Origin of the sequence: Falsibacillus pallidus (genome assembly GCF_003350505.1) — a bacterium.
Classification (GTDB): domain Bacteria; phylum Bacillota; class Bacilli; order Bacillales; family DSM-25281; genus Falsibacillus; species Falsibacillus pallidus.
Genome location: NZ_QQAY01000008.1, coordinates 1 through 115343, shown reverse-complemented (window position 1 = coordinate 115343; position 115343 = coordinate 1). Strand labels below are relative to the sequence as shown.

At 43.9% G+C, this 115343-nt stretch carries 114 protein-coding genes and 1 riboswitch (1 of these 115 running past the window's edge); of the genes, 34 read left to right on the top strand and 80 right to left on the bottom strand.

Going from position 1 to position 115343, the window contains the following annotated elements; genetic code table 11:
* A protein-coding gene (yutH, locus tag DFR59_RS13180) for a spore coat putative kinase YutH (RefSeq protein WP_114746121.1) crosses the window boundary here: on the bottom strand, positions 1-834 show its 5' portion. Its footprint begins 174 nt before the window's first position; the window shows 834 of its 1008 coding nt (coding positions 1-834); it begins with the start codon at positions 832-834; the stop codon falls past the left edge of the window.
* A gap of 182 nt (positions 835-1016) precedes the next feature.
* Between yutH and DFR59_RS13175 the strand changes: the two genes are divergently transcribed.
* Positions 1017-1517 carry a phosphatidylglycerophosphatase A family protein gene (locus tag DFR59_RS13175; protein WP_114746120.1) on the top strand — a complete coding sequence of 167 codons (501 nt, stop codon included), beginning with the start codon at positions 1017-1019 and terminating at the stop codon, positions 1515-1517.
* A gap of 234 nt (positions 1518-1751) precedes the next feature.
* Here DFR59_RS13175 and DFR59_RS13170 read toward each other — a convergent pair whose 3' ends face one another.
* Together DFR59_RS13170 and DFR59_RS13165 are read right to left on the bottom strand one after the other, a co-directional pair.
* Positions 1752-2516 carry a TIGR01457 family HAD-type hydrolase gene (locus DFR59_RS13170; protein WP_114746119.1) on the bottom strand — a complete coding sequence of 255 codons (765 nt, stop codon included), beginning with the start codon at positions 2514-2516 and terminating at the stop codon, positions 1752-1754.
* Positions 2517-2618: 102 nt separating this feature from the next.
* Positions 2619-3056: a DUF86 domain-containing protein gene (locus DFR59_RS13165; RefSeq protein WP_114746118.1), complete on the bottom strand. Its 438-nt coding sequence runs from the start codon at positions 3054-3056 to the stop codon at positions 2619-2621.
* A 131-nt stretch (positions 3057-3187) separates the two neighbouring features.
* On the opposite strand from DFR59_RS13165, the gene DFR59_RS13160 reads away from it, so the two are divergent.
* On the top strand, positions 3188-3457 hold the full coding sequence (locus DFR59_RS13160; protein ID WP_114746117.1) for a DUF3055 domain-containing protein: 270 nt from the start codon (positions 3188-3190) through the stop codon (positions 3455-3457).
* A gap of 63 nt (positions 3458-3520) precedes the next feature.
* Positions 3521-3832, top strand: a complete 312-nt coding sequence (locus tag DFR59_RS13155) for a cytosolic protein (protein ID WP_245948485.1) — start codon at positions 3521-3523, stop codon at positions 3830-3832.
* Between the two features lie 59 nt (positions 3833-3891).
* On the opposite strand, the gene DFR59_RS13150 is transcribed toward DFR59_RS13155, so the two are convergent.
* Entirely contained in the window at positions 3892-4176 is a 285-nt protein-coding gene (locus tag DFR59_RS13150; protein ID WP_114746116.1) for a YutD family protein, read from the bottom strand.
* Between the two features lie 105 nt (positions 4177-4281).
* On the opposite strand from DFR59_RS13150, the gene DFR59_RS13145 reads away from it, so the two are divergent.
* Complete coding sequence (locus DFR59_RS13145) at positions 4282-4998, top strand: YhcN/YlaJ family sporulation lipoprotein (RefSeq protein WP_425454712.1); 717 nt, start codon at positions 4282-4284, stop codon at positions 4996-4998.
* Positions 4999-5215: 217 nt separating this feature from the next.
* Here the strand turns inward: DFR59_RS13145 and lipA are convergent, their stop codons facing one another.
* Complete coding sequence (gene lipA / locus DFR59_RS13140; RefSeq protein ID WP_114746114.1) at positions 5216-6139, bottom strand: lipoyl synthase; 924 nt, start codon at positions 6137-6139, stop codon at positions 5216-5218.
* A 297-nt stretch (positions 6140-6436) separates the two neighbouring features.
* Here lipA and DFR59_RS13135 point away from each other — a divergent pair, with 297 nt between their 5' ends.
* Positions 6437-7402, top strand: coding sequence for a M23 family metallopeptidase (locus DFR59_RS13135; RefSeq protein WP_211318559.1), 966 nt, complete (start codon positions 6437-6439; stop codon positions 7400-7402).
* An 87-nt stretch (positions 7403-7489) separates the two neighbouring features.
* On the opposite strand, the gene DFR59_RS13130 is transcribed toward DFR59_RS13135, so the two are convergent.
* From DFR59_RS13130 to DFR59_RS12990, 30 genes are all read right to left on the bottom strand, one after another.
* Entirely contained in the window at positions 7490-7606 is a 117-nt protein-coding gene (locus DFR59_RS13130; protein ID WP_114746112.1) for a methionine/alanine import family NSS transporter small subunit, read from the bottom strand.
* A complete protein-coding gene (locus DFR59_RS13125; protein WP_114746111.1) occupies positions 7606-9120 on the bottom strand; it encodes a sodium-dependent transporter in 1515 nt (504 codons plus the stop codon). The genes DFR59_RS13130 and DFR59_RS13125 overlap by 1 nt, the downstream gene beginning before the upstream one ends.
* Before the next feature lie 268 nt (positions 9121-9388).
* Complete coding sequence (yunB, locus tag DFR59_RS13120; protein WP_114746110.1) at positions 9389-10150, bottom strand: sporulation protein YunB; 762 nt, start codon at positions 10148-10150, stop codon at positions 9389-9391.
* Between the two features lie 60 nt (positions 10151-10210).
* Positions 10211-11317 (bottom strand): HD-GYP domain-containing protein, encoded by a 1107-nt coding sequence (locus DFR59_RS13115; RefSeq protein ID WP_114746109.1) that lies wholly within the window; start codon positions 11315-11317, stop codon positions 10211-10213.
* A 181-nt stretch (positions 11318-11498) separates the two neighbouring features.
* Positions 11499-11801 carry a YunC family protein gene (locus DFR59_RS13110; protein WP_114746108.1) on the bottom strand — a complete coding sequence of 101 codons (303 nt, stop codon included), beginning with the start codon at positions 11799-11801 and terminating at the stop codon, positions 11499-11501.
* A gap of 54 nt (positions 11802-11855) precedes the next feature.
* Positions 11856-13202 (bottom strand): bifunctional metallophosphatase/5'-nucleotidase, encoded by a 1347-nt coding sequence (locus DFR59_RS13105; protein WP_114746107.1) that lies wholly within the window; start codon positions 13200-13202, stop codon positions 11856-11858.
* Positions 13203-13220: 18 nt separating this feature from the next.
* Complete coding sequence (locus DFR59_RS13100) at positions 13221-14045, bottom strand: sulfite exporter TauE/SafE family protein (RefSeq protein ID WP_114746106.1); 825 nt, start codon at positions 14043-14045, stop codon at positions 13221-13223.
* A 49-nt stretch (positions 14046-14094) separates the two neighbouring features.
* Positions 14095-14943 (bottom strand): DUF72 domain-containing protein, encoded by an 849-nt coding sequence (locus DFR59_RS13095; protein WP_114746105.1) that lies wholly within the window; start codon positions 14941-14943, stop codon positions 14095-14097.
* A 94-nt stretch (positions 14944-15037) separates the two neighbouring features.
* A complete protein-coding gene (gene sufB / locus DFR59_RS13090; protein WP_114746104.1) occupies positions 15038-16435 on the bottom strand; it encodes a Fe-S cluster assembly protein SufB in 1398 nt (465 codons plus the stop codon).
* Positions 16436-16467: 32 nt separating this feature from the next.
* Positions 16468-16902: a Fe-S cluster assembly sulfur transfer protein SufU gene (gene sufU / locus DFR59_RS13085; RefSeq protein WP_114746103.1), complete on the bottom strand. Its 435-nt coding sequence runs from the start codon at positions 16900-16902 to the stop codon at positions 16468-16470.
* A complete protein-coding gene (locus DFR59_RS13080; RefSeq protein WP_114746102.1) occupies positions 16892-18121 on the bottom strand; it encodes a cysteine desulfurase in 1230 nt (409 codons plus the stop codon). Before DFR59_RS13080 ends, sufU begins: the two co-directional genes overlap by 11 nt.
* On the bottom strand, positions 18121-19431 hold the full coding sequence (gene sufD / locus DFR59_RS13075) for a Fe-S cluster assembly protein SufD (RefSeq protein WP_114746101.1): 1311 nt from the start codon (positions 19429-19431) through the stop codon (positions 18121-18123). The genes DFR59_RS13080 and sufD overlap by 1 nt, the downstream gene beginning before the upstream one ends.
* Positions 19432-19448: 17 nt before the next feature.
* Positions 19449-20234 carry a Fe-S cluster assembly ATPase SufC gene (sufC, locus tag DFR59_RS13070; protein WP_114746100.1) on the bottom strand — a complete coding sequence of 262 codons (786 nt, stop codon included), beginning with the start codon at positions 20232-20234 and terminating at the stop codon, positions 19449-19451.
* Between the two features lie 283 nt (positions 20235-20517).
* Positions 20518-20664, bottom strand: coding sequence for a YuzK family famiily protein (locus DFR59_RS20635; RefSeq protein ID WP_484078106.1), 147 nt, complete (start codon positions 20662-20664; stop codon positions 20518-20520).
* Positions 20665-20904: 240 nt separating this feature from the next.
* The gene (locus tag DFR59_RS13065) at positions 20905-21267 is read right to left on the bottom strand and encodes a carboxymuconolactone decarboxylase family protein (protein WP_114746145.1); all 363 of its coding nucleotides are present in this window, start codon (positions 21265-21267) and stop codon (positions 20905-20907) included.
* 180 nt (positions 21268-21447) lie between these two features.
* Complete coding sequence (locus DFR59_RS13060) at positions 21448-22269, bottom strand: MetQ/NlpA family ABC transporter substrate-binding protein (RefSeq protein WP_114746099.1); 822 nt, start codon at positions 22267-22269, stop codon at positions 21448-21450.
* 18 nt (positions 22270-22287) lie between these two features.
* The gene (locus DFR59_RS13055) at positions 22288-22956 is read right to left on the bottom strand and encodes a methionine ABC transporter permease (protein ID WP_114746098.1); all 669 of its coding nucleotides are present in this window, start codon (positions 22954-22956) and stop codon (positions 22288-22290) included.
* Positions 22949-23977, bottom strand: coding sequence for a methionine ABC transporter ATP-binding protein (locus DFR59_RS13050; protein WP_114746097.1), 1029 nt, complete (start codon positions 23975-23977; stop codon positions 22949-22951). Before DFR59_RS13050 ends, DFR59_RS13055 begins: the two co-directional genes overlap by 8 nt.
* 168 nt (positions 23978-24145) lie before the next feature.
* Positions 24146-24253, bottom strand: a riboswitch (SAM riboswitch).
* Between the two features lie 100 nt (positions 24254-24353).
* A complete protein-coding gene (locus DFR59_RS13045) occupies positions 24354-24740 on the bottom strand; it encodes an SCP2 sterol-binding domain-containing protein (RefSeq protein ID WP_158538385.1) in 387 nt (128 codons plus the stop codon).
* Positions 24741-24903: 163 nt separating this feature from the next.
* Positions 24904-26169 carry an MFS transporter gene (locus DFR59_RS13040; RefSeq protein WP_114746095.1) on the bottom strand — a complete coding sequence of 422 codons (1266 nt, stop codon included), beginning with the start codon at positions 26167-26169 and terminating at the stop codon, positions 24904-24906.
* A 133-nt stretch (positions 26170-26302) separates the two neighbouring features.
* The gene (locus DFR59_RS13035; protein WP_114746094.1) at positions 26303-26611 is read right to left on the bottom strand and encodes a thioredoxin family protein; all 309 of its coding nucleotides are present in this window, start codon (positions 26609-26611) and stop codon (positions 26303-26305) included.
* 196 nt (positions 26612-26807) lie between these two features.
* The gene (locus DFR59_RS13030) at positions 26808-27140 is read right to left on the bottom strand and encodes a toprim domain-containing protein (protein ID WP_114746093.1); all 333 of its coding nucleotides are present in this window, start codon (positions 27138-27140) and stop codon (positions 26808-26810) included.
* A 328-nt stretch (positions 27141-27468) separates the two neighbouring features.
* The gene (locus DFR59_RS13025; protein WP_114746092.1) at positions 27469-27714 is read right to left on the bottom strand and encodes a YusG family protein; all 246 of its coding nucleotides are present in this window, start codon (positions 27712-27714) and stop codon (positions 27469-27471) included.
* 105 nt (positions 27715-27819) lie between these two features.
* Positions 27820-28203 carry a glycine cleavage system protein GcvH gene (gcvH, locus tag DFR59_RS13020; RefSeq protein ID WP_114746091.1) on the bottom strand — a complete coding sequence of 128 codons (384 nt, stop codon included), beginning with the start codon at positions 28201-28203 and terminating at the stop codon, positions 27820-27822.
* Between the two features lie 75 nt (positions 28204-28278).
* Positions 28279-28635 carry an arsenate reductase family protein gene (locus tag DFR59_RS13015; RefSeq protein WP_114746144.1) on the bottom strand — a complete coding sequence of 119 codons (357 nt, stop codon included), beginning with the start codon at positions 28633-28635 and terminating at the stop codon, positions 28279-28281.
* A gap of 134 nt (positions 28636-28769) precedes the next feature.
* Positions 28770-29075 carry an ArsR/SmtB family transcription factor gene (locus tag DFR59_RS13010; protein WP_114746090.1) on the bottom strand — a complete coding sequence of 102 codons (306 nt, stop codon included), beginning with the start codon at positions 29073-29075 and terminating at the stop codon, positions 28770-28772.
* A gap of 20 nt (positions 29076-29095) precedes the next feature.
* The gene (locus tag DFR59_RS13005) at positions 29096-29875 is read right to left on the bottom strand and encodes an SDR family NAD(P)-dependent oxidoreductase (protein ID WP_114746089.1); all 780 of its coding nucleotides are present in this window, start codon (positions 29873-29875) and stop codon (positions 29096-29098) included.
* A gap of 139 nt (positions 29876-30014) precedes the next feature.
* The gene (locus DFR59_RS13000) at positions 30015-31799 is read right to left on the bottom strand and encodes an acyl-CoA dehydrogenase family protein (RefSeq protein ID WP_114746088.1); all 1785 of its coding nucleotides are present in this window, start codon (positions 31797-31799) and stop codon (positions 30015-30017) included.
* A gap of 43 nt (positions 31800-31842) precedes the next feature.
* Positions 31843-33021 (bottom strand): acetyl-CoA C-acetyltransferase, encoded by a 1179-nt coding sequence (locus DFR59_RS12995; RefSeq protein WP_114746087.1) that lies wholly within the window; start codon positions 33019-33021, stop codon positions 31843-31845.
* A 39-nt stretch (positions 33022-33060) separates the two neighbouring features.
* Positions 33061-35484: a 3-hydroxyacyl-CoA dehydrogenase/enoyl-CoA hydratase family protein gene (locus tag DFR59_RS12990; RefSeq protein WP_114746086.1), complete on the bottom strand. Its 2424-nt coding sequence runs from the start codon at positions 35482-35484 to the stop codon at positions 33061-33063.
* Positions 35485-35658: 174 nt separating this feature from the next.
* On the opposite strand from DFR59_RS12990, the gene DFR59_RS12985 reads away from it, so the two are divergent.
* Positions 35659-35790, top strand: coding sequence for a YuzL family protein (locus DFR59_RS12985; protein ID WP_114746085.1), 132 nt, complete (start codon positions 35659-35661; stop codon positions 35788-35790).
* A gap of 244 nt (positions 35791-36034) precedes the next feature.
* Here DFR59_RS12985 and DFR59_RS12980 read toward each other — a convergent pair whose 3' ends face one another.
* The gene (locus tag DFR59_RS12980; RefSeq protein WP_114746084.1) at positions 36035-36952 is read right to left on the bottom strand and encodes a proline dehydrogenase family protein; all 918 of its coding nucleotides are present in this window, start codon (positions 36950-36952) and stop codon (positions 36035-36037) included.
* 253 nt (positions 36953-37205) lie between these two features.
* Between DFR59_RS12980 and DFR59_RS12975 the strand changes: the two genes are divergently transcribed.
* The 5 genes from DFR59_RS12975 to DFR59_RS12955 all read left to right on the top strand — a co-directional run bounded on the left by DFR59_RS12975 (position 37206) and on the right by DFR59_RS12955 (position 41833).
* Positions 37206-37454 carry a hypothetical protein gene (locus tag DFR59_RS12975; protein ID WP_114746083.1) on the top strand — a complete coding sequence of 83 codons (249 nt, stop codon included), beginning with the start codon at positions 37206-37208 and terminating at the stop codon, positions 37452-37454.
* Positions 37455-37465: 11 nt separating this feature from the next.
* The gene (locus DFR59_RS12970; RefSeq protein WP_114746082.1) at positions 37466-37801 is read left to right on the top strand and encodes a spore coat protein; all 336 of its coding nucleotides are present in this window, start codon (positions 37466-37468) and stop codon (positions 37799-37801) included.
* A 99-nt stretch (positions 37802-37900) separates the two neighbouring features.
* Positions 37901-38995: a CdaR family transcriptional regulator gene (locus DFR59_RS12965; protein ID WP_114746081.1), complete on the top strand. Its 1095-nt coding sequence runs from the start codon at positions 37901-37903 to the stop codon at positions 38993-38995.
* Positions 38996-39101: 106 nt separating this feature from the next.
* A complete protein-coding gene (glcD, locus tag DFR59_RS12960; protein ID WP_425454711.1) occupies positions 39102-40511 on the top strand; it encodes a glycolate oxidase subunit GlcD in 1410 nt (469 codons plus the stop codon).
* Positions 40508-41833, top strand: a complete 1326-nt coding sequence (locus tag DFR59_RS12955; RefSeq protein ID WP_114746079.1) for a (Fe-S)-binding protein — start codon at positions 40508-40510, stop codon at positions 41831-41833. The genes glcD and DFR59_RS12955 overlap by 4 nt, the downstream gene beginning before the upstream one ends.
* 225 nt (positions 41834-42058) lie before the next feature.
* Here the strand turns inward: DFR59_RS12955 and DFR59_RS12950 are convergent, their stop codons facing one another.
* From DFR59_RS12950 to DFR59_RS12930, 5 genes are read right to left on the bottom strand one after another with little or no spacing between them, the layout of a single operon-like run.
* Positions 42059-42298, bottom strand: coding sequence for a DUF2573 family protein (locus DFR59_RS12950; RefSeq protein WP_114746078.1), 240 nt, complete (start codon positions 42296-42298; stop codon positions 42059-42061).
* Positions 42291-43061, bottom strand: coding sequence for an IucA/IucC family C-terminal-domain containing protein (locus DFR59_RS12945; protein ID WP_114746077.1), 771 nt, complete (start codon positions 43059-43061; stop codon positions 42291-42293). Before DFR59_RS12945 ends, DFR59_RS12950 begins: the two co-directional genes overlap by 8 nt.
* Positions 43054-43875 carry an ABC transporter ATP-binding protein gene (locus tag DFR59_RS12940; protein ID WP_281269361.1) on the bottom strand — a complete coding sequence of 274 codons (822 nt, stop codon included), beginning with the start codon at positions 43873-43875 and terminating at the stop codon, positions 43054-43056. The genes DFR59_RS12945 and DFR59_RS12940 overlap by 8 nt, the downstream gene beginning before the upstream one ends.
* Positions 43876-43919: 44 nt before the next feature.
* Positions 43920-44975, bottom strand: coding sequence for a FecCD family ABC transporter permease (locus DFR59_RS12935; protein WP_114746076.1), 1056 nt, complete (start codon positions 44973-44975; stop codon positions 43920-43922).
* Entirely contained in the window at positions 44972-45964 is a 993-nt protein-coding gene (locus DFR59_RS12930; RefSeq protein ID WP_114746075.1) for a FecCD family ABC transporter permease, read from the bottom strand. Before DFR59_RS12930 ends, DFR59_RS12935 begins: the two co-directional genes overlap by 4 nt.
* Before the next feature lie 178 nt (positions 45965-46142).
* Here DFR59_RS12930 and DFR59_RS12925 point away from each other — a divergent pair, with 178 nt between their 5' ends.
* From DFR59_RS12925 to DFR59_RS12910, 4 genes are all read left to right on the top strand, one after another.
* Positions 46143-47099, top strand: coding sequence for an ABC transporter substrate-binding protein (locus tag DFR59_RS12925; protein ID WP_211318557.1), 957 nt, complete (start codon positions 46143-46145; stop codon positions 47097-47099).
* A 113-nt stretch (positions 47100-47212) separates the two neighbouring features.
* Positions 47213-48727 carry a spore germination protein gene (locus DFR59_RS12920; RefSeq protein WP_114746073.1) on the top strand — a complete coding sequence of 505 codons (1515 nt, stop codon included), beginning with the start codon at positions 47213-47215 and terminating at the stop codon, positions 48725-48727.
* Positions 48728-48744: 17 nt separating this feature from the next.
* On the top strand, positions 48745-49839 hold the full coding sequence (locus tag DFR59_RS12915; protein WP_114746072.1) for a GerAB/ArcD/ProY family transporter: 1095 nt from the start codon (positions 48745-48747) through the stop codon (positions 49837-49839).
* Positions 49829-50899 (top strand): Ger(x)C family spore germination protein, encoded by a 1071-nt coding sequence (locus DFR59_RS12910; RefSeq protein ID WP_114746071.1) that lies wholly within the window; start codon positions 49829-49831, stop codon positions 50897-50899. The genes DFR59_RS12915 and DFR59_RS12910 overlap by 11 nt, the downstream gene beginning before the upstream one ends.
* Before the next feature lie 69 nt (positions 50900-50968).
* Here DFR59_RS12910 and rodA read toward each other — a convergent pair whose 3' ends face one another.
* Both rodA and DFR59_RS12900 read right to left on the bottom strand, forming a co-directional pair.
* Positions 50969-52144 (bottom strand): rod shape-determining protein RodA, encoded by a 1176-nt coding sequence (gene rodA / locus DFR59_RS12905; protein ID WP_114746070.1) that lies wholly within the window; start codon positions 52142-52144, stop codon positions 50969-50971.
* A gap of 133 nt (positions 52145-52277) precedes the next feature.
* Positions 52278-52823: a DUF5673 domain-containing protein gene (locus DFR59_RS12900; RefSeq protein WP_114746069.1), complete on the bottom strand. Its 546-nt coding sequence runs from the start codon at positions 52821-52823 to the stop codon at positions 52278-52280.
* A 188-nt stretch (positions 52824-53011) separates the two neighbouring features.
* Here DFR59_RS12900 and DFR59_RS12895 point away from each other — a divergent pair, with 188 nt between their 5' ends.
* The 3 genes from DFR59_RS12895 (at position 53012) to DFR59_RS12885 (ending at position 54399) form a co-directional block, all read left to right on the top strand.
* Positions 53012-53329: a thioredoxin family protein gene (locus tag DFR59_RS12895; protein WP_114746068.1), complete on the top strand. Its 318-nt coding sequence runs from the start codon at positions 53012-53014 to the stop codon at positions 53327-53329.
* 136 nt (positions 53330-53465) lie between these two features.
* Positions 53466-53747, top strand: a complete 282-nt coding sequence (locus tag DFR59_RS12890; protein ID WP_114746067.1) for an autorepressor SdpR family transcription factor — start codon at positions 53466-53468, stop codon at positions 53745-53747.
* Positions 53737-54399, top strand: a complete 663-nt coding sequence (locus DFR59_RS12885; RefSeq protein WP_114746066.1) for an SdpI family protein — start codon at positions 53737-53739, stop codon at positions 54397-54399. The genes DFR59_RS12890 and DFR59_RS12885 overlap by 11 nt, the downstream gene beginning before the upstream one ends.
* Before the next feature lie 29 nt (positions 54400-54428).
* Here the strand turns inward: DFR59_RS12885 and DFR59_RS12880 are convergent, their stop codons facing one another.
* The 7 genes from DFR59_RS12880 to DFR59_RS12850 all read right to left on the bottom strand — a co-directional run bounded on the left by DFR59_RS12880 (position 54429) and on the right by DFR59_RS12850 (position 60198).
* The gene (locus DFR59_RS12880) at positions 54429-55190 is read right to left on the bottom strand and encodes a class I SAM-dependent methyltransferase (RefSeq protein ID WP_114746065.1); all 762 of its coding nucleotides are present in this window, start codon (positions 55188-55190) and stop codon (positions 54429-54431) included.
* 22 nt (positions 55191-55212) lie between these two features.
* Positions 55213-55587, bottom strand: a complete 375-nt coding sequence (locus DFR59_RS12875; RefSeq protein ID WP_147278274.1) for a hypothetical protein — start codon at positions 55585-55587, stop codon at positions 55213-55215.
* A gap of 157 nt (positions 55588-55744) precedes the next feature.
* Positions 55745-56650, bottom strand: a complete 906-nt coding sequence (gene murQ, locus DFR59_RS12870; RefSeq protein ID WP_114746063.1) for an N-acetylmuramic acid 6-phosphate etherase — start codon at positions 56648-56650, stop codon at positions 55745-55747.
* Entirely contained in the window at positions 56647-57837 is a 1191-nt protein-coding gene (gene anmK / locus DFR59_RS12865; protein WP_114746062.1) for an anhydro-N-acetylmuramic acid kinase AnmK, read from the bottom strand. The genes murQ and anmK overlap by 4 nt, the downstream gene beginning before the upstream one ends.
* On the bottom strand, positions 57837-58745 hold the full coding sequence (locus tag DFR59_RS12860; protein ID WP_114746061.1) for a BadF/BadG/BcrA/BcrD ATPase family protein: 909 nt from the start codon (positions 58743-58745) through the stop codon (positions 57837-57839). Before DFR59_RS12860 ends, anmK begins: the two co-directional genes overlap by 1 nt.
* A gap of 13 nt (positions 58746-58758) precedes the next feature.
* Positions 58759-59844 (bottom strand): DUF871 domain-containing protein, encoded by a 1086-nt coding sequence (locus DFR59_RS12855; protein ID WP_114746060.1) that lies wholly within the window; start codon positions 59842-59844, stop codon positions 58759-58761.
* Positions 59845-59868: 24 nt separating this feature from the next.
* Positions 59869-60198 (bottom strand): PTS lactose/cellobiose transporter subunit IIA, encoded by a 330-nt coding sequence (locus DFR59_RS12850; RefSeq protein ID WP_114746059.1) that lies wholly within the window; start codon positions 60196-60198, stop codon positions 59869-59871.
* Positions 60199-60397: 199 nt separating this feature from the next.
* Between DFR59_RS12850 and DFR59_RS12845 the strand changes: the two genes are divergently transcribed.
* The 8 genes from DFR59_RS12845 (at position 60398) to DFR59_RS12810 (ending at position 66250) form a co-directional block, all read left to right on the top strand.
* Positions 60398-61243, top strand: a complete 846-nt coding sequence (locus DFR59_RS12845; protein ID WP_245948484.1) for a MurR/RpiR family transcriptional regulator — start codon at positions 60398-60400, stop codon at positions 61241-61243.
* Positions 61244-61259: 16 nt separating this feature from the next.
* The gene (locus DFR59_RS12840; protein WP_114746057.1) at positions 61260-61565 is read left to right on the top strand and encodes a PTS sugar transporter subunit IIB; all 306 of its coding nucleotides are present in this window, start codon (positions 61260-61262) and stop codon (positions 61563-61565) included.
* A gap of 27 nt (positions 61566-61592) precedes the next feature.
* The gene (locus DFR59_RS12835; protein ID WP_114746056.1) at positions 61593-62864 is read left to right on the top strand and encodes a PTS sugar transporter subunit IIC; all 1272 of its coding nucleotides are present in this window, start codon (positions 61593-61595) and stop codon (positions 62862-62864) included.
* Positions 62865-62943: 79 nt separating this feature from the next.
* The gene (locus DFR59_RS12830) at positions 62944-63231 is read left to right on the top strand and encodes a hypothetical protein (RefSeq protein WP_114746055.1); all 288 of its coding nucleotides are present in this window, start codon (positions 62944-62946) and stop codon (positions 63229-63231) included.
* Positions 63232-63312: 81 nt separating this feature from the next.
* Positions 63313-63432, top strand: coding sequence for a family 4 glycosyl hydrolase (locus DFR59_RS20585; protein WP_425454710.1), 120 nt, complete (start codon positions 63313-63315; stop codon positions 63430-63432).
* A 50-nt stretch (positions 63433-63482) separates the two neighbouring features.
* Positions 63483-64667 carry an N-acetylglucosamine-6-phosphate deacetylase gene (gene nagA / locus DFR59_RS12820; RefSeq protein ID WP_114746142.1) on the top strand — a complete coding sequence of 395 codons (1185 nt, stop codon included), beginning with the start codon at positions 63483-63485 and terminating at the stop codon, positions 64665-64667.
* A gap of 8 nt (positions 64668-64675) precedes the next feature.
* Entirely contained in the window at positions 64676-65413 is a 738-nt protein-coding gene (gene nagB / locus DFR59_RS12815) for a glucosamine-6-phosphate deaminase (RefSeq protein ID WP_114746141.1), read from the top strand.
* A gap of 81 nt (positions 65414-65494) precedes the next feature.
* Complete coding sequence (locus DFR59_RS12810) at positions 65495-66250, top strand: (S)-benzoin forming benzil reductase (protein ID WP_114746054.1); 756 nt, start codon at positions 65495-65497, stop codon at positions 66248-66250.
* 69 nt (positions 66251-66319) lie between these two features.
* Here DFR59_RS12810 and DFR59_RS12805 read toward each other — a convergent pair whose 3' ends face one another.
* The 17 genes from DFR59_RS12805 to DFR59_RS12720 form a co-directional block, all read right to left on the bottom strand.
* Positions 66320-67930 carry an MDR family MFS transporter gene (locus DFR59_RS12805; protein ID WP_114746053.1) on the bottom strand — a complete coding sequence of 537 codons (1611 nt, stop codon included), beginning with the start codon at positions 67928-67930 and terminating at the stop codon, positions 66320-66322.
* A gap of 227 nt (positions 67931-68157) precedes the next feature.
* Positions 68158-69459, bottom strand: coding sequence for an ATP-binding protein (locus tag DFR59_RS12800; protein ID WP_158538384.1), 1302 nt, complete (start codon positions 69457-69459; stop codon positions 68158-68160).
* A 36-nt stretch (positions 69460-69495) separates the two neighbouring features.
* Positions 69496-71385, bottom strand: a complete 1890-nt coding sequence (locus DFR59_RS12795) for a SpoIIE family protein phosphatase (RefSeq protein ID WP_158538383.1) — start codon at positions 71383-71385, stop codon at positions 69496-69498.
* Between the two features lie 205 nt (positions 71386-71590).
* Positions 71591-72994, bottom strand: a complete 1404-nt coding sequence (gene bcaP, locus DFR59_RS12790) for a branched-chain amino acid transporter BcaP (RefSeq protein WP_114746050.1) — start codon at positions 72992-72994, stop codon at positions 71591-71593.
* A gap of 134 nt (positions 72995-73128) precedes the next feature.
* The gene (locus tag DFR59_RS12785) at positions 73129-74541 is read right to left on the bottom strand and encodes an amino acid permease (protein WP_211318561.1); all 1413 of its coding nucleotides are present in this window, start codon (positions 74539-74541) and stop codon (positions 73129-73131) included.
* A gap of 239 nt (positions 74542-74780) precedes the next feature.
* Entirely contained in the window at positions 74781-75845 is a 1065-nt protein-coding gene (locus DFR59_RS12780; RefSeq protein WP_114746049.1) for a DUF3900 domain-containing protein, read from the bottom strand.
* Positions 75846-75949: 104 nt separating this feature from the next.
* A complete protein-coding gene (locus DFR59_RS12775) occupies positions 75950-79078 on the bottom strand; it encodes an MMPL family transporter (protein ID WP_114746048.1) in 3129 nt (1042 codons plus the stop codon).
* 3 nt (positions 79079-79081) lie between these two features.
* Positions 79082-79543: a MarR family winged helix-turn-helix transcriptional regulator gene (locus tag DFR59_RS12770; protein ID WP_114746047.1), complete on the bottom strand. Its 462-nt coding sequence runs from the start codon at positions 79541-79543 to the stop codon at positions 79082-79084.
* 183 nt (positions 79544-79726) lie between these two features.
* The gene (gnd, locus tag DFR59_RS12765; RefSeq protein ID WP_114746046.1) at positions 79727-80620 is read right to left on the bottom strand and encodes a phosphogluconate dehydrogenase (NAD(+)-dependent, decarboxylating); all 894 of its coding nucleotides are present in this window, start codon (positions 80618-80620) and stop codon (positions 79727-79729) included.
* A gap of 598 nt (positions 80621-81218) precedes the next feature.
* Positions 81219-82205 carry a nuclease-related domain-containing protein gene (locus DFR59_RS12760; protein WP_158538382.1) on the bottom strand — a complete coding sequence of 329 codons (987 nt, stop codon included), beginning with the start codon at positions 82203-82205 and terminating at the stop codon, positions 81219-81221.
* An 870-nt stretch (positions 82206-83075) separates the two neighbouring features.
* Positions 83076-83582: a molybdopterin-guanine dinucleotide biosynthesis protein B gene (gene mobB, locus DFR59_RS12750; RefSeq protein ID WP_211318556.1), complete on the bottom strand. Its 507-nt coding sequence runs from the start codon at positions 83580-83582 to the stop codon at positions 83076-83078.
* Entirely contained in the window at positions 83552-84832 is a 1281-nt protein-coding gene (locus DFR59_RS12745; protein WP_147278273.1) for a molybdopterin molybdotransferase MoeA, read from the bottom strand. Before DFR59_RS12745 ends, mobB begins: the two co-directional genes overlap by 31 nt.
* A 1-nt stretch (position 84833) precedes the next feature.
* Entirely contained in the window at positions 84834-85634 is an 801-nt protein-coding gene (gene fdhD / locus DFR59_RS12740; RefSeq protein ID WP_114746041.1) for a formate dehydrogenase accessory sulfurtransferase FdhD, read from the bottom strand.
* A gap of 223 nt (positions 85635-85857) precedes the next feature.
* Positions 85858-87123, bottom strand: a complete 1266-nt coding sequence (locus tag DFR59_RS12735) for an L-lactate MFS transporter (protein ID WP_114746040.1) — start codon at positions 87121-87123, stop codon at positions 85858-85860.
* An 84-nt stretch (positions 87124-87207) separates the two neighbouring features.
* Positions 87208-87756, bottom strand: a complete 549-nt coding sequence (locus DFR59_RS12730) for a helical membrane plugin domain-containing protein (protein WP_114746039.1) — start codon at positions 87754-87756, stop codon at positions 87208-87210.
* On the bottom strand, positions 87749-90712 hold the full coding sequence (gene fdhF, locus DFR59_RS12725; RefSeq protein WP_114746038.1) for a formate dehydrogenase subunit alpha: 2964 nt from the start codon (positions 90710-90712) through the stop codon (positions 87749-87751). Before fdhF ends, DFR59_RS12730 begins: the two co-directional genes overlap by 8 nt.
* A gap of 215 nt (positions 90713-90927) precedes the next feature.
* Positions 90928-91542, bottom strand: coding sequence for a PH domain-containing protein (locus DFR59_RS12720; protein ID WP_114746037.1), 615 nt, complete (start codon positions 91540-91542; stop codon positions 90928-90930).
* A gap of 181 nt (positions 91543-91723) precedes the next feature.
* Between DFR59_RS12720 and DFR59_RS12715 the strand changes: the two genes are divergently transcribed.
* Positions 91724-92842, top strand: coding sequence for an S-layer homology domain-containing protein (locus tag DFR59_RS12715; RefSeq protein WP_114746036.1), 1119 nt, complete (start codon positions 91724-91726; stop codon positions 92840-92842).
* Between the two features lie 44 nt (positions 92843-92886).
* Here DFR59_RS12715 and DFR59_RS12710 read toward each other — a convergent pair whose 3' ends face one another.
* The 9 genes from DFR59_RS12710 to DFR59_RS12665 form a co-directional block, all read right to left on the bottom strand.
* On the bottom strand, positions 92887-94500 hold the full coding sequence (locus DFR59_RS12710; RefSeq protein ID WP_245948483.1) for an ABC transporter substrate-binding protein: 1614 nt from the start codon (positions 94498-94500) through the stop codon (positions 92887-92889).
* 34 nt (positions 94501-94534) lie between these two features.
* Positions 94535-95467, bottom strand: coding sequence for an oligopeptide ABC transporter permease (gene opp4C, locus DFR59_RS12705; protein WP_425454709.1), 933 nt, complete (start codon positions 95465-95467; stop codon positions 94535-94537).
* A 16-nt stretch (positions 95468-95483) separates the two neighbouring features.
* Positions 95484-96434 carry an ABC transporter permease gene (locus DFR59_RS12700; RefSeq protein WP_211318555.1) on the bottom strand — a complete coding sequence of 317 codons (951 nt, stop codon included), beginning with the start codon at positions 96432-96434 and terminating at the stop codon, positions 95484-95486.
* 15 nt (positions 96435-96449) lie between these two features.
* Positions 96450-97475 carry an ABC transporter ATP-binding protein gene (locus DFR59_RS12695; protein ID WP_114746034.1) on the bottom strand — a complete coding sequence of 342 codons (1026 nt, stop codon included), beginning with the start codon at positions 97473-97475 and terminating at the stop codon, positions 96450-96452.
* Positions 97472-98488, bottom strand: a complete 1017-nt coding sequence (locus DFR59_RS12690) for an ABC transporter ATP-binding protein (protein WP_114746033.1) — start codon at positions 98486-98488, stop codon at positions 97472-97474. Before DFR59_RS12690 ends, DFR59_RS12695 begins: the two co-directional genes overlap by 4 nt.
* A 30-nt stretch (positions 98489-98518) precedes the next feature.
* Positions 98519-99727 (bottom strand): M20 family metallopeptidase, encoded by a 1209-nt coding sequence (locus tag DFR59_RS12685; RefSeq protein ID WP_114746032.1) that lies wholly within the window; start codon positions 99725-99727, stop codon positions 98519-98521.
* 583 nt (positions 99728-100310) lie between these two features.
* On the bottom strand, positions 100311-100832 hold the full coding sequence (locus tag DFR59_RS12675; RefSeq protein ID WP_158538381.1) for a GNAT family N-acetyltransferase: 522 nt from the start codon (positions 100830-100832) through the stop codon (positions 100311-100313).
* A complete protein-coding gene (locus tag DFR59_RS12670) occupies positions 100801-101457 on the bottom strand; it encodes a VC0807 family protein (RefSeq protein ID WP_114746029.1) in 657 nt (218 codons plus the stop codon). Before DFR59_RS12670 ends, DFR59_RS12675 begins: the two co-directional genes overlap by 32 nt.
* Before the next feature lie 30 nt (positions 101458-101487).
* Complete coding sequence (locus tag DFR59_RS12665; protein WP_158538380.1) at positions 101488-102159, bottom strand: DUF2306 domain-containing protein; 672 nt, start codon at positions 102157-102159, stop codon at positions 101488-101490.
* A 167-nt stretch (positions 102160-102326) separates the two neighbouring features.
* Here DFR59_RS12665 and DFR59_RS12660 point away from each other — a divergent pair, with 167 nt between their 5' ends.
* The gene (locus tag DFR59_RS12660; RefSeq protein ID WP_114746027.1) at positions 102327-104999 is read left to right on the top strand and encodes an AfsR/SARP family transcriptional regulator; all 2673 of its coding nucleotides are present in this window, start codon (positions 102327-102329) and stop codon (positions 104997-104999) included.
* A gap of 71 nt (positions 105000-105070) precedes the next feature.
* Here the strand turns inward: DFR59_RS12660 and DFR59_RS12655 are convergent, their stop codons facing one another.
* Complete coding sequence (locus DFR59_RS12655; RefSeq protein ID WP_114746026.1) at positions 105071-105391, bottom strand: DUF3892 domain-containing protein; 321 nt, start codon at positions 105389-105391, stop codon at positions 105071-105073.
* A gap of 157 nt (positions 105392-105548) precedes the next feature.
* Between DFR59_RS12655 and guaC the strand changes: the two genes are divergently transcribed.
* Entirely contained in the window at positions 105549-106532 is a 984-nt protein-coding gene (gene guaC / locus DFR59_RS12650) for a GMP reductase (protein ID WP_114746025.1), read from the top strand.
* A gap of 217 nt (positions 106533-106749) precedes the next feature.
* On the opposite strand, the gene DFR59_RS12645 is transcribed toward guaC, so the two are convergent.
* From DFR59_RS12645 to katG, 3 genes are all read right to left on the bottom strand, one after another.
* On the bottom strand, positions 106750-107457 hold the full coding sequence (locus tag DFR59_RS12645; protein ID WP_114746024.1) for a DNA alkylation repair protein: 708 nt from the start codon (positions 107455-107457) through the stop codon (positions 106750-106752).
* A 64-nt stretch (positions 107458-107521) separates the two neighbouring features.
* The gene (locus DFR59_RS12640; protein WP_114746023.1) at positions 107522-108061 is read right to left on the bottom strand and encodes a GNAT family N-acetyltransferase; all 540 of its coding nucleotides are present in this window, start codon (positions 108059-108061) and stop codon (positions 107522-107524) included.
* Between the two features lie 65 nt (positions 108062-108126).
* Positions 108127-110340 (bottom strand): catalase/peroxidase HPI, encoded by a 2214-nt coding sequence (katG, locus tag DFR59_RS12635; RefSeq protein ID WP_114746022.1) that lies wholly within the window; start codon positions 110338-110340, stop codon positions 108127-108129.
* 262 nt (positions 110341-110602) lie between these two features.
* Between katG and DFR59_RS12630 the strand changes: the two genes are divergently transcribed.
* Genes DFR59_RS12630 through DFR59_RS12610 form a run of 5 tightly spaced genes read left to right on the top strand, consistent with a single transcriptional unit; the run spans position 110603 to position 115196 of the window.
* Positions 110603-111160 (top strand): RNA polymerase sigma factor, encoded by a 558-nt coding sequence (locus DFR59_RS12630; RefSeq protein WP_245948482.1) that lies wholly within the window; start codon positions 110603-110605, stop codon positions 111158-111160.
* Positions 111153-111899 (top strand): hypothetical protein, encoded by a 747-nt coding sequence (locus DFR59_RS12625; protein WP_114746021.1) that lies wholly within the window; start codon positions 111153-111155, stop codon positions 111897-111899. Before DFR59_RS12630 ends, DFR59_RS12625 begins: the two co-directional genes overlap by 8 nt.
* A 1-nt stretch (position 111900) precedes the next feature.
* Positions 111901-112785 carry an ABC transporter ATP-binding protein gene (locus tag DFR59_RS12620; protein WP_114746020.1) on the top strand — a complete coding sequence of 295 codons (885 nt, stop codon included), beginning with the start codon at positions 111901-111903 and terminating at the stop codon, positions 112783-112785.
* The gene (locus DFR59_RS12615) at positions 112782-114044 is read left to right on the top strand and encodes an NfeD family protein (protein WP_114746019.1); all 1263 of its coding nucleotides are present in this window, start codon (positions 112782-112784) and stop codon (positions 114042-114044) included. Before DFR59_RS12620 ends, DFR59_RS12615 begins: the two co-directional genes overlap by 4 nt.
* 12 nt (positions 114045-114056) lie before the next feature.
* A complete protein-coding gene (locus tag DFR59_RS12610; RefSeq protein ID WP_114746018.1) occupies positions 114057-115196 on the top strand; it encodes a hypothetical protein in 1140 nt (379 codons plus the stop codon).
* Positions 115197-115343: the final 147 nt, after the last annotated feature.

Sequence of the window (115343 nt, the reverse complement as noted above, 5' to 3'; positions counted from 1 at the left end):
TATGCACTCAAAATAGTGGATCGGAAATAGCAGTCTTGCATAAATCAATCTCCATGAAAAAGCACTCAGCGGGGAGACTGATTCGTATTCTTGCAAAAATGATCGGATATCCGGCTGAAACGTTCGTTTCTGACTGAAATACCTTTCCCTTATCCACTCCGAAATGTCTCGGGAGGCATGATCAAAAACCCAGTCAAACGGATCTTTTATACAAACCTCAGATCCCCATGTCCCTTCATGGAATCGGACATGGCACACCGTTCCCGCATCTGAATCCCTTGTTTCTTCATCCATCTCTGTATCGACAAGATATTGAATGGCATTCTCCGCGAGACCCATATAGTATGGATACGATTCAATGAAAATCCTGCTGAATTCCCGGTCCGGACGCTCCATCAAATAATTGTTCCATACCCCTTCCATTTGATCGAGCCGCTTTTCCCAAAGCGACTTCCATTCACCTATTCGGCTGCAGCTCTTGATGACCTTATCAATGCTCCTCCCCCGATCATGGAATCTTGCAAGCTTTCTGCCAAGCTTCAAGGAAGGAACAACTGGATGTGGAGCATTTCCTAGAACGACATAATCCACTTCATTTTCTGTTACGAGAAATTTCTCATTCGTACTCGGAACAAACCTGGAAACATACCTGTCCCCTTCCTTGCTCAGATGCTCGGACATCTCATATAATTCAACAAGCGTGTCTTCTTCTACATGCGTCACCGGTACCACCGTATACAAAACCCCGCCTGAAATGTATCTCATTTGATTTCTGACCATGTAAGACTGCTCCGGCTGTATCCCAAAATGCTTCTGAAGAATATCGGACATCATGTCATTCCTCTCTTCACAGTTCTTTATTTCTATTTATATGTGGCGTTCTAATCTTCTTGATGAGAAATGTGAATAATTAGAGGATATTAGGAAATAAAATTGAAATGATAGGTAGTGGTTCTATACATCTTGGACAAATTCATACCTTTGAAATACAAATACTTATAGAAAAGGTGACGGATATGAGCGGAAAAAATGCAATGAGCATGTCTGAACAAACTGCAAGAAAGTGGCTTCTAGAACGTGGAGTGGAGATCAAGGACATCGCTGAATTGGTCATGTTTCTGCAGCATAAATATCATGATGATCTGCAAATTGAGGAATGCATCGATAATATCGAACGCGTCCTTTCAAAACGCGAGGTTCAAAATGCCATTTTGACAGGCATCCAGTTGGACATCCTTGCAGAAAAAGGCATGCTTGAAGAGCCCCTTCAATCCATTATCGAAGCCGATGAAGGATTGTATGGAGTGGATGAAATCCTGGCATTTTCCATTGTGAATGTTTATGGTTCCATCGGATTCACCAATTATGGATATGTGGATAAGTTGAAGCCGGGGATCCTGAAAGACTTAAATGATAAATCCAGCGGCAAATGCCACACGTTCCTCGATGATATCGTCGGGGCTATCGCAGCAGCAGCGTCCAGCAGGCTTGCCCATCGTACGGAAAAAGCCGAATAGTATTGCACAGAACAAAAGCGTAAGCGCCTCGATCAGCCCCGACCAGCATAAGACGGAACTCGAAGGAAATCCTGATTTCCGTAGAGGTGCGGCTTATGACTCGAGGGGCTAGGCGCTGGAGCTGGACGTCGACTACCTTGTATGAACTATCCACAAGGTAATATTTTATAATTTCTGAGACAACAAAAAAGGTATAATCCACTTCACCAAGAGGATTATACCTTTTCATTTCGCTTAAATATCCCAATCAGATAAGCTGTTCACTGTATATGTCGGCTGCTTGCCATATGTTTTTAAATCTTCCGCAGAAGTAACTCCTGTATGGACAAGCAGGGTATCCAATCCCGCATTCATGCCGGCAAGGATATCTGTGTGGTAGTTGTCCCCCACCATGAGCGTCTGCTCTTTCGGAACCCCTAAAACTTCCTGCGCCTGTTCCATGATGATGGATTCCGGCTTCCCGATGAAGATCGGCTCCGTTTGCGTGGAGACTGTTATCACGCTTGTCAGTGAACCGTTCCCCGGAAGCAGGCCTCGCTCGGTCGGGATGGCGATATCCCCATTTGTGGAAATAAAAGTAGCGCCATTTCTTACCCCGAGACAAGCCAATGCCAATTTCTCGTAGGAGATCGAGCGATCGATGCCTACCACTACAAAATCAGGCTTCTCATCCACCAAGCTCAATCCTCGTTCTTCAAGCGCCGTGCGGATTCCTTCCTCTCCAATCACATAAATGGACGCATCGTTCTTTTTTTCAAAAATGTAATTCGCCGTTGCCATAGAAGTGGTAAATACTTGTTCAGGCTCTGCCGGAATATCAAAATCCCTGAGCTTCGCTGCCACTTGATCTGGCCGTCTTGAAGAATTATTGGTCACAAATAAATATGGAATTCCCTTTTGATTGAGGCGATGCACAAAATCCCCGGCTTCCTCAATTTTTTCTTTCCCTCTATACATCGTTCCGTCAAGATCGATTAAATATCCTTTATATTCTTTCATAATCCTCTTCCCTTTCACACGTTGTCATAAAGAAAATGTACCCGAACCAAAAAAATTTATCCTATTTCCGCAAATGAAAAAACGCTTTCATTAAAGAAAGCGTCAGTTTTTGAAGGCTGATACTGGACCCAGTTCATTGGTAAGATAGCTTCGAACGCAATCAGCGAAATTTTGAAGGGATGAAAACTCTTTGGTGAAAATCCGCTCAACTTTCTCATGGTCCATATCGGTATATTGCTGTACAAGCATTTTGCGGCATCCTACAACTTTTACCAAGCCATCCTGCATATCCTTTGTAATAACTTTTTCATCTTCTAGGATGTCGACAATATCTTCATAGCTACCCGGGTCGCGCATGATGAACCCATCAATCATGGAATTCCCTGCATCCAGGATACATTCGATGATCGTATGCGCTGCTCTTTCAAATGCAGCCTTTTCAATTTCACTGCTGCTATTTTTCACTTGTTCAAACAATCCAAGCTGTTTTTCCATATAAATCAATGTATGTTCAATATGTTCCCGATCGACAAAATACACTGCAAGCACCCTTCCTTTTCAATTGCTTCCATCCGTATTTTATCATAAATTGCCCGCGTATTCTTCTCCTACTCCTTTTCCGGCAAATTTGTTAAGATGAAATGAGAAATGTGAAAAAGGAGCGAACAAGTATGTCAGAACGATTTTATCTATATGATGATCTTGAAAATACGAAGACACGGTTCGTCAGCTTCATGGGCGAAAACCAGCGATTTGATTTGGCAATCGTACGAAGTGAACGCCATTATGGCAAGCAGCTGGTCCTGGATATGCAAGGCAGTCGATTTGCCATTCTCGGAGCTGACGATTTAGAGGAAGAAGGCTACTTGGAACATGTTTTTAACATGAGTGAGGAAGAAGCAGGTGAATTAAAGGAATTTTTATCTGAGTTCATCTGTTAACGGATATGTATGATAAAGAAATGCCCTCCGTATAATATAGTCAAGGAAACGGAGGGCTGCATCATGAACGATGAAAGAGATCCAGGAATGGACAAAGAAGAAGAAAAATACTCGGATTTTTCCAATGTAGAAACACAGAGGAACTTCCTCGTTCCCGAAATCACTCCTGAAGGGCCTTATGGAGCTCCGCGCGGGAAATACACCCCTGTCGAAAATAAATCCACCCCATGGAGAGAAGGGCAGCGCTACTACAGTGCATTCAATTATGAATTCAAATCTCTCCATCAGGATATCCCGAGACAGGAACCGGGGGCACATCCCACTCATGACGATCCGGACCGGAATGAAGAACCGCCGTATACGGAAAATGAATGAACGCTGTCTAAAAACAGAAAACGAGCCCAAACTGTGCAGTCGGCTCGTTTTTTAATTGCTTATGCTTTCTTGGCGTTTACTTTCTTAGCTACAAAATATGCACATCCGAAGTTGCAGTATTCATAAAGATAATCGTTCAATGTACCGATTTTGGTATCGTAGCTTGCCTTTTGGTTTTGATCATCGAAAAAGCCTTTAAGCCTTAATTGACCATAGCCCCAATCCCCGACAATATAATCATATTTAGTCAAAATTTCACTGTAGCGATTGCGGAAAGCCTCTTCATTGAATCCTTCGCGGAATTCATGCTCAATTTCATAGCAGTGATTATTGATGCAAATCATTGCTTCACCCACCTTCAAATTTGCTCTTACTATAAATTATAACTGATTCCCCATCAATTACTAAGCAAAATTCATAAAACAGTGGCCATTCTAGTAAATGAGGGGGTGTTACAATTGAGGAAGAATACCATCGTCGCCTCCATTTTAGGTGTTGCTCTTTTAAGTGCCTGTCAAAATAAAGCTGCTGATGACAATCACTTATTCCACGACAACGGCAATACCATCAATGTGAGTGACCGACCTGAACTATACAACGAAAACCTTGCGAATAACAAGAGCAAGCATGCCGAGAACTTCGGCTATGTGCGCCAGCAAAAAAGTCCGATCATGAATGAGGGCATCAACTATCAGGAGATATACGCCGTCAATCGTGAGAAAACTGCAGATACGATCAGTAAAATGGCTGTCGGCACCCTGCCGAAAGTGCATGACTGCTCTACACTTGTAACGGATCACGAGGTGCTAATCGCCTACAAAACGGATGCCGAGGGCAAGAAAGAAAGAAATGACGTGGCTGACCAAGTCAAAAAGACGGCACTATCTGTCGTTCCAGGCTGGTATCACGTGTATGTCACGGACGATCCTACGCTGATGCGGAATGTGGAAAATATCGCATCCATGGATTCCAACATGGCCAATGTCCATGACGTCATCCGCGATACAGCAAATTTGATGTTGAAGCGATCCCCTCAAGGACATATCCTTAGCAAGGGCGTCAACGAAAACAATGAAATGATCGGAGAAAGGAACGACCTCACCGATTCAGACGAATACAACCAAAAAAGCAAGCAAGGTGCCGGCACCAAAAGTATGATGGATTAAAGAGAAAAGCGGAAGCGCCTGTTAAGAGGCGCCGAGGTTGGACTGAAGCACCACGAGATAAAGGAAACACGGAGAGCGTAGCGATCCGATGTTGACTTATCGTAAGTGTGCTGAAGGAAACCTCCCAGCCTCTAGGCGCTGGAGCTGGACACCGCCCGAATTTTGTCGAAGACAAAAAAATCCCCGAGATTATATTTTCTCGGGGATTTTTACATAATTATGCTTGCTGCTGCTGGATTTCTTTCTCGCCCATTTCCTGCTTCGCTTTTGTCGCAGCATTTACCTGCTCATCAGCATGGTAGGAAGAACGGACAAGCGGACCAGCTTCACAGTGGCTGAATCCTTTGCTCATGGCAATTTCCTTTAATTCAGCAAACTCATCTGGATGGTAGTATTTTTTAACTTTCAAGTGTTTTTTGGACGGCTGCAGATATTGGCCGATTGCCATGATATCTACATTATTCGCACGAAGATCATCCATTGTTTCGATGATTTCTTCTTTTGTTTCACCAAGACCGACCATGATGCTTGATTTTGTCGGGATATCCGGCTGCATTTCTTTCGCACGGCGGAGGAATTCCAATGTACGGTCATAGGTGGCACGCGCACGGACACGCGGAGTCAAGCTGCGTACCGTTTCAATATTATGATTTAAAATATCAGGACGTGCATCCATGAGCATTTTCAGGTTCTCATAAACCCCACCCATATCGGAAGGAAGAACTTCGATGCTTGTAAAAGGATTTTTCCGGCGGATCGCGCGAACAGTTTCAGCAAAAACAGCTGCTCCACCGTCTTTTAAATCATCGCGGGCAACCGCAGTTACGACAACGTGCTTCAAATTCATCAATTGAACAGAATCAGCTACACGTTCAGGCTCTTCCCAATCAAGTTCAGTCGGTAGACCGGTTTTAACAGCACAGAAACGGCATGCACGGGTACATACATCTCCAAGAATCATGAATGTCGCTGTACGTCTTACAGCCCAGCATTCGTGGATGTTCGGACATTTTGCTTCCTCACACACAGTATGAAGATTATTTTCGCGCATCATTTTTTTTAGGCCAGTATAGTTTTCATTTGTGTTTAGCTTTATTTTTAACCAATCTGGTTTACGTAAATGTTCTTCTCTTTTGCTCATGCTTTCATCTCCGATCATAATCTGTTGTTTGGGCCAAGACAGCAATAGAGTCATCAAGAACCTCAGAACATTGAAAAAGCCGCTCCATTAGCTCAATTAGCTCAATGCTTCCTCAACAAACTGACCTTTCATTTATGTAAAGAAATCAGGTAAAAGGTCTTCCTACACATGTCACTTTAACATACTAAAACTGCATAGACAAGCTTCGAATATTACCATTACCATTAATTGATATTTATGAAAATACGCTGTCATCGCCAAACTATATACATGCTGCTGCATGAGGAGGAGACCCTTTTGAGAACTGTACTGATCCTTATTATTCTTTTGGCAGGGTTCCTGCCGTCGATGGCTTCTGCAAAAGAAAGCGATGCAGATATTTATAAGGAAAGAATGGCATTGTATCGAAAAATGGATGTGTTGACACAGATCCCTTGGTATTACTATGCCGCCATCGATCAATATGAGAGAAGCGTCCGCTCTGTGAGAAGGGATCTGCCAAAAGCTGATGGATTGACAGCCATCTATATAAAAAATCAAGAATGGGCGGGTTATCTCAATCCGAATCCTGATGCAAAAGATCTTTTATCCATCACGATTTTCAATGGAAAAGGTGTGGATGGAAACGGGGATGGGGTTGCAGATATGACTACAGGAGAAGATGTACTATTTGCCATGGCACAATTCCTGCAGCCTTACGGATCGGATGAAGAGAATTTCCGGATCGCACTCTGGGATTACTATAAAAGAGATAAGGCTGTAAGCTTAATCATGGAGAAAGCGCAGCTTTACAAAACGTTTGGAAAATTGGATTTAGACGAAAAAGCATTTCCTCTCCCTTCCCGTTTTAATTACAGCTTCAAGAATACATGGGGTGATGCACGAGGCTGGGGCGGCAGACGTATCCATGAAGGCACGGATATATTTGCAGACTATGGGGTCCCTGTCCGTTCTACGTGCTACGGGATCATTGAAATGAAAGGCTGGAACAAATACGGAGGCTGGCGGCTCGGTATCCGGGATATCAATAATACCTACCACTACTTTGCCCATTTAAGCGGATTTGCCAAAGACCTGCAAGTAGGGGCAGTAGTGAAGCCTGGGCAGTTGATTGGGGGGGTCGGAAGCTCAGGATACGGGCCTCCAGGTACATCAGGCAAATTCCCTCCACATCTCCATTATGGGATGTATAAAGACAATGGACTGATCGAATGGTCGTTCGATCCATATCCTTACCTGCGGATTTGGGAGCGGAATAACTAAGAGTGGAGCCTCTAGCCGGTGGAACTGGACAGCACTTCTAAATAAACAAAAACCGGTCCCTATTCAAGGACCGGTTTTGTTCTTTTCTTATAAAGAAGATTTTGAGGCTTTAGCTTTTCGGACTGCATGGAGAATGCTCGCTCCCAGTCCTCCCCAAATGATTACCATACCGATGATCATCATGACTACTGCTGATGCGTCCATTAGCTTGAAACCTCCTTATCTGATGCCGGAACTTCAATTTTGCTGCCCGGCCAGGATTTTCTTGAAATCAGTACCGCAACGAGGATAGCGCCAAGTGCTACAGACCATCCATAATTGAATAAGAAGTCTGCTGGGTAGTCGCCATATCCATTTACAATACGTTCTTTGAATTTACCGTACATCATGTAGCCCAAAACAATTGGGGTAATGACTGATAGACAGATTTTCCACCAGGCACCGAGTTTGATGTCAGAGATCGCATCTGCATGCTGCTTCAATGGATTTAGCTGCTTCACGAACCATGCGAAGAAGACAACTTCGAACAACCCTGCTAATGCAACACCGAATTGGTTGATGAATTCATCTGTTACATCAAGGAAGTTCAATCCCCCTTGAGTGGCAAAGAATAATGAAATCAAAGCGGACAATCCGCCGCCGACTGAAACAGCCAATTTACGGGATACATTGAATTTCTCCTGAACCCCTGCAATGAATGTTTCGACGATTGAAATTAATGAAGATAAACCTGCAAGTACTAAACAGAAGAAGAATAAGAATCCAAACAATCCATTTAGTGCAGGGAATTGGTTGATGATTTCAGGGAAAACGGCAAATGCCAGGATGACACCGCTGCTAACCACTTTATCGACTGGAACACCTTGTTGATGTGCCATGAAACCAAGAGCTGCGAACACTCCGATACCAGCTAATAATTCAACGCTGGAGTTTGCAAACCCTGTAATAAAGGCATTATTGGTGATATCTGATTTTTTTGGAAGATAGCTTGAGTAGGTTACCATGATAGCGAATGCAATGGATAGCGAGAAGAAGATCTGTCCATATGCGGCCACCCATACCTGCGGCTTGGCAATCATGTCCCAATTTGGTTTGAAGAATGCATTCAATCCATCTACTGCGCCTTCAAGAGTCAACGCGCGAACAACAATAATCAAGAATAAAACAACAAGTGCTGGAATCATAATCTTGTTCGCTTTTTCGATACCTTTCTTGACGCCTGCAAATAGGATGGCTAATGTAACGACCCAAGTAATGATCAATGGGATGAGGACCCCAGGCACCAGGCTTCCGATTTCTCCTGCTTTTGCAACTTTCAAGTAGTCTGAAACCAGGAAATTGACTGTGTCTCCCTGTCCCCAGGAAAGTTTAAATGAAAATACTGAGTAAGACATTGCCCATGCAATGATGACGGAATAATAAGTCGAGATGACAAATGCAATGGCTACTTGCCACCAGCCCATCCATTCTGCACCGCGCCGTACACGTGCAAAGGATAACGGAGCTGATCCACGATGCTTGTGCCCGATGGTAAATTCAAGAATCAAAAGCGGAATCCCCGCAGTTAAAAGGGCAAATAAGTACGGAAGAAAGAATGCCCCTCCACCATTGTCATATGCTGTTCCTGGAAAACGCCAGATATTTCCTAAACCTACTGCCGAGCCGATTGCTGCAAGGACAAAGCCGGCCCTTGTACCCCACTGTGGACGATTATCCATCATATTCCCCCCTGTTTTATCCTCCAACTCAAGTACCAAAGAATTGGAATTTTTTATATTGTCTGATTATTTAATATAATCTAAAATCAAGTATATATGCATTTAAAATGCTTGTCAAAACAATATTTAAAATTTTTTCAGGATAATACGGAAACAGGAAATTCACTGGTTTTTACTATATTAATCAGTTAAAGGGCCATTTGGAAATTATTGCAGGCATAATAAAAAGGCCAAATAGGCCTCCTTATCTCTGAATTCTTATTAGTTCCTATGACCCAGGCAGTTGAATGGAAGGATTGGCTTTTCCATTTCCGTTATAATACTGCGGGACTTTGCCAGGGAAAAGGGTGAAGCCTATCGGGATATTTTGTTCATACTTGGTCATCTTTGTCGCAAATGGGATGATCATCTGGACATTGACTTCCACATGGACATAGAAATATATGAAGGTATTGTTAATCCCCCGGTCCTGGATATTATATTTTATATCAGTCTCTACATCACCGATTGCATGGAAGCGGATGGGGATCTTTGGCCCGAGGTTCCCAAGAAGAGCATTATTCGTCGCCTGGCCCAAGGGCACCAGGTAGACGATTCCTTGCTTTTTAGCCGTCTCCTCTTTATCTATTTCCACATCTGTCAGCGTATCAAGGACTGACAGATTCCCCTTCTCTGCTTCTTTAAGATTTTCTTGAACAAGGGTTTGCGTTTGTTCCAAAACCGTATTCATGACCTTTGTGTTGAAATTGATGATGGGCATCCCGTCTGAACTGCCGCTCGGGATGGATTCAATTAAATCTTCTCCCATCAGACTGGCGACTTTTTTATTGATGGCTTTGCTGATGACCAGCGCGGCGATTTTTTTCGTTTCAGATTCCGCGTACTTGGTGAGAGTAGGTTTCAGCCCGGCATTGACGATCCATAATCCTGCCACCGTAGAAAAAATGAAGAAGACAAATGTAAGTAGAAAAACATACCGGGTTGGAAGCGGTCCTGCCCGCCGGGGTTTGACACTATGGAATTTAGCCACAAAAAATTCCCCCTTTACAAGCTATATCTATGCTTGAACAGGAGGAATTAACGCAAGAAATTATTTCGCTACCGGACTTTTCCAATCCACATCGCAGCTATGGATCATGACATCCAATTCTATTTTCAGATCAATCTCATAAGGCTCCTGAAGTTCACGGCCATTTTCTTCAATAATTCTAATAACAGGCCTTTCAGTCAAACTAGGGTTCTGTTTCGATACAATCCCTTTTCTGGAATCATTCAAAAGGACAGTTATGCCATTCGGATAGATCGTGACCGACCTGCGGAAAGCATCAACAATTTCAGGCTCGAACAATGTGCCGGAACCTGCATATAAAACCTCCAGTCCCTCATGAGGGAGAAGGGCACCCCTATATACCCTGTTGGAAGTGACGGCATCAAAAACATCCGCTACGGCGATGATTTTGGCATATTCGTGCATTTCCTTGCCGTTCAATCCCCTTGGATAGCCTGATCCATCCAGCCGCTCATGGTGCTGGAATGCGCAGTGGGCAACTAAAAGGGGAACTGTATGGAGCTGCCTTAAAATATCGAATCCAAAATCAGTATGTTTTTTGACGACTTCAAATTCGTCCCCTGTAAGCTTTCCGGGCTTCATAAGAATATCTTCAGGCACCATCATCTTTCCTACGTCATGAAGGATCGCGCCAAGTCCGATGGTTTCCAAACTCTTGCTTGAATAACCCATTTCCATGGCCACCGCAAGCGTGTAGAGGGTGACATTGAACGAATGCTGAAAAATATACGAATCATATATATACACATCTGTTAAAATCGTGAGAAGGTCCCGGTTCCCTTTGATTTCATCCAAAAGACCCTTGATGATGTCCTTGAATATTTTAGAATTCTGGTCCAGCAAAAAGCTTCTTTTTGACTTGTTTTCTGCCTGCATATCTGTAAAAGCTGCTTCTACCGTCTGGATTGCTTTATGCTTGACGGAAGCGGGGATTGTGTCCTTGACTTTAATCCCTGCGGATAAAGAGTCTTCAATATAGACATATTTGATATCGAGTTCAATCAAACGTTTAATCAAAGAGATCTTCAATTCTACTTTTTCCTGCAGCAGTACTTGTCCTACTTGGTTGTACACTGCACTAGCCAAAATCATGCCAGGTTCTAACGACCTTGTGGATATAAGCCTCATAGGATTCTCCTAATCTATAATCTTTGAAAGTTTTTCTTTTTCCGACATTATTTTCTAGTTTCTCATTATATAGAATTTAAGAATTTTTTCAAGGTGAATTAGTCTTATTTTACGTCAAACGGTACATAAACAAAAAAAGTATACTCCTCGCACGACATGAGGAATATACCTTTTTTGGCCGCTACAGCATAAGAAGCAATGCATCCTTTCCAAGCATCCCCGGGGTAATCCCGGCATCCAAGGCTTCATGAGTGACCGATTCCAGAGGAGCCTCAAGGAGCTCGTCAATAGTTTTGACCCCGACAGCGCGTCCCGCCAATATTTTGCGGTCCTTAAGCCTCTCATTCAACAGCCCCACATCAAGGGCGCCGCACATAATATAGCCCCTTTCACTCGTCACGACGAGCAAAGTGGTCTTCGGGAGTTCCACGGAAATTGCCAGGAAAGTGAAGCCTTCTATGTCTACAGGCGTTAAAGAAACCACGTTCCCCAACTCCTTTCATACCCATTTGTATGAAAAAGCCAGGCTGTAAGTGACTCAGTCTGCCTGCTTCTTAAGCTTCCATGCCATGATATCTCTTAAGAATTCGGGAAAGAAATATTCTTTATGTTCAGCCCGTTGAATATCAGGGAAGAATTTGCCGAAAGTAAACATATCTGTTGTGGCTAGCCGGTACGATTGAACGGGGTCAAGCGTTATGCCATTTATCATGATTTTCTTGAAATGAGGATCGAAACGGATTCCATTGTAATGGAACATCCCCATCTTTTTCCCTCTGAATCCCAGCCCTTTCACATCCATTTGAATTAAATCAGGATTGCATGACTGCTTGATGATTTCCTTCAGCTCCGCACCCTTTACGGTAATGACGCATGGGTTGATTGGGTGTGGCAGGCACTTCAGCAATTCATATTCCGTCACATTCCCTTCTCCTAATCCCTCCAGGACAAGACCGGCATTCAGCATGGTGCAATCTGCCTTGCACCATTCATGAAGGGCATCACAAAGCATCTGGGGCAATTCCGCCGGAGTAAACCAGTCAGTATCGATTCGCTGATTCAGGTGGACGACTGTTTTCTGCAGCATTGTTTCTCCTTTTGACCAGTAAGGATCCACATCGTGTGGCGGGAAGGATTCTATTTCAGCATCCTTAGTTATGATTCGTCTGCTGTCCGTGTCAAATTCCAGCTTGATGTGGCCCGCATGCCTGCCATGTTTCCCTGCAGCACCCAATAATGTTTTGCCCACAAGCTTACCTTGTTCCAAAAGATGATGTGTATGGCCGCCAAGAATTAAGTCAATCTCAGGGCACATTTTGGCAAGCTGTTCATCTTCGTAAATCCCTAAATGCGAAAGGACGATAATGACATCTGCTTCTTTTTTCAACCTCTCAATCTGCCGTTCCAGTTCTTTTAAAGGATCTTTAATATCCCAGCCAAGGAGGTCATAGAAAGTGTCATAGTAGGCTGTGGCTCCTGTGACACCTATCTTCACGCCGCCCTTTGTCTTATATATTTTATACGGCAGAGCCCAATCGGGTCGTTTCCCATCCTTGTAAAAAAGGTTCGCTGCAATCACTTCAAAGTGCGCCTCGTTGTAAAGGGAATCCAGATCCCCGAATGCAAAAGTGATCCCTTCGTTATTTCCGATTGTTGCTGCTGTGTATTTCGAGTCATTCAGCAAAGCCATATTTTCTTTCCCTCTGCTCGCTTCTGTTAATGGATGCCATCGATCGCAGAAATCGCCGATATCAAAGAGAAGCATTTCTTCCCCCGTTTTTTCATGCTCCTCCCTGCGTTCCGCGAGATATTGTTTGATATCCGTCCAGTTCTCAAAGTGGCTGTGGATATCATTCGTATGATAAATATGGATTGTTTCCTTCATAGATGCGTCACCCCTCTGTCACCCTGAGAGCCCTTGAAGGATCAATCGTATTCCTGCAATGATCAGGATGATCCTTAAAAGGTTCACCAAAGTCTTGGATGAAAATTTTGTATTTAAATAGACCCCTAATTTTGCCCCGACCCAAGCGCCCGGTATCAAAGCAGAGGCAAAGATCCAATCGATGTTCCCCATACTGATATGGGCAATGGAGCTTGTCACGGAAGATAAGAAGACCATGAACATTGAGGTCGCAATGGCCACGTGGGCAGGAAATAAAAAGATCAAGATCATGGCAGGAACCATCAAGGAGCCGCCGCCGATGCCAAACAGACCAGAAAGAAGTCCGACCGCAAAGCTGATCATAATCCCAATTATGGGGCTGAACCCATACGTATGTATATTCCCTTGTGGATCTGTATAAGTCTTTTGAATTCCTGCATTTGGATTATGTTTAACCGGCTTGAAGTATTTCTTCACCATCAGCAGAACGGAAACAAACACCATAAAGAAACCGAAATAAAGGCTGAAGCTGTGCAGATTTAAACTTTTATTGATCCATGCCCCCAATAGGCTTCCTGGTCCGCTTCCGATGAAAAATATCCATCCGCTCTTATAATCAATTGTTTTATGCTTCATATAGGATAAAGTTGAGGATAAACCGGTGAAAATCATCACTGCCAATGACGTCCCCACAATCACTTGTGGACTAGTTTCCGGGATGATGCCGGTATAGCTTCCAAAATAAATCAAGGAAGGAACGATGATGATTCCTCCGCCAAGCCCCACTAAAGAGCCCAGTGCCCCAGCTGCCAGGCCGATGAATAATAACACTATCCATTCCATACTCGTTTCTCTCCTCTTTCATACACCCCTAAATGGTCCATCTGAGAGATCAATCAAATATATCCAGCTGCCTTGACGCCAGCCCCTGATATTCGATATCCATCAATTCAATGAACTGTTTGGCGTTATCTGCAGCATCCCCGCCGGAGTTGTTGTTGAACAACACATAAAGATCCTTTGTCTGATTCTTAAGGACCCCGATATTATTCTTCCATTCAAGCAGTTCTTCTTTATTATATCGGTAAAGATACCTTACTTCCCGCCAATTGTCTCCGTTCGGCTTATTCCATCCATGAAAATTCCTGCCGTGCAGGCGGATGAGCGTTCTTTCAGGGTTTACTGCTTCAAGCACAGTCGGGACAGATCCTTCCCCGGCCTGTGGTTCATCACAGATGCTGTGAATCCAATTTTCATCGCGAATGAAGGCAAGCGTCCTTTCCCGGAATTCAGGACGATACCATGACTGATGACGGAACTCAATGGCACAAGGCATATCCCCCATCATTGACTTGCAATAGCGGATATAATCCACGTTTTCCTTTTTACAATCGAACCAAGGCGGAAATTGAAACAGCACCATCGCCAATTTTCCTGATTCATGGATCGGCCGTACAGAGTCGATGAATGCCTCGAACATATCCTTAACAGTCTCAAAAGGAATTTCTCCCCTTTGATGCCCCGTCATCCCCTGGTAGGCCTTTACGATGAATTGAAAAGATTCAGGAGTTTCCTTCAGCCATTTTTCAACATTTCTTTTTGGCTGCACAGCATAAAAGCTGGCATCAAGCTCCACAATCGGAAAATGCCCGCTGTATTCCTTCAATCGGTCCCTTTTATTCGTCAAGCCGGTATATAAAGAGTCATGGTCGCCCCATCCGGTCACTCCAACATAGATCACGCCAACCCCTCCTTGGGACTATGTTTTACCCCTATCTTATCAAAGAAAAACCCGCATTGCGAAAACCACAATGCGGACTTTTGGTATAAATGAATTATCCGATGGAACCTTCCATTTCGAACTTGATCAGGCGGTTCATTTCAACGGCATATTCCATTGGAAGTTCTTTTGTAAATGGCTCGATGAAGCCCATTACGATCATTTCCGTTGCTTCTTCTTCGGAAATTCCTCGGCTCATCAAGTAGAAAAGCTGTTCTTCTGATACTTTTGAAACTTTCGCTTCATGCTCCAATGAGATGTTGTCGTTCAAGATCTCATTGTAAGGGATCGTATCTGAAGTTGATTGATTATCCATGATTAATGTATCACACTCGATGTTGGAGCGGGCGCCGTCCGCTTTTCGTCCAAAATGAACGATACCGCGGTACGTTACTTTTCCGCCTTGTTTCGAAATGGATTTCGAAACAATGGTAGAAGAAGTATTCGGAGCCAAGTGAATCATTTTTGCACCTGCATCCTGATGCTGGCCTTTACCTGCCAAAGCAATGGATAGAGTCATACCTCTTGCGCCTTCACCTTTCAGGATGACCGCAGGGTATTTCATTGTTAATTTTGATCCGATGTTTCCATCGATCCATTCCATCGTTGCGTTCGCCTCACAGACTGCACGCTTTGTAACAAGGTTGAATACGTTGTTCGCCCAGTTCTGGATAGTCGTGTAGCGGCAATACGCATCTTTCTTGATGATGATTTCAACAACTGCAGAGTGCAGGGAGTTTGTCGTATAGACTGGTGCTGTACATCCTTCTACGTAATGCACATGAGCGCCTTCATCGACAATGATCAATGTACGCTCAAACTGACCCATGTTCTCAGAGTTGATTCGGAAATATGCTTGAAGCGGTGTATCCACTTTTACACCAGGTGGTACGTAGATGAATGATCCCCCTGACCAAACTGCTGAGTTAAGTGCAGCAAATTTGTTGTCTGTCGGCGGAATGACTTTTGCCCAGTGTTCACGGAAAATATCTTCGTTTTCTTTTAGGGCTGTGTCTGTATCTTTAAATACGATACCCATCTCTTCAAGATCTTCCTTCATGTTGTGGTAGACAACTTCGGATTCATATTGAGCAGAAACCCCTGCCAAATACTTTTGCTCTGCTTCAGGGATGCCGAGTTTATCAAATGTCTGTTTGATTTCTTCTGGCACTTCATCCCATGAACGCTCAGATTTCTCTGAAGGCTTCACGTAGTAAGTGATTTCATCAAACTTAAGTGCTGATAAGTCTCCACCCCATTGCGGCATGGACATATTATAAAAATGCTCCAATGATTTCAGACGGAAATCAAGCATCCATTGCGGCTCATTTTTCATACGGGAAATTTCTTCGACAATTTCACGAGTCAAGCCGCGCTTGGAGCGGAATACTGAAACGTCTTTATCATGAAAGCCATATTTGTAATCCCCGATTTCTGGCGCTTTCTTAGCCATAAATCATTCCTCCATTCAAGAGTAGAAACTCTTTATTCGTTTTCTTTCAACCCTTTTTCCATCGCCTTCCAGGCTAATGTCGCACATTTGATGCGGGCAGGGAATTTAGAAACCCCTTGAAGTGCTTCGATATCTCCAAGATCGATATCTTCATCATATTCTTTCCCCTGCATCATGTCTGAGAAGATTTCTGCCATTTTATATGCAGTTTCAACATCCTTGCCTTTGATGGCTTGCGTCATCATAGAGGCAGATGCCATGGAAATAGAGCAGCCTTCTCCGTCAAACTTAGCTTCTTCCACTTTTCCGTCCTTGACAGTCATCGTCAGATGGATCCGGTCTCCGCATGTGGGGTTGTTCATATCCACTGTGAGACTACCGTCTTCCAGGCTGCCTTTATTCCGCGGGTTTTTATAATGATCCATGATTACTTGGCGGTATAGAGCGTCTAAGTTATTAAAAGACATTGCTGAAATACTCCTTTGTTTTGACAAGCCCGTTTACAAGGCTGTCAATATCTTCTTCCGTATTGTAGAGGTAGAAGCTGGCCCTTGCAGTTGAAGAAACATCCAGCCATTTCATCAGCGGCTGTGCACAGTGATGTCCTGCACGGACAGCAATTCCTTCTGCATCCAATACAGTCGCTACATCATGCGGATGGACATCTGCCAGGTTGAATGTTATCAAACCTGCACGATTTTGCGGATTTTTAGGTCCGTAAATCGTCATCCCTTCAATCTCAGACATACGTTCCAAGGCATAAGCAGCTAATTTATGTTCATGCTTCTCGATTTCATCCAAGCCAATCTCCTGCAGAAAATCAATTGCGGCTCCAAGACCGATGGCTCCTGCAATGATCGGAGTCCCCCCTTCGAATTTCCAAGGGAGCTCCTTCCACGTGGATTCCTGGAGTCCGACGAAGTCGATCATTTCGCCGCCAAACTCCACTGGCTCCATTTTTTCAAGATGGTGCTTCTTGCCGTACATGACTCCAATGCCAGTAGGCCCGCCCATTTTGTGTCCTGAAAATGCCAGGAAGTCACAATCTAAATCCTGCACATCCACTTTTAAGTGTGGAGCACTCTGAGCCCCGTCAACCACCATGACCGCCCCATGTTCATGGGCGATTTTAGCGATTTCCTTAATCGGGTTCATGGTGCCAAGCACATTGGACACATGCATGATGGAGACGATTTTCGTATTGGATGTGATGGTTTTTCTGACATCTTCCAATGAAATCGTTCCATCCTCTTGAAGCGGAAGATATTTCAACGTTGCGCCAGTTTGCTTTGCAAGCTGCTGCCAAGGAATGATGTTGCTGTGATGTTCCATGTAAGAAATCACAATTTCATCGCCATCTTTGACATTTTCCCTTCCATAGCTGACGGCAATCGTATTGATGGAAGTCGTTGTCCCGCGTGTGAACACTACTTCTTCAGTCGATGAAGCGTTGATGAACTTCCTTACCTTTTCACGTGCCCCTTCATATCCATCAGTGGCACGCGTTCCAAGGGTATGGACACCGCGGTGTACATTTGAGTTGTATTGGCGGTAGTAGTTGTCGATTGCTTCAATTACCTGTATGGGCTTTTGGGAAGTTGCAGCACTGTCAAGGTATACAAGCTTATGTCCATTGACTTCCTGGTCGAGAATCGGAAATAATTTGCGAATCTCTTTAGCATTCATTATCTTACTTTCCTTTCGATGACCTCAACAAGCTGTTTTTTAACTCCTTCAATAGGAAGCTGATTGACGACAGGCGCAAGGAATCCGTGGATGATCAATCGTTCTGCTTCCACTTTCGCGATCCCGCGGCTCATTAGGTAGTAAAGTTGAACTGGGTCGACACGTCCGACTGATGCAGCATGACCAGCTGTTACATCATCTTCATCAATCAAAAGGATCGGGTTGGCATCGCCGCGTGCTTTTTCGCTAAGCATCAGTACGCGGGATTCCTGTTCTGCATTTGATTTAGAAGCGCCGTGCTCAATTTTTCCGATTCCATTAAAAATGGATGTAGCGGAGTCTTTTGATACGCCATGCTTCAAAATGTATCCTTCAGTGTTTTTACCGAAGTGTACAACTTTTGTTGTGAAGTTTTGGATTTGGGAACCTCTTCCCACAACAACAGTTTTTGTATCAGTATAAGAACCATCGCCAATTAAGTCAGTGACATTTTCAGAGATGGTATTTCCGTCATTCATCAAGCCAAGTGCCCAATCGATGCGGGCATCTCTTGCAGCAGTTCCACGGCGGTTAACATATGTTGTGAACCCTTTTGAAAGGGTGTCTACTGCACCGTAGGCAACTCTTGCATTCGCATTTGCGACTACTTCTGTCACGATGTTGGCAAGCCCATTTTCTACTTCCACAGTAGAAACATAGTTTTCCACATAAGTGACAGAGCTGTTGTCATCCGCTACAACCAATACGTGGTTGAATAAAGATACATCCTCTTGGTCGTGTACGTATACAGCTTGAATCGGCTCTTTCACTTCGACATTTTTAGGGACGTAAAGGAAAGCACCGCCATTTACCAATGCAGCATGCAAAGCAGTCAGTTTGTGCTCGTCTGCTTTTACTCCGTCTTTCATGAAGTATTTTTGGACAAGTTCACCGTGCTCTTTTACTGCTGAGAAAATATCAGTAAACACAACACCCTGAGCTTTCAATTCATCAGAAAGTGACAAATAAGCCGCAGAGTTGTTTCTTTGGATATATAAGTTTTGAGATGTATTTTCAAGGTCGATCAATGATTTTACCGTTTCAGGCAATTCATTCAATGAAGCGTATTTATCGCTTTTTACATAATGATTGCTGAATTGAGTAAGATTCCATTTATCGATTTTTGTTTTATCCGGTTTTGGCATTGGAAGTTCATTTGCTTTAGCCAATGCTTCTGTACGCAGGGTAGCGAACCATTCAGGTTCACCTTGCTCCTTTGAAAAGGAGCTTACGTACTCCTGATCTACTGGTAGTTTTGTATCCACTGTCATCTTTATCCCCCTAACGCTTACGCTTCTTGACCAACAGTTTCGTCTTCGATTCCTAGTTCTTGCTTGATCCAGTCGTAGCCTTCTGCTTCAAGGCGCTGTGCCAGCTCAGGACCACCTGATTTAACAACGCGTCCTTGCATCATAATGTGTACATGGTCTGGCGTAATATAGTTAAGCAGGCGCTGATAGTGAGTGATAATCAAGCAGCCAAAATCTTCTCCGCGCATTTCATTGATTCCTTTAGAAACGACTTTAAGTGCATCGATATCAAGACCGGAGTCAATTTCATCAAGGATGGCGATTTTTGGTTCAATCATCATTAATTGAAGAATTTCGTTGCGTTTTTTCTCACCGCCGGAGAAACCTTCATTCAAATAGCGTTGTGCCATGTCTTGATCCATTTCCAAGAAATCCATTTTTTCATCCATTTTGCGGATGAATTTCATCAAGGAGATTTCTTCTCCTTCTTCGCGTCGGCTGTTGATGGCGGAACGCAGGAAGTCCGCATTCGTTACACCGCTGATTTCGCTTGGGTATTGCATAGCAAGGAATAGTCCTGCTTGTGCACGCTCATCGACTTCCATTTCAAGGACGTCTTTTCCATCAAGCGTGATGCTTCCTTTTGTTACAGTGTATTTAGGGTGACCCATGATTGCAGAAGATAAAGTGGATTTACCAGTACCGTTCGGCCCCATGATTGCATGGATTTCTCCACCTTTTACTTCCAGGTTCACACCTTTTAGAATTTCTTTCCCCTCAATCTCTACGTGAAGGTCTTTGATTACTAAAGTTGAAGCTGCCATATTTATACCTCCGTTAACATCAAATAAGATTTGATTTTGAGTTTTCTATTCTCAATTTATTCTCATTACAATCTTATAACAAATGAAAAGTGATAGCAACTCTTTCACCCAATCCCCTTAAGGCAAAAACAGGGAGATGGAGATAAGCCTGTCCACCATAGGAATGGGGATTTCCCCACCCTGCTTCTTTCTATTCTAGGATAGGCGAAAGAGGCTGTCTTCATGTGCGATCCAAAAAGAATAGCCGGTGAAATAATCACCGGCTATTCTTGTTCTTTCCTTATTATATATTAGCGTGTACCTTGCGATCAATGTCTGCAACAATTCTTCTGCTTGCTACGTAATTGGCCTCTCTTCGCTTTTCTACTTGCATTCTGATATCATGCTTTCGTCTGTAGACTTCATAACCTACTCCGTGAGCGCTTTGCATCGCTTTTTCCATTTCAGTCGTGTAATCCAGTTTAAGAGAGTTAATGAGGAATCAATCCTTTCAATTTTTGTGCTTGCTGATTGTTACAAGGTAATGCTAACATCAATCGCTCTTCCTGCCAAAACCGATATAAAGGGATTAACAAGCAGGTGAAAGGAGGGGAATGGGTATGGTCGAATAATGATATCCCATTCTCCTTTTTCATCCCTTATTCTTCCCTATACTGGCTCATCCATCACATTATTGCTTTAATTGATTCAATTCGCCCATCGCCTCTTGAACAAGAGTCACTCCCTGGCTCATAGATGCACCGCCGCCGAATGCTGCTGTTACACCAATCGTCTCAAGGACTTCCTGTTCAGAGCATCCCTCGTCCAAGCAGCCTTTTGTATGATAGATGATGCAATATTCATCTTGGGAATACAGACTGATCCCCAATGCAATCAGCTGCTTTTGCTTCTTCGAAAGAGTTCCCTCTTTAAAGCATTCCTGTGTGAAGGCATTATACTGCTCTGCCAATTCAGGCATTTTCTCCGTGAAAACACCTAAACCTGCTTTGTAGTTATGAAGTGCATTTTCTGTGGAAGAATTATGTGAATTCATTTGCATACTAATCAGCTCCAATTATAGTTGTAGTCCTCGATAGTATGAATCTTTTCTAATGAGAGTATTCATTAAATGGAAGGGCTGGGTGGATAGGTAACACTACAGGTGACAGGCATGCCTCGGTTTTTGTCGAAAAAAGTCTCCAGGATGATATTCACCCTGGAGACTTCACTGATATTATTTACCTGACACCGGAACAACAGATCCATGCCATTCTTTTTTGATATAATCTTGGATTTCTTTTGAATGAAGGACATCAACCAATGTTTTGATGTTCTTTTTATTTTCATCACCTTTGCGTACTGCAATGACGTTTGCATACGGTGAATCTTTATCCTCCAAGGCAATCGTATCTTTTTGAGGATCGAGACCGACATCAATGGCATAGTTTGAGTTGATTACAACTGCATCGCCTTCCCCGTTTTTATATGCCTGCGGAAGGAAGGATGCTTCATATTGATAGTCAAACTTTAATTTCTTGGGATTATCCGTAATGTCTTTCACTGTTGCTGTAACCTTATCAACACCCGGCTTCAATTTGATCAAGCCTTTTTTCTCAAGCATTGCAAGGATTCTTCCATGGTCAGCGACTGAGCTGCTCATCAGGATTGTTGCACCTTTTGGTAGGTCATCCAGAGATTTATATTTCTTAGAATAGATGCCGATTGGTTCAATGTGAATTGCACCGGCATTAGCGAATTTATATCCGTGCTCTTTCATTTGTGATTTCAAGTATGGGATATGCTGAAAATAGTTGGCATCCAAATCTCCTGAATCAAGCGCCTGGTTTGGAACCACGTAATCCTGATATTTAACAATTTTTAAATCAATGCCTTTTTTCTTCAAAATCGGTTTTGCCTTTTCAAGGATTTGAGCATGAGGAACATTTGAAGCCCCCACAACTAATTCTTTTCCATTTCCATCTTTCTCTTTGCCGCCGCATGCAGCAAGCGCCGCGACCAATACGGCCGTAATGGCCAATAATAATAATTTTTTCACAAGAATGACTCCCTTCTTTTATCGTTTATCTAATCTTGATGCGATCAAGTCACCAATGAATTGAATGATGAAGACAATGAGCAGGATAATGACGGTTGCCACCAATGTGACATCCTGCCTGCTTCGCTGGAATCCATCCAGGTAAGCCAAATTCCCAAGGCCGCCTGCACCAATGACGCCTGCCATTGCGGTGTACCCGACAAGGGCAATGGACGTTACTGTGATCCCTGAGACAAGTGCTGGCATAGACTCTGGCAGCAGCACTTTGAAAATGATCGTGCTTGTTTTGGCTCCCATGGATCTCGCCGCTTCTATGACGCCTTTATCGATTTCTCTAAGAGAAATTTCAACCATTCTCGCATAAAATGGAGCTGCCCCGATGATCAAGGCCGGCAATGCGGCATCCTCTCCAATGATCGTTCCAATCAAAGCCTTTGTAAAAGGAATCAAGAGAACAATCAAAATGATGAAAGGGATGGAGCGGAAAACATTCACAACCGCTGCTGTTAAACCATTGATTAACTTGTTCTGCCAAAGTCCTCCCCTGGATGTCAAAAAGAGGAGCAGGCCGAGCGCAATGCCTAAAATAAATGTAATGACTACAGAGTAGACCGTCATATATAAGGTTTCCCCAGTGGCCTCCCACATGCGGTCCCATTCTACATTTTCGAATAATTTATCAGCCATTGTTGGATAGCACCTCCACATCTACTTGCTGATCCTTCAAGAACTGGATTGATTTTTCTACAGCTTCTCTATTGCCAGATATCCCGACAAACAAAGTCCCATAAGAGCTTTCCTGTGTAGGGGTGATTTTCCCCTGAAGGATATTGACGGATATATCAAAGTCCCTGATCAGAGTAGTGATCACAGGCTGCTCTGTCCTCTCGCCGATGAAGGTCAGCTTGACAATCTCACCTTCCGGATGCTGTTTCATGAGTACGTCAATGATTTCTTTTGTATCCTGTTGTTCAGTGACCTGCTGAACAAACCGCTTGGTGATATTCTGTTCAGGATGCCTGAATACATCGAGAACTCTTCCTAATTCAACCACTCTTCCGTCTTCCATGACGGCGACCCTCTCACAGATCTTGCGGATGACATGCATCTCATGTGTGATCAGGACAATCGTGAGCCCTAATCTCTTATTAATGTCCACAAGGAGTTCTAAAATGGAATCGGTCGTCTGCGGATCGAGAGCGGACGTTGCCTCATCACAAAGGAGAACTTTCGGGTTGTTGGCAAGAGCACGGGCAATTCCCACTCTTTGCTTTTGCCCTCCGCTAAGCTGTGCCGGATAGGACTTTTCCTTTCCGGACAATCCCACCAGATTAATCAGTTCAGCTACTCTCTTTTCTCTTTGCTGCTTCGGCACTCCTGCGATCTCCAGGGGAAATGCAATGTTTTCTGTGACTGTCCTCGACCAAAGCAAATTAAAGTGCTGGAAGATCATGCTGATTTCCTGCCGGGCTTTTCTAAGGGATGCACCTTTGATTTTAGATACTTCCCTGCCTGCTACCTCCACTTTTCCCTCTGTCGGGACTTCGAGGCCGTTTAACATTCGGATAAGCGTACTTTTTCCTGCACCGCTATATCCAATGACACCGAAAATCTCTCCTTGTTCGATGGATAGATCAATATTTTTAAGGGCGGTAACATCACCGGATTTAGACCTGAATATTTTTTTCACATTCTGAATCTGTATCATAAGAACACCTGCCTTGTTGACTATACTTATCAGTTTAATCAGATTTTTGAATAGACGAAAAATTCCTTTGGCTATAAATACTTCTTTAGTATGCTCAATAGAGGGAAATCAATAAAAAAATGCCTTCCCGCAGAAAAGCAGAAAGGCATTTATATGATAATATCCTTTCTCTCATCTGCCAAAGCAAGCGCTTTGAGTGAATTGGCACCAATTTCAGCATATGCTGACGGTTGCCGGGTTTCATAGGGCACGTCCCTCCACCTCTCGTGATAAGAGCTAATCGACTATTCAATTTAAAATTATCTGATTTAATTCATGTTTGTGATTCTATCACGCACTAAGGTAAGTGTCAATGAATTAATTTCACAAAAAAATATTAACTAATCTTGTAAAGCTTCTCGCTGGTGTCGTTTGTTTGTTCTGTAATTGTTTCATATTGGCGGCACAGCCATAGGATTGACTCTAATAAGAGGAGGCTTCGGAAAGACCCCTCTACAACCCATCCTTCTCTTTTCAATAGTTTCATCAGCATCATTTCACCGCGCAGCAATTGTGAAAATGCACCCTGAGACATGGAGATCTTGATTGTTCCATCTTCCTCTGCCGTTTCCTTAAAAGAAAGGGCGTCCTTCCCTATATCAAGGAACCACTCCTCATTTCCTTCCAACTGAAAGACTGCTTTTATACCCTCTTTCGGCATTAAGGAATGAATGTGATTCCTCTTTTTAAAGTTCGCAGATATTTCCTCGAAATAGGTTTGCATGCATACCGGCCCCTTTGTCCAATTAGTCATACTTACCAATTCCATTCTTTTTCTTATTATCCCTTTATATTTCCTCCGACAAATTCCATTGTCTACCATCAAATGAAGACATGAATTCACAATGACTTCTCTAAACATCCTCTATTTCCTGAGAAATATGTCGTTATCTTGGAGCTAATGTCATTGTTTTTTTCGGCCTTTTTGTTCTGAACATTAAATAAAAGTAAGTGGAGCCGATCAGATATAATCCTGCCGTGATGGTAAAAACATAAGCATATCCCCAATACGAACCGTGCTGACTTACAAACCCCATGGATACTGGCCCCATTAGTGCCCAACCCAAATTGAATACCATCTGATTGATGGAATTGGCCAGACCCTTAGCGGAATCTTCCACTTTCCCCATCATCAAGGACATTTGAATAGGATTCCCGGCGTTCATCAAAGCTTGACGGAATAAGAATCCTGCTGCCGCCAGCCCTAAAGAGTGTGTATAAGCGGTTAAAAGCAAGAATGGGAGTGAAGCCATTTGCAGAATCACCACAGCCTTGACTTCCCCAACCTTTTTGACGACGCGGGGTCCAATGAACATAGCCAGTGCGGTTGCTGCCTGACCAAGGGAAATGATGATGCCTATTGAAGAATTAGAAGCATGGAATCGGTCTGAAAAATAGAGATTCAAATAAGGAATGACCAACCCTGCCCCCACACCGATCAATAACTGCGCAAAAGCAAAAAGAATGATGACCTTTAAATTCTTGATAAGCGGTGAAATGGATGTGCTCTTCACCTGACTATTTTCAGCTTTGATTAATAGCTGAGTTTTATGTTCAGTAATTTTAAAGATTGGAAGAATTCCTGCTAAAAAAATCACGCTTCCTGCAATCAGAGTTATTCGAATGCTTATCAGATCAGATAAAAAGTTCCCGAGACCATCTGTCATGATTCCACCAGCGACACTGCCTACAACATTTGCTGCTGTAGTGAGAGCAAAATGCATGGAGAAAAGCTGAATTCTCTTTGAAGGAGTCGAGTTTTCTGAAAGCAGAGGAATCGTGGATACTTGAATGAACGCCATTGCTGCTCCGCCAAAAAAGGCAGTCAGCGTCAACCACATTTCGCTAGTGGCAGTGCTTCGGAAAATTAACAGGATCCCTGCAGCAAAGCTGCCCCAAAGAATGATTTTCTTCCTTCCGATCCGATCACTTAAAATACCTGCAGGAATCAGGATAATAGCAGTTGCCAAAGATGTCATGGAAATGATTTTTCCGTTCATATTATCCGCGAATCCCAATTCCCTTATATAAAAATTATAGATGACCATGAAGATACCCAAACCAATTTGGCCAAAAATATTTGCTAATATTGCCATACGTATATTTTTATTAAAACTCATCCAGCTTGCATTCCATTTGTTCAACCATCCCATGTTGTTATCCCCCGGAATTTATTTCGATACCCTAAGTAATCATAATCGGGTGGAAAAAGTTTGTAAATATGTTTAGCGCCACTTCCGCAACTATTTTTTTCGACAAAAAAATAACCCTTCGTCTGCTGAAGAGTCATTTCCATTTTTGCAAAAATTGATAAACATGAGGGACAGATTGAAAAGCATACATTTTTTCCTTTTCTACGCCTTGTTGGATTGCAATCAGGCAAGGGACGCTTTCGATTGAGAACGTTTCAGCTAATTCGGGCATGTAATTTAAGTCCGCCTTGCCAAACACTTGCTCCGGCATCATCGCTTCAGTTACTTCAAGCATCCTGCCTGCGACCTGGCAGGTTCCACATAAAGGAGTATAAAAATAGAGAAAAAATGAATCTCCGCCACTCAGTTTTGCTTTAATCTCCTCTTTTCTCCATTGTTCCATGATCTATTAATTCATCCTTTTCTCTAAAGCTCTTTTCTCAAAGTTTGTTGCTTTAGCCATTGAAGCAGGATAGCTTATGCCATCAAAATAGCGTATTTAATTAGAAAAGAGCCTGGATAATTCATTCCAACGTGCCATACAACTAGTTTTAAAATCGGCAGTAAGATTTTAACAACAACATTTACAAAAACAGCCTCTATAAAAAGTCCGTCCTAACATCCAGATTGGCACCTAATAATACTGTTGCAAGATGATATTCGGGGGCTGCCGCCACCTCTCTATACATCCTGTCGATATAGAGATGCTCCGCTTCGGGAAGCTCCCTTTTGAATTGCTTTCTTAGTTTGTCGCCTGAGTCATCTGCATCCACGAGGATATAAACATCTTTTCCAAGCAATTCGTCAATTAGTTCATCTAGTTTTGAGAGGCTTATTGTACCATTTGTACAGATGATTTCTACTTCTTCTTTGAGGATGGGCTGGATTTTGCGCTTGTCCGATTTCCCTTCAACAATTATGACCTTTTCCATAACCATCACCACATTTCTATGAAATCAGCGTGTTCTTAGGTCTTTTCTTTCTTCTATTTTCCCTTGCCGGCGGAGTGTTTGTCAAAGAAATTGTATCCTGCTTAAAAGATTGCTGGGAAAAGATTGAGAGGGAATCCACTCCCTTTCCGCGGACGAACTCGCAAGCCTCCTCGCTTCGCTGTGGGGTCTTGCCAGCCCGTTATTCCGCCGGAGTGTCGCAGATTCCCTCTCAATCACAAAGATCCCCGTCCCAAAGCAAGATAAAAAAGCAGACCCAGAAGATCGTTAGAAACGATCATTCGAGTCAGCTTCTGTCATAAGTTATGAATCAGCACCATCCGCCTTCGTCGCAATCTGTGTAGCGGGCTTCCTTTTGGTCTGGTGCTGAGTAGTTTTGGTAGATTTTGCTGCCTGATGATTCATAGTTGGGTTCCATGGCAAATTCGATATCTGCTCCTTCTGGCAGTTTCATCCTGCCGATGGACTTGCCATCAAGGAATAATTCAATTCCGCTTTCATTTAATCGTCCGACCACCCTGTCGGTCACTTCTGCTTTTTTCGGGTTCAATGTCATTCTTTTCAACCTTCTTCCTTCAAATAGATAGGTTTAGGTTGCCCGAAAAGATGAAATAAAAACAAAAAACTGATCCCTTTCAAGATCAGTTTTTTGTCGCTATTTTTATGCTTCGTTAATCATTTCATCGTATTGTTCAGCAGTCATTAACTGATCAAGTTCGCTTTCATCAGAAGGCTCTACTACGATCATCCATGCTTTTTCGTACGGGGATTCATTGACAAATTCTGGGCTGTCGCTAAGTTCTTCGTTGACAGCAACGACTTTACCGCTTACTGGTGCATAAAGCTCAGATACTGTTTTAACAGATTCTACGCTTCCAAACGGTTCGTCCGCTTTCACTTCATCGCCTACTTCTGGAAGTTCAACGAAAACGATGTCTCCAAGCTCGGATTGTGCAAAATGAGTAATTCCTACGCGGACTTTCCCATCCTCTGATTTTACCCATTCATGTTCTTCAGAATACTTCAATTCTTTCGGTGTGCTCATATGTATCCCTCCATAGCTTTTCTCCATTTAATATTCGCATAATCAATAATCATATTGCAACAAAACAAGATGATTTCAAGCCCAATTTTTTTCGTATTCCGCTTCGTTGAATCCGACAGTGGTTTTCTTTCCGTCGTAAGCAAGCGGCCGCTTGATCAGCATACCCTCGGATGCAAGCAATTCCAGCAGTTCATCTTCTGAAGCGGTGCCGATTTTATCCTTCAATCCAAGCTCCCGATATTTCTGCCCGCTTGTGTTGAAGAACTTTTTCAGTTCCAATCCGCTGTTTTGATACATTTCTTTCAGTTGTTCCTTTGCAGGAGGGTTGTCCACAATGTGAATTTCATTTAAATCTACATTGCTTTCTTCCAGCCATTTTTTTGCTTTGCGGCATGTCCCACATTTAGGATACCAATAAAATGCCAATGCCATCATTTATCACCACCCTATCATATGTTTACCAAATTTAATGACAATAAACAATGAAGGAGCGTTAGAAATCTCCACAAAGTACTTAAATTCGACAGGAAAGGTCCGCTTCCTTCTTTTCTTCATGGAATTTTTCATTAAAAGATACAATCTTCCTCCACTGTTTTGATTAGCTGCTTCAGAAGGTGGACTGCATCTTCCAGCGCTAAGGAGTAGTAGCGCTGGGTTCCTTTTTGTTCGATGGAGACCAGTTTTTGATCTCTCATTATTTTTAAATGGTGAGAAATGGCCGGCCGGGATAATGAAAGATTTTCAGTGATTTCATTGACTGTCAGCGGCTCTTTCTCGGCAAGCAGCAATATGATATCCTGCCTGTTAGGGTCACTCAAGGATTGGAATAACGGGATGCATAACCTGAAAGTATTGATTGCTTCATTTGCCATATCTATTTTTCCTTTCGCACTTATTTGCGTTCCTGCATTTTCCTTACTGTTGCGATGACAGCCTTCCTTGGAAGGAAGCGAATAGCTGTCGCCAAAAATCTATTTTTAGCTCCCGGGATGATGACAGATTTCCCATTCATTAAGCCATCAAAGCCAATTTGGGCTACCTTTTTTGAATTCATCGCACCGCTGCTGAACAGTTTTGACTGTTCCAATTCAGCTTTTTCGCTGAACCCTGTGTGAGTTGGACCCGGACAGAGTGTGGAAACATGGACGCCAGTATCCTTCAGTTCGTTTTCCAGTGCCTCTGAAAAAGAAAGTACATATGCTTTTGTTGCATAATAGACTGCCATTAGGGGGCCTGCCTGAAATGCTGCTGTTGAGGCTACGTTCAGGATTTTCCCATTCTTTCTTTTTATCATATCTTCTGAAAATACCTTTGTCATCGCAGTAAGGGCAGAAATATTCAATTGAATCATATTAAGTTCCTTTTGAAGGTCTGTATCAGCGAATTCACCGAATAACCCAAAACCTGCATTATTGATCAGAACATCAACCGAAACGCCCCTAAGTTTTAACTCGTTATATAGTTCCTGAGGTGCATCTGAAAGAGACAGATCTTTTTCGATGACCATAATGTCATTTTTATATTTTTCCCTTAATTCTGCAGCAATGGTTTCCATCTTCTTGCCGCTTCTTGCCACCATCACAACGGTATAGCTTTTCTCTGAAAATATTTCTGCCAAATCAAGGCCAATTCCGTTTGATGCGCCTGTGATCAAAACTGTTTCGTTCCTCATGATTTACCACCTCTGTTTTATTATGTTTAAATGTTTAAGAGTTTAAACATATAATAAACACTTGCAGTCATAATGTCAATTAAAAAACAGACAAAACCCAGGCATCCTTGATATGCCTGGGTTTTATTATAGTATTTGATTAAACTGTGTAGCGTTCAGCGTCGATCAATTTCGCGGAAGCTTCACGTTTCTTCGCGATGACATTGATTGGTGTATGTCTAGTGAATTTACGCAGTGCAGAAAGCATCATGCGCAGGGCATCCCCATTCTCAACAGCCACCAATGTTTCTTTTGCATGCTGTTCGATTTCGTTGAAAGCTTCTTGGCAGAAGATTTGTGTATAAAGCAATTTTTGCTTCGCTTTTTCTTCGCCTGATTTTTCGAGTGCCTTCTCTGTACGAAGGACAACGGATTCCATTGCATATGCGTTGGAGACGATGTCCGCTATGTTCACCAGGACTTCTTGTTCCTTTTCTAATGCAGGGCCGTATTTTTGAGCAGCAAGGCCCGCCATCATCAAGCCGATTTTCTTAGCGTTTTTCACAAGATATTTCTCTTGCGCCAATGGCTCATCGCCCACTTCTTCCGGCATAAGCATCATAAGTTCTTCTTGCAGTGTCTGTGCTTTTTGAAGAAGCGGAAGTTCGCCCTTCATCGCTTTACGAAGGTAAGTGCCAGGCACCAGGAGTCTGTTGATTTCGTTTGTACCCTCGAAAATGCGGTTGATGCGGGAGTCGCGGTACATTCTTTCAATCTCATATTCTTGCATGAATCCGTAGCCTCCGTGAAGCTGGACGCCTTCATCTACGACATAGTCGAGAACTTCTGTAGCAAAGAATTTGTTCAAAGAACATTCAATTGCATATTCTGCAATCGATTTTGCCACTTCTGCCCCATTTTTTACTTCTTCATCAGACAACTTGCTCATACGGTCTTCGAAGAGTCCTACTGTACGGTATACGGAGCTTTCAGCTGCATATAGTTTGGAAGCCATTGTGGAAAGCTTTTCTTTCGTTAAGTTGAAAGAAGAGATCGGCGTCTTGAACTGTTGGCGCTGATTTGTATATTGGACCGTTACTTCCAACGCACGTTTACTTGCTCCAACTGCTCCAACACCCAATTTATAGCGCCCGATGTTCAAAATATTGAATGCGATGATATGTCCTTTTCCTGCTTGCCCAAGAAGGTTTTCCACAGGAACTTCTGCATCCTCAAGAATCAATGTACGAGTGGATGAACTCTTGATCCCCATTTTCTTTTCTTCCGGACCTGTTGAAACGCCAGGGAATTCTTTTTCCACGATGAATGCAGAGAACTGATCGCCGTTGATTTTAGCGTAGACGACAAATACGTCTGCAAAAGCAGAGTTTGTGATCCATTGCTTTTCACCATTCAGGACATAATGTGTGCCAGCTTCATTCAGTTTCGCGGTTGTTTTTGCACCAAGTGCATCTGAACCGGAGCCAGGCTCTGTCAAAGCGTAGGCAGCAAGCTTTTCGCCTGTAGCCAAAGCTGGGAGATATTTTTGCTTCTGCTCTTCATTTCCGAATAAAACGATCGGAAGAGATCCGATTCCGACGTGTGCGCCGTGGGAGATAGAGAATCCGCCTGCACGTGACATTTTTTCAGCAATCAATGCTGAGCTTACTTTATCAAGGCCAAGTCCGCCGTATTCTTCCGGAACGTCTGCACCAAGGAGGCCAAGGTCTCCCGCTTGCTTCAGCAATTTTACAGAACGGTCGAATTCGTGGTTTTCCAAATGCTCAACTTCTGGCACGACTTCATTCAGTACGTAATCTTCTGTAGTTTTGGCAATCATTTTTTGTTCATCAGAGTAGTCTTCTGGAGTGAAAACCTGTTCGTAGGAAACATCTTCAATTAAAAAACTTCCGCCTTTAACCAATTTCTCAGTTTGATTTGACATTTTCATTTCCTCCTGACAATTTTTAAGGATATATACTTTATGATCAAGAAATTAATTCAAATACTCCTGCTGCTCCCATTCCTCCGCCGATGCACATTGTGACGATGCCGAATTGTGTTTGGCGGCGCTTCATTTCATGTGCGAGGGAGAGGGTCAATTTTGCTCCTGTACAGCCTAGCGGGTGGCCAAGTGCGATGGCTCCGCCGTTTACATTGACGATATCTTCATTCAAGCCAAGCTGACGGATGACTTGGATGGATTGGGAAGCAAAGGCTTCGTTCAATTCGAACAGACCAATATCAGAAAGTTCCAGACCAGCGATCTTCAATGCTTTCGGAATCGCTTCGACCGGTCCGATCCCCATTACTTCCGGTTGTACTCCGGCGACAGCGAAACTTCTGAACTTCAGCATCGGAGCCAATCCAAGGGAGTTGGCTTTTTCGCGATCCATCACCATGACTGCTGCAGCCCCGTCGCTTGTCTGCGAAGAATTCCCTGCAGTCACAGAACCTTTGACGGAAAATGCAGGGCGAAGCTTTCCAAGTACATCTGTTGTTGTCCCTGGACGAACCCCTTCATCCTGCGCGAACGTTACGGTTCTTTCCTGCAGTTTATTTTTGCTGTCGATTGATTTAAGGACCACATCCACAGGTACGATTTCATCTGTAAATCTGCCTTCCGCAATGGCATTCGCTGCTCTTTCGTGGCTTCTCACTGCAAAGGCATCCTGATCTTCACGGCTTACACCATATTTCATCGCTACCTGCTCGGCTGTATGCCCCATGCTCATATAGTATTCCGGTGCATTTTCAGCAATTTGTGCATTAGGTCTTACGACGTGCCCCATCATCGGCACAAGGCTCATGGATTCTGCTCCGCCGGCAATGACGGTATCAGAGTGCCCAAGCATGATGCGCTCAGACGCATAGGCGATCGATTGCAGTCCTGAAGAACAATAGCGGTTGATCGTGATGGCCGGGACATTTGCAGGAAGACCTGCCAAAGCCCCGATATTTCTCGCCATATTCAATCCTTGTTCCGCTTCGGGCATTGCACAGCCCATGATCAAATCATCAATATTTCCTTCATAGTTGCCAGCACGCTTTAATGTTTCTTTAACCACCAGTGCTCCGAGATCATCCGGACGTACATTGGCAAGGGTTCCTTTTTTAGCTCTTCCGATAGGAGTCCGTGCTCCTGCTACGATTACTGCTTCACGCATGTTGTTCCCCCTCTTTCCTAATCCTTGAAATTTTGCTGCTTAGTTGCGAAGCGGCTTGCCTTTGACAAGCATATGCTGCATCCTTTGCTGGGACTTTCCTTCTGCCACCAGGCTCAAGAACGCTTCCCTTTCCAGGTCAAGCAAGTACTGTTCATCTACTTCCGTGCCATAAGGGATTTTTCCTCCGGCAATGACGTACGCTAATTTTTTCGCTATTTTCAAGTCATGTTCTGAGATGAAGCCTGACAGATGCATAGCTTGCGCACCAAGCAGGAGTGTGGCATATCCCGTTTCACCGACAACCGGGACTTTTCTTCTGACAGGAGCCTTATATCCGCTTGCATGAAGGGAAAGGACCGCCTGTTTAGCGTCGTGCAGCAAATGGTCTCCGTTTACACTTACTCCATCTGCTTGATTCAAGAAGTTATTCTCCCTTGCTTCGTCTCCTGAAGTGGATACCTTCGCCATAGCAATTGTTTCGAACACTTTGTTTGCCACTTTTTGAAGATCGAATTCCACTCCATTAGGCAGGCTGTTCAAGTGCTTGATATACAACTCTTTGTTGCCTCCGCCTCCAGGAATGAGCCCAACGCCGACTTCAACCAATCCCATATAGGTTTCCATGGAAGCCTGGATATGTGCTGTTGGAAGACATACTTCAGATCCTCCTCCGAGAGTCATTCCGAACGGAGCAGCGACTACCGGTTTTGTACTGTATTTGATTTTCATCATCGCCTGCTGGAAGTGGCGCACAGTCATGTCGATTTCAAAAACATTGTCATCCTGTGCTTCCATCAGGATCATGGCAAGATTTGCGCCTACACAGAAGTTCTTGCCTTGGTTCCCGATGACGAGCCCTTTGAAGTTCTTTTCGACTTCATCGACTGCAAAATTGATCATTTGGATGATATCCAATCCGATTGCGTTGTTAGGGGAATGGAACTCAAGAAGCGCCACTCCATCTCCTAAATCGATCAGGCTTGCACCGCTGTTATTTTTGATCAATTTCCCTTGTTTCTTTAACAGTTTCAGGTCAATTGCTTTTGGATTTACTTCAACCGGCAGATATTCGCCGTTATGATAGAAATAATTGATTCCTTCTTCTTCCTTATAGAAAGATGTGTTTCCTTTTTCCAGCATGTCTTTTATCCATTGTGGTACTACGATGCCATGCTCGAGCATTTTATTGACGGATTTTTCAAGTCCGATTGCATCCCACGTTTCAAAAGGACCGAGCTCCCAGCCGAATCCCCATTTCATCGCACGGTCGATGGATACAACATCATCTGCGATCGTGCCGTACAATTCTGCAGAGTATGAGAGTACTGGTGCGATGATATCCCATAGAAGGGCTCCTGCTTTATCTTCCGCGTATACAAGCGCTTTCAATTTATTTCGTGAGCCTTTTTCATTTTTGCTCATCTCAAGGGCAGGAGTCTTTAATTTTTTGCGCTCTTCATATTCAAGCGTCTGTGGATTCAATTCAAGGATTTCCTTGCCTTTCTTTAAAAAGAATCCTTGGCCTGATTTGCTTCCTAACCAGCCCTTTTCAAGCATTTGCTTCATGAAGGCAGGAACCTCGAACACTTCTTTTTCTTTTCCTTCTACCTGTTCGTAAACGTTGTTGGCAACATGTACGAACGTATCAAGTCCGACAACATCCAGGGTACGGAACGTAGCGCTCTTCGGTCTTCCGATCAATGGACCTGTAATCGAATCGACTTCCCCGACGCTGTACCCGCCTTTCAGCATTTCCTGAACAGTCACTAAGAGGCCGAAAGTACCGATGCGGTTAGCGATGAAGTTTGGTGTGTCTTTTGCAAGGACGACTCCTTTTCCAAGGACATCTTCACCGAATTCTTTCATGAATTGTACAACGCTCTCATCCGTATGCTTTGTCGGTATCACTTCCAAAAGCTTCAGGTAGCGCGGCGGATTGAAGAAATGGGTGCCAAGGAAATGCTTTTGGAAATCCTCAGATCTTCCTTCAGCCATTGCTTCAACGGAGATGCCTGATGTATTGGAACTGACGATGCTTCCTTGTTTGCGGTACTGCTCAACTTTTTCAAAGACCTGCTTTTTAACATTCAGGTTTTCAACAACTACTTCAATGATCCAGTCGCATTCTGAAAGAGCATGAAGATCATCCTCCAGATTGCCGGCTGTAATTAATTGTAGATTTTTCTTAACTGTCAATGGCGCAGGCTTTTGCTTCAATAATTTTTGAAGAGCCCCCTGGCTGAATTTATTACGGACCTGCGGAGATTCAAGCATCAATCCTTTTGCTTTTTCTTCATCCGTCAAATCTTTAGGTACAATGTCCAACAACAAAGTTGGGATTCCGATATTTGCTAAATGTGCTGCGATGCCGGATCCCATAACTCCAGAACCTAGTACAGCCGCTTTTTTAATTTGCTTAGACAAGGATTTTTCCCCCTTTTGCAATTTTGAATGAATACTCATTCATTTAATCTCCAAAAAAATATCCCACTTGAGTTTGTGATGATACTTCTACTATATAAGATTTTCTGAAATCTCGCAATAATTTAAAGTTTAAAAAAGAAAAATTTTCAAAAAATTTCATCAGCAATCATCTTTTTCGTTTTCGGACATACTAATGTCGGAGGTGAAATAATCATGGCGAAGCAAAAGAAGAATCCTTCCAAGGCGGCTGTCAGTGCTGCAAGCGTAAAAGGAAATGCAGGTCCTACTCCAGAATATGACGGCGGCGGTAAAGTGAACAGCCAGAATAACCAGTTTAAGAAATAAAAGCGGAAGCGGCTGTTTAGAGGCGCCGAGGTTGGACTGAAGTGCTGCGAGATAAAGGAAACACGGTGAGCGCGAGCGAATCGATGTTGACTTATCGTAAGCGCGCTGAGGGAAACCTCCCAGCCTCTAGCAGCTGGAGCTGGATAACTTTCTAGATCCGCGATGAAATACACTGTTTAATCATATTACTTACCAATTTAAAAAACAGCGAAAATCAATGGATTTTCGCTGTCCTTTTCATTTTTTATTTGCCAATGACGCCTTTCAAAACAAAGGCCACGTTAGCTGGACGCTCCGCAAGTCTTCTCATGAAGTAGCCGTACCAGTCCGTACCGTATGGAACATACACACGCATTTTATATCCTTCATTAACCAATTCAAGCTGGCGCTCAGGTCTGATTCCATAAAGCATCTGGAATTCAAATTGATCTTTTGGAATGTTGTGTTCTTTTACAACCTGCTTCGTATATTCAATCATTGAATCATCATGAGTGGCAACAGCTGTATAGTTCCCATTCAACAGATGCATCTTAATGATTTTTTTGTAGTTTTCATCTACGTCCTTTTTCAGCGGGAATGCCACTTCAGGGGATTCTTTATAGGCCCCTTTGACAAGACGGAGGTTTGGAGAATAGGCATTCAGGTCCTCCATATCTTTTTCGGTTCTGTAAAGATATGCCTGGATGACAGTACCGATATTGTCGTATTCGGATTTTAACTGTTTAAAAATCTCGATAGTCTTTTGACAACGGGAGTAGTCCTCCATGTCAATTGTTACAAATACACCGTTTTCTGTTGCAGCATCCAGAATGCGGCGCATATTGTTAAGAACAAGCTCATCGGAAATATCCATGCCCATTGAAGTCATTTTTAATGAAAGCTGTGAGTTCAGTCTTTCTCTTCCAATTGCTTTAATGGCGTCGATGCAGTTATCAGCCATTTCATTTGCTTCTCTTTCGTTATCCACAAATTCACCAAGGTAATCGATTGTGACAACTAGGCCCTTGTGATTAAGGTCCTTAATTACGTCTACAGCCTGTCTGATGGCTTCCCCAGCGACAAAACGTGCAGCACCAAATTTCAAGCCATAGCGCTTGGCCATTTTTGTTAGAAACTTATTTTTTGATAAAAACAAAAAGAAGTTTTTCATGAGTTGTTCCATGGTGGTTCCTCCTAAACTATCAATCTAAATGATGCATGTGTAAACGCTTACTTCAATGGCAAAAAAATAATTATATTAAAATAATCAATTACATCATAACAACACTTTTATTTTATCATTTATGAAAAACTTTGGATATAGTTTTTATCGTAGAAAAAACAGAATTTTATCTCTTTTTGTCGAAGATTCTCCGCATATTCATCATCTTTTTAGGCAAGATAATGGATGGATTACACAACAAGGAGGAAAAATTATGCTGCAACCGCAAAATCAGATGCAGACGCCGCCATCTGTTCTTACTTCAAAAGACTCTATGTACATTAACGATATGCTCTCCTGGAATTTATTAGCGATGAAAAAAGCCCATTCCGCTGCAGAACATTGCCAGGATCAGCAGCTTAAAAACGTTATCGACCAGTGCGGGCAGATGCATCAGCGCCATTATGAGCAAATCCTTGCCCACTTGAATGCCCATGTCCAAAACAACAACCAATCCATGTAAGGGGTGATCTTATGCAAAACCAACAACAAAACACGCAAAATACCGTACCTATTCCCCAAACGCCGCAGATGAATGACAGGGACTTGATCAATGATGTCCTTGCAATGGAAAAATATATGACGGCATCTTATTGCACAGCTTTGAATGAAGCGAGCCATGACGCGCTGTATCAAGACCTGCTTGCCATTTTTACTGAAACGCAAAATGCGCAGAGGCAGCTGTTCAATACGATGTATCAAAAAGGCTGGTACAAGCTTGATCAAGCCGAACTTCAAAAGTTGCAGCAATCCAGCCAGAAACATCAGTCATATTCTTCCCAATTCCCATATGGGACACATCTACAATAGGAACAGACAGCTTATCGGATTTTAAATCCGGTAAGCTTTTTTATTTTCATCCTATACGCTATAGTAAAAACATGATCGACGTGATTAGGGGGAATAGCGTTGCTTTCAAAGAATCTTGCCAATAAGATCGTCCAGGACGTCCGAAGGCTGCTGGATGAAGAAATCATTGTGGTCAGCCCCGAAGGCACCATCATTGCCGGAACGGATAAAAGCAGGATTGGACAGTTCCATGAAGGGGCCTTATTTGCATGCAGCGAGAAAAAGTCCATCATCATCACTGAAAAAGACGCATCCAGATGGATTGGGGTCAAACCGGGCATCAATCTCCCTGTTTTTTTTCAAGACAAAACGGCTGGCGTCATCGGGATTACAGGAAATCCAGAAAAAGTATCGCCTTTCGGTGAGATATTAAAGAAAATGACCGAGCTGATTATTCAAGAGAACTTTTACATAGAAGAATTAAATCTGGAAGTACGTACTCTAGAGGCATTCATATTTGATTGGATCGAGCTGCAGGACCGGGATGAATCTTTCCATAATCGTGCTGCTGTATTAGGGATTGACTTGCAGCACAGCCATCAACTGGCGTTATTAAAGATCCCTGGAGAAAAACTGCCTATCCCAACCCATCTTATTTCCAAATGGAATGACCACCATCCCTTCAGTACTTTGGTGCGCTGGGGCAATGACCGCCTTGTGGCTATTCTCGACATGGATGAAAGCCGTTCTGAGGAAGCGGCCTTAAAAGAACTGGGAATCTTAAAATCCTTTCTCGAGCGGGAACTCTCAACCCCACTCTTTATGGGTGTGGGATCTATAAGGGATTCAGCATCGATGAAAGCTTCCTATCGGGAAGCGGAAAGAGCGCTTGCATCTGCCAATACTATGGAGCCAGTAGTCTTTGAATCTCAATTGACATTGGAAATGCTCACACAATCGATACGTCCAGACATCAAAGAAGCATTCCTTTCCCGAACGATCGGACAATTAAATACTCAGCCAGCATTGATTCAGACTCTTCGGCTGTTTTTTGAAAATGATATGTCCTTCACCAATACTGCTGACGCTGCGCACATTCATATCAATACCCTTCATTACAGATTCAAGAAAATTGAACAGCTCACATCTCTTCACCCACGAAAAGCCAAGGATCTTGTCACATTGTATCTTGCTCTCTCATTTTTGGATGAATAACTAATTTTTCCCCTGATAACGGGGGATTTTTTGTGCGAATCCACATAGCCTCCCGCCTCTTCGTTTCCTATACTTAATATATGAAAATTGATCGGAGGAAAAGATGATGGATCATTCTTTTATTGAAAAACTGCAGGCTATTGTCGGTAAAGAAAACGTAGATGCAACTAAAGCAGGAAGGCTGGTTTATTCCTACGATGCCACCCCAGGCTTCCAGTCCATGCCAGATGCCGTCGCAGCACCAAGAAATACAAGGGAAGTTTCAGAAATCGTCCAGCTTTGCCAGGAATACAAGATTCCTATTGTCCCTCGGGGCTCAGGCACTAACCTCTGTGCGGGAACGACACCGTCCGAAGGCGGGCTCGTTCTATTATTTAAGCATATGAACAAAATTTTAGATCTGGATAAAGAAAATCTGACGATCACCGTTCAGCCCGGGGTAATCACGCAGGATTTAATTCAGCATGTTGAAAAGGAAGGACTTTTCTATCCCCCTGATCCAAGTTCTATGAAAATATCGACCATCGGCGGCAATATCAATGAAAACTCAGGCGGGCTTCGCGGTTTGAAGTATGGTGTAACAAGGGATTATGTCTTGGGGTTAGAAGCTGTCATGGCAAACGGGGACATCATACGGACGGGCGGAAAACTGGCGAAAGATGTAGCGGGCTACGATTTGACCCGATTATTTGTCGGTTCTGAAGGCACATTGAGCATCATTACCGAAGCAATTTTGAAGCTCATTCCTATCCCACAGTCGAAAAAGACAATGCTTGCTCTCTATCAAGACATGGAAGCCGCTGCAAGAAGCGTATCTTCAATCATTTCAAAACAAATCATTCCTGCTACACTCGAGTTCCTTGATCAGCCTACATTAAAAGTAGTAGAGGATTTTGCCAAGATTGGCCTGCCAACTGATGTCAAGGCAGTACTTCTTATTGAACAGGACGGTCCCGAAGAACTCGTGGAAAGAGATATCAAACTGATGATGGATATCTGCCTTCAGGAAGATGCAGTATCCGTTGAAATGGCCAAAACCGAATCAGAAGCAGAGGCGCTCCGCACAGCTAGGAGATCTGCTCTTTCCGCGCTTGCCCGGCTGAAGCCGACAACGATATTAGAAGATGCCACGGTTCCAAGGTCGCAGATTTCAAATATGGTAATGGCCATCAATGAAATCGGTGAAAAGTATAAGTTGAATATATGCACATTCGGACATGCAGGGGATGGAAACCTTCATCCTACTGTCCCGACCGATGCACGAAATCACGAGGAAATGGAAAGAGTAGAATCGGCTTTTGCTGAAATTTTTGCAAAAGCAATCGAACTCGGCGGAACGATCACCGGCGAACATGGTGTCGGAATGATGAAAGCCCCATATTTGGAATGGAAACTTGGGAAAGAAGGAATTGCTGCCATGAAAGCCATCAAGGGAGCTCTTGATCCTTCCAACATCCTGAATCCAGGCAAGGTGTTTGCCAAGGAATCCCGGAAGCGGGTGGTGGTTTCACGATGACCACAGTAAAAGAACAAGAAATCATTCAGCAAAAGTTCAAAGAAAAGATGGATGAAGATGAGCTGTTAAACTGTATGAGATGCGGATTCTGCCTTCCATCCTGCCCAACCTACATCGAATCGGGATTCCAGGAATCCCATTCGCCAAGAGGACGCATTGCCTTGATGAAGGCGGTTGTCGACGGATTGATCGAACCTGATGAGGATGTCGAGCGTTCCCTGAATTTATGCCTAGGCTGCCGTGCCTGCGAACCGGTATGTCCATCCGGAGTAAAATACGGGCACTTGCTCGAACAAGCGAGAGATATCATTAACCAAAATAAGAAGCACTCCATGCCGGTGAAATGGACACGAAAAATGGTATTTGAAGGACTGTTCCCTCATCAGGAGCGCATGAGGCATGCGGTGAACCTTCTGGGGCTCTATCAACGGTCCGGCCTTCAACATACGGTAAGAAAAATCGGATTCATGAAATTGTTCCCTGACCATTTAGCTTCCATGGAAAAAGTGCTGCCGCGCGTCCCTTCTATGAAAGAAATGAAGAACAGGCCTAAGCACCTGAATGCAGAAGGAACTCCGAAAGCAAAAGCGGCATTTTTCACGGGCTGTCTGATGGATACGATGTTCCTTGAAACAAATAACGCCACCCTGAAACTCCTGCAGATGGCTGGCTGCGAATTGGTCATTCCCGACAATCAAGCCTGCTGCGGAGCCCTTCACGGACACAGCGGCGAAAAAGACCGTGCAAAACAAATGGCGAAAAAGAATATAGAAGCATTTGAACAGACAGGAGCCGATTATATCATTACCAACGCTGGCGGATGCGGCGCCTTTCTGATTGACTACGATCATTTATTGATAGAGGAACCTGATTGGCATTCGCGGGCTGTCTCATTCAAGTCAAAATTGAAGGACATCTCTCAAATATTGGCCGATTTAAAATTTACTGAGAACAGATCGTTAAAACTTCCATCGCAAGTGGTCACCTATCAGGATTCCTGTCATTTAAGAAATGTAATGGGGACCGCTTCTGCACCGCGCATGCTCCTCCAAGCGATTGAGGGGATTGTGTTTAAGGAAATGGAAGGTGCAGATCGCTGCTGCGGTTCTGCCGGGATTTATAACATAGTAGAATCCGAAATGTCCATGCAGATCCTGGATCACAAAATGGAAAAAGTCCATGATACCGCAGCAGCTGTCATCGTGACAGCCAATCCGGGATGCCTCCTCCAAATGAAGCTGGGCATCGAAAGAGAAGGATTGAGCCAAAAAATCAAAGCAGTCCATATAGCCGACCTATTGCTCGAAGCTGCAGGAAGCTAGCTGCAGAGCACTGGCACGCCCCGACTTTTGTCGAAAAGGTGAGAGGATTCCCCAAATAAGGATAGTTGAGCGGTTATACTCAAAAGTTGAGCGGTTGTGCCTAAAAGTTGAGGGGTAAATAGCTAAAGTTCGTCGGTTACACACAAAAGTTCGGAGCAAATCAGCTGCAGCTTCGAGCTCATAATAAAAAAACTCGCCATTCCCTGGCGAGTTTTTTCATTTATCCTAGCTGCGATGCTCTTCGTTCAGCTGCTTGATCTCCATGATGATTTCCTTCATGGCATCCTTCGCATCCGGGTATAATCCATTCCAATGCTTGACCAATGATGGCATAGTCTTGGAGATATAAGTATATAAAGCCCACTTCTCAATCTTTTCGTTCAATTGGCGGTCAGATTTCCCCGTCAATAATTCCGTGTACTTCTCAATCAAAGCTTCAAATTGTTCATTAAATTCCTTATCCAAGGCTCTCTCCCCTTTCCAGATTTCGATTATGGCAAAACAAGGGACATGTTTGGCAGCGGGTCCCTTTTTCATCAGAAAGATACGAAAGACAACATGTCTTTCTCATCCGTACTTCCTTCCCATCCCCGTTCAAAGATTTCGGAAAGTAGAATTTATTAAAAGGATTGATCCCTTTCATTCCATTCGGCTGAAAAGCTCCAGGATGGATCAATTCCTCGAAATCCTGCAATGCCTGCGGCCGGTCCTCCAGGACTGTTTCATAAAGCCAATAAAGATATACGGCTGTATTCTCCCATAAAATATATTCTGATATCCGGACTTCCTCTTTCAAGACGTCAAATACCGGCATCAGCCATTCATGGAATAAATACTCCCACCCTTCCTTCAGCCAAATCGAACGGTCGATTGTTTCATCATAAGGCATCATGGACGGCTGGTCAAAATAGAAGTCGAGGAGCCGCAGACCTTCTTTTTCATGTTCGGCTACATATATCTTCTCCGCATCCAGGATCGGCCTTCTATTGAATGCCGTCATGCTATGAAAATAAATGACCGCCAAAAAAGATAGACGTTTCACTAAAATGGACGCTGCTGCCTGCCGCTCTAGGATTCGCCCTGAACCACCGGTCGTCGCGATCCGCTCCCTTACATGCCTACTGGTGTGAAAATCAGATAGGTGAAATGCAGCAGATGCCGGAATTCGATCAATCAAGCGGAACTTTTTCAGCTCTTCGACTTCCTCTTTCGTCCACCCCTCATACATTTGCCGTTTCAGCCTTTTTCAAAATGCAGCGTCCTCTTCCATAGGGAATGCACAAAGGCGTGCCGAAAAGCGGATCCATGGTGACTTCGCATTCCATTTCAAAAACATCTCTGACCAGGCTGCAATTGATGACCCTTTCCGGTTTGCCTTCCGCATAGACCTTTTGATTTTTTATGGCCACAATATGATGGGCATAGCGGCACGCAAGGTTCAAGTCATGCAGGACCATGATGATTGTGCGCTGTTCTTTTTCATTTAGCTCAAAAAGGAGATCAAGGATTTCAATCTGATGCGTCATATCCAGATAAGTAGTAGGCTCATCCAAGAGAATGATGTCAGTGTCCTGGGCAAGTGTCATGGCAATCCAGGCACGCTGGCGCTGTCCGCCTGAAAGCTCATCGACTTGGCGATCCTTCAATTCCTCCATGCCTGTTGCCTTTAACGCCGCATTCACTTTTTCTTCATCTTCTTCGGACCATTGCCTCAGCCAGGTTTGGTAAGGATAGCGTCCCTGTTTGACAAGCTGCAGCACCGTAAGTCCTTCCGGAGCCGTAGGGGATTGAGGCAGAATAGCCATTTTCTTCGCGACTTCTTTCGTCGGCAGTTTCGCTATTGAGGTTCCATCCAGCAAAATCGAACCGGAATGGGGTTTCAAAAGCCTGGCGATCGATCGAAGCAGCGTGGATTTCCCACAGCCATTGCCTCCTATGAAAACCGTGATTTCCCCCTTAGGGATTGTCAAATCAAGTTCATCAATGATAACGGAACTCCCATAGCCAAGCGTCAAAGAGTCAGTCCTTATCATGTTTTCCATCTATAAAAACTCCCTTTCAGAGGTATATAAAAAATTGATTGTCTTCAAGCGTTTTTCATACGGAACAGCAGGTAAATGAAATATGGCGCCCCTATCGCAGCAGTAAATACCCCTGCCGGAACTTCCAATGGGATAAACAGCGTCCGCCCGATCAAGTCGGCAGCCATCACCAGAATGCCTCCAATAAAGGCAGAGGCAGCAAGCAATAACCCGAAAGAGGAACCTACCAGTCTTCTGGCCATATGAGGAGCCATCAATCCTACAAACCCAATGCCGCCTGCAAATGCCACAGCTCCTCCGACAAGGCCGGTAGTGAGCATGAGGAGGAGCAGCCGGTTTTTCTGAATGGCGCTTCCCGCTCCCACCGCAATATCTTCCCCAAGTTCCTGTATAGAAATATTCCTTGCAGCCACAAAAGCAAAAATCAGGAGCACGACGGTCCATGGGAGAACTATCCATACATTTTTCCATGTAGATCCGTTCACTGTACCTGTTATCCATATATTCGCTTGGCTTGCTTGATAGATTGGGCCTAAAATCATTAGAAGTGTAGTGAATGCCTGCATCAAAGTGGAAATCCCTATGCCGATAAGTACAAGCCGGATCGGGGATATCCCATTCCTCCATGCCAATACATATACTAAAAATGCAACAAAAGAAGAACCAAGAAATGCAGCAACAGGCAGCCACTCCACGCTCACCGTCAAAGCATTGTTTGCGTCACTGAAGATGGCCAGGAATGCCACAACGGCTGCACTCGCGCCGCCGGAAATTCCAATGACATCGGGGGATGCAAGCGGATTCCGGATCATCCCCTGCAAAATGGCTCCGGCCGCGGCCAGCGCCATCCCAACGATTAAGGAAACAATGATTCTTGGAAGCCTGAAATCGATGACTATGAGGCGATCCAAATATTCTCCGCCTCCAAAAAACACTTTCAGAACTGTCCATGGACTGATATTCATGTCGCCAAGACACGTGCTGACTGTAAATAATAGAACTGCAATGATCGCCAGGATTCCTATTTTCGTCAGCGACTTTACTTCAATTAGATAGGAAATGGCGCCCTTCCCTAAACGCAGATTCTTGTATTTATTCATCGGGCACCGAACCCCCTTCTGGCAATGTAAATAAAGAATGGTACGCCGATCAGCGCAGTCATGACACCGACAGGGACTTCCTGCGGCATGATGATATAACGTGCACCGATATCAGCGGCCAGAAGCAGGATGGCCCCAAGGAGGCCTGAAAGCGGCAATACCCAGCGGTGATCGATCCCGATAATTTTCTTTGTGATATGCGGTATTACAATCCCGATGAATCCGATTGGGCCGGCTATCGCAACAGCACCACCTGCAAGGAAGACCGTCAGCAAAGCAGCCGCAACCTTAACGAGTCCAATCCTTAGGCCGAGTCCTTTCGCTACGTCATCCCCCATGGCAATGACATTTAATTTTCCACTGATCAGCAGTGCGCCGATCCATCCTGCAAGCAAATACGGAAAAACAGATCCAAGGATGCTCATGCTCCTCCCTTGAACAGAACCAGCAAGCCAGAACAGCACCTGCTCTAAAGCAGATTCATTGAGGACGAGCACGCCTTGGGTGAAAGACGAAAACATGGCGGCAAGAGCGGCTCCAGCCAAAGTAAGCTTCATCGGGGTGAGCCCTTCCCTTCCTGCCGATCCAATGATGTAAACACCGGATGCGGCTGCAGCGGCTCCTAAAAAGGAAATCCACGCAAAAGCTTGAAGATTGGAAAACTGAAAGAAGCTCACAGCAATCACGACCGCAAAACCGGCACCCGCATTGATTCCAAGGATGCTTGGAGAAGCAAGCGGATTCTTTGTCAGCGTTTGCATGATTACACCTGACATAGCAAGTGATGCCCCTACCGCAGCAGCAATCAGCGCACGCGGCAGACGGACTGTTTTAATGATGATATGTTCATTTGATCCATCGAAGACAGTAAATGCGTCAATGGCTGTCTTCAAAGAAGTATGTGTATAGCCTAAAACAATGCTCAACCCGATAAATATAAGCATTATTAAGGCAAATAGTATTAAAATCAAACTCTTTCGAATCCCCATTATCCTTATATACCTTTCTATTCTTATCTCTATTTATAGTCTAGGAGAAAAATCACACACCGTCAATGATTTTGAAAATCATTATCAATTAACCGTTGACAATCATTCTCATTTAACTTAGGATTAAGCTATAAACTTATTGATAATGATTATCATTAATATTTAGGGGGAAATACATATGAAAAAATTAGTGGCCCTGTTCACTATCCTTACTCTGCTCTTGCTTGCTGCCTGCGGGAAGACAGATGACAATGCAGCTGGAGGAAGTTCAACAAATACAGAAAAAGAAAAAAGCTATACCATTGAACATGCCATGGGTTCAACTGAAATCAAAGGAACGCCAAAAAGAGTGGTCATTCTAACAAATGAAGGAACAGAAGCACTCCTCTCCATGGGCGTAACCCCAGTCGGAGCAGTGCAATCCTGGACAGGAAATCCTTGGTACGATCATATCGCTGACAAAATGAAGGATACAAAAGTGGTTGGCACAGAAAGCGACATTAATATTGAAGCAATCGCAAAGCTTAAACCTGATTTGATTATCGGCAATAAAATGCGCCAGGAAAAATTCTACGGCCAATTAAGCAAAATTGCACCGACGGTCTTTGCAGAAACTCTTCGCGGTGATTGGCAGGAAAACTTCAAACTTTATGCGAAAGCTCTGAATAAAGAAGAAAAAGGCAAAGAAGTATTAGATGCCTACAATAATCGAATTGACGAAATCAAAACGGAATTAGGCGACAAGGTCAATACAAAGGTTTCCATGGTGCGCTTCCTTGCCGGAGATGTAAGGATCTATCATAAAGACTCCTTCTCCGGTGTCATTCTCGACCAAATCGGATTCCAGCGCCCTGGCGACCAAAACAAACCTGACTTTGCCGAAAAAGGTGTAACAAAAGAAAGGATCCCTGCCATGGACGGAGATGTCCTCTTCTATTTCACTTATGATACGGGTGATGGCAAAGCAAACCAAGTCGAAAAAGAATGGCTGGAAGATCCACTCTTCAAAAACTTGAACGCTGCTAAAAATAACAAAGTCTACAAAGTGGACGATGTCATCTGGAATACCGCTGGCGGCGTAATGGCAGCCAACTTGATGCTCGATGATATCGAAAAGATCTTCCTAAATAAATAATGACACTAAGAATCCTTCGGGGTTCTTTTTTTATTGTTTAAATTTCATAAATTTACATCTTGCGGTAACACTAACCTCATATGAACTTTAATTGGCAATGGAGGGTGAAGCGGATGTGGCCTTTTTCCAAAAAAAATAACAGCGGGGATAAGGGCACGGAAAAGAGCCCGGAGCAAATCAAAAAAGACTTTCAGCAGGAAGTTTCTAAATCCGAAGATTACAAAAAAACATGCTATGAGAACCGTTTTTCCAAAACGAATTTTTATTTTCATTTTATTTCAGCATTAGTAGATGAGAATATCCTGCAAAAAGATGTCCTTCCTTATCTCTTGGAGAATCACTTCGAGAGCATTGATCAAATCAAAAGCTTAGTTCCGGTTGCTGATATTGAAATCAGCGATGATCCATCCATAATCGAAAAAAAGCTCTTCAACGGATATGTATTGGTTAAACATCAATCGGATAATAACCGATATGCATTTGTCGCAGCTCAAAAAGAAGTAGTCAGAAGCATCACGCAGCCAGAAGTGGAATTCAGCGTCATCGGACCAAAAGAGGCTTTTGTTGAGTCCATCGACCAAAATATCAATCTTATACGGAAGAGGTTGTCCATTAAGGAGCTGGTTATCGAGCGTTTTGTTGTCGGAACCCTGTCAAAGACACAAGTTGCCTTGATCTACGTCGATGGATTGACGAATGAAGAAAATGTGAATACTGCAAGGCAGCGGATTCAGGACGTCGATTTCGATCAAATCAACGACAGTTCCTACTTGGAACAGATAATTGCCGATAATACGTATTCTGTCTTCCCTCAACTATTGGATACGGAACGGCCGGACCGGACGGCTGCTGTTCTTGCAGAGGGCAAGCTTGTCATCATTGTTGACGGATCTCCTTTGGCTCTCATCGGCCCGACCACATTGGTTGAGTTTTTTAATGCATTTGAGGATTACTTTTTGAATTGGTACATTTCCTCATTTTTACGCCTTTTGCGGGTTTTCGCCGTTTCATTCTCTATTTTAATCACGCCTGTCTACGTTGCGGCGCTTACTTATCACTATGAATTAATCCCGAAGGATTTGATGGCTACACTGATTACATCCCGGCAGGAAATCCCGCTGCCGCCGATTCTGGAAGCATTTTTTCTCGAGTTGACGATTGAACTCCTCCGGGAGGCCGGAGCACGACTGCCGACAAAGGTCGGACAGACAATCGGTATCGTAGGCGGTATCGTAATCGGGACAGCTTCGGTTGAAGCAGGCCTAACAAGCAACGTTCTATTGATCATCGTTGCATTGGCTGCACTGGCCTCCTTTACGACCCCGGTCTACAAAATGGGCAACACCATCAGGGTCCTGCGATTTCCTTTTCTCATTTTCGCACAGCTATGGGGGCTTCTTGGAATCGTTTTTTGCTTCAGCCTGCTCATGGCCCATCTGCTGCAGCTAAGTTCGCTCGGGCGCCCATTTTTAGAGCCGCTCTTTCCACCACGCATACGTGATTTCAAAGATGCACTTATCCGGCTCCCTTTTACAGCCCAATCAACGCGGCCGGAATATTTGCGTACACAAAAGCCGGAACGTTTCAATAAAAAGCAAGCAACTAAAAAGGTCGATATTGACGAATAGGCAATGGAGGTGATCTAATGCAACCCGTACCGGAATCCCGAAAAATTTCAGCGAGCATCGTTTTTTTCACTGTTTCTTCTATACAAATAGGCGTTGGAGTTCTTGGTTTCCAGCGGATCATCGCAAAAATTGCCGGATATGACGGTTGGATGAGCATCATCATTGCAGGGATCGCCACCCATGGCGTCATGTACGTCATCTATAAAATCTGCGAAAAAGGTGACGGGGATATCATCCATGCACAGCACTTTGTATTTGGAAAGTGGCTTGGCAGCTTGCTTAACCTATTTTTTGCATTTTATTTCTCACTCGCTTCCATCACGGTGGTTCGGACGTTCTTGGAAGTCATTCAAGTCTGGATGTTTCCTACTCTATCGAATTTTTGGTTCAGCCTATTTTTCCTGCTGCTGGTCCTATATATAATCAACGGCGGTTTCCGAACAGTCGCTGGTGTTGCTTTCTTCGGTACTGTCCTGCCGAGCTACCTGCTGCTCCCTTTCTTGATGGCCATTCCACATTCTGACTACCGGAATCTCTTGCCGATATTCGATTCTTCCATCTTGGATATATTGAAGGGGGCGCACAGCATGTCCCTTACCTATCTGGGCTACGAATCACTCCTGATTTATTATCCGTTTATAAAGGAACCGGGAAAATCGAAGAAGTTCGCCCATTTCGGCCTTTTCTCCACCACTCTGGTTTATTTGTATACAGCTTTGATAACATTCGGCTACTTCAGTCAAGGGCAGCTCCAAAAAACGATTTGGGCAACCTTGTCATTGTGGAAAATCGTAGAACTCCCTTTCGTAGAAAGATTTGAATATATCGGCATCGGAAACTGGTGTCTCATCATCATGCCAAACATATGCATTTCCTTATGGTGCGCCAGCAGGATCATCAAAAAAACATTCCCGATCAGCCAAAAATGGTCTGTGATTATTTTATCAGCGGCCTGCCTTTTGGTCGTCACCCTTTTTAATACAAGGCTCCAAGTCAATACTCTGAACGACATCATGGGGAAAATCGGATTCTATTTAAATTTCATCTACCTCCCTCTTCTATTGATTTTGCTGCTTATCGTAAGGAAGGTGAAGAAGAAGCATGAGACATAAACTTCTGCTGCTCCCATTATGCGTATTGCTTTTGACAGGCTGTGTAGAAAGGGAAATCATTGATGATTTAAATATTGAAACAGCTGTAGGCTATGATAAAGCTGGCAACAAACTAATTAGGGGAACAGCTTTATTTCCTGCTTACCAAAAAGACAAGACCATTCAGAATGTAACCATGACAGCCACCGGTACAGTAACAAGGGATATTCTGACCAAGCTCGAAAAAGAATCTACTGAACCACTCGTGACAGGAAGTTTACAGGTCGTTCTATTCGGGGATACACTCGCACGTGAGGGATTAATTACACTAGGAGACTCTTTGCAGAGGGATGCAAGCATCGGATCGAGGATTTTCCTTGCTGTGGTCGAAGGCGGCACCGCCGAAGATTTGTTGAATGGACAGTACGGAAATCGCGGTAATGGAATGTACATATATAATCTGATCAATCACAACACGGATTATCGCGATCTTCCTTCAACAAACCTTCATGATTTTTTATTCGATTTTTATCAGGAAGGAAAGTCTCCCTACCTGCCGATGCTGAAGAAGGTCGCTCCCGATCAGCTCGCCATTACTGGTGTCGCATTGTTTGACATCGACAAGTATGTTGAAAAAATCGACGCAGAGGATCTCTTTTTCTTTAAATTGCTTGTCGATAAATACAGCGAAGGAAGTTATGTTGTAAAAGTGGGGAAAGAACAGGCAGCCATTCGCAGCATCCATTCCAAAAACAAAATACGGGTCCATCGAAAAAATGGAAAAGTCTCCATTACCATCGAACTGGATGTAAAAGGCATCATCAGGGAATACACCGGAAGGAACCTATCGCCTGCCGCCATCGCAGCCATCCAAAAATCATTCGATAAAGAAGTAAAGAAAAAATCAGAAAAAATGATCAAACGATTCCAGGAGCTCGGCATCGATCCAATCGGCTTCGGTTTCCGCGTCTCCAACTCAGACCGCCATTTCGAACTGAAAAAGTGGCAGGACCAATACCCTGACGTGAAAATAAAAGTCATTCCTTCTATCGCAATTACAGAGTCAGGGACAGTGGAGTAAGCAAAGCTTAACTGTCCAGCTAAACCACACCACAAAAAAAGGGACGCCCACGTCGGGACGTCCCTTTTCTTATGCCTCTGATGAAAACATGTATTTTTTATAATGGTAGCGAATCGAGAAAATCAAGCCGACCGCAAACATATTTCCCATCAAGGAACTTCCTCCATAGCTGATGAACGGAAGTGGAATCCCTGTGATCGGCAGCAATCCGATTGTCATGCCGATGTTTTGGAATACATGGAAGGTGATCATGGAGATGACACCTGTACAAATGTAGGAATAGAAATCATTTTTCGTTTCCAATCCAGCCTTGGTGATATGGTAGATCAGCATAAAAAAGAGGCTGACCAGAATGCTTCCTCCGATAAAGCCGAATTCTTCACCGACGACACTGAATATGAAATCCGTATGGCTTTCCGGCAAGTAGACATCACGATGACCGAAGCCTTTCCCGCCTGTTTCCCCTGAACCGATTGCCAAAAGCGAACGAGTCAGCTGAAAGCCGGTGTCACTTTGATAGTTGTAGGGATCAAGCCAGGAATAGATGCGTCCAAGCTGATACTGCTTAACATGCAAATATTTTTCTAGTAAATTTGGGTACCAGACAACCAAAGAAAGGACGGCTCCTGCAATGACTGAGAATCCTCCGAAAATCGGGAGTAGCAGCTTCCATGTTATACCTGACACAAAGATGATGCCCAGTAGAATGGCAATAAAAACAAGGGATGTCCCAAGGTCCGGCTGCTGCATGACCAATGCGAGCGGAACCATCGTCACGAAACCTAATTTAATGAGAAGCATAAAATCTGTTTTGATGGTTTTTACGAGATATTTTTGATGATGATCGACGACCACACGCGATAAAGCGAGAATCAAGAATACCTTAACGAATTCCGACGGCTGCAAGGATCCAATTCCGGGAAGCTGGAACCAGCTTTTTGCCCCGTTGATTTCATGTGCAATGCTGTCAGGGGCAACGATTAGGAATAGCAGCAGGAATAAGCCGAAACCGTAAAAATACCACGAAAGCTTTTTCAATTGATCTGAATCGAATCGGATGACAATGGAGATGATGCCCACTCCGACGATATACCAGAAAATTTGTTTGAGCAGAAAGTTTTCCGAGCCGTATTGTCCCGTCTTCTGCGCACTGTAAATCGAAACACAGCTAACAATACACATCAGCATCAAGCTGAGGATTAGCCCATAATCAAGCTTAGTTGTAGAATTTTGCTGAGAAGTCATCACTTCGTCTCCTCTAATCTATAAAGTGCATAGTTACTATTATACTTAAACATCTGCTTGAAACAAATGAACAAATCGTGTTGGGAATATTTTCACATAATAGTGGATTGCTAGGATAAAGATTCCTCGAAGTTTATGCGCCTTTATTCAAGTAAGGCTGGTTCTTCAATACTTCCTCCAGCTTACGGGATAATAGGAGCGGCATAGGACCAGAGCGGAACTTCTTGAATCCCAGCTTCCTTTTTTTATAAAAAAGGACAAGAGATGCATTTCCTTTTCGTTCATGCCATTCATAATGATCAATTTCTTCCCAGTTTACTAGGAGGCCATTGATCATCATACCTCCATTCCTTACTTCAATGACATTGCTGAAGAAAAACAGGTATGGAAGCGCTGCTGCAATGGTCAACCCATAAAACGGCTCCACGAATACATTGTATCCCCATGCAAAAACAACAAAAATCATGAGTAAATACGCCGCGATGATGCCAATTCGATAAATGGTATCATCGGTTGTTTTCCATCTCATAAGAAGGCTGTATTCATCAAATTCACGCCGCTCTGGATATGTCACTTTTCCAAGTCTATTTCTCTTATGATAGCTGACGATCAGTTCGAGATAGACCAAAAACACAATGGCACAGACGACAGAAACAAATAATACATGTAAAGTGTCCATTTCTTTTCTACCCCTATATTTTTAAAAATGAGTTAATAATTGGATAATACTTTCTTACCCTAGACTATACTACCATATTTTTCTTCCAATTTGGATAAGGATAAATTGCCTCTTCATGACATTGCGTATAAAATAATTAAAGCGGCCGCTTCTTGGCAATTATGAAATGACTAACAGGAGGAAAAGACATGCAATCCATTCAAAACGTTGAAACATTCGAAGAAATCATCGGACAGGATCAGCCCGTCATCGTAAAGTTCTATGCTGGCTGGTGCCCGGACTGCACTAGAATGAACATGTTCATTGATGAAATCATCGCGGAATATGACCAATATAAATGGTATGAACTAAACAAAGATGAAATGCCCGAGCTTGCAGAAAAGTATACTGTCATGGGCATTCCGAGCCTTCTCATTTTCAAGAACGGTGAGAAGAAAGCACACTTGCACAGTGCCAATGCAAAAACTCCAGAGCAAGTTAGAGAATTTTTGCAAGAACAAGAGTAATTGTTTACAAACAGAATGGCCGATTTGGGGATCATATTTCCTCATCGGCCATTTTTTTGGGCTTTTCAAAATCCAGAAAATGGTGTATATTATATTTAGACATTTATCTAAATATCTAATTGGAAGTGAACAATCGATGAATTCACCCTTCAAAGCATTATCAGATCCCACTCGCAGAAAGATTCTTCATTTGCTGAAAAGCAAAGATTTGACAGCCGGTGAAATTGCTGACCACTTCCAGATTTCAAAACCGAGCATCTCCCACCATCTTAGTCTGCTGAAGCAGTCTGGTTTGGTGCTTGATGAGCGTCATGGCCAGCATATCATCTATTCCTTGAATTCCACAGTGTTTCAGGAACTGATGGCTTGGTTTATGGACTTTTTACCGGAAAAGGGGGAAGAAAAAAATGAAGAATAACAATCATCTTGCTTGGAATATCCATGATCTATTCATTGCTTTGATTGCCTTGATTCCTGTCATAATGGCCGCTGTCTTTTATAAGGACCTGCCGGATTCAGTGGCCATCCACTTCGGTGTAAGCGGCGAGCCGGACAATTACGCTTCCAAAAGTTCATTTATAATCGTATTTTTCTTGATGAACCTCGGGATTCCACTCCTTATGAAGTTCTCCAAGTTCATGGACCCAAGGAAGCAGAATTACGAAAAGTTCGGGAAGGCCTATCTTATGATCCGGTATTTAATCGCCGTGATCATTGCAGCCATCGGAGTAGTCACACTCCTTTTCAATCTTGGGTACGACGTCAACATTCAAATGATGGTGCTCCTTGGAATCGGGATCTTATTTATCGGAATTGGCAATTATATGGTCCAGCTTAGATCCAATTTCTTCGTCGGGATACGGACGCCTTGGACATTGACCAGTGATGTGAATTGGAGGAAGACCCATCGGCTCGCAGGGCCTTTGTGGATGGGGGCAGGAGTAATCCTACTGATTTGCGCCTTTCTACCGGGTACGATTGCTATGTACATTACAATCACAGTCGCAGCCATCATTGTGCTGATTCCTATGATATACTCCTATATTCTATTTAAAAATGGAAATACATGAAAAAAGCTGGACGAAAATGTCCGGCTTTTTTATGGTCTTTTTGCAGTTAAATAGAATCTGTGTGACTTGAAATCGATATACCCTCTTCGCTCGATTTCATCATGGATTTTCATCAGGGGCTTCCGGTATTTTTCAACCGTAAAGTCCTCAATTTGCCAAGGAATGGCTTTCAGATAATAGAGGATGGCTCCTATATCAAAAAACCTTGTGACGGGAAATTCCTCCGCCCCTTCGATTTCCAGAAAGCCTTCTTTCTTCAATTGTTCACGGGAATAGTCCATATTCCAATGAGCGTAGCCGAACTCTTCTATCGCACATAATGATAAATTCAGCCCCTGGATATCAAGTCCGCCGACCTGCTGAGTGATGAAGGTCCCTCCTGGGGAAAGCACTCTTTTCACTTCCGCTGCAGAAAAAGATTCATGCCGGTTGATGACAAGATTGAACTCGCCATCTTCAAATGGAAGGATATCATCTTCCTCCACTCTTTTCACGTCGATGCCGAACGGCTTCAACCGGTCCCTAGCCACAGGGATATTCGGTTCATAGCCTTCCGTCGCTGCAGTATGGGGTGGAAGCGGCCTCAGCATACTGAGAAACTCTCCCCCGCCAGTCCCCATATCCAATAGGCTGTTCACACCTCGAAGTTCCTTGATGACCATCGATCCGTAGCTCCAGGAAAGCGGTTCTGAATCCATCCGGCCAGTCTCTGTGATATAAGAGAAATCCCAGCCGCTGAAAGGCTCTTCTGCCTGTTTCGCGTAAAATTGAAATAATTCCTCATCCATCATCCTGAATTCCTCCATCGTAAACCTATCCTGTATTTTCCATCTTGCATGAATTGTAGCACAAAACGAGGGCGTGATAAAAATGTTCAACCAGTCTGATGGGGGCAACTGCCCAGTGGCGCATAAGCGGGGCGTTCCGGTGCATAGAGCTTAGGATTCCACGCTCATGCGGGACTGGCGGCGCTGGCGCATAGACTGGGGGATTTCGCGCATGAACACCCCTTTTTGGCGCAAAGACGCCATGTTCCCGCGCATAAGAGATGATCTGCGGCGCATAGGCAGCCATTTTTGGCGCATAGATCATCCGTGAAGCGGCAATTACATTAGGTTTTCCTGCTATTTTACCCAATTTAAGTTCACACTTAACTATTTTCCCCATTATTTGTCGATATTCTGTCAATCATCGTTGCCTACTCGCTCATTTTGGACCATTTTTATCACTATTTTATCCCCATCATGAACTTTTTGCGGTTTTTCTTCCCTGATGTGCTCTCTGGATAGGCTAACGCAACGAAAAATACCACAGTTCAAGAACTGTGGCTTCTGTAATATAGACATTATGATATTTTAAGAGAATCCTTGATAGCAGCCCTTAAATGGCCATCATGCTTTTCTAATAGGTCTAGCACTTCTTTCCCTTTTAAACCGGTGACTAAGGAAAGGATAGCCGGTTTGGCGGAGCCGAATTCTTTTAAGGCTTCCTCAGCTTCTTTTACATCCACACCAGCTGCTTCAGCAACAATCAGTTTCGCTCTTTCCCTGAGCTTTTCGTTTGAGGCCATCACATCGACCATAAGATTGCTATATACTTTTCCAAGCTGAATCATGGAAGCCGTAGATAGCATGTTAAGGATCAATTTTTGTGCTGTACCTGCTTTCATTCTCGTTGAACCCGTTACTACCTCTGGGCCAACTTCAGCGACAATGGCGAAGTCAGCCGCTTGCTCCATCGGTGAATTCGGCGAACATACCACGGCCGCAACAACTGCTCCGAGCTCCTTGGCTTTCTTCATCGCAGCAATGGTATATGGGGTTCTCCCGCTCGCGGCAATCCCTACCACCACATCGTTCGGGCCGACATTGGCATTGACTATATCCTGCTCGCCTCCTTCGAGGCTGTCCTCTGCCCCTTCCATTGCATATTGAATGGCATGGTCTCCGCCGGCAATGATGGCAAGCACCTGTTCAGGGGAAGTCCCATAAGTAGGCGGGCACTCGGACGCATCCAGTATACCGAGTCTTCCGCTGGTTCCAGCACCGATGTAGATCAGCCGCCCTCCATTTTTCATCCCTTTGACGATGTCATCCACCACTTTTGCGATTACCGGCAGAATGGCTTCGATCGCCATCGGCACCTTTTGGTCTTCATCATTGATCTTTTGAATGATTTCCAGGCTTGAAAGCTGGTCTATATCCATTGTGGAAGGATTTCTTTTTTCTGTCATTATGTTTTGAAGGTTCATCTGTGATTCCCTGCCTTCTGTAAAATGTTTTTTGCATCTCCGTTCGGAGGCAGTGTGATATTGCCCAGGATTACCGGTTTAGAGGCTCCTGTGGCGTTAGGAATATTCGAACACTGCTGATGGATTGTTTCATTCGCCAAAAGGGCAAACGCCACGGCCTCTTTCGCTTCTGAAGAAAGACCGATCTCTTCTTGTGTCATGACCATGACCTCCGGAAGAAGCTCTTTCAGCATGGCAAGGAGCGTTTGGTTATAGCTTCCTCCGCCACCGACAATCAGTTCATCAATCGGTGTCTTTGGAAAAACGAAGTCGCGGCAGGACTTGGCTATTGAAGCTGCCGTAAAGTAGGTGGCTGTTGCTATGAGGTCCTCCGGCGAAAGGTGTGGATTTTCTTGTATGATCCTTGAAGTGAAATCCGCGCCAAACAGTTCCCTGCCAGTAGATTTTGGAGGCTCTTTTAAGAAATAATCCATAGAGAGCCAATGATCCACAAGTTCATGCTGTACATTGCCTTCAGCAGCAATCTTTCCTTTCGGGTCATAGGAAATCCCTTTAAAATGCTTGCATAATTCATCCATGATCATATTCCCCGGCCCAGTATCAAAAGCAAACACATCATCCATCGCCGCATCTTTTTGGATGACGGTTACATTTCCGATTCCGCCGATATTCTGCAGTGCTCTGTTTTTCTCCGGGTTCCGGTACAGAATATATTCGGTATATGGGACAAGAGGGGCTCCCTCTCCGCCTGCTGCCATATCCATCGTCCTGAAATTTGAAACGACGACAGATCCTGTCTCGTATGAAATAATCGCGGGCTCACCAATTTGGAGGGTGGATTTTTCCAAATCCCCTTCTTGCTGTGGTATATGATAGATGGTCTGGCCGTGAGAGCCGATTACATCAATTTCTGCTAACGGGACATCAGCTTCCATGCAGACTCTTTTAACGGCTTCGGCAAATTGCTTTCCAAGCTTAAAATTCAGGCTGCAAATGGCGGCCACAGTAGAATTCGCGGGATCCATGGCTGCTAATATCGATTTTTTCATTTCTTCATTATAGGAATAGGTGGAGTAATGAAGGAGTTCAATCTCCGTATTTTCACCATGGCCCTTTATTTTGACAAGGGCTGCATCAATCCCGTCAACGGATGTTCCGGACATGAGCCCAACTGCTAAACGTTCCATTATGAAATGCCCCCCTTGTCTCTCCATGCGTAATAAGCCCCTAATGCAGGCGAAGATTCTGCTTCCATCCAGGTGTACGAACCGATTTCCCTCTTTAAATCCTCCATAAAGGATTCTTGAACCATCTCATTTTTCAGAAGAAGGCTGCCGAATCCACCGATTGGAGTCATGATGTGTGAGGGAAAGTTCATTTTACGGATTAATGCCGCGGTCTGCATGGCAAGCTGCTTCCCTGCGATTTTAAACAGTTCAACGGCTTCTTCATTGCCAGAAAGGGCCATTTCGTTAATGGACTTTGTCAATTCTGCTATTCTATCTTTGCCTGATTGATAGATGAAGCCTTTTAAATCATTAGGTTCCGACAGTTGTAGTTCATTCATGACTGCTATTTCAAATTCAGAGAACGCTCTTCCAGCATCTGCAGCCTGTGTTATTTTTCTGCAGGCACTGACAGCGATATGATAAGAGCTCCCTTCATCCCCTAGCAAATGGCCCCATCCGCCGGAATAGGAGGTCTGCCCATCTCTTTTCCCGAAAGAAATAGAACCTGTGCCGGCGATCGTGATGACGCCATCGTTTCCTTCGAGAATGGCGTAGTGAGCGAGCTCAGCATCATTCATCAGAATGATTGGCAGGTTTGAAACCTCCAAAAGATCTTGTTGAATCTTATTTCTATTGTCCCCGGCCTCTATCCCTGCGATCCCTGCCGCTATCCCAGTAATCTGATGCCCGAACTCGTTTTTCAGGCATTCTTGAACAACGTCTTTAAGATGTTGAGAGGCAAGATCATAGTTTGCAGCGGGGTTTCCGATTCCGCTCTCTGTTTGATAGAGGATTTCTTTCTTTTCGCTGATAACGAGTGCGGTTGTCTTGGTTCCGCCCGCATCAATTCCAATGATATACCCCATAGAGACTCCCCCTTTACTTCTTTTGAAAAGCAAATTTGCCCCATGGATCTAAGTAGTCAATCAAGAAGATTTCCTCTTCGCGAATCCTGCCGACCACATTGGTCTTGCCAGAATTCTTCATATCTTTTAAAGCTATCTGCAATTCCCCTGCATATTGGCCGTACAAATCGTTTTCTATCAATATATCTCCGCGTTTAATATCGCGGGTAAATCCAGGTTTAAACTCACGTCCGCGGTACTTTACCCGGCTCTGCGTGGAACGGATCATATAATCAGAAACATCTCCGCGGTAAAAATGGAATTCGTCAAACATGATGACTTTTTCCAAATCAGTTGTATCATCGTAGACATCCACTGCCAGGGTAATTTTATCTTTATCGATTTCACTCAGTACCTTCAATTCCTTTTCAGAAGCATAGGCATTCCCGATCAGCACGTCATCGATGAGCCCCGTTGCAAATAAATGCTTTGCCTGGACATCGATAGGAAGTTCACGGTGCATTTCCAGAGTTGGAAGCCCTTCTACAATCGGCCATGGACCGAATGTGGCATCATGGGAGGAAACGAATGCTGCCGTCTTCATGCCCAGATCTTTGAATTTCTTGCTGCAATCAATAAAAAACGGGTAGGACAGCCCGGCATATCGATGAGGATAGAAATTATGGCAGCCAAGGAGGTTTTGCTTGTTTGGCTGATAGGTCATGATATTATCGATATATTTCGTCGCATTGCTCATATTCAATTCGATTTTCAGGTTATACGGATTGTAGGTCATGATCGATTCCTCATGGCCGGTGAAGCCCATATCAAGGCGTATTCCAGCTGCGCCGAGGTCTGCAAAGAGAGAAAGATCATCATAAGAGACGCCAAGTTCCTTGAACACGCGCGGACTGATATCGGCAATGACTTCCATTCCAAGTTCCGTCGCATACGCAATGGTCTTTTTAAAATCAGAAAGGATTCTTTCTTTTTCTCCATCTACTGAAAGCAAGCAGGTAAATACCCGCTCGAAATCGTATTTACGCGCCAATGCAATATATTCCATATCCCTTTCAGGAGTCGAGTGATTCGGATAGATTGAGATGCCTAAGCGTTTCATTTGATGATTCCTCCTCTTACTAATTTATTTTGTAAGGCTGTCCATTTTTTTCAGCAGCTTAATCATTTGCTCGATCAATGAAATTTCGCTGATGGATGTCATTAAGTGGTCCTGTGCATGAATCATCAATAGAGACTTTTCGAATACGGTCCCATTGATTTCTGCCTGGATCAGCTTCGTTTGTGTTTTATGCGCTTCATTCAATTCTTTATGAGCGTCCTCTATCAATTTATCCGCTTCTTCAAATTCTCCTTTATGGGCTGCTTCCAATCCTTCATAAGCGATGCTCTTTGCGTTGCCCCCGTGAGAAATAATCGTAAAAATATCCATTTCCGTATTCATTGTATTATCCATAGCTGACTTCCTCCTATTAAATTCAGAAACTAGAAGTATATGAAGTTTGTCTCTCTCATATTCCCCTAAACTGAAATTTTATTTTATAAAATATAAATTTACGTTGAAATTTTATTTCAGTCTATCATATAATCATATTAAAATGAAAACCCTTTCAAATCAATCATTAATTTTGGAGGTGATTATGGAGCGCTTTTATATGTTAAACCTCATTGAAAATCAAATGAATAACTACAGCCCGGCAGAACAGACCGTCGCTTATTATGTATTGGAGCATCCTGAGGATGTCCTTTCCATGACAACCAAACAGCTGGCGGCTGAGTGCCAAAGCAGCGAAGCAACCATCATCCGCTTTTGCAAACGTATAGGAATTAACAGTTTCAAAGGGTTGAAGATTGAATTAGCGAAGGAAATCAGCCTGGAGGGAAATCAGGATGAAATGAATGCATCTCCACTTCAATTCGAGGATGATTTGGAGACGGTCATTTCCAAAGTGACCACAAAAACGATCCAAGCTTTAAACAATACGAAAAGCCTCGTATCGGTTGAACAGCTGGATCGTGCAGTCAAAGCCATGCATGAAGGCGAACGCATCTATGTGTACGGTGCCGGGGGTTCTTCACTGGTTGCCAATGATTTGACGCAAAAGCTGCTTCGGATTGATTTTCCCGCATTTCAATCAAATGATATCCACGTTCAAATGATGATGGCTGCCAACATGACTGAAAGGGACATTTTGTTTGTTGTATCAACTTCAGGGAAGACTAGGGAGATTTTACAGCTGCTTTCGACGGCAAAAGAAAAAGGGGCCACTACGATTCTTTTAACACAGTATGGAAAGTCCCCGGCCCGGAGAATGTCCGATGTTGTCCTTACAATATCTGATGAAGAGCATAATATCCGGATCGGGACGATGACAGCTAGAATTGCACAGCTTGCAGTAATAGATGTTCTATTTATTGCCCTGTGCACCAAAAGAGGAAGCAAGGTCTACAAAAAAATCATTGATACGCATCAAGCCGTTCAAAGGATGCAGAAACAGTAATACTGGAGGGAATAGAATGAGAGTTTTATTTGTTTGTTCAGGTGGCATGTCCAGTTCAATCGTCGTCAATGCCCTGAAAAAAGAGGCTGAAAAAGAAGGATTGGAAATGGAGGTCCATGCAATCGGCACTGGTGAGGTGTCCGAAGAAATGGGCAATGGCTGGGATATATGTATGGTCGCGCCTCAAATCCGCCATCGCTTTGATTCAGTCAAAAAAGCGGCTGAGGAAGCTGGCGTTCCATGTGACGCTATTCCGCCACAAGCGTATACTCCGCTTGGAGGACCTGCATTACTGAAGAAAATCAAAGAAGTAACTGCTTAACCAACAATTAAGGGGGATGGAGAATTTATGCAAAAATTTGTTGCTTGGTTAGAAAAAAATCTTTCTGGCCCTATGGCGCGCCTGTCTGAACAGCGTCACCTTCAAGCAATTCGTGACGGGGTTATTTCAGCACTGCCATTCATTATCGTAGGATCATTCTTTTTGATCGTCGCTTTCCCGCCTCTTCCAAAAGACTGGGCAATCACGGAGTGGGCCGCTAAAAATGCCGGCCAGATTTTGATTCCTTACCGTTTGACGATGTTTATAATGTCGCTCTATATAGCCTTTGGGATAGGATACAACCTGGCGAAGAGCTATAAGCTTGACCCGCTTTCAGGTGCACAGATCTCTGTAGCAGCATTCTTATTGACCATCATGCCTCAAGTGGTAGATGGATTTGGTTTTGTACTTCCTATGGCCAACATGGGCGGCCACGGACTTTTCGTTGCGATGATCGTTTCCATTGTAGCAGTTGAAATCCTTCGTTTCTGTAAAGTCAAAAACGTCACGATCAAAATGCCGGAGCAGGTGCCTCCTTCTGTTGCACGTTCCTTCGAAGCATTGATTCCAGTGGCAATCGTGATTTTATTAGTTTCTGCTTTCACCGTTTTACTTGGCATCGACCTTCATGCAGTAATCGATAAAGCAGTTGGTCCATTCGTTAAAGCGGGAGACAGTATTTTCGGCGTCCTTATTCCTGTATTTTTGATTACATTCTTCTGGGCCTTCGGTATCCACGGCGTTTCCGTTGTCGGAACAGTTGCCCGCCCGCTTTGGGAAGTTTACTTGGCGAAAAATGCTGAAGCGGTTGCAGCTGGCCAAGCAGCCCCACATATTGCACCTGAAACATTCTACCAATGGTTCATCTGGATCGGCGGTGCCGGTGCAACATTAGGATTGGTGCTTTGCATGGTATTCTTCTCCCGCTCTAAATATCTTAAGACATTGGGACGCACTTCTTTGCTCCCAGGTATTTTCAACATCAATGAACCGGTCATTTTCGGTGCTCCAATTGTATTGAACCCGATCTTGATCATTCCATTTGTTATTACACCGCTTATCACTGGTACACTATCATATATCATCGTAGCAGCAGGCATTGTGACACCAACCTATGTAATGGCTCCATGGACTCTTCCAGCACCAATCGGAGCATATTTGGCAACAGGCGGAGATTGGAAAGCGATCATCCTTGTATTTGTGAATATCGCCATCTCCTTCTTCATCTACTTCCCATTCTTCAAGATGTACGACAAGAAGATGATGGAAGAAGAACATTCTCAATCTAAAGCGGCTTAAATAAATTTTTGGTTCAAACTGAAGGCTGACTCGATCGCATGGTGAGTCAGCCTTTCCATTACACATTGAGGTGATAAAAATGAATGGTTCAATGAAATTGCCAAGAATCAGTTTTAAAGGTGTATTTATTTTCATGATGATTGTGGTATTGGGAAATTTTCTGCTGGTCAAGCCTTTCCAACTTATCGGGCTCGGCCATGACTGGAGTTTATTCTGGGCAAACGCTGCTGCAGCAACCATTGGAATGAGCCTCGTTCTTCTCTTGATTGATGACAAAGTCAAAGAACGCAAACTGATTTTTAAAAGACTGATTCTCTCTATTGTCGTTTCATTTGGTGTAAGCTACTTCCTCGTTTTTATGGCGTAGCTTGAGTGAAATTAATATATTTTTAGAAGTGACCTTGCAGGTTGAAGCAAAACGAATTAAAAGCAGCCGTGATTGGCGGCGATGGAAATCACAAAGGAAATGCAGGAGCTCTGCCCGGACGCTTGGCTCATCAACTTTGCATATCCCTCCGAATGGTCACTAAAGCTCTTCTCCGCTACAGTCCCCACAAGAAGCTCATAAAAACCACTTGCCCCAATTTTACAACTAGTGCTTTAAAAGGAGATGTAATAATGAACACAACACAAGACACCATCTTGAAAGGCTGCTCCGTTTTCTTGGAAGACCGTGTCCTGGATTGCGGTTTCATACAGATGAAAGGCAGGAAAATTATCAATACAGGCACAATCGATGAGATCCCCACTTCATTTGATGGAAGAATCATCGACCTCCCTCCTGCTTATAAATTGGTTCCGGGCTTCATCGATGTCCATATCCACGGAGCTGCCGGCGCCGATACAATGGATGGCACTTCAGAAGCAATGCAGACAATTACAACGGCCCTCCCTAAAGAAGGTACAACAAGCTTTTTGGCCACCACCATCACCCAAAGTGATTCGCAGATTGAACAGGCGTTAAAGAATGCTGCAGCCTTTGCGGAAATTCAACAGCCTGGACAAGCCGAGGTACTTGGCATCCACTTGGAAGGTCCATTCATTAACTCATCAAAAGCCGGTGCCCAGCCTAAGGAATATATTAAAGATCCTGACATCGCGCTGTTTGATAAATGGAATGAAGCAGCCTCCCAATTGATTAAATTGGTCACTCTAGCCCCTGAATTAAGCAACGGAGAAGCGTTTGTTAAACATCTTTCTAATAATGGAATCATTGCGAGCATCGGCCATTCCGATGCAGATTATATAGACGTAAAACAGGCTGTAGAGGCTGGAGCTACACATGTGACTCACCTTTTTAATGGAATGAAAGGGCTGCACCATCGGGAACCCGGTACAGCAGGTGCTGCTTTGAAGCTGGATGAGCTGAAAGTGGAGCTGATCGTCGACGGCATCCATATCCACCCTGAGATGATGGACCTTGTCTACCGGATGAAGCAGGCGGAACGGATGATTCTGATCACAGATTCCATGAGGGCGAAATGCCTCAAAAATGGCGTCTATGATTTAGGTGGACAGGAAGTATCCGTTGCAGACGGAAAAGCGTTGCTGAAAGACGGGACTCTTGCCGGGAGCATTTTAAAGATGAATGAAGCTGTGCAGAATATGACACGGTATTTGAATGCTCCTTTAATCGAAATCATTAAAATGGCAACGGAAGTCCCTGCTAAACAGTTGAATGTGTATGACCGGAAAGGCAGCCTCTCTTCAGGCAAGGACGCAGACATTGTGCTGCTGGATGAAGAATTACAAGTGGCTTCTACTTGGTGCAGAGGCCAATTAGCTTATCAACGAGAGGATTGAAGACAGAAATGAATATTATTGAAACAGCCAACTATGAAGAAATGAGCCGAAAAGCAGCTGACTATTTAGTAAAGCTTGTTTCCGCAAAAAAAGACGCAGTACTGGGGCTAGCAACGGGAAGCACCCCGCACGGCCTTTATTCGGAGATGGTTGAAGATCATAAAATGAACGGAACATCCTATGAACAAATACGCACCGTCAATTTAGATGAGTACATCGGCCTTCCTTCAACAGATCCGAACAGCTACCATACATTCATGAGGAAAAGGCTCTTCGATTGGATTGACATCAAATCGGAAAACACCCACATCCCTAATGGACAAGCTGGTTCCTTGGAAAAAGAATGCCTCCGCTATGAGCAGATGATTGAAAACCTCGGCGGCATCGACCTCCAAGTCCTGGGGATCGGCCACAATGGACACATCGGATTCAATGAACCCGGTACATCCTTCAACAGCAGCACCCATGTGGTGGAATTAGCAGAAAGTACAAAGAAGGCAAACTCCAGATTCTTTGCTTCTCTAGATGAGGTTCCCACTCAAGCCATTACCATGGGGATCAAGACCATCATGAAAAGCAAGGAGATTCTGCTTCTTGTTTCCGGCTCATCCAAAGCGGAGACGCTTCAAAAGCTTATACACGGACCATTTACAGAGGATTTCCCTGCATCGATTCTGCAAAGACATCCGAACGTCACCATTATCGCGGATCAAGATGCATTAAGCCTCCTCCGCATCAACAAATAATATTGCTTCACAATCGGTAAAATGGAAATTTGAACCTCTTTTAGATATGATGAAGGTAGAAATTGATCAAGGAGGTTTCTCATGAAAACAGCTGTCATCACAGGTGCATCACGCGGTCTTGGTTTTGGCATCGCCAAGAATATGTTAGAAGAAGGCATCGGTGTCATCACCATTTCACGAAATGAAAACATAGAAATCAAAGAACTGGCAAACAAGAATGGACTTTCCTACAACCATTTCCAATGTGACTTATCCTCTGAAAAGGATGTCGTGGAAACGTTCGGAAAAGCTGCATCTATCGCTTTCAGTTCAGGAATTGAAAAAGTGTACTTATTTAACAATGCGGGAACTGTTGAACCAATTGAAACAGTTGGCAGCCTGCCTGTAGAAGAAGTTGGATTCAGTGTGCAGACCAATTTGATTGCGCCTATCCTGATTTCAAATATCTTTTTACACCATTCTAAAGAATCCAAAATTCCTGCAGACATTGTTAATGTTTCATCCGGAGCCGGTGAAAAGCCCTACCAAGGATGGAGCGTCTACTGCTCCACTAAAGCAGGATTGAATATGTTTACTAAAACAGCTGCATTGGAACAAGAACAGGCAGGAACAAACAATAAAATCATTGCCTACAGCCCGGGAATCATGGATACAAACATGCAAGGCACCATCCGCTCGTCTTCCCAAGAAGCTTTTCATGATATCGATCGGTTTAAAAAGTTTAAAGAAAACGGAGACCTTCGCCATCCGGACGTTGTAGCCGGTGCTATTGTAAACCTCCTTCTGCATGGTGAAGTGAAAAGCGGAGAAATCTATCACGTAAATGATCTTATTTAAAACGCAAAAAGATGTCCGAAATGGACATCTTTTTTTATGAGAAATTTATTAATCAAACGTTTGATTAATTTACTCGGGCTGCAGTACTGACGCCTTTTCTGCCGGTGCGTCATTCTGTAAACCTGCAGAATCCTGTTCTTTATCACGCTTGATTTTGCTGCTGCCTACAGACAGAGCAACAAGGATTCCAAGAGCAATGAAGATCAACCCGCAAAGGAATACAGTCGAGAATGAACTGGACCATACTTCAGCCAACGTCGTCACGACATTCCTTCTGATTGGTTCAGGAAGCGGCATAGCTTCCGGCTTCAACAGAATGCCGAACATGGTGTCGGCCTGTTCTCCAATCTGCTTCAAGACCTTTAACATGACAGGATCAGATTCAGCGGAAATGGCATCCTGCATCTTATTATCGATGGAATGATTCATAACCGTATTCAAAATGGTGATCCCGATTGTACCGCCAATGGAGCGGAAGAAAGTCGATGCAGATGTGACTTGGCCTAATTGATGCTTTGGATATTCATTCTGAATGGCAATCATCAAAGTCGGCATGACGAGTCCCATTCCAAATCCTAAAACGACCATATAAAGATAAGCCGTAAACTCGCTGGAATCCATTCCCATCGTGCTCATCAGATAAAATCCAGCAGATGCAATGATCATCCCAAGCGTCAATACTGTACGGAAGCGGAATTTAAGCAAAAGCCTTCCGCCAATGATGCTTGCCACGATTAAAGCGATCATCATCGGAGTCATGGTAGATCCTGCTTTTGTCGGGGAAACCCCTAATATCCCCTGCATAAACATCGGGACAAACATGATAGCGCCAAACATTCCAAGACCAAGCAAGAAGCCCAGCAAGTTCGTTGTCGCAAAAATCCGGTTCTTGAAGAATCTTAAATCCAGAATCGGGTCTTCTGCTTTTCTTTCGATCAATCCGAAAAGGACCAATAAGATGACGGCTCCTCCGAAGACGAGCAAGCTTGTCATGGACTGCCATTCAAACTTATCTCCTACAAATGTGAGTCCAAGGAGCAGCAGGACAAGGGCAGGGACGAATGAAACAATACCCCACACGTCGATTTTCCCTTTTCCCTGGCCGGCAATGATTTCGTTTTTCAATCCCAGTACAATCAGCATCGTAGAGAATAATCCGAATGGGACGTTGATCAGGAAGATCCAATGCCAGCTGATGTTATCAACCAAAACTCCGCCGATGAACGGTCCGATGATTGAGCTCAGACCATAGATGCCGCCGAAGACTCCCTGCCACTTCGCCCTTTGCTCAGCTGTAAAGATATCGCCGATTATCGTTTGGGACAATGGCATGATCATTCCTCCACCGATTCCCTGAAGAGCGCGGAAAATGATGAGCTGCTCCATCGTATGCGCCGCTCCGCACAATGCGGAGCTGATGATGAAGATGAGGTTTCCAATTAAATAAAGTTTTCGCCTTCCATAAATATCGGATAACTTCCCGACAATGGGTACGACCGTAGTCGATGTGATCAAATAAGCTGTCGTCACCCATGCAAAGATAGAGAAGCCGTTAAGGTCTCCGATGATGGTCGGCATTGCCGTCCCAACGACTGTCTGTTCCATTGCACTGAAAAACATCCCAATGATCAAACCAGTCAGGACCAGTCTTTTATTAATACCATTATGCGCCTGTTCCACTTTGTTCGCTCCTTACTGTAATCTATTTCTTCAGTCAAAATGAATGACTGGTCAGATTAAAAAAATACTTCACTAAATGAACCACTTTGTTACTATATCTATTTTTGACCACCTGGTCAATATTTTTTTGAAAAAGAAATTTCGATTGTTTTTTGTGAATTTATTATCAATTAGCGGAATTTAACACAAAAAAACAAGCATGTATTTAACATGCCTGCTTAACGAAATTAGGAGTTGACGACAGACCCTTTTTTAACATTCCAATTTACTTTTCGGAACAGAGTGGCATTGTCATCTTTAGGAAGGATAAGATGGACTACTGTTCCTTTTCCGACTTCACTTTCAAATGAAATTTTCCCATCAATGGATTTTAATAATTTGAATGCGACAAAAAGCCCCCTGCCAATTGTTTCTCCATTTAAATGGCGAAGATAATACTTAATTTCATTCAGCTGTTCATGTGTCATCCCTATTCCGTTGTCGGTAATGGAAATGTGCAGTTCATGAATATTTTCAGATGCTTCAATCAAAACAGTTCCATTCTTTGGGGTTGCATCAATACTATTTTTCATTAAGTTCAATAAAATTTGCTTTACTTTAAGTGGGTCTCCCTTTAATACCAAATCAGAATCGGCATTTACAACAATGGGAACTTCCTTGAACTTGGAATAGGATGATAGAAGTTTCGACAAATCACTTATCATAGAATCCACTCGTATAGGCTCAAGTTCTCTTATCTCGTTTTTCGTATAAGAAATATAATGATCCACAATCCCCTCTACTTTTTCCAATCCATTAAACGCTGCTTTTAAAGGTGGAGTGTTTGGATTTAATTGTTGAAATGATTCTTTGACTTCCTGCATGGAGGATTTCACATCATAGGCAAGCAAAGATGAAATCTCATGGAATATACTCTTCTTCTCAGCTTCATGGAAGGCATCCCTCTGCCTAATATAACCCATGATATTTTCAACAAAGTAGCAAAATAGGGAAAGGGCAGCAATATAGGACAATGCCATGAATACGATAACTTCCAATGTCGGAATGGTAAGCTGAATCACCTGGTCTGAGAACCAAAATTGAAAAGCAATGGAGAAAATCAGCACCAGTACAGTAAGGATGGAATAAACGACACTGAGATAGACTTTACGAGCCGTGCTTTCTTCTAAGAATGTTTTCGATTTTGGAAGAAATATCAAAAGCAGAGCTAATGCACAACATAATACTGTAGTAGAACTAAGCATCCCGCCGAGGCTGAACCGGAATAAAACAAGCATGGTCCCGGTAATTAGAGCAGACTGCTGCCCGCCGTAGAGTACCGCAATCAAGAAAGCAATCCACCGAAAATCCCACAGGAAACCTTCTCCAGCAACAACAGGAAACTCCATACATGCCATTGCTGCAAAGCCGCAGATGATGCCAAGATAAATTCCCCTGCGCCGCTGTGAGGAATGGCTGGCAATAAACGGATAAAAATATAATGGCGTCAATATCAGGAAAAAATTCAATAATAAATCTTTCAGCCACATTGCTTGTCCCCCCAATCTCATCATTTCCTGCTGAATTCAAATTTTAAATAATAGAATCGTTTGATCGTCTTCCACTTTTCCTTGATGAAAGTCCATTATTTTCTCATATAAAAGCTCTGTGAATTTCTGGGCAGGCAAGTTCAAATCCATTTCCCTGATGAAGTTCTTAATGAATTCATTGCTATCAATGGCTCTGTTTCTCCGTTCAATAATTCCATCCGTATAAAATAATAAGAGATCTCCCTTTTCTAACGTTATCGATCCCCGGTGATACTTAATGTTCGAATCGATCCCAAGAAGAGGATTTCCGGTTGTCAATTCAATAAAGGCATCCTCGGCCGGTTTATAATGCAGTCCAGGTTCGTGCCCTGCTGAAGAAAATAAAAATTTTGAGTTTTGCTGATTGAATTGACCAACAAACATCGTGATAAAAGAAGAATCATAGACAAACTTGGTAAAGTAGCTATTGATCTTGTTCAGGATTTTTTCAGGATCCGAATGCGACTCCATTGCAAATTTCAGCATGGTCATCTGAATTGCAGCAGGTATTCCCTTTCCACAAACATCTGCAATGGCGAATAATATCTCTTCATTATGTTGAATGACATTATAGAAATCCCCATTCAGCTTTTTAAATGATTTACTTATAAAACCCATATCCACTGTTTGAGGTTCTTCAATGGTTGAAAAAAGCGTTTCTTGAACAGAAGCTGCAATTTCCAGTTCATATTCAATATTCGCTTGCTCTGTCTGCAATTGTTCAAGCTTTTTTCTTTCTGAAACATCCAGAAACGTCACTACAGTTCCAACAATGACGCCATTTTCTATGATCGGCCTTGTAAAATATTCAACTGGAAATCGGCTTCCATCCTTTCTCCAAAACCATTGATCGACGGAAAACATTGTTTTTTCTTCCATATCAGGAGATGTAAATAAAAGACTGGAACTCTCGTCTTGGATGGAATGATGTATATACTTATGGATGGTTCGGCCAATCAGCTCATTTTCCCTGAAACCAAGCATTCGGCAGGCAGAATCATTGATAAACATAACCTTTCCACTCTGGTCGATTCCAAATATCCCTTCTACCACAGAATTAAGCAGTCTGCTATAGTTGCTGGATAGCTCGGCTACCTTTTCATATGGCTGCTTACTCATTAGAAGGAATACTGCTTTAAAATAGTAGAAATAGCCGATGATTTTAAAGAAATGTGAAAGAATATACGGGCCATAAATATCTCCGGATGCTCCAAGAATAATCATCATGAAAGATGACAGTATGAGGAACATTGAGGATATTCCTACTAATAGTCCTTCCTTCCGCTTATTTCGCCGATATGCCCTGATAATGATCGTTAATACGAAAATGTGAATAAGACAGTAGATGATTTCTAAAATTAGTTTGATCAAAGTGAAAGACCCACTATTGTAGAGGTTTGGGAATGCTGTGGAATAAGTGGAAATTACAATGGTAATCAAAATTGTGCTCAACAAGACCAATGTAAATGAAAATTGTCTGACTGCCCTATTTTTGCTTTTTTTCTCAGGCAGCAATATGAGTGTAAGGATACTTGCTGCTTCCACCATCCGGCCTAAAAGGGTAAACCAAATAGAGGGCTGAGTGAACCTCTCTCCGAACAAAGGGAGACCTTCATATGTAAGAGCATGGAATAAATCCATTATCCCGACCGTAAAGAAAACGCTGGAAAAGACGATGATTTTGTAAGACGCGTAAGGCTTATAGAAAGTCAGGCCCTGCATCGCAATACTGAAAGCGATGAAAACGCTGATTATTTCCATTAGTAAATGAAGAGATTCAAAATAGGATTGAATAAAAGAGGAGAATGTAAATGACACATCCAACGAAAATAGGAAGGCGATTGCAAATAGAAATGGAATATATAAGTTCTTTAATTCTCTTGCCATACACACCACCAAGCTTCCGTCATTAATGTGGAACGCGGTAAAGAGGCAATCAGGAAAACTGAAAGAAAAATTATGCTGAAAATTAAGAAATAAAGTACTATTTAATTTCATTGTAGTACTTGCAGACCCTCAAATACAACTACAACTTATCCATATACGAAAAAACAGCCAATCCTACCCGGATTCGGCTGTTTTTAGTTCCTTTTTATTCATTCACTTTATTCAGTTTTGAATGTTTTCTGGAATAGACAAAGTAGACAATCAGTCCGATTCCCAGCCAAATGACAAAACGGATCCATGTGGCTGCGCCAAGCTGCAGGATCAAGAATCCACAGAAGACAATTGCCAAAATCGGAACAAATGGCACTCCTGGACAACGGAAAGCCCTTTTTAAATCAGGCTTTGTATACCGCAGAACAAGAACAGCTACTGAAATCAACATAAAGGCTGACAATGTACCGATGTTCACTAGTTCAGCAAGCTCCTGCAGCGGGATGAGAGATCCCATTAACGCCGCAATGATTCCGAGCATCCAAGTTGCTTTGAACGGCGTTTGGTATTTTGGATGAACCTGCGAAAACATCTTTGGCATCAAACCATCACGGGACATAGAGAACATGATGCGGGTTTGTCCATAAAGCATGACCAGCATAACCGTCGTCATTCCCAGGATGGCCCCGACATCTATGATTCCAGCTACCCAATCAATGCCTGCTACTTGAATCGCAAGAGAAATCGGATGATCGATATTTCCCTCAAACTGCTTATAAGGAACAATTCCTGTCATGATGCCTGAAACAATCACATAAAGAAGAGTACAGATTAATAAAGAGAACATGATTCCTTTCGGCAAATCCTTATTCGGATTTTTCGTTTCTTCTGCAGCAGATGCAACAGCATCAAATCCGATAAAAGCGAAAAACACTAGAGCTGCGGTAGAAAAAACGCCGCCGAGTCCAAATGGCATAAATGGATGCCAATTATCAGGCTTAACATATTTGAATCCCACAAAAATGAACAACAGGACAACGATCAGTTTGACGATGACCATGACGTTGTTGACTTTTTTCGACTGTTTCACTCCGACTGAAAGCAAAGCTGTAATCAAAAGGACTATTACTAATGCGGGTAAATTGAAGTAGGTGGTTGTTCCCGGAACAGAACCCGGAGCACCGGTGAATGCGACTGGAATGTGGATGCCCAGTCCGCCAAGGAGCGACTGAAAATAGCCTGACCATCCTACCGATACGGCACTTACCGCCAATAAATATTCAAGGATGAGATCCCAGCCGATAATCCAAGCTACCAGTTCTCCCAAAGTGGCGTACGTATACGTATATACAGATCCGGATACTGGAACCGTTGATGCAAATTCAGCATAGGCAAGGGCCGAGAACAAACAGGCCAGACCTGCAATGACAAAAGAAATCATCAGACTCGGACCGGCTGTCAAGGCTCCTGTCCCAGTCAGTACAAATATTCCTGTCCCAATGATTGCCCCTATTCCAAGAAGCGTCAAATCCAGGGCCCCCAATTCCTTTTTCAGGGAATACCCCTCTTTCGAACCTGCCAATAATGTACTGATGCTCTTTTTTCTCAAAAGATTCATAAGTTGTCCTCCCTTCAGTACGAAATTAATTATATAGTGGGATATTTCAGAATTCTATATGTTTTTCGTATTTTCAGCTAGCAATTTCATAAAATAGAACCATTTTAACGCAAGTCTTACACAAAATTACTTTTTTACCGGTTCAGATTACCCTTATTCCCCTGCTTAGGGACAAGGGGATAAAAGAATATTCCCATGACAAGGAGCCCGACTCCAAATAAGAATGTTTTCATATCCGCTGTTCCTGCTTTGATGACCCATAAGGAGTATAGAGTTGCAAGAGCAGCAATGACCCCATCAACCACCCTGCTTTTCGGCTGATTTTCATACGTCTCACCCGTCAGCGTCAGTTTTAATTGATAAACAGTCGATATGAGGTATGGCACTAAAAAGGCTAAAGTCGCTACAAATATGACAAAGTCAAATGCAGACGAAATGGAGGCTGAGATCGTTGAAAAAATGAATAGCTGCGTTGCCAGGTTTGTAATGATCAAGGATGTCACTGGCGCCCCATGTTTATTTGTCTTTCCAAATGCCTTGATAAACAATCCCTGTTTTTCAGCTTGGAATGGCACCTCAGCGCTTAATAAAATCCATCCGATTGTTGCACCGAATAGGCTGATGACTGCCAGAGCTCCCAAAATGTATCCGCCGCTTGGTCCAATCGCCGATTCTAATGCATCGACTAATGGCTTCTGTGATTTGATTAATTTTCCGTGCGATAAAGCTCCCATGACTAAGACAGTGATGACAAGATAGATAAATGTTGCAAGCAGCAGCCCCGTAATGGTCGCCTTCTTAATATCGCTTCTCTTCTTCGCGCGTGAGGAAAACACCACAGCAGACTCCACACCGACGAATGCCCACAGAGTCGCAATCGCTGCAGAATTGACCTGCCCCCAAAGACTGACGGCATGTCCTGATTCATCTGTGATCGGTGTGACAAGAGGAAAGATATTGCTCTTTTCAAAAGCAAACAATGTAACAACAATGAAAAGGAAGAAACCTGCGATTTTTGCAGCCGTGGCAATGAGGTTCAGCTTTCCTGCACCTTCCACCCCTTTCAGGATGACAAAATGTAAAAACCATAATAACGCAGAACAAATGAGGAACGTCAATAAATTCCCCACATGCATGGTGTAATTTCCAATCGTAAACAGATCCGCTTTACTCGTTAAAATTGGGAAAAAAGTAGATAAATACCCTGTAAACGTCGTAATGATTGCAACGTTCCCTGTAAAATTGGCTACCCAATAGCCCCATGAAACTAAATACCCCGACAAAATTCCCGCATTGGAACCAGGTTTGAATAAGGCTTTTGCATAAATTTGCGGTCCCCCCGTCAAATCGGGTTTTCTAAGGGATAGATTCCCGAATACAAGGGCAATCAGAAGCACCCCAACCCCAGTCAGCACCCACGCCAGAATTGTGCCCCCCGGACTGGCCACTTCAGCAAGCGACCTCGGCAGCATAAAAATACCCGAGCCAACCATATTTCCGACCACAAGGGCCGTCAAGACCCAAAATCCTAATTTATTCTTTTCCATAATTTCTGTATGCCCTTCTAAACGATGTATTTGAAGGCATTCCAAGCACCTTCCCTTATCAATATCCCATCCTTTGCAGGAACCAAACCTCATTTGCCCTCTTGGAAAAAATTTTAACCTTAGGATTTGTGAAAACGAGGGGGAATATACACAGAAAAGCGGAAGTTGAAAGTGACAGGCACGCCCCGGTATATGTCGAATAAACACGAATCCCCCTTCCAGCCTGGAAGGGGGTTTCATTATATCTGCTTATTGCGTATACGCTCGATGACCTGCTCTAGTTCGTCCGGCTTCAAGAATTCTACCGGCGAAAACCCTTTTTCAAAAAGAACGGATTCCGCTTCTACGACCAGGACATATTTATGGCCGACCTTTGCCAAATGAATGTTTTCTCCAAAATCAGAGAGCAGTCCTTTTACATCGACGGAATCAAGTTTCATTTTAAGTTCGATATCAGGTGTATGCTCGATGATTTGAGCGGATGCTTCTATGATTTGCTCGGTGGTGAAGCGCTCCTGGATATCCCTTTTTTCGCTTGCAGCCCAAACCTCCATGGCACTCTCAAGCTCTTCCAGTTCTTCGCTTTCCGGTTCAAATGCCTCTTCCATGTGGGTTTTAACGATTTCCATCACCTGTGTCTTAACGATTTCCGGCATGGACTCTCCGTATTCCACATATTTGAGGAAGTCTTCGAAGTAGCGTGCATGTGAAGATTGATGGATCTTCAACTCCTGCTCCTCCACAACTCCTTCTTCCGGCATATATGGATATTGGATCGACTTCATATTTTTAGTCGTAATGGCCATTTCCACGTTGCGGATCAGCGTGGATTCATCCGAAATCGAAGCCACTTTCGGCTCAAAGTCACATTTTAAAATGAACACAAAGGGATCATCAAAGTATTTGCGGAGCTTTGCCGAAGCTACGATGAAAACACCACCGCGGACTGCGCTGGTATCGACATAGGCAGCCGCAAACTTTTCACTCTCTTCCTGAAATGCCTCTTTCGTATCCGAAAAACGAGTACGGTGAAAAAGGTTGTAATTGGGATTAGACGTAATTTCATGCCCATCCTCTACAATAAAATAACCCAATTTGGTCGGTACATCTTCTGTCTTGGGATGCCTTGTCACTTTTCGTTTAGAAATCTTAGCGAATTCTCCGTCCAAAAAATCCTTCAAAGGGCTTTCTTCATACTCTTCTTCATCCAGCGTCTGAAACAGTTTGAACCTCTTATCAGCTTGCTCTCCCTTGCCTTCAACCTGGACAACATAAAAAGATAAATAATTTACCTGAAAATCCATTCTCCCTCACCCGGTCTCTCATAATAATCGCTCCCTAAGTATAGGAAAGGCACCAGCCTTCGTCAAACTAAAACGGGTGGTACCTGTCACCACCCGTTTGTCGATTACATCGTTTCCCTCTTGAATGGCCACCAGTTGGCTTTTCCGAAGTTTTTCACCATGACAGGGATAAACAGCGGCAGTATAACAAATGCGTAGAGCAGCAATCCGATCAAGATGATGGATGCAATTTGTAGCAGCGACAGCATTCCGGAAGGCATCATGGCGGCAAATGTTCCACCAAGGATGACGACCGCTGAAATAATGACCGTTCCCATTCTCCTCATCGCCATCAGCATGGCATCTGCCACGGAAAGCGTTTTGTATTCGTTGAAGCGGTCCATCAGGAAGATACTGTAGTCGACTCCAAGAGCAACCAGAATGACGAATCCGAAGAATGGAACCGCCCAGCTGATCCCCGTATATCCAAGCAAATTCACATAGAGCGCTTCATTCATCGCCATTGAAGTATAGTACGTTAAAATCAACGATCCAATGATATAAAGCGGCATGATAATCGAACGGAATAAGAAAATCAGGATGATCGAGATGCCGACAAGCATCAAGACGACTGTACGAGAATAGTCCTGGCTCGACATTTGGTGCAGATCGGCGTTGATGCTCGTGATGCCGCCAACCGCAACAGTTGCATTCTCAAGCTTTGTTCCTTTTACCGCACGTTTCACTGCAGCCTTGATATCATCCACTTTGCCCATGGCTTTATTAGAATACGGGCTGTCGCTGAAGATGACATCCATCGTCATGACTTTCCGATCCTTGGACATATATGCATCGATTGCCTGAGCGAAATCCTTGCTTTCAAGCACATCTTTCGGCAAATAGAAGCCGTTCATATCAGACGTATCCGATAATCCAGAAAGATACCCTTGAGCAGATCCTAGTCCCTCTGATACTTGATTCAACCCGTTCGTACTTTGATCGAGGCCCTTTGTCAATTGGCCAAGCTGACCACCTAGATCCGTAAATCCTTTGAGCAGCTGCTTTTGTCCCTCATTGATGCCCGAAAGTCCATTTGTCAATTTCGGGAATTGGTCCACAATCTGCCCTTGTCCAGCTGCGAGTTGATTGAGGCCGGCTTGCTGCTGACTAATTCCATCAATCAGGTGCTGGAGCCCATTTACAAGCTCTTCTTGTTTGCCATTTGCCTTTTCAAATCCTTGATTCGCTGTGCCCATACCAGAGTTGATTTGAGCAAGTCCTGCATTAAGGTTGTTCAACCCGTTCGCCAGCTCTGGAATCTTTTCCTGTCCCATTTGAAATGTTTCTTTAATATTTTTATATTCTTCATCATTTTCAAGTCCGGCATACTTTTGTTCCAAGTCTTTGAAATTTTCATCCTTAATTTCCCCAAAAGCAGTTGACAGTGTTGATGCACCGTCTCCTAGAACCTTATATTTTTCAATCAAAGTGTTTAAATTTCCACCCAGCTGGTTATAGGATTCTGAAAGCCCTTGATATCCAGCTAAAAGTTTTTCTGCCCCAACTTTCGCCTGCTCCAAGCCAGTCTTGATATCATTAGAACCTGCAGACCCTTTCTTTATCCCATCCTCGATTTTTTGAAGATTCGATTGGATGGCCACAAGACCTGATTTCACGTCATTTGTCCCTGAGATCAAACTGCCGACGCCATTTTCAGCTTCTTTAATCTGCGGCTGGGATTGGGATAGTTCACTGCCAGCTTTCTCTAGTCCCGAACTGATTTTATCCAGACCAGTCTTTCCTTCCCCAAGCCCTTTTCCTAAGCTTTCTGCCTGGTTGGAAACATAGAATTCTTTAATCGGCTCCCCGGTAGGCCGTGTGACAGAACGGACCGTATCAACAGAATCGATTTTCTTCAGTTCCTGGCTGATTTTTTCAGCAATCGTGATATATTCAGTCGAATTCATTTTGTCGTCATTTTTGATGACAATCTGAGTCGGCATCGATTCACCCGGTCCAAACCCGTCTGCAATTGCATTAAACGCTTTAATTGACGGGACATCCCCGCTGATTTCTTCAAGGGAGTTGAATGATAGCTTCCCGTCATACGTCACAAGGAACGGCACACAGATTGCCGCGACAATGAGCAAGGCGATTAGCGGGCGGGCCAAAGCAAATCGGCCGGCTGCTCCCCATAGTCTGCTTTCTCCATGGTCCGCAATTTTCTTGGACGGCCAAAAGATCTTTCTGCCCAAGACCGCCATGAAAAATGGTACCACCGTAAATAAAGCAATCAGCAGCAATGCCACTCCAACCGCTACTGCAGATGCCGATTGATAAAGCTTGAATTGGGAAAACCCGATGGCTGCAAAACCAATCATGACAGCAATTCCGCTGAAAAAGACCGTTCTTCCTGCGTTTTTATATGTTTCAACAATTGCCTCTGTCATAGTCTCACGCTGAGCCAATTCTTCTTTAAATCGGCTGAGGAGCAAGATGCAATAGTCCGTTCCGATCCCGAACAATACAGCTACAAGGAAAATCTGCGTGTAATTGGATATCGGAAAATCAAGCTTGTCGACCAGAATCGAAACAATGGATTGAGAGGCTAAATAAGATAGCCCCACGGTCACCAGCGGGATAAACGGTGCGATAGCCGACCTGAAAACAAGGAACAAGACTCCAAGAATAAAGACTACCGTGATGCCTTCCGTCTTTTTCAGTCCTTCTTCCGAGCTCTTTGTGAGGTCATCATTGATCATCCAATTGCTCGTATAGTAGTGGTCTACTTTAATATTATCAATCGCCTTATAAAGGGCATCGCTCACATCGCCTGATTGGCGGTCGTTCCAGCTTACATTCACTGAAACAAGGATGGATTTCCCATCTTTTGAGACGAGCTGATCCTTTAAATTTTTCTCATTAAAATGCGTTAAAATTTTGGTGATTCCAAGCTGCTTTTTATGATCTTCAAGCTGCCTCACTGCTTTTTCAGCTTCATTTATTTCTTCTTTCGTCAGCTTGTGTTTTTCGTGGAAAACGAGGGCTACCTGCGTCTCATCCCCGCCGCCTTCCTGCTTTTGAACATCTTCCATGATTTGTCCGGCAAGGTGCGATGAATAACCTTCAGGTACATTGACCTGCCCCTTTTCCCGCACAAGGTCCGCCATATTCGGAGCGATAAAGAATAGCCCAGCAATGATGGCAATCCACGCGATTAAGACAATCCACTTCCCTTTAATGATGGCTCTCATGATTTACTCCCCCATTTGAAGATCTTTGCTTTCCAAAATGACTTTGTTCAACTTCTCATACGTCTTGATAAACTGTTCAATTTCTTCCTGATCAAACTTCTTGATCAATGAAGCGACCAATTTGTGAATCCGAGCTTCCGTCTCATCAAAAAGCGCTTTTCCCTCTTTTGAGAGTGTCAGATATATGACACGGCGATCCTTCTCATCCCGCTCCCTCTGTATAAGACCTTTCTCTGTCATCCGATTGATCATGGCAGTGATGGCGCTTTTCTTGACTTCAAAAACTTCGGCAAGCTCCGTCGAAGTACAAACTTCCTTTTTCACTATGTATCGGAGAATATAATGCTGGTCGTTCGTTAAATCGTCCCCAATCTGGCATTTGATAAGATTTTCAGCCCTTTTAGTCACTGAAAATGATAGTTCTATATATTGATCCGTCAGCTTTTTTATATGATCTTCTGTCACGTATGACCCTCCTTGTCAAAAAATAGTTCTCGTCTTTAATAGTTAAACACTTGAACTATATTACTGCATTAACTTTAATGGATTCAAAAAATGAAGTCAAGGCAGGAATGTGCGTTCAAAAAATGTTCAAAAACTGGGACAAAAAAAGCCAGGGAATTCACCCTGGCTTTTAAGAAACACTTATTATTTTTTCTCCACTGCATGCCCGCCAAATTCATTGCGAAGAGCAGCAACCACTTTTCCTGTAAACGTATCGTTATCCAATGAACGGTAGCGCATAAGAAGTGACATAGCAATGACAGGTGTTGCAGCCTGAAGATCAAGCGCTGTTTCCACTGTCCATTTTCCTTCACCGGAAGAATGCATAACGCCTCTGATGTCATCAAGCTTCGCATCCTTGGAGAATGCACGCTCCGTCAATTCCATCAGCCAAGAACGGATGACAGAACCATTGTTCCAAACTCGTCCAACTTTTTCATAGTCATAGTCGAATTCGCTTTTCTCCAATACTTCAAAGCCTTCACCGATTGCAGCCATCATACCGTACTCGATGCCATTGTGAACCATTTTCAAGAAATGGCCGCTTCCAGCTTTACCAGTGTAAAGATATCCGTTTTCAACTGCAGTATCACGGAAAATCGGCTCGACTACTTCCCAAGCTTCCGGATCTCCACCGATCATGTAGCATGCACCATGGCGAGCGCCTTCCATCCCGCCGGAAGTTCCGCAATCCATGAAGTGAACGCCGGACTCTTTCAACTGGTTATAGCGGCGAACAGATTCTTTAAAATGAGAGTTTCCTGCCTCAATGACGATATCCCCTTCACTTAAAAGCGGCGTCACTTCCTCAAGAACGGAATCCACCACACTATGCGGAACCATGATCCAAAGAACGCGAGGCTTCTCCATAGACTCTACGAGCTCTTTCAAGCTTCCGAACCCTTTTGCCCCGAATCCTTCCATTTGCTTAACAGCTTCTGTATTCAAATCAAATGCTGCCACTTCATGCTTATGATCAAGTAAATTCTGACCTAAATTAAGACCCATTTTCCCTAAACCGACTAAACCAACTTTCATGCTAGTTCCTCCTTCGTGTATTAAGTATTCCTATAAGGAATGTACCCGTTACCTGTTGTTGTATACCTATTAATATCCTGCTTATGTAAAGGAGTTATACCATTCTCCTTTAAACACTCATTTGGCCGCCAATTATTGATTATACCGAATCTCATGGAATATGTTAAATAGATGTGATTGAAATTTTTTTGGAAAATAAGGTTGTGATGCTTTTGAATGGGGTGGTTCTGGTGGAGAGTAAGTTGCGCTGGCCCTGGGATGCATGGAGTTTGCTCCGAACTTTGTGGTGGGACCGCCGAACTTTCGCAAGTTACCACTCAACTTTTTCGGGCGACCGCTCAACTTTTTGCTCTGACCCCCGAACTTTGGACGGGAACCGCTCAACTATCCCTTTTATGCAATATCCCACTCCTGCAGCAGGATAGCCTTTGCCAAATATCGGCGTAGCAGTGCAAATTGAGTGGATCCCATGGATTTGCTCCGAACTTTGTGGTGCGACCACTCAACTTTCACGCTTTACCCCGCAACTTTTCCCTGCGACCCCTCAACTTTTTGCTCTGACCCCCGAACTTTGGACTGGAACCGCTCAACTTATGGTTTATTCCAGAGATTCTTTTTTCAATTTTCCCAGCGCCTCCAAACAAATTCTGTAACTAGTAGATTTATTCACTCCAAACCTTTCCGCAGAAATTTCCCTGAGGATCCTTTGCATTAAATCAGGCGACTTAATTTCTAAGAACTCTCTTCCTTGTTTATTTGTCAACAAAGAATCAAACAATAGCACATACTCTTCCAATGCTTTGAGATAAGCTGATTTTGAAGAACTTCTACACTGAGAACAATTAAAATATTTATAAGATCTCTTCATAGCAAACTGTTGGCAGTTTGGGCATTGGATCCCTGTGATTAGTTCATCTTTGGAAATTTGATATTTTTGAAGGAGAGATTTATTTTGCGGAGTATGATTTTGGAGGATGGTGTCACTTAGAGTATTAATATTTTCACTATAATCAGGTACTTGGTTAAATCTTTTTTCAAGGTCAAGCATTTTATGAATGAACGACGATTTTTTGATGATTTTTTCATGAGGTTTAGAAGAGGTTAAAATAGAAGATTCATTTGTGAAGACAACGAGGCCTTCAATCGGAAGAAGAGGAAATGAATGCTGGTGAAGCCACTTTTTTAATTGAATTTGTTGGAGTGTCAATTGATCTATTGGATAGGTGAAACTCTCTTCCTTATCATCTATGGTACGAATTAATTGCTTATGTTCATGATCAAGGAACAACCTGCCAGTAATATTTTTCACTTCCGATATCAAAATGAACTTTGTGGATAATATGAGGATATCTATTTGAAAGAAATGCTCCCCAGCCTTCAGCCGTATATCGTGAAAAATCAAATACCTTTCAGGATCCAAGTAACTCAATGGATACTGCATTGCCTTCTCCCCAATATAGCCTGAGTATGCCTTTTGATAATCCGAAAAAATTCTTTCTCTCCTTTCATCATGGATGGGAAATCGATTCAGCAATGCTTCCAATTTTCGAATTTGAATGGGCACAGTCAATTGCTTAACTATCATGTAATCACTCCTTTTTCCCATACTTTCGTCACTTAAACTATAATTCCCTTTTTTCAAATGACATTTCTGCTAGAGAACCTGAGGGTTGCTCCGAACTTTGTGTGGCGACCACTCAACTTTCGCAAGTAATCCCTCAACTTTTTCCGGCGACCGCTCAACTTTTCGCCCTCACCGCCGAACTTTGGAGCAGAACCGCTCAACTCTTCATATTTGAAAACCTCTAATTGCTCAATTTGTGGGAGCTGGCGCGGATCTGAGCTTATGAATCTTTTGGTCTCTCCGCGGAACCGTGAGCTCGGTTTGCTCCGAACTTTGTGGGGCGACCGACGAACTTTTTCGGTTTACCCCGCAACTTTTTCGGCCGACCGCTCAACTTTTTGCCCTCACCGCCGAACTTTGGACGAGAACCGCTCAACTTTCCCTTTTATGGAATATCCCACTCCTGTAGCAGGATAGCCTTTGCCAAATATCGGCGAAGCCGGACAAATTGAATTGATCACATGGATTTGCTCCGAACTTTTGTATCTAACCGCTCAACTTTCGTGATTTACCCCGCAACTTTTTCGGCCGACCACTCAACTTTTTGCCCTCACCGCCTAACTCTGGCCGGGAACCGCTCAACTCTTCATATTTCCCCACTTCCAGTCGCTCAATTTGTTGGAGCAGGCGCGAATTTGGGCTGATCGAGATTTTTTTTTGCAGCCGCGGAACCGTGAGCTCGGTTTGCTCCGTACTTTATGGAGTAACCGCCGAACTTTTTCGGTTTACCCCGCAACTTTCTCCGGCGACCACTCAACTTTTCACCCTCACCGCCGAACTTTGGACAGCAACCGCTCAACTTCCCCCATTCCAAACAAAAAAATCCCCCTTTCACAAGAGGGATTCCATCAAATATTCCATATACTCCGCTTCCTGCTCCCGGGTATAGACCGGGATGCCGCCATCCACAATCTGCGCCTCCATTGAGATCACGCATTGGATGTTGGACAAATTCCGCAGTTCTTCCCAGTCCTCGGCACTCCTCACAAGCACTACTTTCGGATAGTCCTCTTTTTTATAGCCTTCCACCAAAAGCACATCCACCGAAAAGAACGCATAGAATTCCAGCCACTTCTCGAGATTCCATTCGGATACTCTGGCAGCGAGCTGGAGGACCCCGTCGCCCTCAACGCCTGATACCGCAGCACCCGCTTTAAATGTTCGGGTGCTGTCTTTTGAAGGCGTACCAATCTCAGGCTCCCCCCCATGTCCATGATGTTTGATGACTCCTGTTTCGAGTCCGGACTCGCTTAACCGCCGAATCAACTTTTCGATCAGCGTTGTTTTGCCGCTGTTTTGGTAGCCGACTATTTGTAGGATGCGACGATGTTTTCCCATGGCCACTCACTTCCGTTTTGGTCTTCTAGGAGAAGGATATCAACGAGCATCCCTTCCTGATAGCCCCTTGTCCCGCCTGGCAATACGATGAGCACGTCCGCAGAGGCAAGAGACGAAACGGCGCTTGATTTATCAAATCCCGATGGGGCTGCTGACAAGGTTCCAGCCTCGTCATACTGTAATGTTCCTCTTACGAACCTAGTGAAAGGATTCGCTTTGGAAAAGTCTAATGCCAGCCGCGCACGTGCTTTCCTTAAATGAGGGCGGGTATTGAAAAGATTTGTCCGCAAAACGGGCCGCACAAACAGTTCGAACCCGACATAGCAGGCCGATGGATTTCCGGATAATCCGAATAGGAGCTTTCCGTTTGACTGGGCAACGGTTGTGACACTGCCTGGACGCATGCCGATTTTATTGAATAGGACCTCTGCCCCCAGTTTTTCATAGATCGCCGGCAAATAATCGTAGTCTCCGACGGAAACGCCTCCGGTTGTGATGAGGATGTCCACTTTTTCCATAGCTTCTGCGACTGCTTTATAGCATTCTTCCAAGTTATCATCCAGTTTGCCAAGATAAATTGGCTTTCCGCCTGCCCTTTCGATTTGACCGAGGAGCATATAGGTGTTGCTGTTGCGGATCTTTCCGGGCTGCATGGGTTCATCTATATCCAATAGCTCGCTGCCTGTGGCGAGCACCCCGACCACCGGTTTTCTCGCAACGGGCACATTTTTATAGCCAAATGTCGCCAACAGCGCAACAATGCCTGCATTGATCAGTGTTCCTCTTTCTGCCAGGACTGTTCCTTTCTGTGTGTCCTCGCCTTTAAAGGAAATATTCTCACCCTTGATTAAAGAGCGCTTGATTTCGATGGATGAACCGATCTCTTTTGTCAATTCCAGCATGATGACGGCATTGCAGCCTTCCGGAATCTGTGCTCCTGTCATGATCCTTACTGCTTGATTGGGACCTACTGTTCCGTTAAAAACTGAACCTGCACCAATCTGCCCGATGACTTCAAATCGGCCAGGATTGCTGGAGCTTAAGCCATCAGTATCCTCTGCCCTTAAGGCGAATCCGTCATACGGGGAGCGGTCAAATGCCGGAACGTCATGATCTGCCATGAGCGGCTCTGCCAAATACCGGCCGCATGCATTTTCAATTTCGACGGTTTCTTTCTCTCCTGCCGCTGCATATTTCATCACTCTTTTTACCGCTTCTGAAACGGCAATGGGTGTTCTTTTTTCTACCAACTTAATTCCCCTCCCTGATGATCCGTTCTGGATGTGTATATATGTTCATCGAATTTCCCCTTATGAATCCCACAGTCGTAATCCCTAGTTCCTCCGCTTGCTCCAGAGCCAGTTCGGTTGGGGCGGACTTGGATAGGACGACTTCACATCCGATTTTAGCCACTTTTAATAAAATTTCAGAGGAAAGTCTTCCGCTGAATGCAATGATTTTTCCATCCATCCCTATTCCATTTTTCAGGCAGTAGCCATAAATTTTATCCAATGCGTTATGCCTGCCGATATCCATCCGGCTCAACAGGATGCCGGACTTATCGCATAGTGCCGCATTATGGACTCCGCCAGTCTGTTTGAACATGTCCGCTTGGGACTGCATATCTTTCATCAGGCGCAGACATTCATCCGGAGTAAGAAACACATTCTTCTCCTTCATGATCTTGGCAGTCCTTTTATCATTGACGAAAACAAATCCCTGCCTGCTCATTCCGCAGCAGGAAGTGACGTAGCGCTTATTCTGGAACTGCTGATAAAGGGGGTTGGGGTTGTTCGTCTTAATATGAATGAATCCTTTGTCCTCTTGTACCCAAATATCCTCAATTTCATTATAGCGGCGAATGACGCCTTCTGAAGCGAGGTACCCGACCGCCATGTCTTCTATGTATTCCGGTGTGCAGACCATGGTCACAAACTCTTCCCCATTGATTTTAATGGTTAAAGGATATTCAGTCACAATTCGATCGTCCATTTCGACTGCTTGTCCATTATCCACGCGAATGATTTTACGATTCACAGACGTCTGCTTCATGCTTGCACCTCCCACTTTCATTATGTATTAGAAAAGCGCAAGCGCCTTGGTCAGCCCCGACCTGCATAAGACGGAACTCGAAGGAAATCCTGATTTCCGTAGAGGTGCGGCTTATGACCTCGAGGGGCTAGGCGCTGGAGCTGGACAGATTTCACTCTGATTTTTTATACTTTCTTATCTCTTAAAAAAGGGACTCCCCGCGAATGGCAGCCCCTCTTTTTTATCAGTGATTCACTACTTCGGATGAGTGGTTATCCATTTTCATCCGGAGCTTTTTAATATTGACACGGATCAAGAGAGAAATGATCAGCGCAACGACAAATGCCGCTACAAAAATATAAAGGGTCAACGAATAGCTGTCAGTGGTTTCACGGATCCACGAAACAACCAGTGGTCCGACCAGCCCTGCTGCAGCCCATGCTGTAAGGATGTATCCATGAATCGCTCCAAGTTCCTTCGTGCCAAACAAGTCGCCGATATAGGCAGGAATGGATGCAAATCCACCTCCATAGCACGTTAAAATCACGAAGATGATGATTTGGAACAGCAAAGCATTTGTGACATTCGGAAGTAAAAGGAATGCGACAGTCTGAAGGATGAAAAAGATTGTATACACGTTCGGACGTCCGATATAGTCTGAAATGGAAGCCCATCCGATTCGGCCAAATCCATTGAAAAGCCCCATGATGCCGACCATCGTTGCGGCAGCCGCTGCACTAAGACCAGCGATATCCTGCGCCATCGGAGAAGCGACGGAAATCACGGCAATCCCACAGGTGACGTTGATGAAGAGCATGGCCCACAGCGCCCAGAATCGAATGGTTTTGACCGCTTCATTTGCGGTCAGCTGCGCCAAGTCTCCTGATGAGTTCTCTGCTTTCTTCTCATCCTCTTTCATTCCAGCAGGCATCCAGCCTTCTTCAGGAGGCGCCAAATAAAGGGATGAAAGGATCATGATGACGAAGTAGACAGCGCCAAGGAGGTAGAAGGTATTGCTGATGCCGACATTTGTAATCAGTTTGGCAATAATCGGACTGGCAATCAATGAAGCAAACCCAAATCCCATGATGGCGAGCCCGGTTGCCAAGCCGCGGCGATCCGGGAACCATTTGACGAGTGATGAAACCGGTGTGATGTACCCGATTCCAAGGCCGATTCCGCCAAGCATTCCATAGAAGAAATATAATAAATACAAAGACCCGATACTATCTGCAAAACCGGCGCCAATAAGGCCGATCCCGAAACAAAGGGATGCAATGATGCCCGATTTCCGCGGGCCGTATCGTTCAACAAAATGCCCCATGAATGCTGCAGAAAGACCAAGAAATAGGATAGCAATGCTGAATGTCAGCGATACAGCGCTCAAATCCCACCCATGCTTATCTTTCAGCGGGTTTGTGAAAACACTCCAGGAATATACAGAACCAATTGAAATGTGAATCCCCACGGCGGCGGCAGCAATCAGCCAGCGATTCTTCGTTTTCCCCATATTTGGTTTCCCTCTTTCCTTTGTCCGATTTTTCATTTTGACAAGCGGATGAAACGAATGTCCATCCGCTTGCCTCCCCTTAAATCAAACCTTGAACGTCTTTTCCTTGTTTTTCACTTGATCCCTTGTATCATTAGTGGTTTTTTCCATGTGTTCTGTTGCTTCTCCCATGCCTTTCAAGAAATTGAGCGCCATGGTGATTGTTCGATTGACCTCCGGATCCTTTAATGATTTGGCCAATTCAAAGTAGCTTGTTTTCTTCTCTTCCTTGTCTTTCACCTCAGAATTGACTCGGGCGATTCCTGCATTGATTTTCAGCAGCAGCGGCTCAAGATGCTTGACATCCAGAGTGCCAAGAACCCCGAACATAAGCAGTAGATTTTTGATTGTATTAGTATTTTCAGGTTTATCGACAGCGTGGACAAGAACATCAAGAACTTTATCCCCTTGGCCCAATAGACCTTGCAACATGGACAATATCCCTCTATCATGCATATGTCCAAGAATGTCGAGTGATTCCAATATGGCTGTCTTGTTTTTTATGAGGGCATCCTCGACTTCCCGCAAATCTTTCGTCCGCTTTTCCTCTTCGGTCATGACCATCTGCTGGATATTGGTGGTTGCTTTAGCCATGTTTCTTTTCCTCCTTCCGCACAAGGTCACCTGGGAATACATAGTCTTCCCTTGCCCATTTCTTCTGGACCTGCACGCCTAATTGCGGCTGAGGGTTTCCATAGCGGTGGTTGATTTTCGGAAGTGGATTGACTCCTTCCTGGCTTAAAATCTCAAGCTTCGCCTTTACCTCTTTATAAGCAGGGGTATCCGTATCTTTGTCGGCCTTGCTGCTTGTAAGAAGGTTGATGGCTGAATCGCCGGAATCGTTCATCGGCAGGTAAACTTCCTTGCCTTTCACCCGATCGGTGATATGGCATTTCACTTTCAGGTTTCCATAAGGAGTGGACAACCTTACTAGCGTTCCATCCTTCAAGCCCCTTTCCTTTGCAAGCTCTGGTGAAACTTCCAGGAAGGTGCTTGGCGTCTTTTCAGAGATCCCTTTGGATTTATAGGTTAAATTGCCTTCATGGAAATGCTCAAGAAGGCGTCCATTGTTGACATGGATATCATACTGCTCATCGAATTCCAGCGGCTCTGTCCAATCGACCGGATAAAGTTTCGCCCTTCCATCATCAAATGGGAAGTCTTCTGTGAAAAGAAGCGGCGTATCCCTTCCGTCCGATTCGACCGGCCAGCATAGGCTTTTATATCCTTCAAGCCTTTCATAATTGACTCCGGCAAAAAGAGGTGCAAGCTGCACAGCTTCTGCCATGATGTCGCTCGGGTGGCTGTAGTTCCAGTTGGCACCCATCCGGTTCGCGATTTCAGTCAGGATGACCCAGTCAGGCTTTGAATCCCCAAGCGGTTCAAACACTTGATACAAACGCTGGATCCTTCGCTCAGTATTTGTGAATGTCCCTTCTTTTTCAAGGCTCGGGCTTGCTGGCAGGACGACATCTGCAAATTGCGCAGTTCTTGAGAAGAAAATATCCTGAACCACGAAGAAATCCAGTTTTTCAAAAGCTTCATGGACAAAATTCAAGTTGGAATCTACAACGCCCATTTCTTCGCCTTTGACATACATGGCTTTCACATGTCCGTCATGGATGCCCTTGATCATTTCATGGTTATTCAATCCAGGTTCTGCCGGAAGCTTTACGCCCCAGCCGCGTTCATATTTCTCACGGACTTTATCATCCGCTACTTTTTCATAGGATGGGAACTGGTTCGGCATGCTGCCAAAATCGCTTGCCCCTTGGACATTGTTATGCCCGCGAAGAGGATACGCACCTGCTCCCGGTCTTCCATAGTTTCCTGTCACAAGAAGGAGATTGGAAATGGCGGTGCTTGTGTCGCTTCCGCCAAGATGCTGAGTGACCCCCATGGCCCACAGAATGCATGTGCCATCTGCTTCATGGATCGTCTCTGCGATCTGGATCAATGTCTCCTGGCTGATGCCTGTCGCCTTTTCTGCATATTCCAATGTGAATTTTTCCAAGTTGGATTTGTACTCTTCAAAACCATTTACGCGGTTCCGGATAAATGATGCATCCGCCCATCCCTGGTCGATGATATATTTGGTGACAGCGGAAAGCCAGACGATGTCGGAGCCCGGTTTCGGCTGTATGAATAAATCCGAACGCTCGGCCATTTCATGTTTGCGGATATCCGCCACGATCAGCTTCTGACCACGCAGTTTATGGGATCTTTTCACTCTCGTTGCCAGCACCGGATGGGATTCAGATGTATTTGACCCGACAACTAAAATTAGGCCGGCGTTTTCAATATCCTTGATGGTGCCGGCGTCCCCGCCATATCCGACGGTTCGTGAAAGGCCCATCGTCGCAGGGGTCTGACAGTAGCGGGAACAGTTGTCGATATTGTTCGTACCGATGACAGCCCTTGCCAGCTTCTGCATTAAATAGGATTCCTCGTTGGTACACTTGGAGGAGCTGATGAATGTAAGCGCATCCGGTCCATGCTCTTTTTTGATTTCGTTAAACTTACTGGAGATTAGGGTTAAGGCTTCATCCCACTCTGCTTCCCTGAACGTATCCCCTTCACGGATCAACGGCTTGGTCAGGCGTTCTTCACTGTTGACGAAATCCCAGCCGAATTTCCCTTTGACACATGTTGAAATTCCATTGGCAGGCGAATCCTGCTGAGGTTCTACTTTCAAAATTTCGCGTCCCTTTGTCCAAACATCGAAGGAACAGCCAACCCCGCAGAATGTACAAACGGTCTTCGTTTTCTTGATTCTTTCTTCCCTCATGACCGATTCCATATCTGAAATGGTCAAAATGGAGCCATAACCGGTTTCTACATTTTTGGTTATTTCAATCATAGGTCTGAGGGTCTTTTTAGCGATGCCGGTCAGATAGCCGGTTTCCCCTACCATTCCTTTTTCCATCATGGCATTGCAAGGACAGACAGTGGAGCAGTGTCCGCAAGAAACGCAAGAAGATTCATTGATTGGCACATTGTTATCCCAAATGACACGCGGCCTCTCAAGACTCCAATCGATGGATAAAGTTTCTGTCACCTGGACATCCTGGCATGCCTCAACACAGCGCCCGCAAAGGATGCACTGGTCCGGATCGTACCGGTAAAATGGATTGGAGTTGTCTTCAGGATAAGGCTTCTGTGAAAACGGGATGGTCTGGTGATTCACGTGCATTTCCCTTACAGCATTATGGACTTCGCAGGAACCATTGTTGTAGTCGCAGACAGTGCAATAAAGCTCATGATTTCCGAGGATCCTGTTGATCCCAATCATCTGGGCTTCTTTTACTTCATCAGAAATCGTGTCCACCATATCTCCATCCTTAAGTTTGGTGGAGCAGGCACGGACAAATTCGCCATTTACCCTCACTAAACACGTATCGCAGGTTTCGATGGGGCCAAGGCTGGGATGATAGCATACGTGAGGCACTTCAACGGAGCTTCCGTTTACAAGGTCGAGGATTGTTTGATCCCCTGCCGCTTCAATATCCGCTCCATTTAATTTGATATGTAATAAGTCAGACAAGATCATACCCCTTTCTGTACTTTTTTAAAATTCAGACGCTATTCAACATGATACCCTCTCACTAAAAGGAGTAAACGCTATACATGTTTCAAACATGGCATATTTATGCAATTCGTTGTCTCCTTCTTTTTTCCTGCAAAACCGCTTTCATATTTTTAAAGAACCCAACCATTACACACATAAAAAGACCCGCCTAAACGGCGAGCCTTCTCGATTGCAAATTAGTTATTAATATATTTTTCATAGACGCTTCCAAAATCTTTTTCGTGGTACTGTTCACGGACGGAAGTCATCCAGGTGAAGCCGAAATCTGTAAGGTTTTTATATGTGTCAGAAAGGTTCTGGTCATCTGTACGGGAGTTTTGCAAAATAGAGACTGCTTTGTCCAGGCTCTGCGCTGCCATATCCATATGGATGCTGTTTTCATGTGTGATCTCTGCGATTCTAAGTAGAGATTTGTACAAATCCTTCAATTGTTCGATTTGGTCTTTGCGGACATCAATGTCAAACTTCTCGTTTCCAACCATGAATTTGATTTCAACGTCCATATCGATTTTTCCGGCAGTCTCAAGCAGGACATGGGAAATCTTATATTGGGAATATGGATATCTCTTCAATGTCCGCTTGGAGGATACGGCGCTTTCCCCGTCTACATGGATGATGGCAAGATTGGTAAAGCAGTATTCATCTGCTTTTGTTTTAATCAAGAAGTAAATTTTTTCATCATCTTCATGCATCACATAGTCGTCTGCATCTGTTTTGTCATAATCCGCAGGTGAGATGATTGTCCCGATATCAGAGAGTCCCAGTGCATCGGCAGCGATTTTTTTAAACATATGTATCTTCCTTTCTATTTCCATCTTTTCACTTATTATAGCAAAAATCTTCTAGAAATTGACTACATATTTAATAGAAAAAACTCATTATTTTCCCACTAATATCCACTTGTAACATTTTTAACAAACCATATAATTAAGTTTGGATTTAGTCCATATATATTGAGGGGAGTCACACAGATTGAAGAAATTTTTTATGTTGCTAGTCCTTGCACTGGCGGTAATCTCTGCACCATTTGCGACTGCATCTGCGGCGCAGAAAACATGGGATATGTATATCCCGGAAGATTTAGACTACGATTATTGGGCATATGACGAATTGGATGATTTCATTAATGCCGGCATCATCGATGGCCAGGTCGTAACTGAGTATGACAACGAGTTGGACGAAGAATTCTCCTATGTTTATATTAAACCGGAAGATTCTATTACTAGAGCGCAATTCACTAAAATACTAGTCAATGCTTTAGGGTTGAAAATGGACGGGACTGCTAAGACATTTTCCGATGTGAAGAAGACTGACTGGTCTTTCCCATATATCCAAACTGCAAGTTCTTTAGGAATTGTAAACGGGAAACTTGACGGTACTTTTGCGCCTAACGCAAAAATCACACGCGATCAAGCAGCCGCTATGATTTACCGTGCATTCCAAAATAATATTCAATTCAAGTCTAACGGAATCGCATTCAAAGATGTGACAAAAGACAATTTCGCCTATGATGCTATCAATAAGACATCTGCAAACGGGATTGTTAAAGGGTATGGGGAACTATTCAAGCCCCACACATTTGCGACACGTGCGCAGGCAATGGTCATGATCCATCGTGCATTGCAGCAGGAAAGTGTTGATAAACCAGCAGATTCTGCTTTAATGGATGTTGTGTCAAAACTTAATAATGATGAAATCACTTATTTGAACGCTCTGGATAAAGCAAAATTAACAGATTTATATAATCAAACTACAACTGACTATCAATTTGCAATGTCGCAGGATAACGTTGATATGGTAGATGCCTATAATACTGAAGATGGTTCTTCATTAAAAATAGAAATCATTAAACCATTCACATTGACAGTCCTTTCTTCCAGCACACATTTTGCAAAAGTTCACGTGAATGATTTCCAATACAAAGTGACAAGCACTTTCCCTGATGGAAACTTCTCCTTGAACGTAAACGGCTCGAACACTGCCTACCTAAAGAAAACAGAAGATGGCAGCTGGAAAGTCTACAACGTCGTTATGGATGACGAGCAAGAAGAAACACTCGCTGACGAAGCGGCATCAATTTCACAAAACTAAGCAAAAGAGAAGGCTAATTCGCCTTCTCTTTTGCTATTACTCTATTATTTCGCCCCTGCAACGGACCAGTCCACTATATCCTTATGGAAGCCGAATACGCGCGGCTCTCCTTTTTTCACTTGTTTGGAAATGGCATCAAAGTCGTCATCAGAGTAAAGCGTGATGATCGGCATATCTTCATCCCAGATTTTCTGCAGTTCTGAGTAGATTTCCTTCCGTTTATCAGGATCTGGTTCAGACTTCCCTTTCAATAGAAGTTCATCAACTTTTGGGTTGCTGTATTTCATATAGTTATAGGCACCGGAGCTGCTGTACAGAGAAGAGATTTCCGGGTCAAGTGTAAATGTAAAGCCCATTAATAGCAGATCGTAATCTCCGGCCTTTCCTTTTTGCATGATGGTCGGGAAGTCGTAAGTAGTCGTCTTCACCTTCACCCCTGCTGCCTTTAGGTTTTCACTGATGATATCGGCTGATTGTTCACGTACTTTGTTGCCGATCGGCACCACGAGCTGAAGCGTCTTGTCGAAGTCCCATCCGGCATCCTTCAGCATCTGCTTCGCTTTTTCAGGATCATAGCTAAACCCTTTCAAATCCTTGTCCAAGTAAGGGCTGACGGAAGTATATGGTCCATCGACCACTTCGCCGTATCCTTTTAATAGCTTGTCTACGATTTTCTGTCGATCAAGTGCATAGACCAATGCCTGGCGGACTTTTGCATCCTTGATTTTCTCCGTATTGAACATCATTGTCTGGAATCCGATGGTCTTTTCAGATTTCGTTCTGACATTATCAAGCTTTTCGACCCTTTTGTAATCCTGCGGCGGAATCTTTCCGATGCCGATCCCCACGTTCATATGGAGCTCCCCTGTTTGAAGCTGAGCTGCCAGATTAGGTGCCGGCATGATTTTCACATATAAGTTCTCAAGCTTTGGTTTGCCTCCGTAGTAATCAGGATTTGCTTTTAGCTGGACATCCTGATTTTTCTTGTATTCTACAAAAGTAAATGGTCCGTTGGTGACATCAGGCTTCAAGAAAAAAGAGTCTTTCGCTAAGTCTTCCGGCTTCACTTTACTTAAAACATGTTTAGGCAAAATCAAGAACTTGGTCCCCAGCTGCTCCTTGATCATATTGGGATCCACTGGCGCTTTTGTTTTGAATTGAAGCGTTTTATCATCAACGACCTTCACGGAAGGGATTTCTGTCTGCCCATCCTTGAGCTTCCCATTGTCGTCAAGCCCATCGAGCATCGATAAATAGCTTCCTACTGTCGTTTCCACTTTCGGATTGGCCACCATATTGAATGTGTAGGCCGCATCCTCTGCAGTGACCGGTTTTCCATCCGACCATTTGGCATCTGGATCCAGTTTAATCGTAAAGGTTTGATTATCAGTGGTTTCAAAGGATTTCGCGAGCTTTGGAACAAAGTTTTGCGGCCCGTCCATTTCAAGAAATGAATCAAACATAAATTTTTCAATGAAGGATGAGGCCACATCAGGTGAATTGATGGTGCTGAAATTGACCGGAGGATTAACCATCCCTAAAAACATCGTCTTGCTTCCTCCGCCGTTCGCTGTTCCTCCTGTTCCCGCGCTGCTGCAGGCACCAAGTAATAAAAAGGATGCAGCGGCACAAACCTTCGCCATGTTCTTAATTTTCATCTTCATTTCCCCCTCGCTCACAATTTGAAATTTTCTATTTTAAACTTTTCGGATCCATGGCATCCCTCAGTCCATCTCCCATAAAATTGATGGATAGAACAGACAAGAGGATCATCATGCCTGGCGGGATCCAAAGCCACGGCTGCGACGCAAGCACTGTCAACGATTGAGCTTCAGTCAGCATATTCCCCCAGCTTGCTGTCGGCGGCTGCACGCCCATTCCAAGAAAACTTAAAGAAGCTTCCATGATGATGGCAGATGCAATCCCAAATGTCGCATTGACTAAAATCGGTGCTAAACAATTTGGAAGGATATGCTGAAAAATGACCTTTGGCGCGGAATATCCCAATGCCACCCCAGCTTTGATATAGTCCAGCTCTTTAATGGAAAGGACGCTCCCCCTGACGATGCGGGCAATTGGCGGCCAACCGAGCAGGCCAAGTACTACAATGATATTAAATAAACTCGGCCCCATAATGCTGACTAGGACAAGGATGACCATCAAATACGGAAACGACATGAAAACATCCGTGATCCTCATGATGATCATATCGACTGCTTTTCCAAAATAGCCGGCAGCAGCACCGAGGATGGTTCCGATGACGGTATAGATGGCGACTGCTCCGAGCCCCACTGAAAGGGATATTCGGGAGGCGTAGATCAGCCTGCTCAATAGATCCCTTCCCACCTGGTCCGTTCCAAGCAAATGCGCTTTGGAAGGCGGCGCCGCGAATTCATCTGCGATGGAATAAGGACTTTTCGGCGCTATCCAAGGGGCGAAGACGGCCATGAGGATGATAAGTGAAAAGATGACCAAGCCCGCCACCGCAAGCTTGTGCTTCAGGAATTTTTTCAGGATGACCTTTAGGTAGCTCTCCTCCTGTCCTAATTCTTCATGGAGATTGAAGGCAGCGCCTTTTTGATAAGAGGCGGCTTCATTTTCCATTTTCACATTGGCAATCGGCAAATGGATCCCCTCCTTCTTAATGGTATTTGATTCTCGGATCAGCTACTGAATATAAGATATCTGTAATCAAATTGGATGAAAGGACTGTAATGGCAGCAATGAAATTCAGGGCCATCAAGGTCGGATAGTCCCTGGATGAGATGGATTGAATGGTAAGCTGACCAAGCCCCGGCCATTGGAATATCTGTTCTGTGACAACGGCTCCTCCAATCAAGAGCGGGATATCGATTCCGATGATGGTGATGATGGGAATAAGTGCATTTCTTAGAGCATGCTTATTGACTACAATGAATTCCTTGAGTCCCTTGGCACGTGCCGTCCTAAGAAAATCATGCCCCAGAATTTCGAGCAGGCTTGACCGGACATACCGGACCATATTGCCTGCTATCCCGGTTCCGAGTACTAGAGCAGGGAGAATGAGGTGGCTAAACGTATCGGCAAATCCCCCTGGGCCTCCCAATGTATTCATGCCCCCCGTGGGAACAAGATGAAAGATGATGGCGAACACATAAATGGCACCGAGCCCCAAAAAGAAGTGGGGGATGGAAATGCCTAAAAATGAAAATGAGGTAGTTAAGTAGTCCACCCAGGAATATTGCTTAGTTGCACTGATGATTCCGATGGGAATAGCAATGAGATAGGCGATGAGAAGCGCGGTCCCCATCAGCATGATCGTTGGAATCAGCCTCTCACCTATAAGTCCCATGACAGGCTCATGTGTGCTGTAGGAAAATCCAAAATCCCCTCTTACCAGATTCTCAAGCCATCTGATGTATTGAACGTAGATCGGATCATTCAATCCAAGCGCTTCTTTTTTCAGCGCGATATCAGCCGCGGTCGCATCCGGGTTCAACTGCATCTCAACAGGGTTTCCCGGTGCCAGATTAACAATAAAAAAACTGAAGATCGTTACGCCAAAAAGTACTGGAACAGCGATGAGCAAACGACGAACAATGTATTGAAACACGATGATCCCCTCCTCTTAGCTAATGGGTGAATGCGGAAAGTGGCAGGCAGCCATATGTCCTTCACCGCTCAACACAGGGGCTTCAACCTTGCAAATTTCCTGTGCGATCGGACATCTGGTATGGAAGCTGCAGCCTTTTGGAGGATTGGCCGGATTCGGGACATCCCCCTGTACGATGATTCTCTCCCGTCCACGAAGGTGCGGATTGGGAATCGGATAGGCACTCAAGAGGACTTTTGTATATGGATGCTTCGGATTTTTAAAAATGTCCTCTGTCTTCGCAATTTCCACAATCTTTCCGAGATACATGACGGCGATCCGGTCGCTGATATATTTCACGGCTCCCAATCCATGGGCAATGAATAAATAGGTTAATTGAAACTCTTTCTGTAAATCTTTCAATAGATTAAGGACTTGGGCCTGGATGGATACATCAAGGGCTGAGACCGGCTCGTCGCAGACAATCAATTTAGGATTTAAGATCAAGGCTCTCGCAATGCCGATCCGCTGTCGCTGCCCCCCAGAGAATTCATGAGGATACCGGCTTCGGTAAAACTTCGTCAATCCAACGATCTCTAGCATTTCATCGGCTTTTTTATAAGCTTCTTTTTTATCTGCCAGTTTGTGTGCGATCAGCGGCTCTGCCAGCAGATCCCCGATCCGTTTTCGTGGATTAAGGGAAGAATACGGATCTTGAAAAATAATCTGCATTTGGGTCCGCATTTTCCGCATTTCCGAGTGAGACAGCCCGGATAGGTCGGTCCCTTCAAAAAGGACGCTCCCCTCAGTCTGTGGGTCCAATTGAACGATAGCTTGTCCAGTTGTGGATTTTCCGCATCCCGATTCCCCTACGAGCGCCAGCGTTTCACCTGGAAAGATGGAAAAATCCAAGCCATCTACCGCTTTGACATGTCCGACAGTCCTCGAAATAATCCCTTTTTTGATAGGGAAGTATTTTTTAAGGTTACGCACCTCGATCAATGGGGAATCTGGTTCTCTATGAATATTCAATTGATTGTTTTCTTTTGAAATGGCGTTCATGCAAGCACCTCCCTTTTTCCTGCGTTAGAATCATGCTGCTGATCTTCATAAAGCCAGCATCTGACTTGATGGGAGCTGTCATTGATAGGCAAAAGCGGCGGCCTTTCACTTGTACATTTCTTCAATGCGTAAGGGCACCTGGAATGGAAGCGGCAGCCCTTGGGCATCTGATTCAAGGAAGGCACCGTACCGGGAATGGAAGCAAGACGCGTGTGCTGGTCATGCTCCAAATGGGGAATGGATTTCATAAGCCCCTTTGTATAAGGATGCTTCGGATGGTCAAACAAAGTATAAACATCTGCCTCTTCAACTACTTGCCCCGCATACATGACAAGCACCTTATCAGCCATCTCGGCAATGACCCCCAAATCGTGGGAAATGATCATGGTCGCCGTGTTGTATTCATCTTTAATTTTCTTCATAAGCTCCAATATTTGAGCCTGTATCGTTACATCTAACGCTGTTGTCGGTTCATCCGCAATCAGAAGCTTCGGATTGCAGGATAAGGCCATGGCAATCATCACCCTCTGCCTCATCCCGCCGGATAATTTATGTGGGTACTCATCCACAATGGCTTCAGGCCGCGGGATCCCGACTTTTTGAAGCATGGACACGGCATATTTCTTCGCCTCTTTTTTTGATAGCTTCATATGGAGCACAATCTGTTCAATCATTTGATTCCCGATTGTGAAGACGGGATTCAGGGATGTCATCGGCTCCTGGAAAATCATTGAAATGTCATTTCCGCGGATCTTTCTCATTTGAGATTCAGGAAGCGTAGCCAGGTCCACGCCTTCGAGCTTGATGTTCCCTTGTTTGATATAGCCAGAGCTTCCCAAAAGCCTCATGACAGATAGCGAAGTGACGCTTTTGCCGCATCCTGATTCCCCTACAATCCCGATTGTTTCACCAGGCATGAGACGGAATGTCACTTCTTCTACAGCAACCGCTTCACCCTTATCATTTTTAAAAGCCGTTTGAAGCTGGTTGACTTCCAGCAAAACATCTTTCAATATCCTTCACCTCCAGTTGATTTTGAACCATTAGACAGATGAGGCAAGAAGCGGCTCTTCCGCTTTTTCAGCCAAGTAATGGTGGACGATGCTCAGGAATGCTTTCCCAGCATAGATCATCCCTTTTTCATCAATATCAAATTTAGGATGGTGGTGCGGTGCAGATGCTCCAATCTCTGCATTTTGAGCCCCCGTAAAGAAGAACATCCCAGGCTTCTCTTTCAAGTAGTAGGCAAAATCTTCTCCTCCCATCAGGGCTGGCATTTCTTGAATGGTCTTCGAATCGACGGTTTTCTCCACAACGGATTTAAACATTTCCGTTTCCTGTTCGTGGTTGTATACGGCAGGATAGCCGCGGGAGTAAACAACTTCGCATTCTGCATGATAGGATTGGCAAAGCCCATTGGCGATGTTTCGAATTTCCTGCTCCATGTGCTGCCTTACTTCTTCATCAAATGTTCGGAAGGTACCCTGGATCACAGCTGAATCTGCAATGACGTTCAGTGCCTGCCCCGCATGGAAGGAACCGACTGACAATACCGCTGATTTCTGGGGATCCACTTGTCTGCTTACTATGTACTGCAATTGATTGACCAGCTGGCATCCAATGGCGAGGGCATCGACCGTTTCATGAGGGGATGCTCCATGTCCGCCCCTCCCTTGAATTTTGATTACAAAGGAATCAGCTGCTGCCATGGTGTAGCCTTTACGGTATAAATATGTACCTGTTGGGGCTCTTGAGGAAAGATGCGTCCCAAAAACATAGTCAACTCCATCCAGGCATCCATCTTCAATCATGGCAATGGCTCCTCCTGGTGCGAGCTCCTCTGCATGCTGATGAATCAGTACAACATTTCCAGCCAGCTCACTTCGATTGCGGCTGAGCACTTTTGCTGCTGCGAGCAGGGTCGCCGTATGTCCATCATGTCCGCACGCATGCATCACTCCAGGGACAGCGGATTTATATGGAACGTCCTTTTCATCCTGGATCGGAAGGGCATCAAAATCAGCCCTTAAAGCAATGGTCTTTCCCGGCTTCGCTCCTTTTATCAGCCCGACTACGCCCCTTCTTCCTACTCCTGTCCTGACTTCGACCCCGAAGCTTTCGAGTAATGAAGCAATCATTTTCGGTGTTTCCACCTCTTGAAACGAAAGCTCTGGATGCTGATGAAAATGCCTTCTCCATCCAACCATTTCGCTATACATTTCTTCCAGTTCTGAATGCCATTTCTGCACCATTGTGATCCCCCATTGTTCATTTTCGGATCATGCAAATCGTTGTCGGATTTCTTGGAGCAAAATTTACTCATGCATGAATATGAAATTTTTAAATATTTTTATTATTCTGAGTATACTGAATGTAAAAATGCCGGTCAACACGGTTTTTGGTTATCCGAATGAAATTCGCTGCTTAAAAAGTGTCGAAAATCCAGTGGACAAGCCAAAGAAAACGATTGCAAAAATTATTTCCATTTCCGAAAAACCAACGGAAAACCGCGTATAATAGGACTATTTTATTACGTGAATATAGTTATAGTTATTTTAGTAATATTTTCCTATAATGATTTTACACTTTACATAATAAGTTCGTTTTGTGAAATACTAGCTGGGGACCAAGCATCGGAAAGATGTGATTAAATTTAAATTTATGAATAGTTATGAATAATTATTCAAAACACATTATCAAACACATACTTCCCGCCTGATTCCAATTGACTATTTTGCGGGTAAAATACCGAAAGTGACACTACAGGTGACAGTCACGCCCCGATTTTTGTCGAATAAAAAAGAACCAGCTGAATGCTGATTCCTAAACTTGATTTTATGAAGGCTTCCTCGCTTGGAAACTCAGTGTTTTTTCATAACAAAGATACGGTTGTTTTCTCATGGGATATTGAATTTGCCCCCTGTACACATAGCCTGCTTTTTCATATAATCGGACGGCTCCCGGATTGGCGGAATAGACATCCAGCCGCAGGCAATCATGACCTTTTTGCTGCGCAAACTTCTCTGCAAAAACCAGTAGCCGCTTCCCAAGACCCTGTCCTTGATAATCGGGGTGGACTGCGAGCCGATGGATCCAGGCAGCACTTCCTTTTATCTGCCAGTCGATATGATCATGTTTCTTGCTTCCGCGGTCTTCCAGCACAATGATTCCGATTAATTTCCCATCGTTTTTCATACCATACATCTGACTTCGCTTCAGGTCTCCCTCGATTAAAAATCGATTTGGGTAAAAGAAGTCCCACTGGTCGATTCCATTTAATTTAAGGTCTTTGGTGACTTCGGAAAACAATGTTAACACATCCTTCTTATCCTCTCGGGACAGTGGCTGTATTTCCAAAACCCCCACCTCCATTGAACCGGTCTGCTTTTATTCTCTCAAGTTTAACCCTCGATTTTTTTCGGTAAAAAATCGTCCATAGTATGGCCGCGCCGATGAAACCGTAGAAGACAACGTTTGAAACAGCCAAGTAGACAGCCGTGGATAAGCTGTAGACAAGTATTACGCGTACTGCCGCCTCACAAAGCAGGATAAGCCCCCAGACCATAGTCATCGTCCTCATGACAAATCGGAAATAGGGGTACTGCCAGTTTTCATGAAAAAGCTCTTCCCCTAAAAAACGTGAACCTAAACTGAACATCAATGGCTTCTTCCTTAATAGTGAACCGATAAAAAGGACGCCAACAGATGCCGTAATCAAGGATTCCCTGATCAGGATGATTTTTTCATTCCCTCCCAATAGAACTAGCCCAATGGTCAATACAAGGGTGAACAGCATTAATCCGCCGAATACATCGATTTTTCTATGTTTGGCTAAATGCACCACGTTGTCGACTAAAGGAGCAAGTGCAGCAATGGATAGAGCTTCCACACTGCTCATATAGTTCGACAGGGTGACATATAGAATCCAGGGGATCAGCCCGTTGACCACAAGCGTGAAAATCACGTATTTTCGTTTGCTCATCTTCCTTCTTCCTTTCTATTGGCGGCGCCTTTAAAGTGCCGGATATTGTCTGCGGCCAGATGGTATAGATTTTTTCTTTTTCTTCCGGAAAAAATACCATTCAACGACCGCTAAGTTCGTAATCCAGCACATCCAGGAAGCAATCCCCATGGCTTCTTGAATGTCTATATGGAAAAGCAGCGTGAACGGAAGCAGATAGAGACGGAATGAAGCAAATGCCAGGGTCACCGCATAGCTTCTGATCATCCATTTCTGATGCAGGCTGAACTTCTTCTGGAAAATTCTCATCATGGCAACAAAAGTCGTCGCAATCCAGCAGACATCCAGCATAAAAAATCCCGTTTTAGCAGTGATTCCGCCACTGGCATACCAGCTTAAATAAAGCCCAACTAATCCAGCCAATCCAATCGAAGTGATATAGATATACCCGAGCTTCCGGTGCCCACCTGCGTTTTTTCCTGTCGGCCTTCTAATAAATTGGAACGGTCCCGTCAAAAGCGCGATGGTGCCAAAAATAATATGAACATACAAGATTACGAGCCAAGGCTTGAACGGGAAGTTAGGCAAGTGCATTTTCCCATCGACCGCCCCTGCTGTTTTTGGGTCTAAAACAACATATTGTGTGACAATGTATCCTAAAAACAATAAAAGGATGAAAAATAATGCGATCCATCCTGCTGCAGCCCATTTGCTTTTTTTCATAAACTCACTCATTTCTTAAATTGATGAATGCTGCACGATCTCGGTCTGTGCATTTTCATCTTAAAGCATCGTTCTTTCAGATTTCTTACAGTTACGAGTGAATTTCTTACATGATATAATATGGTCAAAAATACTGGAAAACTTTTCATGAAGATGAGGGGAAGAATATGGGGAAATTGGCCTCCCAACTTGCGATACCTAAAATGGGAATGAGTTTTGAACGTCCAGACAAATTTTCTATGCTCGACCAGGCATTCCATCGACCGGTGATGAGTATTACAGCGCCAGGCGGGTTCGGGAAGTCTGCATTGATTTCCAACTATTTGCTGTGTCGTGCACGGCAAGCCTTTTGGTTCAATTTTGCCGAAAAAAAATGGTCCCTGGAGGAATTCGTCTATCTTTTAGCAGATGGCCTTGGAATTTCAGGTGATGAAGATGAAGTTCTCCACATCCAACTTTCCATTTTAGAGTCCATTGCCTATTGGGAGAGTCCACTATCCATCGTTTTGGATGATTTTCACAACAATGAATCAGCTGAAATCCCGGCATTCATCCATCAGCTCATACAGCACGCTTCCTCTTCTGTCAATGTAGTCATGCTAAACAGTACGAAGCCCGATTTTCCACTGACAAGACTGAAAATCCAAAACAAATTAGTGGAGTGGAACGAGCAGGAACTTCAATTTACAAAAGAGGAGACCGCCTCTTTTTTTCAGCAGGAAAATAGATCGCTGACAGCTGCCGAGTTGGATTTCCTGCACAAAAAATTAGGCGGGTGGCCAGCTGCTCTTTCACTGCTCGCAGCATCGATAAAAGGACCGGTTCCTATTTCTTCAGAAATCCTTTTGAAGCATGCCCCATTCAAAGAACTATTTGAAGAATTTGAGCCATTTTTGAAAGACGCTGATGACACAGAATTAGCTGTCCTGTATCATTCAAGCCTCATTCATGAACTCGATCCACAAGTCATGGTGGAATTAGGCATTGATTATTCTCTATTAGAAGAAATCTGGCTGAACAGGACTTTTATCCGTCAAATGGACAATGCCCAATCCTATATTCCGATATTCCGCGACTACCTGTACCAAAAACTCACATCATTTATCGGAAAAAGGCCATTGCGCCACATGCATGAAGCAGCAGCAAAGATTTACGAACGCGGTTATCAGTATTATTTTTCATTCGCTCATTTCCTGGCCGCTGGTCATTTTGAAGAGGCTGCCCGTCTGATGCAAAAAATGATGAACATGTATACACCGGAACAGTTTCTTCTTCTGCTTGATGGATCCCTGGAAGAAATCTGTCCTGCTATCTCCACAGCAGCCTTTTCCCTTTTTCTATTCAGATGCGTACCGATCGCGCTGCTGAGAAGCTACATTGAACCGATCAGGACTTCTCTTGTAACCAATCAATCAGAGGCAATTCCCTTTTATAAAATTCTACTGCGGCATCGATTGGGATTAATCTTGTTTTACAGCGGGGAGATTGAGGAAGCGAAGGAATTGTTCACGGAGTCGCTGAAAGAAAGCAGAGAAGCTGGCAGCCACGACTTGATTTCCGTGAACCTGTCACTCATTGCCCAATGCTGCCGGTTTACTGGAGAAATAGAAGAAGGAATCCAATTTGCAAGAATGGCATTGACGAATGCAGAGCAATACAACACCGTGGACAGCCGGATGCATTCTTCCTGGATATTGACTGAACTGCTGCTGGAAAAGAAGGAACTTGCCCTTGCTGAGCCATTACTGAAAGATCTCGCTCGACTCGCCGAGGAATATGCGGACGAAGGCGCCAAAGTCTATCCCCTGATTGCCATGGGGAAATATTATCGACTGACCGGTGAGTTAAAAAAAGCAATGGAATGCACAGAATCCGGGATTGCCAGGGCTGAAAAATTCATGCTCGATACAGACCTTGGATGGGGATACATGGAGCTCGGGTTGATTCACTTGGAAATGGGTGAAAAAGAACGGGGTGAAGAACTTTTAAAGAAATCTCAGAAATATTTTGCCCATTATCGCTATTTCAACGGGCTGCTTCAAACTTTCATTAACCAGATCAATTCCGTAAAAGACACAGTTTCAGCCCCAGTTGAACGAACTGCTTCAGGGTTATCCGTCTCCCTCCTTGGGAATTTTCAACTCATGCAAAATGGAAATGAAATATCCCTCAAGCGCAAATCGAGCCTGCGGCTAATGGTATATCTGGCTGCTCAATACGGACAAAAAATCCCAAAGGACCGGCTGTTAGAGGATTTATTTCCTGACGGCAGCTACCATTCACAGACCAACCGCTTTTATGTATCCCTATCGGGGCTGCGAAAATCATTGGAGCCTGACGCTGCTTCAGGAAGACAGTCCAGGTATATCATCCAGACTGGGGAAAGCATTTACTTCGATGATCAGTACTGCGACATCGATTTAAAAAGGTTCCATTCGCTCATCAAGGCGCAAGCTCCTTCACAGGAAGCGAAAATAGCCAATTTCTTAGAAGCAGAGACCCTATATAAGGGCGATCTTTTGAAGGAATTCCCTTATGAATCATTCCTTGAACCCATTAGGGAACAGACGAAAAGGTCATTTCTCGATATCCTCGAAGAAATCGGTTACTACTATTGGTCCATTGAGGAGTATTCGAAAGCCCAAACGAGATTCGACCGCATCCTTCAAATGGACGAATACAACGAACCGATTTATTGGAAATACCTGCGGAGCCTGCTCGATAAAGGGTTCATCAAGCAGGCAAAGGATATCGCCGCTTCCATGGAGCAGAAGTTCGAAATAGAGATGGGTGTGCCAGTTAAGCAAAAGCTTCAAACATTATTTGATTCCTATAAATGAGAAAAACCTCCTGCTGAATAGGAGGTTTTTTCATTTAGAATCGAGCATTAGTACTCGACTATTTATGCTCACTAAAACTCCGGCAAGTGATCCAGGTTATTTTCCTTGATGCCGTCCGGCTCGCTCCGTATGATATCCCTGCCATACTTATGAAATACATCAATATGCGCAAGCTTTCCTGCCTTAGCTTCTTCCAGTGCAGTGATGTAATCCAGCTCACGGCCAGTATCGGTCTTAAAGGCAATGATGTCATCATCTCGATTCTTCCTTACGGCGACAATCTCCTCCACACCCGGCTGTTTGTTCTCCACGGCTTCATTTAGACTTTGCTCTGCTGCTTGATGTTTGTATTCGATATAAATATTCTCGAAATCTTTATTTTCATTTTCCATGTCAGCACCTCCCGAACATACGTTTAGTTTGTGTATCCCTTTTTGAATTATGCGGTCAATTCTTTTTGACAGGGAATTTGTAATGGTGTATATTTCTAATAGACGAACATTATTAATTAACTTATAAAAAATATTCGTATTTTAGGAGTGTTTTTTCATGGAAAACGTTTTCGATTATGAAGATATTCAGCTAATTCCGGCGAAGTGTGTAGTCAACAGCCGTTCTGAATGTGATACAAGTGTGACTTTTGGCGGCAGGAAATTCAAGCTTCCGGTAGTGCCTGCCAATATGCAAACCATCATTGATGAAAAGATTGCCGTCTATATGGCTGAGAATAATTACTTTTATATCATGCACCGATTTGAACCTGAGAAGCGAAAAGACTTTGTGATTGAGATGAAAAATCGCGGATTGTATGCATCCATCAGTGTCGGCGTAAAAGAGGAAGAATACAGCTTCATTCAACAACTGGCTGAAGAAAATCTCGTACCCGAGTACATCACCATCGATATCGCGCACGGCCACTCTAACGCTGTGATCAATATGATTAAACATATTAAAAAGCATCTTCCGGACAGCTTTGTCATTGCCGGAAACGTCGGTACGCCTGAAGCAGTCAGGGAATTAGAGCATGCCGGGGCTGACGCCACTAAAGTTGGCATCGGACCAGGCAAAGTCTGCATTACGAAAATCAAGACAGGATTCGGTACAGGCGGCTGGCAGCTTGCGGCTTTACGCTGGTGTGCAAAGGCAGCAACGAAGCCGATTATTGCAGACGGCGGCATCCGTACACATGGCGATATCGCTAAATCCGTTCGATTCGGCGCCTCTATGGTCATGATCGGATCCCTATTTGCAGGACACGAGGAATCTCCTGGGACAACAATTGAAAAAGACGGGAAGCTTCATAAGGAATACTTCGGATCTGCATCGGAATTCCAAAAAGGCGAACGAAAGAACGTCGAAGGAAAGAAATTGTACGTTGAGCACAAAGGTGCACTTGAGGATACACTGATTGAAATGGAGCAGGATCTTCAATCATCCATTTCTTATGCAGGCGGTACAAAATTGGAAGCCATCCGTACGGTGGATTATGTAGTAGTTAAGAATTCCATTTTTAATGGGGATAAAGTTTATTAATGAAGGCTCTTTACTCAAAATTTGTTATTTAACAATTAAAGCAGGTTATGCAATCAAAATAACCTATTTAGCTAGAAAAGAGCCTGGATACTACCTTTCAACGCTGAAAACAGCTAATTTCGTGTTAAAATCGGCAGTTAGATTTTAACAACAATGTTTACGAAAACTGCCTTAGTAAAAAAGGGAAAGCATTGTGCTTTCCCTTTTTTGCGTTCGTTCAGCAGATGCACGTTTTCTTCTTGGCACCGAGCTTTCCTCTCTGCTCGATTTTTTTGATGTAGTCAACAGCCAGCGGGACTTTACAGGCTGTGTTCCCAACATCAACGTTTACCTTGCCAATATGGCGAGCGACTTCGATCACTTCTTCCGTCAACGGCAGGACCGAGCCCCCTACACAAATCAGAAAACAGTTCATCGCATAGCGGGCACGATTTTTCTCTTCATGGATGGTGTTTTTGATTCGTACAAGCAGACTTCGGATTTCTTCAAAATCCAACTCGTCATCAGGGGTGATAGTCACATAATTCGCATAGGTGCTCCAGCCGCACGCAGCGATCATTTCTTCTTCTGAATCTATCCATTCCATCGCCAATTCCATGGCAAATGGACTTTCAGCCGCAGCACCTGCCACAGTATATTCCGCAATCATGTGCCAATAGGCTTTCTGCACCCACTCCTGCAGCTGTTCTTTTGTCAGTTGAGAAGGATTCACCGATAATCCAGCTAAGTACATGGCATCGGAATTGCCTGTATTGTATAAATCCTGCACCAGTTCCTGATCTTTTTTTACTGATTTCACAAGCTTTTTCATATCGCCAATTTTCACGCCAAAAAGAGGCTCAGCTGCCCCGTGGCGCATAAAGGTTTTCTTGGTCTGTTCCGATCCCATTGCCTCTAACTTTTCCATTACTTCTTGAAGCGTCATGATTCCATTCCCCCTCACCCTTTTCTACTAGTAGTTTCTAGGATTTTGGCAAGAATCCTCTTTTTTACCTCAAAGTGCTGAGGGTGATCCGCCAGATCATATGGTGGAGTCCTTTTCCCCAAAAATCTTTCAATAAGTAATCGGGTTCTCCAAATTTCCTTTTCCAGACTTTTTGCGCCCTGGCATACCCGCTGTCGAGACAGAATGCCGACATTCCTTTACCAGCTAAAACAGTATAAATTTCATTCAATAGCCTATTTCCAATCCCTTTTCGCTGAAAATCTGGATGAACAAATACTGTCCCTACTTCCACAATAGATTGAAACTCATTGTTTGTGTGGAGAAGAATCAATTCGCTGGGAGGGCCATATTCTATCGAACCAACTATTTTATCTTCTACCTCCGCAATTAAGAAATAGCGGTTCAGCCCTTTGCTTTCAAAATCCTTGTCGAGGTATTGCTTCTTTGTATGTATCTCTTCTTGGATATCCTCCATCATATGCCCGATTCCCTCTTTGGAAAAAGTGTCGCTTATCACGAGTTGAAAAAATACATGGAGTTCTTTTTCATCCTCTTTGGCGGGTCTTCTAATTTTCACGTACATATTTATATCCTTTCATTTAAAAAGCCTGCATCCCGGCTGGGAGCAGGCTCGAATCAATTTGACCGTTATCTTAAATCAAAACGATCAGCGTCCATGACCTTTACCCAAGCAGAGACAAAGTCACGTACAAATTTCTCTTTATTATCATCCTGTGCATACACTTCAGCCAGTGCACGAAGTTCAGAGTTTGAACCGAATACTAAATCAAAGCGGGTAGCTGTCCGCACCACTTCACCTGACTTGCGGTCGCGTCCTTCATACAGGTTGAATTCTGCACGCTTCCACTCTACTCCCATATCTAGGAGGTTAGCAAAAAAGTCGTTGGATAGTGTGCCTACCTGATCGGTGAATACTCCGTGCTTTGTATCTCCATGGTTAGTCCCGAGCACACGCAGACCACCGACGAGGACCGTCATCTCAGGAGCAGTCAAACCTAAGAGCTGTGCCTTATCCACCATCATTTCTTCCGGGCTAGTGGAGTATTCTTTTTTCTGATAGTTGCGGAATCCATCTGAAACAGGCTCCAAGACATCAAAGGACTCTGCGTCGGTCTGCTCAGCAGATGCATCACCACGTCCAGGCGAAAATGGAACAGTAATTTCAAATCCGGCGGCTTTTGCAGCTTTCTCAACCGCTGCACTTCCGCCAAGTACAATCAAGTCAGCAAGGCTCACTTTTTTATCGAGTCCGCTTTGAATATCTTCGTAAACGCCAAGGACCTTCTCAAGCAATTCCGGTTCATTGGCTTCCCAGTCTTTTTGAGGAGCGAGACGGACGCGCGCTCCATTTGCACCGCCGCGCATATCTGATCCGCGGTAAGTGCTTGCCGAAGCCCAGGACGTTTTTACGAGTTCACTTACTGTGAGGCCTGAGTTAAGGATTTTTTCTTTCAGGCTGGCAATTTCCTCATGCGACAACTCATAGTCGACAGCTGGAACCGGGTCCTGCCAGATCAGTTCTTCTCCAGGCACTTCTGGACCTAAGTATCGTACTTTTGGGCCCATGTCTCGGTGCAGCAGTTTAAACCATGCACGAGCAAAGGCATCGGCAAACTCATCCGGATTTTCATAGTAGCGGCGTGAAATCTTCTCATAATCCGGGTCCATACGCAAAGCCATATCAGCTGTTGTCATCATGGTCTTCACACGGACCGATGAATCTTCCGCATCCGGCGCCATATGCTCTTCAGTCATGTCGACAGGAGCCCATTGATAAGCTCCTGCAGGACTCTTCGTCAGCTCCCACTCGTAACCGAAAAGAAGATCGAAGTACCCGTTATCCCATGTAGTCGGATTCGATGTCCAAGCCCCTTCAACACCACTGGAAATTGTATCGCGGCCTTTTCCGCTTCCATAAGAGCTGATCCACCCCAACCCTTGCGTTTCAAGCGTCGCTGCTTCCGGGTCATCCCCCACTAGAGAAGCATCGCCGGCACCATGCGCTTTACCAAATGTGTGGCCGCCTGCGATGAGCGCTACCGTTTCTTCATCGTTCATGGCCATTCTACCAAATGTATCTCGAATATCACGGGCGCTTGCAAGCGGATCAGGCTTCCCGTTCGGACCTTCAGGGTTTACATAAATAAGCCCCATCTGAACGGCAGCAAGCGGATTCTCTAAATCGCGGTCCCCGGAATAGCGGTTGTCTGCAAGCCATTCTTTTTCAGAACCCCAATAGACATCTTCCTCAGGGTGCCAAACATCTTCACGTCCTCCGGCAAATCCGAATGTCTTCAGCCCCATGGATTCAAGAGCCACATTCCCTGTCAGGACAAGCAAATCTGCCCAAGAGATTTTGTTTCCGTATTTCTTTTTGATCGGCCATAGGAGGCGCCGTGCTTTATCAAGGTTGACGTTGTCCGGCCAGCTGTTCAGCGGGGCAAAACGCTGGGATCCAGTAGAGCTGCCGCCGCGTCCGTCCGCCGTGCGGTATGTACCTGCAGCATGCCAAGACATACGGATAAAGAATGGACCATAATGGCCATAGTCAGCAGGCCACCAATCCTGGCTGTCCGTCATTAACTCGTGCAGATCTTTTTTCAATGAATCGTAATCCAATTTCGAGAATTCCTCGCGATAGTCGAAATCCTCCCCCATTGGATTTGATTTCTTATCATGCTGGCGGAGAACACCCAAATTCAGCTGGTTTGGCCACCAGTCCTTATTCGTCGTTCCACCAGGAGCTGTCGTCGTTGTAATAGCACTATCTTTGTGATGAGTGACAGGGCATTGCCCCGCAGAGGTATGTTCCTTTTGGTCTGGTCTATCATTCATTTCCATTTCCCATACTCCTCCCTATTTAAGCAATCAATCTCTTACAAATTAAATAGTGTGATAATTTCGATAATTATTATCAACTCTTATTATAGTGGACGGGAAGAATCTTTAAAAGTCTGAAGCTTCTTTTAGGGAGAAGTTTTTTGGGACACAGCGTCCCACACCCCTCTTGTTTGAAATGTTTTTTAGAGGATAATTGAAAATATGTTATTTTTTTAAAACTTTTTTCCATCTGCTTACGAATATATAGATAGAAGGCAGTGAGATGATGATCAAAGAAGAACGATGGATAAAGAAAATCAAGAAACATGGGAGCCAGGATGCGGCCAATAAGCTGATTTCATATTATTATCGTGAAATCTACAGCTTCGTATTTAAACAAACAATCGACTCGGAACTTTCCTTGGATTTAACCCAGGAAATCTTTATTAGTGTGCTGCAGTCCATGAAACATTTCGACTCCAACAAAGCCTCTTTTCGGACATGGCTTTATAAAGTTGCCTCCAACCGGCTCGTAGATTATTTTCGATCCAAAAACTATCATTATCAGAAAATGACTGAATCACTTGAAGAACATGATTATGAAAACTATGAAGATTTCACATTCCGGCTTGATTTCAAAGAGGGTGTTGAAATGGTTGCCTCCATCGTCGGCAGGATGGATATGAAATGGCAGCAGATTGTCCGCTTGAAGCTTTTCGGGGAATATACACTCCCTGAAATCGCAGAACTGCTGGAGACCCCGCTTTCCACCGTAAAAACACGATACTATGCCGGAATTAGATACATTCAAAAAGAAATGGAGGTGCATGTTGATGCGTAGACAAAAATTCCATATCCCCATGCCAGATGATGAAACAGTAAAAAATGAAGTCCGCTCCATTACCCGTTTGGGATTGAAACAGAAGGAGCCTTTTTTCCCTTACATGCTTCGTATCGGAAAGGTGCTGGGGTTCAAGTATCTTTTCACCAATACCCGCGATGGGATGCTTTTGACGATTTCAACACTGATTGCCGTCATTTTTTTCCTGAATACCATTTCGGATGCGCCAGACATCTATGGAGCGGTTTTTTTAATCTCGCCTCTTCTGTTCATGTCCCTCTCTCTTTATGAGCTTTATATGAAGAAGCAGAATGCCACATTCGAAGTGGAAATGACAGCAAAATACAATCTTTATCAGATTTCTGCTTTTCGCATGCTGCACTTCAGCATATTATCGATAGCAGGCAATACCATCAGTTTTCTCCCGGTTGTATGGAAAGACAGCTCCCTTGAATTTTTTACATTGTTTATGATTTCAACAACCTCCTTGTTTATTTTTGCGATTGTCTTTCTATTCGTCTATACCAAAAAACGGTCAGGTTTGACAGCAAACCTTATCGGCATGGGCTGGATTTTAGCCAATATCGGTCTTCGGCTCATCAACGCCAATGGGTACAATCATTTCTTGATGTCTTTACCGGCGATCCTCTACGGAATTGTACTTATTGGCAGTGTGATCATTTATTTGTATTACCTTAGCAAACTGATTCGAATGAATGTTCAGGAAGGAGCTTTATAATATGCTGATTGTAAAAGATACAGGGAAAAGATATGGTTCATTCAACGCTTTGCGGGAAATCAATCTTGAATTTGGCTTCGGGATATATGGTCTGCTTGCTCCCAACGGGGCGGGAAAAACCACATTGATGAAAATGCTCGCCACCTTGATTTCGCCTACAAGTGGTGAAATCCTGTATAACGGAAGTGATATCTATGAACTCGACGAATCTTATCGTGACATTCTCGGGTACTTGCCGCAAAACTTCGGGTTCTATAAGCATTACTCCCCTAAGCAATATTTAATGTATCTCTCTGCCTTAAAAGGAATTGATAAAAAAACAGCTGCTGGGCTAATCACTGATCTCCTGGAGAAAGTGGCCCTATCTGATGTCGCTAATAAAAAAATGAGGAAATTTTCCGGAGGGATGATTCAGCGGGTTGGGATTGCACAGGCCTTATTGAATGACCCGAAAATACTGATTTTGGACGAGCCTACTGCCGGACTGGATCCCAAGGAACGAGCCCGTTTCCGCCAGCTATTGACCTCCCTTTCCAGGGACCGCCTGATCATCATTTCCACACACATCGTGTCGGATATTGAGTCGATTGCCAATCAAGTCATCATGCTTAAGCATCAGGAGATTCTTTTTAACGCTCCTCCGCAATCCATCTGCAAAACACTGGATGGAAACATCTACGAAACCGTGATAGGAAACCAAGAACTGGAAGCATTTCGCCTGAAGTATACTCTTCTGGGAGAGAAGCAGGAGCTAGGGAATGTACGCGTTCGCTTTGTCCATAAGGGAGAGCAGCAAATGCATTGGATGCCGGTCTCGCCAAATTTGGAGGATGTATTCTTATACGAATATCGGGATGATTTAAGCGGGGATTCGTACGTATTATGAGAATCATTTTTTTAGAAAGCAAAAAGGCACTCACTTCCCCCATCATCATTGGATTACTGCTGCTGTTCACCGCCTGGAACTTGTTTATTATCTTTGATTCTTCAAGCTTTAATAGGGAACTTTCCATTATCAATAAAATCGCCGGGGATTTTGGGGTGAAAATTACGGACGGCTCTCTCTCAAGACTTAATGAAGAACTGAAGATGGAGCTCTCCCAATTGAACGCCATCACCAAAAAACAAACAGGCAAAACCTTTAAAGATACTGATGATTTTTTTAGACAATTAACATACGAAAACCAGGATACATACACTTCTGAACTGCAGCGGTCTTTCAATGATCTCAGTATAAAGCAGATGTACCTGCAGCAGGCAGAATCATTTGATAAAAGATATGAAGCAATCAATATTCAAAAAATCGGCGAAGGGCAAATCGCTGGATATCATCTTAGCGGTTCTGCTGCCGAAATGCTCAGAAAAGAATACTCGAAACTAGCGGATCGCTTTGAACAACTAAAAAAGAGGAAAGAATACAAGAGTTGGTTTTTCGCAGGAAAGCCATTCGCCATGCACAGCCTGTTATTTCGAACTATCTTCCTGCATATTTTGATAGAATCCTTGATCTTGATCGTTCTTTCTACAGCCCTGATCAGTAATTTTGAATTTGAAAATAGAACCCAGCTCGTTGCATTTTCTTCAAAGCGGGGCAGAAAACTAATGACTGATAAGCTCTTTTCATCCTTCATCACCAGCACCACTATTTTCTTTATCCTTCTAGCAGCGACCCTTGGGCCGTATTTTACCGTTTTTGACTACAGCCATTTATGGAGCAGCTCCATAAACAGCGGACTTAATTGGGAATTTCAATTGCCTTATCTATCCTGGTGGAATTTCTCCCTGTTGGAGTACATGATTCTGGCCATAGTGGTTTCATACATCTGTATGCTATTGTTCATGCTTTTTGTCTTCAGCTTATCTGTAGTGCTAAAAAACAGCTATTACACTTTTATCCTTTTTGCAGTCATCTTCATTGCACTATTTATCCTAGCCGGGTTTATACCTGGTTCTTCTATCCTGTTCATTATATCTAACTATAATCTATCCACACTCTTCTTGAATCCTCACCAATGGTGGATGGCGAGCAGCGGATTGATGATGTTTAAATATTACGAAGTGGATACCCTTGCAGCATGGACAATCATCTACGCAATCGGCTGCTATGCTGCCTTGAAGACATTTTCGAAACAGGACATCTCATAAGGAGAATTAAATATGTACATTTTATTATTGGAAATTAAAAAAATATTGAATTGGAAAACTCTTCTTTCGATGATTTTTGTCAATGTGATTCTCTACTATTTTTTGATAGATTTTGAAATTAAACAATTCCCCAATGGAAGACCAGCTCTGGATTCCTATCGAATCGGGGTGGAAATGGTCAAAGATTACGGACCAGGAATGAATGAAGCGGAAAGAGCGGATTTTAAGGAAAAATATCTTCACGAGGTTTCGAAGGCAGACAGGCTCATTCGCGGCAGAGAAGATTTTAAAGCGGCTGGAATTCATTCCTACAAAGACTTTCAAAACATTAATATGGATGATGAAGAGAAGATGAAAATCCACGATAAAGTTTTCTTTAACGAAGGATTGAATTTGTTCTGGGAACTTCAGGAACGGGAAAGTTTATTAGACTTTCACGAACATCAAACAGAAATCCTCGATAATGAATTAAGCCGGGCGGATTCATCCGGAAAAATATTGATAAACGAATTGAAAAAATCGGGCCAGTTCAGCCTTTATCCTGAACAATCTCTGATGAATTTTGAAGCAATCATCAAAAATATCGCCATTGCGATTCTGATTAGTGTGGTTATGGTCGTTTCCCCTATCTTTCTTCAAGATAAAATCAAGCATATAAGAGATTTGCAATATCCTTCAAAAATCGGAAGGAAACTATTCAAAAAGAAATTCGCGGCTGGCGTAATTTCTTCACTGATTGTCATGACTGGTTTGATGGCAGTCTATATGAAAATCTATTCATCAAACAACCCGTCGGTCTTTTTCGATGTACCATTAAATTCATTTGTTGGACCTTTGTATTGGCATCACCTGACCTTCTTCCAATACATCCTGCTTTCCATAATCGCCATTTATCTATTAGGGTTGGTTATTGCAGCCATATCCATGCTCGTCTCAAATTTGGCCCCCAGCTTCATCGTCTTGATTGGGCTGCAGGTAATCATTACCTTGATCGTGCTCATCTTTGGATTAAAGTATATGCTCGGCCTCATCCTTGCAATGGTGCTGCCCATCTGGCTTGTGCCCGTATGCTACATTTTGGTCATCGCACTGACCGTCATCTCCACAGCCATCATGTGGACCAAAGAAAAAAAATCAGACATCCTCATCTAGCTGGGACATGGGGACTGCGTGGGACGCGGGGACAGGTTCCATAGCCGTCAAGTTAACAAGAAAAAATAGGTACGTAAACCAGTGATAGTAAGAAAACCCTATGACTATTCAAAATTTTTCCATATATAGACGACTTGAATGAAAGCT

Coding starts and splice junctions, on each gene's coding strand:
- DFR59_RS12925 (WP_211318557.1), top strand. CDS start 46,143: ATGAAAAAATTAGTGGCCCTGTTCACTATCCTTACTCTGCTCTTGCTT.
- DFR59_RS12785 (WP_211318561.1), bottom strand. CDS start 74,541: ATGGAAAAGAATAAATTAGGATTTTGGGTCTTGACGGCCCTTGTGGTC.
- DFR59_RS12900 (WP_114746069.1), bottom strand. CDS start 52,823: ATGGACACTTTACATGTATTATTTGTTTCTGTCGTCTGTGCCATTGTG.
- sufD (WP_114746101.1), bottom strand. CDS start 19,431: ATGACAGTGGATACAAAACTACCAGTAGATCAGGAGTACGTAAGCTCC.
- DFR59_RS12810 (WP_114746054.1), top strand. CDS start 65,495: ATGAAAACAGCTGTCATCACAGGTGCATCACGCGGTCTTGGTTTTGGC.
- nagA (WP_114746142.1), top strand. CDS start 63,483: ATGAACACAACACAAGACACCATCTTGAAAGGCTGCTCCGTTTTCTTG.
- DFR59_RS13045 (WP_158538385.1), bottom strand. CDS start 24,740: ATGCAAACCTATTTCGAGGAAATATCTGCGAACTTTAAAAAGAGGAAT.
- bcaP (WP_114746050.1), bottom strand. CDS start 72,994: ATGAATCTTTTGAGAAAAAAGAGCATCAGTACATTATTGGCAGGTTCG.
- DFR59_RS13055 (WP_114746098.1), bottom strand. CDS start 22,956: ATGGCTGATAAATTATTCGAAAATGTAGAATGGGACCGCATGTGGGAG.
- DFR59_RS12615 (WP_114746019.1), top strand. CDS start 112,782: ATGAGAATCATTTTTTTAGAAAGCAAAAAGGCACTCACTTCCCCCATC.
- DFR59_RS13100 (WP_114746106.1), bottom strand. CDS start 14,045: ATGGAATGGATAGTGTTATTATTCATCGGCCTGGCAGCTGGGGCACTG.
- DFR59_RS12995 (WP_114746087.1), bottom strand. CDS start 33,021: ATGCGTGAAGCAGTAATCGTAGCAGGAGCACGGACTCCTATCGGAAGA.
- DFR59_RS12655 (WP_114746026.1), bottom strand. CDS start 105,391: ATGGAAAATGAAAATAAAGATTTCGAGAATATTTATATCGAATACAAA.
- DFR59_RS12885 (WP_114746066.1), top strand. CDS start 53,737: ATGAAGAATAACAATCATCTTGCTTGGAATATCCATGATCTATTCATT.
- DFR59_RS12695 (WP_114746034.1), bottom strand. CDS start 97,475: ATGAACGCCATTTCAAAAGAAAACAATCAATTGAATATTCATAGAGAA.
- DFR59_RS13160 (WP_114746117.1), top strand. CDS start 3,188: ATGTCAGAACGATTTTATCTATATGATGATCTTGAAAATACGAAGACA.
- DFR59_RS12855 (WP_114746060.1), bottom strand. CDS start 59,844: ATGAAACGCTTAGGCATCTCAATCTATCCGAATCACTCGACTCCTGAA.
- DFR59_RS12985 (WP_114746085.1), top strand. CDS start 35,659: ATGGCGAAGCAAAAGAAGAATCCTTCCAAGGCGGCTGTCAGTGCTGCA.
- DFR59_RS20585 (WP_425454710.1), top strand. CDS start 63,313: ATGGAAATCACAAAGGAAATGCAGGAGCTCTGCCCGGACGCTTGGCTC.
- DFR59_RS12760 (WP_158538382.1), bottom strand. CDS start 82,205: ATGATAGTTAAGCAATTGACTGTGCCCATTCAAATTCGAAAATTGGAA.
- DFR59_RS12835 (WP_114746056.1), top strand. CDS start 61,593: ATGCAAAAATTTGTTGCTTGGTTAGAAAAAAATCTTTCTGGCCCTATG.
- DFR59_RS13130 (WP_114746112.1), bottom strand. CDS start 7,606: ATGGACGCATCAGCAGTAGTCATGATGATCATCGGTATGGTAATCATT.
- DFR59_RS12780 (WP_114746049.1), bottom strand. CDS start 75,845: ATGGATTTTCAGGTAAATTATTTATCTTTTTATGTTGTCCAGGTTGAA.
- DFR59_RS12645 (WP_114746024.1), bottom strand. CDS start 107,457: ATGACGCTTCAAGAAGTAATGGAAAAGTTAGAGGCAATGGGATCGGAA.
- DFR59_RS13155 (WP_245948485.1), top strand. CDS start 3,521: ATGAACGATGAAAGAGATCCAGGAATGGACAAAGAAGAAGAAAAATAC.
- glcD (WP_425454711.1), top strand. CDS start 39,102: ATGGATCATTCTTTTATTGAAAAACTGCAGGCTATTGTCGGTAAAGAA.
- DFR59_RS12940 (WP_281269361.1), bottom strand. CDS start 43,875: ATGGAAAACATGATAAGGACTGACTCTTTGACGCTTGGCTATGGGAGT.
- DFR59_RS13005 (WP_114746089.1), bottom strand. CDS start 29,875: ATGAGGAACGAAACAGTTTTGATCACAGGCGCATCAAACGGAATTGGC.
- DFR59_RS12955 (WP_114746079.1), top strand. CDS start 40,508: ATGACCACAGTAAAAGAACAAGAAATCATTCAGCAAAAGTTCAAAGAA.
- DFR59_RS13125 (WP_114746111.1), bottom strand. CDS start 9,120: ATGGATAATCGTCCACAGTGGGGTACAAGGGCCGGCTTTGTCCTTGCA.
- DFR59_RS12795 (WP_158538383.1), bottom strand. CDS start 71,385: ATGGCAAGAGAATTAAAGAACTTATATATTCCATTTCTATTTGCAATC.
- DFR59_RS12920 (WP_114746073.1), top strand. CDS start 47,213: ATGTGGCCTTTTTCCAAAAAAAATAACAGCGGGGATAAGGGCACGGAA.
- DFR59_RS12830 (WP_114746055.1), top strand. CDS start 62,944: ATGAATGGTTCAATGAAATTGCCAAGAATCAGTTTTAAAGGTGTATTT.
- DFR59_RS12840 (WP_114746057.1), top strand. CDS start 61,260: ATGAGAGTTTTATTTGTTTGTTCAGGTGGCATGTCCAGTTCAATCGTC.
- DFR59_RS13050 (WP_114746097.1), bottom strand. CDS start 23,977: ATGATACAGATTCAGAATGTGAAAAAAATATTCAGGTCTAAATCCGGT.
- sufC (WP_114746100.1), bottom strand. CDS start 20,234: ATGGCAGCTTCAACTTTAGTAATCAAAGACCTTCACGTAGAGATTGAG.
- DFR59_RS12660 (WP_114746027.1), top strand. CDS start 102,327: ATGGGGAAATTGGCCTCCCAACTTGCGATACCTAAAATGGGAATGAGT.
- sufU (WP_114746103.1), bottom strand. CDS start 16,902: ATGTCTTTTAATAACTTAGACGCTCTATACCGCCAAGTAATCATGGAT.
- DFR59_RS12935 (WP_114746076.1), bottom strand. CDS start 44,975: ATGAATAAATACAAGAATCTGCGTTTAGGGAAGGGCGCCATTTCCTAT.
- DFR59_RS12710 (WP_245948483.1), bottom strand. CDS start 94,500: ATGAAAATTAAGAACATGGCGAAGGTTTGTGCCGCTGCATCCTTTTTA.
- DFR59_RS12610 (WP_114746018.1), top strand. CDS start 114,057: ATGTACATTTTATTATTGGAAATTAAAAAAATATTGAATTGGAAAACT.
- murQ (WP_114746063.1), bottom strand. CDS start 56,650: ATGAACCTTCAAAACATAATGACAGAAAAAAGAAATCCTTCCACAATG.
- DFR59_RS13025 (WP_114746092.1), bottom strand. CDS start 27,714: ATGACATTGAACCCGAAAAAAGCAGAAGTGACCGACAGGGTGGTCGGA.
- DFR59_RS12975 (WP_114746083.1), top strand. CDS start 37,206: ATGCTGCAACCGCAAAATCAGATGCAGACGCCGCCATCTGTTCTTACT.
- DFR59_RS12945 (WP_114746077.1), bottom strand. CDS start 43,061: ATGTATGAGGGGTGGACGAAAGAGGAAGTCGAAGAGCTGAAAAAGTTC.
- DFR59_RS13170 (WP_114746119.1), bottom strand. CDS start 2,516: ATGAAAGAATATAAAGGATATTTAATCGATCTTGACGGAACGATGTAT.
- DFR59_RS13030 (WP_114746093.1), bottom strand. CDS start 27,140: ATGGAAAAGGTCATAATTGTTGAAGGGAAATCGGACAAGCGCAAAATC.
- DFR59_RS12640 (WP_114746023.1), bottom strand. CDS start 108,061: ATGTACGTGAAAATTAGAAGACCCGCCAAAGAGGATGAAAAAGAACTC.
- anmK (WP_114746062.1), bottom strand. CDS start 57,837: ATGGAACGTTTAGCAGTTGGGCTCATGTCCGGAACATCCGTTGACGGG.
- DFR59_RS12930 (WP_114746075.1), bottom strand. CDS start 45,964: ATGGGGATTCGAAAGAGTTTGATTTTAATACTATTTGCCTTAATAATG.
- DFR59_RS13115 (WP_114746109.1), bottom strand. CDS start 11,317: ATGAGGCTTATATCCACAAGGTCGTTAGAACCTGGCATGATTTTGGCT.
- DFR59_RS13175 (WP_114746120.1), top strand. CDS start 1,017: ATGAGCGGAAAAAATGCAATGAGCATGTCTGAACAAACTGCAAGAAAG.
- DFR59_RS12895 (WP_114746068.1), top strand. CDS start 53,012: ATGCAATCCATTCAAAACGTTGAAACATTCGAAGAAATCATCGGACAG.
- DFR59_RS12910 (WP_114746071.1), top strand. CDS start 49,829: ATGAGACATAAACTTCTGCTGCTCCCATTATGCGTATTGCTTTTGACA.
- DFR59_RS13105 (WP_114746107.1), bottom strand. CDS start 13,202: ATGAAGGAAACAATCCATATTTATCATACGAATGATATCCACAGCCAC.
- sufB (WP_114746104.1), bottom strand. CDS start 16,435: ATGGCTAAGAAAGCGCCAGAAATCGGGGATTACAAATATGGCTTTCAT.
- DFR59_RS12625 (WP_114746021.1), top strand. CDS start 111,153: ATGCGTAGACAAAAATTCCATATCCCCATGCCAGATGATGAAACAGTA.
- DFR59_RS12630 (WP_245948482.1), top strand. CDS start 110,603: ATGATGATCAAAGAAGAACGATGGATAAAGAAAATCAAGAAACATGGG.
- gcvH (WP_114746091.1), bottom strand. CDS start 28,203: ATGAGCACACCGAAAGAATTGAAGTATTCTGAAGAACATGAATGGGTA.
- fdhF (WP_114746038.1), bottom strand. CDS start 90,712: ATGATCTTGTCTGACTTATTACATATCAAATTAAATGGAGCGGATATT.
- DFR59_RS12735 (WP_114746040.1), bottom strand. CDS start 87,123: ATGGGGAAAACGAAGAATCGCTGGCTGATTGCTGCCGCCGCCGTGGGG.
- DFR59_RS12915 (WP_114746072.1), top strand. CDS start 48,745: ATGCAACCCGTACCGGAATCCCGAAAAATTTCAGCGAGCATCGTTTTT.
- DFR59_RS12665 (WP_158538380.1), bottom strand. CDS start 102,159: ATGAAAAAAAGCAAATGGGCTGCAGCAGGATGGATCGCATTATTTTTC.
- DFR59_RS13035 (WP_114746094.1), bottom strand. CDS start 26,611: ATGGAACAATGGAGAAAAGAGGAGATTAAAGCAAAACTGAGTGGCGGA.
- DFR59_RS12800 (WP_158538384.1), bottom strand. CDS start 69,459: ATGTGGCTGAAAGATTTATTATTGAATTTTTTCCTGATATTGACGCCA.
- rodA (WP_114746070.1), bottom strand. CDS start 52,144: ATGACTTCTCAGCAAAATTCTACAACTAAGCTTGATTATGGGCTAATC.
- DFR59_RS12970 (WP_114746082.1), top strand. CDS start 37,466: ATGCAAAACCAACAACAAAACACGCAAAATACCGTACCTATTCCCCAA.
- katG (WP_114746022.1), bottom strand. CDS start 110,340: ATGGAAATGAATGATAGACCAGACCAAAAGGAACATACCTCTGCGGGG.
- DFR59_RS13000 (WP_114746088.1), bottom strand. CDS start 31,799: ATGTCAAATCAAACTGAGAAATTGGTTAAAGGCGGAAGTTTTTTAATT.
- DFR59_RS12685 (WP_114746032.1), bottom strand. CDS start 99,727: ATGGTGCAGAAATGGCATTCAGAACTGGAAGAAATGTATAGCGAAATG.
- mobB (WP_211318556.1), bottom strand. CDS start 83,582: ATGGGAAAACATCGTCGCATCCTACAAATAGTCGGCTACCAAAACAGC.
- nagB (WP_114746141.1), top strand. CDS start 64,676: ATGAATATTATTGAAACAGCCAACTATGAAGAAATGAGCCGAAAAGCA.
- DFR59_RS12720 (WP_114746037.1), bottom strand. CDS start 91,542: ATGTTTAAAAAAATCGCTGCCGATGCACTGGGACTCTCTGATATCGGG.
- DFR59_RS20635 (WP_484078106.1), bottom strand. CDS start 20,664: ATGCAAAGCGCTCACGGAGTAGGTTATGAAGTCTACAGACGAAAGCAT.
- DFR59_RS12890 (WP_114746067.1), top strand. CDS start 53,466: ATGAATTCACCCTTCAAAGCATTATCAGATCCCACTCGCAGAAAGATT.
- DFR59_RS12980 (WP_114746084.1), bottom strand. CDS start 36,952: ATGGAACAACTCATGAAAAACTTCTTTTTGTTTTTATCAAAAAATAAG.
- DFR59_RS12730 (WP_114746039.1), bottom strand. CDS start 87,756: ATGGCTAAAGCAACCACCAATATCCAGCAGATGGTCATGACCGAAGAG.
- DFR59_RS13040 (WP_114746095.1), bottom strand. CDS start 26,169: ATGGGATGGTTGAACAAATGGAATGCAAGCTGGATGAGTTTTAATAAA.
- DFR59_RS13010 (WP_114746090.1), bottom strand. CDS start 29,075: ATGGCAAATGAAGCAATCAATACTTTCAGGTTATGCATCCCGTTATTC.
- DFR59_RS13065 (WP_114746145.1), bottom strand. CDS start 21,267: ATGAATTCACATAATTCTTCCACAGAAAATGCACTTCATAACTACAAA.
- DFR59_RS13150 (WP_114746116.1), bottom strand. CDS start 4,176: ATGATTTGCATCAATAATCACTGCTATGAAATTGAGCATGAATTCCGC.
- DFR59_RS12860 (WP_114746061.1), bottom strand. CDS start 58,745: ATGGGGTATATCATTGGAATTGATGCGGGCGGAACCAAGACAACCGCA.
- guaC (WP_114746025.1), top strand. CDS start 105,549: ATGGAAAACGTTTTCGATTATGAAGATATTCAGCTAATTCCGGCGAAG.
- DFR59_RS13015 (WP_114746144.1), bottom strand. CDS start 28,635: ATGGCATTGGCATTTTATTGGTATCCTAAATGTGGGACATGCCGCAAA.
- gnd (WP_114746046.1), bottom strand. CDS start 80,620: ATGAAAGTTGGTTTAGTCGGTTTAGGGAAAATGGGTCTTAATTTAGGT.
- DFR59_RS12990 (WP_114746086.1), bottom strand. CDS start 35,484: ATGAGTATTCATTCAAAATTGCAAAAGGGGGAAAAATCCTTGTCTAAG.
- DFR59_RS12775 (WP_114746048.1), bottom strand. CDS start 79,078: ATGAGAGCCATCATTAAAGGGAAGTGGATTGTCTTAATCGCGTGGATT.
- DFR59_RS12880 (WP_114746065.1), bottom strand. CDS start 55,190: ATGATGGATGAGGAATTATTTCAATTTTACGCGAAACAGGCAGAAGAG.
- lipA (WP_114746114.1), bottom strand. CDS start 6,139: ATGAGCAAAAGAGAAGAACATTTACGTAAACCAGATTGGTTAAAAATA.
- DFR59_RS12620 (WP_114746020.1), top strand. CDS start 111,901: ATGCTGATTGTAAAAGATACAGGGAAAAGATATGGTTCATTCAACGCT.
- DFR59_RS12670 (WP_114746029.1), bottom strand. CDS start 101,457: ATGAGCAAACGAAAATACGTGATTTTCACGCTTGTGGTCAACGGGCTG.
- fdhD (WP_114746041.1), bottom strand. CDS start 85,634: ATGAAGCAGACGTCTGTGAATCGTAAAATCATTCGCGTGGATAATGGA.
- DFR59_RS13080 (WP_114746102.1), bottom strand. CDS start 18,121: ATGAATGCTAAAGAGATTCGCAAATTATTTCCGATTCTCGACCAGGAA.
- DFR59_RS12845 (WP_245948484.1), top strand. CDS start 60,398: ATGTTAAACCTCATTGAAAATCAAATGAATAACTACAGCCCGGCAGAA.
- DFR59_RS12850 (WP_114746059.1), bottom strand. CDS start 60,198: ATGGATAATACAATGAATACGGAAATGGATATTTTTACGATTATTTCT.